Genomic DNA, 112,763 nt, shown 5'->3' on the forward strand with positions numbered 1-112,763 from the left:
GGGCCACCCGGACCATGGCGATCAGGTCGTACGTGCCCGTCACCGAGAAGACCTCGCTGACGCAGTCGAGGGCGGCGATCGACTCGGCGATCTCCGGGATCCGGTCGACGCTGGTCTTGATGAGCACGATCGCGGTGATCACGGCTGGCTGTCTCCCTCGGTGGCCGGTCCTGAGGCTTTCACTCTAGTCCCCCGCCGACAGCACACCCAGGCGTAGACAAACCCGAGCGAAAAGCCCACGAGGTGCGCCAGATACGCCACCCCGGGCCCCTGCCGCTGCTGCCCCGCCGCCACCCACTGCAGCGCCACCCAGAACGGCAGCACCACCCAGGCCGGGAACCGCAGCGGAAGGAAGAACAGGAACGGGAAGAGGCTGGTGACCCGCGCCTTCGGGAAGAGATGGAGAAAGGCGCCGAGCACGGCGGAGATCGCCCCGGACGCACCGACGAGGGTCTGCCCGGACCCCGCGTGCGCGACGGCGTAGCCGAACAGGGCGAGACAGCCACAGCACACGGCGAAGAGCGCGTACTGGAGGTGGCCCATGCGTTCCTCGACCATCACGCCGAACACGTACAAGAACAGCATGTTGCCCAGGAGGTGCAGCCAGCTGCCGTGCACGAAGAGGGCCGTCAGGGGGGTGAGAGCGGCACGGGGCTTGCCGCTGAGGAGTTCGACGGGTACCACCCCCCAGCGTTCGAAGTAGGCCTGCTGGGCGGCGATGAGCCGGTCGCCCGTGCCGTACGAGGGGTTGAGTCCGGACAGCGGGGACAGGACGAAGACGACGCAGCAGACGGCGATCAGCGCGCACGTCACCGGGGCGGTCGGGCGCTTGAGCGCGCGGACCGCCGCCACGCCCCACGTGTTGATCATGCACAGAGCATGGCGTAAGCGAGCCAAACGGTACAGACCGCCGCACCCGGGTGGTTGCGGGTACGGGACGGGCAGCCTCCGCAGGTGCGCGCGGTGGTCCTTACGCAGGCCTTAGGGTTACGGGAAATACGCATCACGGCCTCCCGAAGGAAAGCGAACGTCACGATGACGGTTCCCCTGCCGACCGACACCACCCGATGGCGCTGCACGCTCTGCGGCAACCTCACGCGGTTCGACGTGACCCGCTCCTCGAAGGTCGTCGAATATGTGCACCTCGACCTGGCCGGAGCGCCGAACGTCGAGGAACGCGAGGTGGTCAGTGAGACCATCGAGTCGGTCCGCTGCCGCTGGTGCAACGCGGTGGACCAGGTGGAACTCGTGGACAGGCCCGGGGCCGGCTCCTGAGGGGAGCGGGCCCCGCACAGCTAGTGGGGTGACCGATGGTGGAGAGCGCGGGCGGAACGCCGGAGGACGGCGCCGCCGAGGTGCTCGACCGTCCGCTGCCCGACGGCGTGCGGCGGGCGGTCGTACAGATCGTGTCGGACGGCTTCGGCGGCCTCACGGTGGCAGAACTGCCGCCGCAGCTGCGGCAGTACGCGCGCTTCACGCCCACCCGGCGCGTGAAGTTCGCGGGCAACGCCATGGCCGCGGCCCTGGAGGGCGACCCGGTGTTCCGCCAGCGCATCGGCGAACGCCTGCGCGAGGCCCAGCCCGAGCTGACCGCGGCCCTGGACGCGGGCACGCCGCCGCCCGCCGCCGACCCGCTGGACGTGGCGGCCGCCGCCTATGTGCTGCGCCCCACCGGCTGGGTCAAGCTCGTCACGGCCGCGGGCGAGGAGGCCCAGCGGGCGGACGCCGAGCGCGCCGACGAGGAGACCCGGGCCGAGCTGGAGCGGCTGCGCGCGGAACTCGCCGCCGCCCGCGCCCACACCAAGGTCGAGACCGACCGGCTGCGCGCGGAGCTTGACGCGGCGAAGAAGGAAGCCGAATCGATGCACCGCAAGCTGCGCGGGGCACTCAGCGACGTCAAGCGCGGCGAGGCGGCCCTGCGCAAGGCCACCGCCGACGCCGAGGCCGCGCGCGCCGAGGGGCAGGCGCAGCTTTCGGCCACCGACAGCGAGACCCGGCGCCTGAAGGCCCGCCTCAGCGAGGCGGAGGCGGCCCTGGAGGCCACCCGCAGGGCCGCGCGCGAGGGCCGCAGCGTCGAGGACATGCGGGTGCGCCTGCTGCTCGACACCGTGCTCGACGCGGCCCAGGGGCTGCGCCGCGAACTGGCGCTGCCGCCGGTGTCGGTGCGTCCCGCCGAGACCGTGGATGCCGTCGAGCCCGGCCGGATGACGCCCAAGGACATCGCGGCCCGCGCCCTGTCCGAGAACGACCCGGCGATCCTGGACCAGTTGCTCGCGCTGCCCCAGGCGCATCTGGTCGTCGACGGCTACAACGTCACCAAGACCGGCTATCCCACGATGCCCCTGGAGAAGCAGCGGCTGCGCCTGCTCGGCTCGCTCTCGCAGCTCGCGTTGCAGACCGGGGCCGAGGTCACCTGCGTCTTCGACGGCGCCGAGCTGGCCGCGCCGGTGTTGCTCGCGCCGCCGCGCGGGGTACGGGTGCTCTTCTCGAAGCCGGGCGTCACGGCGGACGAGCTGATCCGTCAGCTCGTGCGCGCCGAGCCGCCGGGGCGGCCGGTGATCGTCGCCTCGACCGACCGCGAGGTGGCCGACGGCATCGCCAAGGCCGGGGCGCGGCCGGTGGCGTCCGCGGTGCTCCTGAAGCGGCTTACGCGCGGCTAGCCGGGATCCGTAACTCGCGTTCCCTATGCCTGAATTGGACCGCTCTCGCATGCGACGGAGTGTCAACTGACCACTACGGTCCGTCGATCAACTGTAAAGAAAACGCTCGTTGACCGAATTTTTCGCGGTCAGGATTTGATCTGATCACAACGGGGTCACTAGGGTCGCGGCCAGACCTCCGCTCTGTTGATCACTCATCGAAGGAGCCGCCTTCGTGGCTTCCCACCGTCGTCTCAAGCAGCCGGGCCGCGCCCGCGTGACCGTGCTCACCGCGACCGCCGCGGCGGCCGTGGCGCTCACCTCGCAGGCGGCCAACGCCGCGCCGAGCGAGAAGCCGAGCAAGGACGAGGTGAAGTCCAAGGTCGACAAGCTCTACGAAGAGGCGGAGAAGGCGACCGAGAAGTTCAACGGCGCCAAGGAGAAGCAGCAGAAGCTGGAGAAGCAGGTCGACCGCCTCCAGGACAAGGTCGCCCGCGGCCAGGACGACCTCAACGACCTGCGCGGCGGCCTCGGTTCGCTCGCCAGCGCGCAGTACCGCTCCGGCGGCATCGACCCCTCCTTGCAGCTGTTCCTCTCCGCCGACCCGGACAGCTACCTGGACAAGGCCTCCGCGCTCGACCAGCTGAGCACCAAGCAGGCCGAGGCGCTCAAGAAGATCCAGGCGAAGCAGCGCACCCTCGCGCAGCAGCGCAAGGAGGCCTCCGACAAGCTCGCCGACCTCGCCACCACGCGCGAGGAGCTCGGCAAGAAGAAGCGCGAGGTCCAGGGCAAGCTCGGCGAGGCGCAGCGCCTGCTCAACACGCTGTCCGCCAAGGAGCGCGCCGCCCTCAAGGCCAAGGAGGACCGCGCCAGCCGCGCCGCCGAGCGCAAGGCCTCGGACGCGGCCGACGCCCCCAAGACCAAGGCGCCCCAGGGCGGCGTCAAGGGCTCCAGCCGCACCATGGCCGCGTACGCCGCCGCGCAGAGCAAGATCGGCTCGCCGTACGTCTACGGCGCCAGCGGCCCCAGCTCCTTCGACTGCTCGGGCCTCACCTCCTGGGCCTACGCCCAGGCCGACGTCTCCATACCCCGCACCTCGCAGGCCCAGGCCAACGCCGGTACGCGCATCGCGTCGCAGAGCGACCTCAAGGTCGGCGACCTGGTCATCTTCTACGGCGACCTGCACCACGTCGGCTTCTACGCGGGCAACGGCCAGGTGCTGCACGCCCCGCGCACCGGCGCCGTGGTGCGCTACGAGTCGATCAACAACATGCCCTTCCAGTTCGGCGTCCGCATCTGACCCCGACGGCCGTAGCGGAGCCGCCCAATCGGGCGAATTCCGCCACCTTCCAGTGACCGCGCGCCCCGCCGATGACCTGCGTCAGAGGCGGGGCGTCACTGTGCGTAGGCACCGAAGGTCGTTGGTCGCGCCCTGATCACGCCGCTACTGTCGCGCCGGTCCCCGACAACCGGGGTACGGCTCCCGCGTCCGCGGGGGTCCCTCCAGCGGAAGGGAGAGCGGCTACCCGTGGGGTCCCATCGCCGTCCCGCAGTCACCGGCCTCGACCGGAGCGCACGCGCCGCCACCGTCACCGTGCTGTCCGCCGCCACCGCGGCCGCGGCCCTCGCGGTGCCCGCCAGCGCCGCCCCCGCCGACCCGCCGGCCGCGACCAAGGCCAAGGTCGACCGGCTCTACGAGCAGGCCGAGCAGGCGACGGAGGCGTACAACAAGGCGGACGAGCGCACGGACACGCTGCGCCGCCAGGTCGAGCGGTCCAAGGACAAGGTCGCCCGCGGCCAGGAGCGCATCAACGAGATGCGCGGCGCGATCGGCACGCTCGCCGAGGCCCAGTACCGCTCGGGCGGCATCGACCCCTCGCTCGCCCTCATGCTGTCCTCCGACCCGGACGCCTATCTGGACAAGGCCTCGGCCCTCGACCGCATCAGCGCCCGGCACACCGGCCACCTCACCAAGCTCCAGCGGGCCCAGCGCGCCCTCGCCCAGGAGCGCACCGAGGCGGGGCGCAAACTGGCCGAACTGGAGCGGAGCCGCAAGGCCGTGGCCCGCCACAAGCGCTCCGTCGAGGACAAGCTGGCCAAGGCGCGGCGGCTGCTCAACTCCCTCTCGGCGGCGCAGCGCGAGGAGTACGACAGGTCCTCGCGCTCGGCGGACGGCGGCTCGTCCCGGCCCGACCTCGCGAGCGCCGGGGCCCCGGCGTCCTCGCGCGCGGCCGCCGCCATCGCCGCGGCCCGCTCGGCGGTCGGCAAGCCCTATGTGTGGGGCGCCAACGGCCCCTCCGGCTTCGACTGTTCGGGCCTCACCCAGTGGTCGTACGCGCAGGCGGGCGTCGGTCTGCCGCGCACCTCACAGGCGCAGCGCTACGCCGGGCGGCAGGTGCCGCTCGCCCAGGCGCAGCCCGGTGACCTCGTCACCTACCGCGACGACGCCAGCCACGTCGGGATGTACGTGGGCAACGGCCAGGTCGTGCACGCGCCCTACCCGGGCGCCGCGGTGCGCTACGACCCGGTGGGGATGATGCCGGTGTCGTCCGTGACCCGGGTCTGAGTGACGCGATTGCGCGGGTGACCCGCCGTCGGCCGGAGGCGGCGCGCCCCGCCCCCGTACGATCGACAACGTGGCTGGTCGACGGCGTGGACGTGGAGTGCGGGCGGCGGGCATCGGTCTCGCGGTGCTCGCCCCCCTCGCGTTCGCGGGCTGCGGCGGCCCCGAGCCCGCGGACGCCGTGCCCGACGGGGTGCAAGAGCTCCTGGAGCGGCGCGCGGCGGCGGTGCTCGACCGCGACGAGCGGGCCTACCGGGCCACGGGCGGCCCGGTCACCGCGTACGACAACGTCCGTGAGCTGCCGCTGAGGTCGTGGTCGTACCGCCTCAAGGACGTCGACCGCGACGGGGCGCGCGCCACCGTCACCGCCGAGCTGCGCTACCGCGTGGCGGGCTACGACCGGGCGCCGCTCGGCGTCGACCGCACGCTGGTCCTGCGCGAGCGGGAGGGCCGCTGGTACGTCAGCTCCGAGCGGCCCGCGCGCAAGGCCGCCGAGCAGCTCTGGGACCAGGGCCGCGTCGAGTCCGTGCGCGGCACCCACAGCCTGGTCCTCGGCGTCGGCAGGGAGCGCGCGGACCTCAGGCGGTACGCGCGGCTCGCCGACGACGCGGTGCCCGACGTGAGCGCCGCCTGGCCGCGCCCGTGGGCGGGCCGGGTCGTGGTGCTCGTCCCCAGGTCCCTGGACGGCATGGCCGATCTCCTTGGCGCGCCCGCCTCCGGCTACCAGGGCATCGCCGCGGTGACCACCGGCGAGGCGGGCGGCTCGGGCACGGCGCCCGCCGACCGGATCATCATCAACCCCGACGCGTACGGGGTCCTCGGCGACCTCGGCAAGCAGGTCGTCCTCACGCACGAGGCCACGCACGTCGCCACCCGCGCCGACACCTCACGGGCCACCCCGCTGTGGCTCTCCGAGGGCTTCGCGGACTGGGTCGGCTACCGGGGGACGGGCCGCGCGCCCGAGCAGGCCGCCCCCGAGCTGCGCCGCGCGGTCGTGGACGGCTCGCTGCCCGCGGCCCTGCCCGAGGACGCCGACTTCGGCTTCAGCGGCGACGCGAACCGCCTCTCCCGGGCGTACGAGGGGTCCTGGCTGGCCTGCCGGATGATCGTCGAGAAGTGGGGCGAGCAAAAGCTCGTGGAGTTCTACGCGGCCGTCGGCGCCCACGACGAGCGCGCGGGCGCGGTGGAGAAGGAGCTGCGGGACGTCCTGGGCGTCAGCCCCGAGGACTTCACCGCGCGCTGGCGGGACTACCTGCGGCGGGAGCTGGGCTGAGCGCCGGGGCGGCCCCGACGGCCGTCTGCCGCCACAGCGTCCGGCAGGCGAGGAACGCCGCCGCCACGAGCAGGCCGTTGCGGACGACGAGCAGCGTCACGCCGAGCGCGTCGCTCGCCACCACGTGCGCGAACCACACCGGGAACTCCAGGAACGTCACGAGCGCGGCGACGAGCACGAGCCGGGCGGGCACGGCCATGCGGCTCTCCCGGTACGCCAGGCACACCGCCGCGAGGCCCACCAGCCACACCAGGTACTGCGGGCTGATCACCCGGCTCGTCGCGGTGAAGAGCAGCACCGCCGCGAAGGCCGCGTCCGCCGGGGTGGTCACCGACCAGGCGCGGGCCCGCGCCCGCCACAGCAGCAGCCAGCCGAGGGCCGCCACCGACAGGACCTGCGCGCCCGTGCTCACCACGGGCACATAGGGGCCGAGGAACTCCACCGAGCCGTAGTTGAGCTGCACGGTGCCCTGCCAGCCCAGGTGGCGCGCGAGGTGGAAGACGAGGGAGCCCAGCGACTCCACCTCCGTGCCCCGGTCGCGCTGGAAGGCCAGGAACGCGAAGGCGCCCGGCATCGCCACCACGGACACCACCGCGACCGTGGCCGCCGCGGCCGCCGCCGCGCCCCAGGAGCGCCGCGTCGAGGCTCCGCGCGGGGCGCCCACGAGCAGCAGCACCGGCCACACCTTCACCAGCGCGCCGAGCCCGGCGAGGGCGCCCGCCGCGCGGGCCCGGCGCGCGCCCGCGAGCAGGGCGGCGACCGCGAGCGCCGTCACCATCAGGTCGTACCGGGCGTAGGCGGTCGGGCCGAGCAGCGCCACGCCCGCCGTCCACACCCACACCCCGCGCAGCGTGCGGCCCGGCCGTCCGCCCGCGTAGGCCAGCAGGCCCGTCACCACCGCGTCCGCCGCGAACGACAGGAGGAAGAACGCGGCGGGATAGCTGAGGAACGGCAGCAGCCCGGGGCCGAGCACCGCGAGCGCCGCGGCGGGCGGGTACTGCCAGGTGACGTCGTCGAGCGGGAACGTGCCGGTGCGCAGGACGTCGTACCACCCCTGGTAGATGAACGTGACGTCGCTGGTGACGTCGGGTCCCGGCGTCACGATCACACGGAAGACGCACAGCAGGAGCAGGGCCCTGGTCAGGGTCCAGACGGCCAGGAGACCCAGCTCGTGGGCACCGGTCCGCGGTGCCGGTGCCGGGCCCGCGGCCGTGCTCGCATCCGTACCCGTACGCGTAGCCGTGTCCGTCCCCGCGGCCGTGCTCGTGCCCGTCATGCACACCTCGCCCGTTTTCCAGTACTTCATTCCTATTCGTCGGTCATGATGCCCGGACCGGGGACGGGGCCGTGTGAGGCGGGGCCGTGCGACGCGCGGGGGCGCCCGGCCGGTACTGTCAGCCGCGATGCACAAGACCCTGATCGTCACGAACGACTTCCCGCCCAGGCCCGGTGGCATCCAGGCGTTCCTGCACAACATGGCGCTGCGGCTCGACCCGGCCGAGCTCGTCGTCTACGCCTCCACCTGGAAGCGCGGCCGCGAGGGCGCCGAGGCCACCGCCGCCTTCGACGCCGAGCAGCCCTTCACGGTCGTCCGCGACCGGACGACGATGCTGCTGCCCACACCCCGGGTGACGCACCGCGCCGTCTCCCTCCTGCGCGAACACGGCTGTACGTCGGTGTGGTTCGGCGCGGCGGCACCGCTCGGCCTGATGGCGCCCGCCCTGCGCAAGGCGGGGGCGCGGCGCCTGGTGGCGACCACGCACGGGCACGAGGCGGGCTGGGCCCAGCTGCCCGCGTCCCGTCAGCTCCTGCGCCGCATCGGCGAGTCCACCGACACCATCACCTACCTGGGCGAGTACACGCGCTCGCGCATCGCCGCCGCGCTGACGCCCGCCGCGGCCGCGCGCATGGTCCAACTGCCGCCCGGCGTCGACGAGAAGACCTTCCACCCCGGCTCGGGCGGCGCCGCGGTGCGGGCGGGCCTCGGCCTCACCGACCGCCCCGTCGTGGTCTGCGTGTCCCGGCTCGTCCCCCGCAAGGGGCAGGACACCCTGATCCTCGCCATGCCCCGGATCCTCGCCGCCGAGCCCGACGCGGTGCTCCTGATCGTGGGCGGCGGGCCGTACGAGAAGGAGCTGCGCAAGCTCGCCGCCGAGACGCGGGTCGCGGACTCCGTGGTGTTCACCGGGGCCGTGCCGTGGGCCGAGCTGCCCGCGCACTACGGCGCCGGGGACGTCTTCGCCATGCCCTGCCGGACCCGCCGCGGCGGGCTCGACGTCGAGGGCCTCGGCATCGTCTATCTGGAGGCCTCCGCCACGGGCCTGCCCGTCGTCGCCGGGGACTCCGGCGGGGCGCCGGACGCCGTCCTCGACGGGGAGACCGGCTGGGTCGTCAGGGGCGGGTCCCCCGAGGCCGCGGCCGAGCGGATCCTGCCCCTGCTCGGCGACGCGGAGCTGCGCCGACGCATGGGGGAGCGGGGCCGCGCCTGGGTCGAGTCCCGCTGGCGCTGGGACCTCCTGGCGGAGCGGCTCCGGGACCTGCTGTAGCCCTGGCTTCGCCTTGATCGGCCTGCGGCCTCGTCCTCAAACGCCGGACGGGCTGGATGGTCACGGCCCGAGCCGGAGACGTTCAGCCCGTCCGGCGCTTGAGGACGAGGCGCGAAGCGCCGATGACCTGCGCGGGCTACCCCCGGTACAGCGCCTCGATCTCGTCGGCGTAGTCCTTCGCCACGACGTTGCGCTTCAGCTTCAGGGACGGCGTCAGATGCCCGGAGTCCTCCGTGAACTGCGCGGACAGGACCCGGAACTTGCGCACCGACTCCGCCTTGGAGACCGCCGCGTTACCGTCGTCCACGGCCCGCTGCACCGCGGCGAGCAGCTCGGGATCCTCCCGCAGCGAGGCCGCCGTGGCCTCGGCGGGCTTCCCGTTCTCCTGGGCCCACCGGCCGAGGAACTCCTCGTCGAGCGTGACGAGCGCGGCCACGAAAGGACGGCCGTCCCCGACGACCATGCACTCGGCGACGAGCGCGTGCGCGCGGATGCGGTCCTCGATGACGGCGGGCGCGACGTTCTTGCCGCCCGCCGTCACGATGATCTCCTTCTTGCGGCCGGTGATCCGCAGATACCCGTCCTCGTCGAGCGTGCCGATGTCCCCGGTGTGGAACCACCCGTCCGCGAGGGCCTCCTCGGTGGCGCCCTCGTTGTTCCAGTACTCCTTGAACAGGTGCTCGCCGTGCAGCAGCACCTCGCCGTCGTCGGCGATGCGGACCACCGAGCCGGGCAGCGGCTGCCCGACCGTGCCGATCTTCTGCCGGTCCCAGGGGTTGAAGGCGGTGGCCGCGCAGGACTCGGTGAGGCCGTAGCCCTCCAGGACGGTGAAGCCGATGCCGCGGAAGAAGTGGCCGAGGCGCTCGCCGAGCGGGGCGCCGCCGGAGATGGCGTACTCGCCGCGCCCGCCGAGGACGGCCCGCAGCTTGCTGAAGACGAGCTTGTCGAAGAGCCTGTGCTTCAGGCGCAGGCCGAGGGAGGGGCCGCCCGGGGCGTCGAGCGCGCGGCTGTAGGCGATCGCCGTGTCCGCGGCCTTGTCGAAGATCTTGAGCTTGCCGTCGGCCTGGGCCTTGGCGCGCGCCCCGTTGTAGACCTTCTCGAAGACGCGCGGCACCCCGAGGATCAACGTCGGCCGGAACGCGGCCAGTTCGTCCGTGAGGTGCTTGATGTCGGGGGCGTGGCCCAGCTTGATGGGGGCCATCAGCGCGGCCACCTCCACCAGGCGGCCGAAGACGTGCGCGACGGGCAGGAAGAGGAGCACCGAGCACTCGCCCGTGCGGAACAGCGGGTTGAGCCGCTCCACCACGTTGCCGCACTCCGCGAAGAAGCTGCGGTGGGTGAGGACGCAGCCCTTGGGGCGGCCCGTGGTGCCGGAGGTGTAGACGATGGTGGCCGGGTCGTCGGCGCCCGCGACCGCGCTGCGCTCGTCCACGGTCGCGTCGGACACCTCCGCGCCCGTCCGGTTCAGCTCCGCCACGGCGTCCTGGTCGATCTGCCACACGTGCGCCAGGGCCGGGAGCCGGTCGCGCACGGACTCCACGGCCGCCGCGTGCGCGTCCGACTCGACGACGCAGGCCACGGCGCCGGAGTCGCCGAGGATCCACTGGATCTGCTCGGCCGAGCTGGTCTCGTACACCGGCACGGTGACCGCGCCCGCGCTCCAGATCGCGAAGTCGAACAGCGTCCACTCGTAGCGCGTACGGGACATCAGACCCACCCGGTCACCCGGCCCGACGCCCGCGGCGATCAGCCCCTTGGCGGCGGCCCGCACCTCGGCGAGGAAGGCCGTCGCCGAGACGTCCTCCCAACGTCCGTTCGCCTTGCGGCCGATGACGGCGACATCCGGATGCTGCGCGGCGTTGCGGCGGACGATGTCGGTCAGATTGCCGTCCGCGGGGACCTCGTACAGGGCCGGAAGGCTGAACTCGCGCAAGACTGCTGCTCCTACATAGGGCGCCGACGCCACGACGTTGTGCGATGCGACGGTGCGGTCCAAGGTCGGGCAGGCGCTCAGCCGAAGGGGGCTTACGGGGGGTTCGTCGAGGTGCCGAGCGCTACTGGACTGCCCGGACGTTACCCACCGGTATGGCTGGTTCGGTAGGGGGGCCGGGCCAGATGTTCCGTGCGTCACACGACGTTGTGGTCTGAACCGCACAGTACGCCACGCACTTCCCGACTCGGAAGTAACCGCAGGTCCCCCGCCGCGCCCGGCCCCCTCACCCCGCCCTGTCCCGCCCCGCACCGGGCGGCTTAGGGTGACCGGCATGCCAGGTTTCCGGGTCCATGTGGTCAGTGACGTGCACGGCAACGCCAAGGATCTGGCCCGCGCGGGCGACGGCGCCGACGCCGTGGTCTGCCTGGGCGATCTCGTGCTCTTCCTCGACTACGCGGATCACGCGCGCGGCATCTTCCCCGACCTGTTCGGCAAGGAGAACGCCACCCGCCTGGTCGAGCTGCGCACCGCGCGCCGCTTCGAGGAGGCCCGCGTGTTCGGCGCCTCCCTGTGGGCGGGCATCGACCGGGGCCCCGCCGTGGAGAGCGCCGTCCGCAAGCAGTACGCGGAACTCTTCGCCGCCTTTCCCGCCCCGACGTACGCCACGTACGGCAATGTCGACATCCCGCGTCTCTGGCCGGAATACGCCGGTCCCGGCACCACCGTCCTCGACGGCGAGCGGGTGGAGATCGGCGGCCGCGTCTTCGGCTTCGTCGGCGGCGGCCTGCGCACCCCCATGCGTACGCCGTACGAGATCAGCGACGAGGAGTACGCCGCCAAGATCGAGGCCGTCGGCGAGGTGGACGTGCTCTGCACGCACATCCCGCCGGAGGTCCCCGAGCTCGTCTACGACACCGTGGCCCGCCGCTTCGAGCGCGGCAGCCGCGCCCTGCTCGCCGCCATCCGCAGGACCCGGCCGCGGTACTCCCTCTTCGGCCACGTCCACCAGCCGCTCGTCCGGAGGATGCGGATCGGCTCGACGGAGTGCGTGAACGTCGGGCACTTCGCGAGCGCCGGACGGCCCTGGGCCCTGGAGTGGTGACCAGCGCGCGCGGCGCCCGGGGTAGCCTTCACGCGGCAGACACACCACCCCGTACCGGACCGCATCTGGAGGAGCCACGGCGATGGCGGAACACACCAGCTCGAGCATCACGATCGAGGCGGCACCGGCCGACGTCATGGGCGTGATCGCCGACTTCGCCCGCTATCCGGAATGGACCGGAGAGGTCAAGCAGGCCGAGGTCCTGGCGACGGACGGCGCGGGCCGCGCCGAGCAGGTCCGCCTCGTCATGGACGCGGGCGCGATCAAGGACGACCAGACCCTCGCCTACACCTGGACCGGCGCGCACGAGGTCTCCTGGACCCTCGTCAAGTCCCAGATGCTGCGCTCCCTGGAGGGCTCCTACCTCCTCAAGCCCGTGGGCACCGGCACGGAGGTGACCTACCGGCTCACCGTCGACGTCAAGATCCCCATGCTCGGAATGATCAAGCGCAAGGCGGAAAAGGTCATCATCGACCGCGCCCTGGCGGGCCTGAAGCAACGGGTGGAGACGAAGTAGTCCAGCACTTCCGGCTGGGGCCGCCGGGGCCGCCCCCTTAGGGGCGCGGGGCTGTGCCGATATGCGGCTCCGCCGCGCGGGCGCGACCAGCCACGACGAGGCAGCAGACGCCCGACGTCACCGCGTGGCACATCCAGCGGCGCTCAGGTGCCGGGCAGCCGGCGACCAGGGCCCAGGACAGGAACGTACGGACGGCATGCGCACCCTCCTCATCACCGGCCCCGGCGGCGCCGGACGAACCACCCTGGCGGCAGCCACCGCCCTCGCCGCCGCCCGCGCGGGCCACCGCGCCCTCGTGCTCTCCGCCGACCCCCACGACACCCTCGGCACGGCCCTCGGCACCCCCACGGGCCCCCGCCCCCGGCCCGTCACCGACGGCCTGACGGCGCTGCGGCCCGCCCCGGACGACTCCTTCCGCGACGACCTGCTCGCCCTCCAGGACCACGCGGGCGCCGCCCTCGACCTGCTCGGCGCCGACCGCCTCGACGCCGAGGAGCTGACCCCGCTGCCGGGGGCCGAGGAGCTGGCCCTGCTGCGCGCCCTGCGCGACGCCGCCCAGGGGGCGCACGGCCCGTACGACACCCTCGTCGTCGACCTGCCCGCCGCGCCCCGCGCCCTCGCGCTGCTCGCCCTGCCCGAGCAGCTGCGCCGCTATCTGCGCCGCCTGCTGCCCCCGGAGCGGCAGGCGGCCCGCGCGCTGCGCCCCGTCCTCGGCCGCCTCGCGGGCGTCCCCGTGCCCGCGGCCTCCCTGTACGAGAACGCGGCCCGCTGGGACGCCCGGCTCGCCGCCGCGCGGAACCTGCTGGACGCCCAGGGCACCAGCGTGCGCCTGGTCGTCGAACCGGGCCCCGCCGCCGTCGACGCCGTGGCCCGCACCGCGCTCGGCCTCGCCCTGCACGGCCTCAGCCTGGACGGCCTCGTCGCCAACCGCGTGCTGCCCGACGGCGGCGACACCCCCTGGCTGGCCGCGCTCCGCGCCCAGCAGCACAAGGCCCTGGCGGAGTGGGACGCCGCCCACCCCACGCACCGCGTCCCGCACCTCGGCCAGGACCCGCGCGGCCTCGACGACCTCGCCGCGCTGAGCCCGGCGGCCCCGGGCCCCGCGCCCGCGCCCCTGAACTGGCCCGTCACCGACGCGCTCGCCGAGGAGTCCCTGCTGATCTGGACCGTCCCGCTGCCCGGCGCCGTCCGCGACGACCTCGACCTGGTGCGGCGCGGCGACGAACTGGTGCTGACCGCGGGACCGTTCCGCCGGATCGTTTCGCTGCCCTCCGCGCTGCGCCGCTGCACCGTCAGCGGAGCGGGCCTGCGCGACGGCTGCCTGCGCATCCGCTTCACCCCCGACCCGGACCTGTGGCCGCGGACCCGGTGAACGCCGTACCGCCGTTCGGGTAACGTCGAGAGTACGAAATCGTCGGCCCTGCGCAGGAGTCAGCCCGCCATGAGCGATGCCACTGAGCGTGACGCGTACGACGCGTCCGAGCCGGAGCGCCCGCGGGCCGCCGCCGGGGCCCCCGAAGCCCGCGAGGACGCCGCCGCGGCCCCGGACGACGACGCCTGGGCGACCGCGTGCGCCGAGGACCTCGCGGCGGAGAAGGCCCGCCGCCGCGCGCGGTACGGCCCGCCGCCCGGCTCCGCGGCCGAGGAGCTGCGCAAGCTCGTCGACGCCGTCTCGGAGAAGCTCTCCGGCCTCCAGGCACCGCTGCTCGGCGCGGTCGCCCAGGGTGCCGTGCAGGAGACGGTGCAGCAGGTCGTCCGCCAGGCCAAGGCCGCCGTCGAGCCCGTCATCGAGCGCAACCCCGACGTCTTCGACCACCTCGCCGCCGCGGGCTCCGAGCTGCTCGCCGCCTACCGCAGCGCGGTCACGGCCCAGGAGGGCCGCTGGACCCGCGCCGAGACGGGCCGCCCGGCCGCCCCGGACGGACCCGGGCGTCCCGAAGACGGCACCGGACCCGGCGAACACATCGATCTGGACTGACCCCCCTCCGGTACGGTGGGCCGTAGCGGGGCTCGATCGAACTGAGGGATACATGGGACTCACCATCGGCGTCGACATCGGCGGCACGAAGATCGCGGCCGGAGTGGTCGACGAGGACGGTCACATCCTGTCGACGTTCAAGGTGCCCACGCCGGGCACCCCCGAGGCCATCGTCGACGCGATCGCCTCCGCCGTGGAGGGCGCGCGCGCCGGGCACGAGATCGTCGGCGTGGGCATCGGCGCCGCCGGATACGTCAACCGCCAGCGGTCCACGGTCTACTTCGCGCCGAACATCGACTGGCGCCAGGAACCGCTCAAGGACAAGGTCGAAGAGCGCGTGGGCCTGCCGGTGGTGGTCGAGAACGACGCCAACGCGGCCGCCTGGGGCGAGTACAGGTTCGGCGGCGGCAAGGGCCACCGCAACGCCATCTGCATCACGCTCGGCACCGGCCTCGGCGGCGGCATCATCATCGGCAACAAGCTGCGCCGCGGCCACTTCGGCGTCGCCGCCGAGTTCGGCCACATCCGCATGGTGCCGGACGGCCTGCTGTGCGGCTGCGGCAGCCAGGGCTGCTGGGAGCAGTACGCCTCCGGCCGCGCCCTCGTGCGGTACGCGAAGCAGCGCGCCAACGCCGCCCCGGAGAACGCCGAGTACCTCCTCTCGCTCGGCGACGGCACCCCCGACGGCATCGAGGGCAAGCACATCTCCATGGCCGCCCGCCAGGGCGACCTGGTCGCCGTGGACTCCTACCGCGAGCTGGCCCGCTGGGTCGGCGCGGGCCTGGCCGACCTGGCCTCCCTCTTCGACCCGTCGGCCTTCATCATCGGCGGCGGCCTCTCGGACGAGGGCGAGCTGGTGCTCGAACCGATCCGCAAGTCCTTCAAGCGCTGGCTCGTCGGCGCCCAGTGGCGCCCCGAGGCCCAGGTCATCGCCGCCCAGCTCGGCAACAAGGCGGGCCTGGTCGGCGCCGCTGACCTCGCCAGGGAGCCCGACCCGGTGATGTGAACGGGGTGCGGCCGGGCGCGCCGCACACCCGTCGGCGAACGCCGGGTGAGCCGGTACCGTCCGGCCCGCCCGGCGTTTCCCGTATCTTGATCGCCATGCCCACGAGCCCGACGCGTACGCTGCCCAACTCCCGCACCGAGCCGGACGGTTCGGCCGTCATCCGGGTGCTCAGCTACAACATCCGTTCGATGCGCGACGACACCGACGCGCTCGCCCGCGTCATCTCCGCGTGCGAGCCCGACCTGGTCCTCGTGCAGGAGGCGCCCCGGTTCTTCCGCTGGCGCAAGAAGCTCGCGCGGCTCGCCCACGCCTGCGACCTGGTGACGCTCTCCGGCGGCGGCACCGCGGCGGGACCCGCGCTGCTCTGCTCGCTGCGAGCCACCGTCGAGCGGACCGAGGACGTCCTGCTCCCACTGACGCCGGGCCAGCACCGGCGCGGCTTCGCGACGGCCGTCGTCCGCTTCGGCGGCGCCCGGCTCTCCGTCCTGAGCTGCCATCTGAGCCTGCGGGACGAGGAGCGGTACGCGCAGGGCGGCATGCTCCTCGACCGGATCGCCGGGATGGGCGCCCCGCACGCGGTGGCGGGCGGCGACCTCAACGACCGCCCCGACGGCCGTACGTTCCGCAGGCTCGCCGACGGTCTCCAGGACTGCTGGGCCACCGCCCCCTGGGGCGGCGAACAGACCTCGACCCCGGCCGACCCGCACCAGCGCATCGACGCGGTCTTCGCCACGCCAGGTGTCCAAGTCCTCGGCTGCGGCGTGCCGTTGGGCCACCCCGGCGTACGCGACGCGGACCTCAGGGCGGCCACGGACCACCTGCCGGTCCTGGCGGCGCTCAGGGTGCCCGCACAGCCGCAGGGCTAGACCACGGCCCCGCGCCCGGGGTCGTCGTCCTCCTCCTCGTCACCGCTCTTCATGCGGGCCACCAGCGTCGCGAAGCCGCCGAGGAAGCCGCCGATGCCGAGCGTCGTGAGCCACCACGTCATCTCCCAGCCGAGCAGCACGGCGAGCAGGAGCAGCAGCGGCCCGCCGAGCACCGCGAGCCAGGCGAACTTGGCGGTGACGTCGGCGTCCGGCAGCGGCGGCGGCTCGGGCGGCACGAAGTGGCCCTCGTCGCTCTCGTCGAAGTCGTCGTCCGAGGCCTCGGCCGGGGCGTAGTCGCGCGGGCCGCCCCCGGCGACGCCGGGGGCGAAGGAGACGGAGCTGCCGAGCGGGCGCGCCGCGTCGCCCGCGCCGGACTTGTCGCCGGTGTCCTTGGACAGGTCGGGGCGCGGCTCGTCGTCCGCCGTGCCGTTGGGCTCCGGCTCAAGGAGCGCCAGGTCCTCCACGGACTTGAACGGCTTCGCGCCGGGCGGGTCCGCGGGCTCCTCGCCGTACCCCGCGACGATGGCCCGCCACGCGGCGTCCTCGTCCAGGGGCACCGCGCGCTCCTCGCCGGGGGGCGCGGTCTGCTCCTCGGGCTCGCGGCTCTCGTCGCGGTCCTGCTGCTCAGCCACCGGTGGCCGTCCCTTCCTTGCCTGCGCTGGGGGCGAGCCGGCCGATGAATCCGTAGCTCTCCTCGAAGATCCGGTCCGCATCGTGGTCCAACGTCGCGACGTGGTAGCTCTGTTCCAGCAGGATCTCGGTGACGTCCGTGGACGAGACGCGGCTGAGGATGCGGGCGGAGTCGGCGGCGGGCACCACGTGGTCGTTCGGGCTGTGCAGGAGCAGCAGCGGCTGGGTGACCTGGGGCAGCTCGCCGTCGACGAGGCGGAAGAACCGCCGCATCGAGTGCGCGGCGTGCAGCGGCACCCGGTCGTACCCGATCTCGGCCGAGCCGTCCTTGGCGATGTCGCTGGCGATGCCCTTGGTGGTGGGCAGCAGGAAGCGGGCGACGGGCAGGGCGTGGGCGGCCAGGCCGTGCACCTTGTTCGCCGGGTTGACGAGGACCAGGCCGCGCACCGCGTCGCCGTGCTTGGCGGCGAGCCGCAGCGCCAGGGCGCCGCCCATGGAGAGCCCGAAGACGAACACCTCCGCGCACCGCTCCAGGAGCAGCCGCAGCTCGCGGTCCACCTCCGCGTACCAGTCCTGCCAGCCGGTGACCTGCATGTCCTGCCAGCGTGTGCCGTGCCCTGGCAGCAGCGGCAGGGAGACGGTCAGGCCGCGCTCCGCCAGGTACTCGGCCCAGGGGCGCAGCGACTGGGGGGATCCGGTGAAGCCGTGACACAGCAGGACGCCGACCTCGCCGCCCTCGTGGCGGTACGGCTCGGCTCCGGGGAGGACCGGCACCTTCGGTCTCCTTCGTGAGGTGGGATGCGTGGAGTGGGTGGAACGGGGTGACGTGACGGACAGAGGCGTGCGAGGGGCAGAGGGGGCGTGCGACGAGGCTCCGGGGTGGGGCACGTCGTGTTCGGGGAGTACCTCACCGTACGCGACCGGACTGACACCGACCAGGTCCTTCGGGCCCCGCCGCGGGCGGCGGACCGGGCGGCGGACCGGGCCCGTCGGCCCCGCTCCGCAGGGAGCGGGAGCCCTGCTCGGGTTATGGTCTGATCCACAGACACAGGAGGCACTCGGTTTGATCTACGGCGCAATGAAGTTTTCCATCGGAGGGCCCCTGAAGCTCGCCTTCAGGCCCTGGGTGGAAGGCCTCGAGAACATTCCCGCCGAGGGCCCCGCCATCCTGGCCAGCAACCACCTGTCGTTCTCGGACTCCTTCTTCCTGCCCGCGGTCCTGGACCGCAAGGTCACCTTCATCGCGAAGGCCGAGTACTTCACCACCCCCGGCATCAAGGGCCGCATGACGGCCGCCTTCTTCAAGGGCGTCGGCCAGCTCCCGGTGGACCGCTCCGGCGCGCGCGGCGCGGGCGAGGCCGCGATCAAGAGCGGCATCGAGGTCCTGGAGCGCGGCGAGCTGTTCGGCATCTACCCGGAGGGCACCCGCTCGCCCGACGGCCGCCTCTACCGCGGCAAGCCCGGCGGCCTCGCGCGCGTGGCCCTCGCCACCGGGGCGCCCGTCATCCCCGTGGCGATGATCGACACGGAGAAGATCCAGCCGCCCGGCAAGGTCGTGCCCAAGCTGATGCGCCCGGGCATCCGCATCGGCCAGCCGCTGGACTTCAGCCGCTACCAGGGCATGGAGGGCGACCGCTTCGTCCTGCGCGCGGTCACCGACGAGGTCATGTACGAGATCATGAAGCTCTCCGGCCAGGAGTACGTGGACGTGTACGCGACCGCCGCGAAGCGTCAGATCCAGGAGGCGGCCAAGGCGGAGAAGGAAGCCGCCAAGGAGCTCGCGCGCGCCCAGAAGGCCGAGGCGCAGAAGGCGGAGGCCGAGAAGGCGGAGGCCGAGAAGGCGGAGGCCGAGAGGCTCGCCGCCGAGCAGGCACGGAAGGCCGACGCCGAGTAGGCGAGTAGGTCGGAAGGACACTGCGGGAACGGTCCGGCTCCCGGTGGCGTCGGTGCAAGAGGGGCGCGCCGGGCGTCCCGTGGGGTGGGGGGCATGGCCAAGCGCGAGAGAGTCATGAGGATGTCGGTCGAGCAGCCGCTGTGGCGCGCGCTGACCGGGTACCGCGTCCTGACGATGCTGTACGCCATCGGCCTGTTCGTCGCCGCGCACGACGACTTCGCCCGGCCCTGGGTCGCCGTCGCCTACTTCTCGGTGCTCGCCGTCTGGACGCTCGCCACGCTGCCGAAGGTCTCGGGCGCCGCGAACTGCACCAAGCGCTTCCTCGCCGCCGACCTCACGATCGCCCTGACCGGCATCCTGCTGACCCGGGCGGCCGACGCCGCCGAGCGGATCAGCGACGGCGGCCCGACCCTGCCCTCCATATGGACCGCGGGCGCCGTCCTCGCCTTCGCGATCAAGGGCGGCTGGCGCTGGGCCGCCGTCGCCTCGCTGCTCGTCGGCGTCGCGAACGTCGTCCAGCGCGGCGCCTTCAGCCGCGACACCGTCCACAACGTGCTGCTCGTCTGCATCGCCTCCATCGCCATCGGCTACGTCGTGGAGGTGGCACGCGCCTCCGAGCGCACCCTCGCCCGGGCCCTGGAGATCGAGGCCGCCACCCGTGAGCGCGAGCGCCTCGCCCGCGACATCCACGACAGCGTCCTCCAGGTCCTCGCCATGGTGCAGCGCCGGGGCACCGCCATCGGCGGCGAGGCGGCCGAGCTCGGCCGCCTCGCGGGCGAACAGGAGGTCGCCCTGCGCTCGCTGGTCGCCGGGGGCCTGGTACCGGCCTCACGCGTCTGTGAGGACGCCGCACAGGGCGCCCTCGTCCGCGTCGTCGACGAGCCGGACGACACCGCGGCCGCCACCGAGCCGCGCGACCTGTGCACGCTCCTCATGCCGTACGCCGGGTCGCTGGTGACCCTGTCCGAGCCCGGCGCCCCGGTGCCGCTCGCCGGGCACGCGGCCCGGGAACTCGCGGCGGCCGTCGGCGCCGCCCTGGACAATGTGCGCAGACACGCGGGAACCGACGCCCGCGCCTGGATCCTGGTCGAGGACGAGCCGGACGCCGTCATCGTCACCGTGCGGGACGACGGACCCGGCATCCCGGAGGGGCGCCTCGCCCAGGCCGAGGGGGAGGGGCGGCTCGGCGTCGCCCAGTCGATCCGCGGCCGACTGCGGGACATCGGCGGCACGGCCGAGCTGATCTCGGTGCCGGGCCAGGGAACGGAAGTGGAACTACGCGTCCCCAAGGGCGCGCGGGGGAAGGCGGAGACGCGGACATGAGCGAACAGCACAAGGAACCGACGGGGCGGGACGCCGCGGACCCGGTCAAGGTCATGGTCGTCGACGACCACCCGATGTGGCGCGACGCCGTCGCCCGCGACCTCGGCGAGTCCGGCTTCGACGTGGTGGCCACCGCGGGCGACGGCGAGCAGGCGGTGCGCCGCGCCCGGGCCGCCGCGCCCGACGTCCTCGTCCTCGATCTGAACCTGCCGCTGAAGCCCGGCGTCCAGGTGTGCAAGGAACTCGTCGGCGCCAACCCGGCCCTGCGCGTCCTCGTCCTGTCCGCGAGCGGCGAGCACGCCGACGTCCTGGAGGCGGTCAAGTCCGGCGCCACCGGCTATCTGCTGAAGTCCGCGTCCACCGACGAGCTGATCGACGCGGTGCGCCGCACGGCCGTCGGCGACGCCGTCTTCACCCCCGGCCTCGCGGGCCTGGTCCTCGGCGAGTACCGCCGCCTCGCCTCCGAGCCCGCGACCGCGACCCCCGACGAGCCGGGCGCCCCGCGGCTGACCGACCGCGAGACGGAGGTCCTGCGCCTGGTCGCCAAGGGCCTGAGCTACAAGCAGATCGCCGAGCGGCTCGTCATCTCCCACCGCACGGTCCAGAACCACGTCCAGAACACCCTCGGCAAGCTCCAGCTGCACAACCGGGTGGAGCTCGTGCGGTACGCGATCGAACGTGGTCTCGACACGGACGACGCGGACGGCACCTGACCCCCAGGGGTCACAGAAGTGACGCCCCGGCATGCCCCCTTCGGGTGAACCGGGTCGCCCTCCTGTCGGGCAACTCCCTTGGCGCGCCCGGGATTTCACCGTTCACCCCATCCCGGAGTGACGCGGATCACCATTAGCGTGGCTTGCGTCAGCGCAACCGCGGCGAAGGGACATTTCCATGCGGGTCGGAGTTCTGACCGGAGGCGGCGACTGCCCCGGGCTCAATGCCGTCATCCGGGGCGTCGTCCGCAAGGGCGTACAGGAGTACGGCTACGACTTCGTCGGCTTCCGCGACGGCTGGCGCGGACCGCTCGAGGGCGACACCGTCCAGCTCGACATCCCGGCCGTCCGCGGCATCCTGCCCCGCGGCGGCACCATCCTCGGCTCCTCGCGCACCAACCCCCTCAAGGCCGAGAACGGCATCCGCCGCATCAAGGAGAACCTCGCCAAGCTGGAGGTCGACGCGCTCATCGCCATCGGCGGCGAGGACACCCTCGGCGTCGCCGCGCGCCTCACCGACGAGTACGGCGTGCCCGTCGTCGGCGTACCGAAGACCATCGACAACGACCTGTCCGCCACCGACTACACCTTCGGCTTCAACACGGCCGTCGGCATCGCGACGGAGGCCATCGACCGGCTGCACACCACCGCCGAGTCGCACATGCGCGTCCTGGTCGTCGAGGTGATGGGCCGCCACGCGGGCTGGATCGCGCTGCACTCCGGGCTCGCGGGCGGCGCCAACGTCATCCTCATCCCCGAGCGGCGCTTCGACGTCGACCAGGTCTGCGCGTGGGTGACCTCCCGGTTCAAGGCCTCGTACGCGCCGATCGTGGTCGTCGCGGAGGGCGCCATGCCCAAGGACGGCGACGTGGTCCTCAAGGACGAGTCCCTCGACTCCTTCGGGCACGTGCGCCTGTCCGGCGTGGGGGAGTGGCTGGCCAAGGAGATCGAGAAGCGCACCGGCAAGGAGGCCCGGACGACGGTCCTCGGCCACGTGCAGCGCGGCGGCACGCCCAGCGCCTTCGACCGGTGGCTCGCCACGCGCTTCGGGCTGCACGCGATCGACGCCGTCCGCGACGGCGACTTCGGCAAGATGGTCGCCCTCCAGGGCACGGACATCGTCCGCGTCCCCATCGCCGAGGCCACGGCCCACCTCAAGACGGTGAACCCCGCCCTCTACAAGGAAGTGGAAGTCTTCTTCGGCTGAGCCCGCCCCCTACCCGCTGTGGGCAGCTGGTCCGCCAGGGGCGGAACGGGTGGGCACAGCCCCCACTGCCCCGCACCGTCAACCAGGCTAAAACGTATATTCACCCCGTACAGGACCTGCACCCCTGAACGGGAGTGAAACCGTGGAGATTCTCGCCTTCGGCGTCCAGGCCGACGAGCGCCCCCTCATCGAGAAGGCCTTCGCCCCGCACCACGACATCCGCTGCCTGGACGTCTTCCTCACCGAGGACACCGCCCCCATCGCCGCCGGCTACGAGGTCATCTCCACCAGCGTCAACGCGATCCTCGACAACCGCGTGCTCCAGACCCTCGCCGCCGGCGGCACCCAGATGGTCGCCCAGCGCTCGACCGGCTTCAACAACATCGACCTCCAGGTCGCCGAGCGCCTGGGCCTCACCGTCGCCCGCGTCTCCTCCTACTCCCCGTACTCCGTGGCGGAGTTCGCCTGGACCCTGGCGATGGCCGTGAACCGCCGCATCGTCCGCGCCAGCAACCGCACCCGCGACTTCGACTTCCGGCTCGACGGCCTGATGGGCCGGGACCTGCGCGGCCGCACCGCGGGCGTCCTCGGCACCGGCAAGATCGGCGAGGCCTTCACCCGGATCGCGCACGGCTTCGGCATGAACCTGCTCGGCTGGGACGTCGCCGAGAACCCCGCCTGCGTCGGACTCGGCATGAAGTACGTCGAGAAGGACCAGCTCCTCGCCGAGTCCGACCTCATCAGCCTGCACGTACCGCTGCTGCCCGCGACCCGGCACCTCATCGGCGCCGCGGCCCTGCGCGCCATGAAGGACGACGCGATCCTGGTGAACTCCAGCCGCGGCGGCCTCATCGACACCGACGCCCTCGTCACCGAACTGCGCGCGGGCCGCTTCACCGGCGTCGGCCTCGACGTGTACGAGGCCGAGGCCGGGCTCTTCTTCCTCGACAAGTCCCTGGAGGTGGTCGAGGACGACACCCTGGCCCGCCTCGTCACCTTCCCGAACGTGGTGGTCACCTCGCACCAGGCGTACTACACCGAGGACGCCGTCGGGCAGATCATCGAGGCCACGGTCACCAACGTCCTGGACTACCTGGCGGGCCGCCGCTCCGAGAACGTGCTGGTGCCCGCGCTCCCGGCCAGCTGACCGAGCAGTTCGCGCACCACCGCGGCCCCCCGCAGGGACAGCACCGACTCCGGGTGGAACTGCAGCGAGGCGAAGCCGGGGCCGCGGAGCGCGTGCACCTCGCCCGTCGCCGGGTCCCGGCTCACGGCGATGCCGTGCGCGGCCAGCTCCCGCTCGGCCTCGTCGTCGCAGCGCGCCGCGAAGCTGTTGTAGAAGCCCACGGTCTCCGGCCGCCCGAACAGGTCGATCGTCGTCTGCGCGCCCTGGTACGGGACGTCCTTGCGGACGATGTCCAGGCCCAGCTCCGCCGCGATCAGCTCATGGCCCAGGCACACGCCCAGCACCGGGCCGCGCCGCTCCCGGATCAGCTCGGCCGTGAGCCCGCGCAGCAGCCGCATCTTCGGGTCGGCGGTGTCGGACGGGTCGCCGGGTCCCGGCCCGAGGACCACGGGACCGCCGTGGCCGAGCACCGCGGCGCGCAGCCCCGCCTCGTCGTACCGCCGCACGCTCACGCCGAGGCCCGCCGAGCGCAGGACGTGCGCGAGCATCGCCGTGAACGTGTCCTCGCCGTCCACCACCAGGGCGTGCCCCGAGAGCTCGCGCGCTGCCTCCTGCATCCGCAGCCAGAACGGCGCGAGCCCGGCCCGCCGCGCGTCAAGGGCCGCCCGCACCCGGGGGTCGTCGGCGAGCGCGGGCCGCGCGCCCTCCGCCCCCGGCCGCCCGGGGCGCACCCCGAGCGCCGCGAGGACCCCCGCCGCCTTCGCATGGGTCTCGGCCACCTCACCGGCCGGGTCCGAGCCGCGCACCAGGGTCGCGCCGACCGGCACCCGGAGGCGCCCGGCCGCGTCGATGTCGGCGGTGCGGATCAGGATCGGCGAGTCCAGCGTCTGGGCGCCGCCCGCGTCCCGCCCGACGAGCGCGAGGGCCCCGGCGTAGTAGCCGCGCCCGCCGGTCTCGTGGCGCTGGATCACCCGGCAGGCGTTCTGCACCGGCGAGCCGGTCACCGTGGCGGCGAACATCGTCTCGCGCAGCACATCGCGCACGTCGAGCGACGAGCGGCCGCGCAGCTCGTACTCCGTGTGCGCCAGATGCGCCATCTCCTTGAGCCGCGGCCCCACCACCACGCCGCCCATGTCGCCGACCGTGCACATCATCTTGAGCTCCTCGTCGACGACCATCGAGAGTTCCTCGGTCTCCTTGGCGTCGTCGAGGAAGCGCAGCAGCCCGTCGACCGAAGGGCCCTCGGCGGGATAGCGGTAGGTCCCGCTGATCGGGTTCATCACGACCGTCCCGCCGGACATCCGCACGTGCACCTCGGGGCTCGCCCCGACCAGCGTGCGCCCACCCGTCTCCCGCCCCCGCCCTTCCGAGGAAGGCCCTTCGGGCCCCTTCTGATCTCCGGTGTGCACGACGAACGTCCAGTACGCGCCCCGCTCGCCCTCCAGGAGCCTGCGGAACAGCGCGAGGGCGTCCGCACGGCCGAAGCCGGGGATCTCTCCCTCGTACGTACGCCGGATCACGAAGTTGGCGCCCTCGCCGCGCCCGATCTCCTCGCGCAGGACCCGGCCGACGATCTCCGCGTACGCGTCGTCGCTCACGTCGAAGCCGTGGCCCGTGACCTGGACGTCGTGCCCGGGCAGCTGGGACAGGGCCTGCTCCAGCGGGAGCTCGTGGGTCTCGTCGGGGGTGAGCACGGCGAGCGGGGTGCCGTCGTCCGTGACGTCGAAGCCGCGCTCCCTGATCTGCCGGAACGGCACGAGCGCGAGCCCCTGAGGGATGTCGGCGAGCCGCTCGTACGTGGTCACGGGGCCGCGCAGGACCTCCACCACGGTGTGGTCACGGCCCGGGGTGCGGCGCCGCAGCAGGGCGAAGGGGCGGTCGTCGGTCAGGAGGTCGGAGAGGTGCATGGGCGGTTCCTTCGCTGGGAGGGAGAGGAACGGCCGGTCCCGGACACCGTCCGGGAAGCACGGAAGGCCGCCCCTCGGGCGGCCTTCGCGATGTCTGCTGGGTACGCGCAGTCAGTGGGCCGCCGGATGAGCGGGCCACCACCAGGAGCGGGTCGACTGCGTGAACATGCCCGCACCCTAGCGCATGATCAGCACGGGCCCTCGTCTCATCTGACGGGCGCGGGCAAAATCACCGGGCACGACCCCGTAAGGTTTACGGGGTGACCGTGAACGCTGATTCCCAAGCCGTCGCCGCCAAGGCGACCTGGCTAGACCTGCCCGCGGCGCAGCAGCCTGAGTACCCCGATGCCGAGGCCCTGCGCGACGTCATCGACGAGCTCAGCTCCTATCCGCCGCTCGTCTTCGCGGGTGAGTGCGACCAGCTGCGCGCCCGCATGGGAGCGGTGGCCAGGGGCGAGGCGTTCCTCCTCCAGGGCGGCGATTGCGCCGAGTCGTTCGACGCGGTGAGCGCCGAGCACATCCGGGCCAAGCTGAAGACCCTGCTCCAGATGGGCGCCGTGCTCACGTACGCCGCCTCCGTGCCCGTCGTGAAGGTGGGCCGCATCGCGGGGCAGTACTCCAAGCCGCGCTCCAAGCCCACCGAGACCCGCGACGGCGTGACGCTGCCGACCTACCGCGGCGACTCGGTGAACGGCTTCGCCTTCACGGAGGAGGCCCGCGTCCCGGACCCCGAGCGCCTGAAGCGGATGTACAACGCCTCCGCGTCGACGCTCAACCTGGTGCGCGCCTTCACCACCGGCGGCTACGCCGACCTGCGCCAGGTGCACGCCTGGAACCAGGACTTCGTGAAGTCCTCCCCCTCCGGCCAGCGCTACGAACAGCTCGCCCGCGAGATCGACAACGCGCTGAACTTCATGCGGGCCTGCGGCACCGACCCGGAGGAGTTCAAGACGGTCGAGTTCTTCGCCTCCCACGAGGCGCTGCTGCTCGACTACGAGTCGGCGCTGACCCGCGTCGACTCCCGCACCGGCGATCTGTACGACGTCTCGGGCCACATGGTGTGGATCGGTGAGCGCACCCGCCAGCTGGACGGGGCGCACATCGAGTTCGCCTCCAAGATCCGCAACCCGATCGGGATCAAGCTCGGCCCGACGACGACGGCCGAGGAGGCGCTCCAGTACATCGAGCGCCTCGACCCCGAGCGCGAGCCCGGGCGCCTGACCTTCATCGCCCGCATGGGCGCGGACAAGGTCCGCGACAAGCTCCCCGAGCTGGTCGAGAAGGTCACCGCGTCCGGCGCGACCGTCGCCTGGATCACCGACCCGATGCACGGCAACACCTACGAGGCGGCCTCCGGCCACAAGACCCGCCGCTTCGACGACGTCCTGGACGAGGTCAAGGGCTTCTTCGAGGTCCACAAGGCGCTCGGCACCCACCCCGGCGGCATCCACGTGGAGCTGACCGGCGACGACGTCACGGAGTGCGTGGGCGGCGGTGACGAGATCTTCGTCGACGACCTGCACCAGCGCTACGAGACGGCCTGCGACCCGCGGCTGAACCGCAGCCAGTCCCTCGACCTGGCGTTCCTGGTCGCGGAGATGTACCGGGACCAGTAGCTCCCGCCCGTACGCACGCGTGGGGCGCGGATCCGTGTGATCCGCGCCCCACCGGCGTATCCGGGGCTTTTGCGTGCCCGATGTCGCGGGTAAGGTTAGGTTAGCCTCACCGATCAATCGGGACGGCGTTACCGATGAGTCCTGTCCGGGAGGTGAACCGCGTGTACGTCTGCAACTGCTTCGGGATCACCGAGGCGCAGGTGAAGAAGCACGCGGAGGGCGGCGCCTGCACCCCCCGGCAGATAGCGTCGGCCTGCAAGGCGGGCACGGACTGTGGTTCGTGCGTACGGCGCATCCAGGCGCTGCTCGGCCGGGGCGCGTGCCCGCGCCGTGAGCTCGTGGACCAGGGAGAGCCGGTCCTCTCCGACCTGGACGAGGCGGCCTAGCTCTCCGGCTGCTCGATGAGCTGGGCGATGTACAGCGGCTCACCGAGCTTCTCGACCAGTTCGAGCTGGGTGTCGAGATAGTCGATGTGGTGCTCCTCGTCCTCGAGGATCGACTCGAAGATGTTCGCGGACGTGACGTCGCCCTTGGCGCGCATCACCTCGATGCCGCGCTTGAGGCGGTCGATCGCCTCCGCCTCGATCTGGCGGTCCGCCTGGAACATCTCGGTGACGGACTGGCCGATGCGTACGTGGAACAGCCGCTGGTAGTTGGGCAGGCCGTCGAGGAACAGGATCCGGTCGGTGAGCACCTCGGCGTGCTTCATCTCGTCGATCGACTCGGACCGGGTGAACTTGGCGAGCTTCGTCCAGCCGTTGTTCTCCTGCATCTTCGCGTGCAGGAAGTACTGGTTGATCGCCGTGAGCTCGGCGGTCAGCTGCTCGTTGAGGAATTCGATGACCTCGGGGTCGCCCTGCATCGCAGAGGCTCCTTCCAAGCGGGGGGACTGGCAGGTAGCGCGCATCCTTGCACCGGCGTCCGAGGGGCGTCCAGTAAGTGCACGCTTAGTAGGAGTTGCCCGAATCCGCGTATGCCTGGTCACGTCCACTGCTTCCGGTCTGTCAGGATGGAGGCATGGGTCAGCCGGTGGGTCGTACATCTCGAGACGTAGTGGAGCCGGACCTTCCGCCGGGGCAGCGACTGCAGCGCGGCTGGCCGGTCACGCACTACGGCCCGGTCCCCAAGTTCCGCCCGGAGCGCTGGGACTTCAGGGTGTTCGGCGCCACCGCCGACGGGGAGAAGCACTCCTGGACGCACGAGGAGTTCTCGGCCCTGCCGTACGCGACGGTGGTCGCCGATCTGCACTGCGTCACGAAGTTCAGCATGCTCGGCGCCGAATGGGGCGGTGTGCTCGCCCGTGACCTGGCCGAACTCGCGCCGCCCGCGCCGAACGCCACCCACGTGATGGTCTGGGCCGAGTACGGCTTCAGCTCGAACCTGCGCCTCGCGGACTTCCTCAGCGACCGCACGATTTTCGCCACCCACAAGGGCGGTGAGCTGCTCACCGCCGAGCACGGTTTCCCGCTGCGGCTCGTGGTGCCCCATCTGTACGCCTGGAAGGGCCCCAAGTGGGTCCGCGGCATCGAGTACATGACCGCCGACCGCCGCGGCTTCTGGGAGGAGCGCGGCTACCACAACATCGGCGACCCCTGGCGCGAGCAGCGCTACTCCTACCAGGAAGAGCCCGGGGACGGCCCCGAGCTCTGACTCCTGGCGGCGCTGTCCGCGCCGGTCAGTGGTGGTACTGGTGGACCACCGCGTGGCCCTTGCCGCGGCCGATCATCCACTTGTTGACCGGTGTCGTGATCACGAAGGCGGCGGCGAGCGCGATCGCGAGCAGGTACCAGAACATCGCGTCCGACAGATGGGCGTCCATGCCGCCGGGCCACAGCGCGATCACGCCGTTGTCGATGAGTTCCATGACGGCGATGGACAGCGTGTCGGCGGCGAAGGCGACCCGCAGGGCTGTCTTGAAGTCGACGCCCGCCTTGAGGATGCCGCGCAGCGTCAGCGAGTAGCCGAAGAGGAACGCGAGGATGATCGCGAGGGTCATCGTCGGCACGTTGCCCCAGCCGAGCGCGGTGCCGATGATCATGCCGAGCACTTCGCCGATGGCGCACCCGGTGAGGCAGTGCAGCGTCGCCTGCGCGGCCATGGACCAGCTGACCTTGCCGCCGCCTCCGTGATGGGCGTGCGCGCCGTGGGCCGCGTGGCCGTGGTGCTCGTGCTCCGTGTGGTGCCCGTGCTCTGTGTGGTGCCCATGTCCCGCGTGGTGCCCGTGCCCCGCATGCGTGTCGTGTTCCATGACAAATCCCCCGACGTCAGATAACGGTTCCTGCCTCTGAGCAAGAACCGTATACCCCCTCAGGGTATTCCTCAAGATCTTTGGGAGCTGCTTCCCGGGGGCCGGGCCCCTGCGCTATCCCCTGAGCTCCTTGAGCCGTGCCACGTCGGCGGCGTGCCCTTCCTTCCCGCCGGGCGTCTCGATGATCAGCGGTACGCCGTCCGTGGCCGGGTGGGCAAGGAGCTCGCGGAAGGCCTCGGCGCCGATGTGGCCGGTGCCGATGTTCTCGTGGCGGTCCTTGTGCGCGCCGACGACGTCCTTGGAGTCGTTGGCGTGGACCAGCTTCAGGCGGCCCTCGCCCACGGTGTCCACGAGCAGGTCGAGCGTCTGCTTCACGCCGCCGGGACCGGCCAGGTCGTGCCCGGCCGCGAAGACGTGGCAGGTGTCCAGGCAGACCCCGAGCTTCGGATGGGCGTCCAGGGCCTCGAAGTACGGGCCGAAGTCCCAGGTGCGGGAGCACAGCGACGAGCCCTGGCCCGCGGTCGACTCCAGGAGCAGGAACGGGTCGTCGTCGTGCGTCAGCTCGTCGAGCAGCGGCAGCATGTGCTCGCGCACCTGGCGCAGCGCCACGTCGCGGCCCCGGCCGCCGGTGGCCGAGCCGGTGTGCACGACCACGCCGAGCGCGCCGATCTCCCGCCCGCGGCGCAGCGAGTGCCGCAGCGACTCCACGGACTTCTCCACGGTGGCCTCGGTGTGCGAGCCGAAGTTGATGAGGTACGGGGCGTGGACGTACGCCGGGATCCCCTCGGCGGCGCAGGCCGCGCGGAAGGCCTCGTCCTGCTCGGGGTTGCCCGGGGGCGTCGCCCAGCCGCGCGGGTTGGCGACGAAGACCTGGACGGTTTCCGCGGCGAGGTCTCGGGCGTAGGCGAGACCGACGCGGGCGAGGCCGCCGGCGACGGGGACGTGGCTGCCGATGGGGGACTTCTTGCTGCTCATTCGAACCAGGGTGTCACGCCGTGGGGCTCCCCAATCCCGCCCCTTCCCGAAACTGGGGGCTCCGTCCCCAGACCCCCGCTCCTCAAACGCCGGAGAGGCTGAAAGATCTGCCGCAACCGGCGGCATTTCCAGCCCGTCCGGCGTTTGAGGACGAGGCGCGGAGCGCCGAAAAGGCGGGGGCACGGGGGCGGCAGCCCTCGGATCGGGAAGGGGCGGGTCTGGGGCGCCCCGCGAGGGACAGCGGTCAGCGGATCGTGATGGTGATGGCCGACCCCTTGGGGGCCTCGTCGCCCGGGTCCACCGACTGGTCCTTCACCGTGTCGCCGAAGATCCCGAGCAGCCCCCGGTCCTCATCGACCTCGAACCCCGCGGCCTTCAACTTGTCCGTGGCCTCGCCGACCTTCATGCCCTCCACGTCGGGCACCTCCAGCATCTGGGGCCCCTTGGACAGCGTCAGCGTCACCGTGTCGCCCCCGGCGAGCCGCTCCTCCGCCTCGGGGGACTGCTTGGCCACGGCCCCCTTGTCCTCGTCGGAGAAGACCCGCGTCGGCGCGATCTTCACCTTGAGGCCCGCCTCTTCGAGCTCCTCGCGCGCGTCGCTCTCGGAGTCGCCGGTGACGTCGGGCACGTCGATGGGGCTGCCCTTGCTCACGAGGAGGGCGACGGCGGTGCCCGCCCTGCGGACCGTGCCGGGCTTGGGGTCGGTGCTGATCACGGAGCCCCTGGCCACGTCCTCGCTGAAGGTCTTCGTGACCATCCCGGCGCCGAGCCCGGCGTCGTCGAGCTTGTCCTTCGCCTCGGCGAGCGGCGTGCCCTCCAGGTCGGGGACCTTCACGGTCTGCGGGCCGAGCGAGACGGTCAGCGTGACCTTGCCGTTCTGCCGGATGCGGTCGCCGACGCCGGGGTCGGTGGCGATGACCGTGCCGCGCTTGTCGGTGTCGCTGTACGCGCCCTTGACCTTGCGCACGTCGAGCCCGACGTCGTCGAGCCGCGAGCGGGCTTCCTTCTCGGTCTTGGCGAGCACCGCGGGGACCGTCGTGAACTGGCCGGAGTTGATGTACCAGACGCCCGCGCCGACGCCCAGGACGAGCAGCACGGCCGCTATCGCCACCGTTATCCCGCGCCGGGCGAGCAGCCGCTGCCGGACGCGCTCCTTGACGGAGGCGGGGCGGGCGGGCGGTGCCCCGGCGGGGCGCGGCGGGGTGCGCAGCACGCTGGTGCGGTTGAGCCCGTCCTGCCCGTCCTGCCCCGCGCGGCCGACGTCCCGGGTGGCGGGCAGCGGCAGCTGCACCGCCCGGTCCGCTCGCGGGATGACGCTCGTACGGTCCTCGGAGGTGTCGTGGCCGGTGTGCTCCGTGGCGCGGGCCAGCGGCGGCACCGTGTCCAGCTGCGCGTCGGTGAGCGCGAGGCGCGCCTCACGGAGCAGCGCGAGCAGCGCCACCGCGTCGTACGGGCGCAGGTCGGCGTTGCGGGCGGTGGCCGTGGCGACCAGCTCGTCGAGTTCGTAGGCGAGGCCCGGCACGGCCGCGGACGGGGGCGGCACGTCCTCGTTCAGATGCTGGAACAGGACCTGGGCGGGGGAGTCGCCGGAGTGCGGCTTGGCGCCGGTCAGCATCTCGTACAGGACGACCCCGGACGCGTACACGTCCACGCGGGTGTCGGCCGTGCCGTGCTCGATCTGCTCGGGGGCCAGGTACGACACCGTGCCGAGGACGGTGCCCGTGGTGTTCGTCACCGAGTCCACCGCGCGGACGAGGCCGAAGTCGGCGACCTTGACGCGGCCGTCGTCTCCTATGAGGACGTTCTCGGGCTTCATGTCGCGGTGCACGAACCCGGCGCGGTGCGCGGCGCCGAGGGCGGCGAGGACCGGCTCCAGGATGTCGAGGGCGGCGCGCGGGCGCAGCGCGCCGCGCTCGCGGAGCACGTCGCGCAGGGTGCAGCCCGCGATGTACTCCATCGCCAGGTACACGTACGGGCCGTCGGTGCCCTGGTCGAAGACCCCGACCACGTTCGGATGCGCGAGGCGGGCGACCGACTTGGCCTCCCGGATGAAGCGCTCGACGAACGAGGCGTCGGCGGCGAGCGTCGGGTGCATCACCTTGAGCGCGAGCACGCGGTCGAGGCGGGTGTCCACGGCCCGGTAGACCGTGGCCATCCCGCCGACCGCGATCCGCCCGTCCACGCGATACCGCCCGTCGAGCACCTGCCCGACGAGGGGGTCCTTAAGGGTCGTGTCCACGCTGGGAGTCTACGAGCCGCCACCGACACCGGAGCCGCCCCGGGCCCCGCCCGGGGCAGACTGCAGCGGAGCTGTGACCGAGCCCGCGGCTCAGAAGGCGGGCCGCTCCGGATCCAGGGCGGCCAGGCCCGCCGCGGGGGACGACGCCTCGGCGAAGTGCCGCCGGGGGATGCGCCCGGCCCGCAGGGCGAGGCGCCCGGCGACGACCGCGTGGCTCATGGCCTCCGCCATGAGGACCGGCTCCCGCGCCCGCGTCACCGCGGAGGCGAGCATCACCCCGGCACACCCCAGCTCCATCGCGAGCGCCACGTCGGACGCCGTCCCCGCCCCCGCGTCCAGGATCACCGGCACGCGCGCGTGCTCCACGATGAGCTGGAAGTTGTGCGGGTTGCGGATGCCGAGCCCGGAGCCGATGGGGGAGCCGAGCGGCATGACGGCCGCGCAGCCGACGTCCTCCAGCTTCCGGGCGAGCACGGGGTCGTCGTTCGTGTACGGAAGGACGGTGAAGCCGTCGTCGACGAGCGTCTCCGCGGCGTCGAGCAGCTCCACGGGGTCGGGCAGGAGGGTGCGCTCGTCGGCGATCACCTCCAGCTTCACCAGGTCCGTGCCGAGCGCCTCGCGCGCCAGGCGCGCGGTGAGCACGGCCTCGCCCGCGGTGAAGCAGCCCGCCGTGTTGGGCAGCACGCGGATGCCCAGGCGCTCCAGGACGGACAGGACGGAGCCGTGCGTACCCGGGTCGACGCGGCGCATCGCGACGGTGGTCAGCTCCGTCCCCGAGGCCACCAGGGAGCGCTCCAGGACGTCGAGGCTCGGCGCTCCGCCCGTGCCCATGATCAGCCGGGACGACAGCGTGAGGCCGCCGATGACGAGGGGGTCGTCCGCCATGTCGTCAGCCTCCTTGGACGGCGGTGAGGACTTCGACGCGGTCGCCGTCCCGGAGCACGGTGGTGGCCCACCGGGCGCGCGGGACGACGGTTTCGTTGAGGGCCGCGGCCACGCCGGACGGCGCGGTGGTCAGCTCGGCGACGAGGGCGTCGAGCGTGGTGCCCGCGGCGACGTCGCGTGCCTCGCCGTTGACCGACAGGGCGAAGGCGGCGGAGGGCGTGGTCATACGGGCAGCTCCGAAAGGTCCTTGGGCGGGGCGGGGGCGGCCGCGGCGAAGCGCAGCGGCGTGAACGGCCGGGCCTCGTCGGGCAGTTCGCCGGTGGTCAGGAGGTGTGCCATGACGTCGCCGGTGACCGGGGTCAGGAGCACGCCGTTGCGGTAGTGGCCGGTGGCCAGGTGCAGGCCGGGCAGGGCGGTGGGCCCGAGCAGCGGAGCGTTGTCGGGCGAGCCAGGCCGCAGCCCGGCCCGGGTCTCGGTGAGCGGCAGCTCGGTGATGCCGGGGACCAGCTCGTGGGCGTCGCGCAGGAGCTCGTAGACGCCGCCCGCGGTGACCGTGGTGTCCCAGCCGAGCTCCTCGCTGGTCGCGCCCACGACGAGCTCGCCGCTGAGCCGCGGCACCAGATAGACGTGGCTGCCGCGGACGACGGCGCGCACGGTGCGGCTCAGGAACGGCGCGTACCGCTCGGGCACGGTGAGCCGCAGGACCTGTCCCTTCACGGGCCGCACCGGCGGCAGGACGTGATCCGGGACGCCGGCGAGACGGCCGCTGAGGCTGCCCGCCGCGAGGACGGTCTGCCCGGCGCCGAGCGTGCTGCCGTCGGCGAGGACGACGCCGGTGGCGCGGTCCCGGGCGACGACGAGCCGCTCCGCCCACGCGCGCGTGAAGGCCACCCCGGCCCGCTCGCACGCCACCAGGAGGGCGGCGGTGAGCCGGCGCGGGTCGACCTGGTGGTCGCCGTCGACGCGGAGGCCGCCGCGCACTCCGGGGGCGAGCATCGGTTCGAGGCGGCGGCACTCGCGGCCGCTGAGCCACTCCGAGCGCAGGCCCGACTGCTGCTGGAGGAGGTGCAGTTCGCGCAGGTGGGCGCGGTCGTCGGCGTCGAGCGCGACGGCCAGCGTGCCGCACGCGCGGTAGCCGATGTCCGCGCCGGACGCCTCCGTCAGCTCGGCGGCGAAGTCCGGATAGCGCCGGGCGGAGGCCAGGTTCAGGCCGAGCAGCGTCTGCTCGCCGTGGTGCAGTTCGGTGACGGCGGCCAGCATGCCCGCCGCGACCTGAGCGGCGCCGCCGCCGGGCTCGGGGTCGACGACCGTGACGGACAGGCCGCGCCGCGCGGCCCGCCAGGCCGTGACCAGGCCGATGACGCCACCGCCGACGACCAGGACGTCCGTCGGCCCGGCGGACGGTGGTGACGTACGAGTAGGTGACGTACGGGAAACGGACGCGTTCGGTGGTTTCGTACGGGAACGCATGGGCGTCCAGCCCCTCCCTTCGCCGGCATGACCCGGATCAGGTTCGTACGGTCGGAGGCCGTTTCAGCCTCCCTCTCAGCCCGGTCGTCCGGGCTCCCGCGAGTGCTCTGCACCGGCCACCCTAGCCCGTCGCCCGCCGGGCCGGTAAGCCCGTCGTGTGCGGGCGCCGGGGGCCGTCCTACAGTTGATCGGGTGAGCGAAGAGCGGAAGCGGGCGGGACAGCGGGTCGTCATCGTGGGCGCGGGCATGGCCGGGGTGCAGACGGCCGTGGCCCTGCGCGAACGGGGGTTCACCGGCCCGGTCACCCTGATCGGCGCGGAGCCGCACCAGCCGTACGACAGGCCGCCGTTGTCCAAGGCGGTGCTCCTCGGCAAGGCCGAGGGCTCGGCCTTCGACATCGACTTCGAGGGCCTCGGCATCGAGCTGCGGCTCGGCGTCGAGGTCACCGGCGTCCGTCCCGCGGACCACGAGCTGGACACGGCGGCGGGCCCGGTCGGGTACGAGAGCCTGGTCCTCGCCACCGGTGCCGAACCGATCCGCCTGCCCGGCTCGGACGGCGTGCCCGGGGTCCATCTGCTGCGCACGCTCGACGACGCGGAGCGGCTGCGGCCGGTGCTCGCCGAGCAGCACGACGTCGTGGTCGTCGGCGCGGGCTGGATCGGCGCGGAGTTCGCCACGGCCGCGCGCGACGCGGGCTGTGCCGTGACGGTCGTGGAGGCTTCCGGGCGGCCGCTCGCGGGCGCGCTGCCCGCCGAGGTCGCGGCCCCGATGGCCGACTGGTACGCCGAGGCGGGCGCGGCCCTGCGCACCCACGCGCGCGTGGCGCGCGTCGAGCCGGGCGCGGTCCTCCTCGACGACGGCAGCAGGCTGCCCGCGGGCGCCGTCGTCGTCGGCATCGGGGCTCGGCCCGCGACGGCCTGGCTCGCCGGTTCCGGCATCGAGCTCGGCGTCCACCACGAGGTCGTGGCCGACGACCGGCTCCGCACCTCCGCGCCCGACGTGTACGCGGTCGGCGACTGCGCGTCCTTCCCCTCGGGCCGCTACGGCGAGCGGCTCCTCGTCCACCACTGGGACAACGCCGTGCAGGGGCCGCGCACGGTGGCCGCCGACATCGTCGGCGGGGCCCCGGAGGCGTACGACCCGGTGCCGTACTTCTGGTCCGAGCAGTTCGGCCGCTTCGTCCAGTACGCGGGCCATCACGCGGCCGCCGACGAGCTGATCTGGCGCGGCGACCCCGCGACCCCGTCCTGGACGGTCTGCTGGCTCCGCGACGGCGCCCTGGTGGCCGTCCTCGCGGTGGGCCGCCCCCGGGACCTCGCCCAGGCGAGGAAGCTGATCGACGCGGCCACCCCGATGGACGCGACGTTGGTCACGGACCCGGCGGTCCCGCTGAAGAAGGCGATCCGCTCCTGAGGCCCCCGCGCGCGGCGCGGCCGCGCACGCCCGGGCGCCCCAGCACACGGGCCCGAGCGGCGAAGCCCCGGCCCCCCGCTACCGGCCCCCGGCCGGAGGTGGCACGCTTGATCTGTGACCGAGATTGACGCAAAGACCGATGCTCTCGTCCCCGCCTGGCTCCACCTCCCCGACATCGCGGAGATGCTCGACATCGAGGTGACGCGCGTGCGGCAGCTGGTCAAGGAGGGCCAGCTGATCGCCGTGCGCCGCGGTGAGAACAGGACGCTTCAGGTTCCGGCGGCCTTCATCGACGGCGACAAAGTCGTCAAGGGCCTGTCCGGAACGCTGACGCTCCTGCGGGACGACGGTTTCTCCGACGAAGAGGCCCTGGAGTGGCTCTTCACCCCCGACCCGACCCTGCCCGGCACCCCCGCGCAGGCACTGAGCGAGAATCGCGGCACGGAGGTGAAGCGCCGCGCGCAGGCGCTCGCCGTCTGACCTGACAACCATCTGGCGTACGGGCCCGGGCAGCCACCTGGCCCGTACGCCACCGACATCGGGGGGAACGCTCCATGGCCACCGACACGGCGGGCGGCTCCGCACGCGCCCGGCTCGCGGACGCGCGGCTCTATCTGTGCGTGGACGCGCGCGAGCGCCAGGGGGACCTCCCGCAGTTCCTGGACGCCGTCCTGGCGGGCGGCGTGGACATCGTGCAGCTGCGCGACAAGGGCATGGAGGCCGCACAGGAGCTGGAGCACCTCCGGGTCTTCGCCGACGCCTGCCGCCGCCACGGCAAGCTCCTCGCGGTCAACGACCGCGCGGACGTCGCGCACGCCATCGGCTCCGACGTGCTGCACCTGGGCCAGGGCGACCTGCCCGTGCCCGCGGCCCGCGCGATCCTCGGCGCGGACGTCGTCGTCGGCCGCTCCACGCACGCCGAGGAGGAGGCCGCCGCGGCCGCCGCCCAGGAGGGCGTGGACTACTTCTGCACAGGACCGTGCTGGCCGACGCCCACGAAGCCGGGCCGCCACGCCCCGGGCCTGGACCTCGTGCGCTACACGGCCGGGCTCGGCACGGACCGCCCCTGGTTCGCGATCGGCGGCATCGACGCGACAAATCTGGACGAAGTGCTCGAAGCGGGCGCCCGCCGAGTGGTCGTCGTGCGCGCGATCACGGAGGCGGACGACCCCGGCGCCGCCGCGGCGGACCTCGCGAAGCGGCTGCGTACCGTCTGACGGGACGGCGGCGCCCACGGCCGTGGCGTACGCGGGACGGCGGCGCCCCCGTGGCCGTGGCATACGACGGGGGCATGAGGACCGAGGGGTACCCCGGTCGCATCAATATGTACGTACACCCGTCTGATCAATAGCTTGTGGGTGTCCGAGGAGCGGACAACAAGCTGACCAAATGGACATATCACCCGCCTTTGGTTGGGCGACCGGCGTGGCCTGGCTAACCTGCCGGTATGGCCCTAGGCACTGCTTCCACCAGGACGGACCGCGCACGCACCGTGCGCGACATGCTCGCGACCGGCAAGACCACGTACTCCTTCGAGTTCTCTGCGCCGAAGACCCCCAAGGGCGAGCGGAACCTGTGGAACTCGCTGCGCAGGGTCGAGGCGGTCGCGCCGAGCTTCGTGTCCGTGACGTACGGAGCCGGCGGCTCCACGCGCGCGGGCACGGTCAAGGAGACCCAGCAGATCGTCGCCGACTCGACGCTCACCCCGGTCGCCCACCTCACCGCCGTCGACCACTCGGTCGCCGAGCTGCGCAACATCATCGGGCAGTACGCGGACGCCGGGATCCGCAACATGCTCGCGCTGCGCGGGGACCCGCCCGGCGACCCGATGGGCGAATGGGGCAAACACCCCGAAGGGCTTACCTACGCCGCCGAACTGGTCCGGCTCATCAAGGAGTCCGGCGACTTCTGCGTCGGCGTCGCGGCCTTCCCTGCGATGCACCCGCGCTCGACCGACTGGGACTCCGACGTCCGGCACTTCGTCGACAAGTGCCGCGCGGGCGCGGACTACGCGATCACGCAGATGTTCTTCCACCCCGAGGAATACCTGCGGCTGCGCGACCGCGTCGCCGCGGCGGGCTGCGAGACGCCGATCATCCCCGAGATCATGCCGGTCACGAACGTGCGCCAGCTGGAGCGGTTGCCGCAGCTCAGCAACGCGGACTTCCCGCCCGCCCTCAAAGAGCGGATCCTCTCGGCGCAGGACGATCCCGCCGCTGTACGCTCCATTGGTATCGAGTTCGCGACGGAGTTCTGCGCGCGGCTCCTCGCCGAGGGCGTCCCGGGGCTGCACTTCATCACGCTGAACAACTCCACGGCGACGCTGGAGATCTACGAGAACCTGGGCCTGCACCACCAGCAGGCCTGACCGGTCGTACCCGCGCGGCGACCGCAGGGGAGAGGGGCGTACATGGGCTTGACGGTCCTCTACTGCGCGTTCGGCGCGGTCGCGCTGTGGCTGCTCGGCGAGGTGCTGTTGCAGTACAAGGCGCGGCTGCGCTGGCGGCTCCTCGCGTTCGTCGGCTTCCTCGGCGTGGTCGCCGGGGTGCTGCTTTCGTCGGTGCTCGTGATCGCCGCGGGCGCCGTCGCCTTCGCCGTCGGGCAGACCTATGTGACGCTGTCGTTCCGCCGCGGCTTCGCGAGCGGCTGGGCGGTCGGTGGCAGGCCCGGTGCGAGCAAGCGCCGCAGGGCGGGCTCCGGCGCCGCCGCGGCCCAGCCGACGCTCCAGGTCTCCGAGCTGGAGTACGACGCGGACGCCGCGGGCCCTCAGGCCCCCGCCGAGCCGGACGCGCTGGAGTCGACGGCCATGATGGAGGTGCAGACGGCGGGCCCCGGCGTGTACGCACCCGAGCCGATGCCCGACGACACCGGCCAGTACGGCGTCTACGACGAGGGCCCGCAGCCCCCGCCCGCCACCGGTGACGACTACGCCTTCGACACCTACGCCCCGTACGACCAGCAGGGCGCACCGGCCCCGCAGGACCCCCTGCACTTCGCCTACGGAGACACGGGGGAGCAGCGCTACGCCGCCTACTCCGACCCGTACATCGGCCCGCAGACCTACGGCGCCCAGCCGAGCTACGACGCCTACGCCGACAAGGCCGCCTACGCGCCCTACGGCGGGGACGCGTACGGCACGGGCTACCAGGACACCCCGCCCGGCGGCGTGTGGGTGCCGCACCAGCGCACCGGCGACGCCGCGCCCTACGGCGCCGAACCGCCGCTCGAACAGCCTCCGTACCCGCCGTTCGACCCCGCCGACGGCGAGCCGGACCAGCGGAACGTCTTCGGCCACGAGCCGGGGTACAACGGCGAGCAGCAGTACCGGTACTGAAGCGGCCGGGCCCTCGGGCCCGGCCCGCCCGGCTCACTGGGAGCCGCGGAACTCCGGCCCCTCCACGATCAGCCCGGCGACCAGCGTGCCGGACATGCCCGCGTGCGGCAGGCCGCCGCCGGGGTGCGCCCAGCCCCCGGCCGCGAACAGGCCTGCCACGGCCGTGCTGTTGGCGGGGTGCAGCAGGTGTCCGCCCGCCGCCGCGAGAGCGGGCGGCGGGACCGCGCCGCCCTCGGCGCCGGTGGCCGCCTCGACGTCGGCCGGGGTGCGGACCTCGTGCCACAGGAGGCGGTCGCGCAGGCCGGGGACGGCGATCTCGGCGCGCTCGACGAGGGCCTTCACGTCGGCGTCCGTGACGGTGGCGCCCGCCGGGACCGTGGCGGTCAGGGTGACGGCCTCGTGGTCCGCGTCCGGTCTGCCCGTCTCGTCGTCCGGGCGCAGGACGGCGAGGGTCGGGGCGGCGGGGAGCCCAGGGCGCGGCCCGAAGACCCGGTCGAGCTCGTCCGCGCGGTCCGGGGTGTGCAGCACCGTGCGGTGCGGGGTGCCCGCGGGGCGGGCCCCACGCAGGGCCAGCAGGACCGTGAGACGGCTGGGGAGGCCCGTCCGCGCCGGGACGTCGCCGGGAGCGCGCACCGGTGTCTCCGTGCCCGGACCGGCCGCGTCGGACAGCAGGGCCTCAAGCGCGCGCGGCGGGACGCCCGCCACCACGAAGTCCGCGTCCACCAGGGTGCCGTCCGCGAGGCCGACGCCCGCCGCGCGGCCGTCCTTCACCACGATCCGCGCCACCGCCGAGCCGAAGACGAACTCGACCCTGCGGGCCAGGCACCGCTCGTACACCGCACGGGCGAGCGCGCGCAGGCCGCCGCGCACCGACCAGGCACCGAAGGTCTGCTCCAGATAGGGCAGGACGGCCGCGCTCGCGGGTGCCGTGCGCGGATCGAGGCCGTGGGCCAGGGCGAAGTGCTCGAGCAGGGCGCACAGCCGGGGCTCGCCGCCCAGCTCGAAGGCGCCGATCTCGGCGAGCGTGGCCGCGCGCAGCTCCTTGCGCAGCAGGCGGCGCCGGGGGACCGAGGGGTAGGGCTCGCGCTCGGCGAGCACCTGCCAGTTCGGCCACAGGGGCTCTTCCAGGAGGGGGCGGCGGGTGCGGTCCCAGGCCTCCCGCGCGCGGTTCATGAACGCCGACCACTGGGCGCCCGCGCCGGAGCCGAGAGCCGTGTCCAGGGCCTCGCTGACGCCCGCCCGCGAGGCGTTCGGCAGGTCTGTCGTGGTGCCGTCGGCGAAGACGTGCCGGACCGCGGGTTCGACCTGCGACAGCTCGACGCAGTCCTCCAGGGGCTGCTTGCCCGTCTTCACGAACAGGTCGCGGTAGACCGCGGGCAGGTGCAGCAGGGCCGGGCCCGTGTCGAAGCCGAAGCCGTCGCGCTCCACGCGGCCGACCGCGCCGCCGTACGTCTCCGCGCGCTCGTGCACCACCACCCGGTGGCCCGCGACGGCCAGCCGGGCGGCGGCCGTCATGGCGCCCATCCCGGCGCCGATCACCACAATCCGTGCCATGCCAGGGACTTTATCCGCCGCCACTGACAACGCCGTCGGCCGCCCGCCCCTACGGCCTCCCGCCCTGCCGGGGGCGCGGCCCGGGAGGCGGCCGCACCGGTGGCCGTCCCGCCGCGGCGGCCAGGCGGCGCTCCTCGCGGCGCTGCGCCCTGCGCCGCAGGAACCGGCGGATGCGCGAGGCGAGGAAGGCGAGCAGCACCAGTCCGATGAGCAGCAGCACGCCCGCGATGACCGCCGCGGCCTCGGGGTGGAACATCGCGAAGCTGACCACCCCGCCGACGCCGAGGTCCTCCGCGGTGCTCACGATGGCGTTGCTGAACGGCTCCGGCGAGGTGTTGACCGCCATCCGCGTCCCGGCCTTGACGGCGTGGCTCGCCAGGGCCGTGGAGCCGCCGATGGCGCCCGCCGCCACGTCCGGGAGCGAGCCGCTCTGCCCGGCGAGCAGCGCGCCCACCCAGGCGCCGGACAGCGGCCGGACGACCGTGTGCACGGCGTCCCATACCGAGTCCACGTACGGGATCTTGTCGGCGACGGCCTCGCAGGCGAAGAGCACGCCCGCGGCGATCAGGACCCCCGGGCTCTGCAGGGCCTCGGGCACGTCGTCGGAGACCCCCGTGGCACCGAAGACGCCGAGCAGCAGGACCACCGCGTAGGCGTTGATCCCGCTGGCCCAGCCGCTGGTGAACACCAGGGGGAGGACACTCACAAGGTCACCGGCCCGCGGGAACGCGCGGCAGGCGGGCGAGGGATTCAGCACGGTTCAGCACCACCCCAGGATCATGCAGCGGCACGCGGTACGCCATCGAGAACCGGCGCGCGGCGTCCGGCGCCGCGGGCGACACGCACGGGGACCGCGGCAATGCGCGGAGCGCCGCGGGGCGAGGACTACGGTGCGGGCGTGTTCGGTCTTGTGGTCATGCTCGTGCGGCTCGGGAGCGCGCTGCGTACGGCTTGGGGAAGGCCCGCGTTCCGGGGAACGGCCTGGACGCTCGCGTTGCTGTGGACCTCGGCCACCTTCTTCTACGCGCACCAGGAGGGGTGGGGCGTGCTGGACTCCTATTACTTCGCGGTGTGCACCGGGTTGACGATCGGGTACGGGGACCTGGCTCCCGCCACCGCCCTTGGAAGGGTCTTCACGATCCCGTACGGGCTCCTCGCGGTGGGTGTGTTCGCCGCCCTGGCCACTCAGCTCGCCCAGGCCTTCACCACGAATCACGCCGACCGAGCGGCCCGGATCAAGGCCCGGAAGGGGACGGCGAGGCACGGACACGGACGTGATCGCAAGTAGCAAGCGACGTTCCGGCCTGCGCGTGAGCACCCGGGCCTGAGTATCCGTACCTAGAGGTGGAGATGAGTACGCGCGCGGATGGGGTCCGACGTGCGCGGACGGGAGAGTGATGACACGGAGAAGGGCGCGGCACCGGCACCGCCGACACGGGGCGGCGGAACGGGGCGGCGCCCTTGGCCGCTCCTCCTGCCCCTACGGGGCGGGAGCGAGGTCACGGGGGCGACCGGGGGAACGACCACGGGGGTCGCACGGGGGGCCGAGAAAGCGCCGGTCCGGTGTGCCTGTGCCAGGCCGCACCGGACCGGCGCCACGTGCCGGGGGATGCGTACGAACGGGTGAACCGGAGCCCGCCCGGGGTCAGCGGCTGCCGCTCACCCGCCCCTGGAGCAGCCGGGACAGCGCCGCGTGCACGTCGTCGAGCGAGCGCTCCGGCTGGAACGACTGCCAGTCGAGCGCGGCCACCAGGACCATGCCCACGAGGGCCGCCGCCGTCAGGGGGATGTCGATCTCCTCGCTGAGCTCGCCGTTCGCCACGCCCGCGCGCAGGACGTCCTCGACCACGGCGACGGCCTGCTGGCGGACGACCATGAGGGTGGACTGCCAGGCCCGGTTCGTGCGCCACAGCTCGGCGACGTACAGCTGGGTGAAGGCCGGGTAGCGGTCGATGAAGAGGAGACCCGCGCGGATCATCGCGTCCAGGGCGTCGACCTTGCTGCCGCCCTCCAGGACGGTCCGCTCCGCGGCGTCCTTCAGGGAGGCGGTGAGCAGGCCCACGCCGTGCCGCAGCAGCTCTTCGAAGAGGACGGACTTGCTGGCGAAGTTGTAGTAGACCGTGCCTTTCGCGACGCCCGCCCGTTCGGCGATCTCGTCAACTGTCGTGGCGGAGAACCCCTGTTCCGCGATGAGGGTGACGGCGGCCTCGTACAACTTCTGCCGGGTGGCCTCACGCCGCGTGCTGCTCGCGCTGCTTTCCATGCGCCTGATTTTCACAGGTTCCGTCCCGTTCACAGGCTCAGCTCCGGGTGCAGCCGGTCGAGTGTCCACACCTGCTTGCGGCGCGCGGTGACGGCGGTGAGCGCGAGGGCGCCCGCGGTGAAGGCCGCCAGGACCGCGCACGCCTGCCAGACCGGGCCCAGGCCGCCGCCCGTGATGAGCCTCCTGAGGGCGTCGACGACGTAACTCATCGGCAAGTAGGGGTGGATCGCGCCGAAGAAGCCGGGGCTCGTCTGCACGGGGTACGTGCCGCCCGCCGACGTCAGCTGGAGCATCAGGAGCGCGAGGACGAGGATCCGCCCGGCCGCTCCGAAGCGCGCGTTCAGCCACTGCACGATGGCCGCGAAGCAGGCCGTCACCAGGGTCAGGAAGCCGATGGTTCCGGCGGCCCGCGTCATCTGGAGCCCGAGGCCCCAGTGGAGTACGGACATCAGGGCGGCCACTTGCAGCACTCCCAGGGCCGCGACCGGCAGCCAGCCCGCGAGCGCGACGCGCCACGCGGCGGCGCCCGCGGCGAGCGCGCGCCGGTTGAGCGGCTGGATCAGCATGTACGCCACCATCGCGCCGACCCACAGGGACAGCGGGATGAAGTACGGGGCGAAGCCGGTGCCGTAGTTGGGCGCCTTGTGCAGGGACTGGGAGGCGAGCTGCACGGGGTCGGCCATGACGTCGGTGCGCTGGTCGCGGTCCTTCTTGTCGTAGTCGGGGATCTTCTTGACGCCGTCGTGCAGGCCGCCCGCCAGCTTCTGGGAGCCGTCGGCCAGTGTGAACAGGCCGCCGTTGAGGTCGCTCGCGCCCGTCTTCAGCTTGCCGACGCCCGCGTCCAGGTCCGTGGCACCGGTCTTGGCGGTGCCGAGACCCGTGTGCAGCTTCTTGGCGCCCTTGGCGACGTCCTCGGCGCCCTTGTTGAGCGTGTTGACGTCCCGGACGGTCTTCTCCAGCTGCTCGTCCAGGTGCGGGGCGCGGTCGGCGAGGCCCTGGGCCTTCTTCTGCAGCGTGGCGAGGCTCGTGTCGAGCCGCTTCAGGTCGCCGTTCTGGTCCTTGACCAGCGTGTCCACGTCCCCGGCGATGGTCGAGACGTCGGCCGCGACCTCCTTGGCCTTCTTCAGCTTCGGGCACCAGGAAGGGGCCTCGGGGGCCTGCCGACACTGCTCTTCGTAGAGGCCGTCCAGGGCGGCCGAGGCCTCCTTGGCGTCGGTGGCCGCCTTGGGGGCCCGCTCTACCAGGGTGCTCAGGTTGTGGCGGACCGCCTTGGAGGAGTCGGCGACGAGCTGCGCGCTGTCACCGAGGGTCTTGCCGTTGTCCTTCAGGTACGGCCGCACCTTGGCCGCCTCGCCGTTGACGCGGTCGGCCAGCTTCCGCGTGCCGTCCGCGACGCGGCGCGAGCCGTCCTCCAGGTCGCCCGCGCCGGTGTGCAGCTTCCTGACGCCCGAGGCGAGGTTCCCGCTGCCGTCCTTGGCGCTCTTCAGGCCGTCGACGAGGTCCTTGGAGCCCTTCTTCGCCTTTCCGATGCCGCCTTCGAGCTTGTCGGCGCCCTTGGCCGCCTTCGCCGTCGCCCCGTGGATGTCGGAGAACGAGATGAAGATCTTGTCGAGGAAGCCGCGCGAGGCCTTCGTGGAGGCCGCCCTGCGCACCTCCGAGAACACCGTGCGGGAGATCTGCCCGACGATGTAGTTGTTCGCGTCGTTCGTGCGGACCTGGAGGGCCCCCGTCTCCGGGGAGGCGCCCGAGCTCGACGCGACGCGCTTGCTGAAGTCGGACGGCATGGTCAGCGAGAGGTAGTACGTGCCGTCCTCGACGCCCTCGCGGGCCTCGGCGGCGCTCACCTCGCGCCAGTCGAAGGTCTCGCTGTCCCGCAGCTTCTTGACGATGCTGTCGCCCGCCGCGAGCTTGTCGCCGTCGACCTTGGTCCCCTTGTCGTCGTTCACGAGCGCTACGGGGATCCGGTCGAGGCGGCCGTACGGATCCCAGAACGAGCACAGGTACAGGGCGCCGTACAGCAGGGGAAGCAGCAGGAGCGCGACGAGTGCCGCGCGCGGGAGCCTGCCCCTGCCGAAGCGCTTGAGCTCAAGCGCGGCGAGCTTCGGGGAGCGCATCCGCCGTCTCCTTGTCGTCGTCGGTGGAGTCAGTGGGACCGGTAGGGCCAGTGGGGCCGGTCGCGTCGGGGCGTTCGGCGGCGGGCGCGGTCGAGACCACGACCGCGTCCTCGGGGGCCTCGCTGCACACGGCCACCACCGTCGTCCCGCGCGCGGCGACGGAGCGCAGCAGCTCCCAGGCGTCGTCCCGCTCGGCGTCCGACAGCTTGAGGTCGGTGTCGTCGACGCCGAGCAGCCGGGGGCGCCCGACGAGCGCGAGCGCCACCGAGAGCCGCAGCGCGTCGAGGCGCTCCAGGTCCCGCACCGACGTCCGCGAGCCCTTGGGGAGCGCGTCGACGTCAAGACCGGCGGCCCCGAGCGCGGTGTCGATCCGCAGCCGGGACGCGGTCGCCCGCTCCGCGCGCGGGCGCAGCAGGCCGCGCAGCGAGCCCTCGTACCGCCGCTCCAGGAGCGCGCGCTCCCGCAGGTGCTCGGCGACGGTCAGCGCGGGGTCGAGGTCGTTGACGCCCGGCACCGGGCCGAGCGCGCTGATCCGGCGGACCGCGGCGAGCTGCCCGGGCAGCCGGGCGCGGCCCACGGACGCCGTGCCCTCGGTGGCCCGCATGCGCCCCGTGAGTGCGAGCAGCAGACAGGTGCGGCCGGACCCGGAGGGGCCCTCGACGGCGACGAGCGCGCCCGGCTGGGCCGCGAAGCCGATGCCGCGGAAGGCCCAGCCGCGTGGCCCCTGGAGTCCGAAGTCCGCCGCGCTGACGGCGGCGCCGTGCGAACCGTTCACGGTCTTCCTCGCCTTTCACGTCGTCCGAAGCGTGCGGGCCGACCGGCCGACCAGCAGGGGCCGGTGTGAGCCCGAGCCGCCCGGCCGGGGCCGTCGTGCGGGGCCGTCGTGCAGGGCCGCCGTGCGGGGCCGTCGTGCAGGGCCGCCGCGCGGGGCCGTCGTGCAGGGCCGCCGCGCGGGGTCGCCGGGCGAAGTTTTTGTACTGACTGGTCAGTTCAAAAGGTAGCCCGAACCCACGAACGAGGCAAAGGCCCAGGTCAGCGCCGATTGTCAGTGGCGTACCCCACGATGGGCACATACGGCCACTGCGCCGTCACACAGACGACAGGAGGTTCGTCATGGCCCGTTCGCACGCAGCGGCCGCCGCACCCCGGCGCCGCGCCGCAGGCCCTGCCCCCTCACTGACCGGCCCGGCGAGCGACGTGCACCCCGTCCTGCGCCGCGCCACCGCCCCGCCCGCCGCCCTCGAACTGCTCGCCCAGGCCCGCGCCGGACTCGACGAGGCCGCCCGCCTGGACCCTCCGAACGAGCGCTATGCCACGGCCCATCTGGCCGCCCTGCGCACCGCCGCCGCCGTCCTCGCCGCCCGCGGCAGGCCCGAGCTCAACCCCCGGCGCAGGCAGCGCATCCGCAGCGCCTGGGACGTGCTGCCCGAGATAGCCCCCGAGCTGACCGAGTGGAGCGCCCTGTTCGCCTCCGGGGCCGCCCGCAGGGCCCGCGCCGAAGCGGGCATCCAGGGCGCGGCCAGCGTCCGCGACGCCGACGACCTGCTGCGCGACGCGGCGATGTTCCTGCGCCTCGTCGAGCGGATGCTGGTCCTCCAGCCCGTGCTGCCCCAGGCCCGTCAGGAGTCACCGGATGCGGGCTGACCTGGGCGTGCGCCACGAGGCCCGGGCTGGCCCCGCAGCGCACGCCCGGCCCGGGGGCGGCCGGGGTGCCGCCGTGAGCGGGGCCCGCGCCGCCCGCCCCCCGGTGATGCCGGGGCACGGCTCCAAAGGCAATAGGGTGGGAGCGCCCGTACCCGAACAGCCCGCCGACGCACAGGCGGAGCCGCGCCGAGGAGTCAACTGCCGTGTCGGACCCGATGCGCCCGCCCGCCTCCCCCCGCCCGCCGCAAGCGGCGTCGCTGCGCTCCGACCCCCCTCGCCCCCGCGCTTCCCTCCGTACGGCCGTGGTCTGGGAGGTCCTGAAGGACGCCCTCGACCGCCGGGTCAAGGCCACCGCGGGCGACGGCCCCGGCGGCCTGGAGGTCCTGGACACCGGCGGCGGCAGTGGCAACTTCGCGGTACCCGTGGCCCGCCTCGGCCACCGCGTCACGGTCGTCGACCCCAGCCCCAACGCGCTGTTCGCGCTGGAGCGCCGCGCCGCGGAGGCCGGTGTCGCCGACCGCGTGCGCGGCGTCCAGGGCGATGTGCACGGCCTCTTCGACGTCGTCGAGCGCGGCGGCTACGACGCGGTGCTCTGCCACGGCGTCCTGGAGTACGTGGACGACCCCGCCGAAGGCGTGCGCAACGCGGTCGGAGCGCTGCGCCCCGACGGCGTCCTGAGCCTGCTCGCCGCGGGCCTCGGCGGCGCCGTCATCGCCCGGGCCCTGGCCGGACACTTCACCGAGGCCCACCGCGCGCTCCAGGACCCGGCCGGGCGCTGGGGCGACGGGGACCCGGTGCCGCGCCGCTTCACCGCCGACCAGCTCACCGAGCTGGTCGAGGGCGCGGGCCTGCGCGTGGCCGGGGTGCACGGCGTGCGGGTCTTCGCCGACCTCGTGCCCGGCGTGCTCGTCGACACCGAGCCCGGCGCCCTGGAGGCCCTCCTGAAGCTGGAGGCGGCGGCCGCCGAGCTGTCCGCGTTCCACTCCGTGGCCACCCAGCTGCATGTGCTCGGCGAGACCCCCGAGGCGAGCGGGGCCTGAGCGCCGACGGGCCGCTGGGGCCCCTGTGACGCCTGGGGCAACCTCGCTGATCAGGGGCGCAGCAGCACATGGAGTACGCCACAGGCCCCCCGAACGGGCTATGGGCGCCGTATGATCGAGGGACACCGTCCGGCATGACAGACCGGCCGCTGGGGAATGCAGGCTTCAGCGAGCCGGAGCGACCTGACGGTCCGGTTTGGCGAAGTTGGCGCAGAGGGGCGGGTTTCACGGGGGCGATTCCCTGCCTATCCTGAAGGGGACCCCCCGGTCGCCCCGGCGACTGCACGATGAGGAGGACTCCGTGCCGCTCTCGGAGCACGAGCAGCGCATGCTCGAGCAAATGGAGCGAGCGCTGTACGCCGAAGATCCCAAGTTCGCGACAGCGCTTGAGGGAAGCGGGCTGCGTACGTACACCCGGAAGCGGGTCTACCAAGCGGTCGCGGGCTTCCTGGTGGGCATCGCCCTTCTCATGGCCGGAATGGTCGCCCAGCTGATCTGGGTGAGCGTGGTGGGATTCCTCGTCATGCTGGGCTGCGCGGTGCTCGCCGTCACTGGTTGGCGCAAGGCGCCCAAGCCGGGCGAGCAGGCCCCCGGCACCCCGAGTGGAGCCGCCGCCCCGCACGGGCGGCGGCAGCATCATCCCAGGCAGCGGCGGTCCATGATGGACCGCATCGAGCAGCGCTGGCAGCGCCGCAGGGACGAGCAGCAAGGGGGGCAGTAGCCCTTCCAGAAGACTTTCCCCGCCGCGCCTGACTTCCCTGCTCCGCCCAAGGCCCGTCGCGCACCCCGCGCGCCGGGCCTTGTCGCTGTCCGGGCCCGGCCGCCCGCGCCGCTGTCGGTACCCGGTGATCCGGAGGGGCGCTCGCCCTGAGATCAGGCCCCGTGAAGCAGTCGGCTCCGGCGTTTGCTCGCGCATGTGCACTCGCACACGAAGTAGAGGCGATGAGGCCGCGCACGACTGTGGGGTGACCACCGGCAGGTGGTCACCCCACAGTCGTTTCGGGCCAGGCCAGGGCGGCCGGACCCGGGGCCTCAGCTCCCCTCGCGCGCCGCGGGCCGGGCGGGCCACCGCTTGGCCAGACGCCGCTGCCACCGGGCACGCAGCCCGGTCCAGCGCTCCGAGAGCGCCCACATCACCCGCGCGGCCGAACGCGGCGCGAGCGCCGCCCGCAGCCGGGCCGAACGGCTCGCGGAGGCGCGCAGCCCCGCCCGCAGCCGCCGCACGTCGTCCGGCAGCCCCGTCGCGTGCCGCGGCTGCGGCGCGTAGAGGACCTGCTCCACCGCTGCGGCCACCCGGTGCACGGACTCCGCGGCGCCCGCCTCCAGCTTGCCGAGGTGGACGATCCGGGCCGCCGCCTTGCGCGGTGTCCGGGACCCGTCCGGCGGGATGCCGTGGTCCCACGCGGTGTCCGTGACCTCCAGCCAGGCCGCGAGGGTCCGCGCCGTGGCGTCCGCCCCGGTGCGGCCGCCGACGCCGAGGCGCACCGCGCGCACCCGGGTCCGCCACAGCAGCGGCAACAGGGGCACCGCGAGCACGGCGAGTCCCGCCAACGAGCCGCCCACGATCATCGCGACCGGCGGCCCGTCGTCGTCGGAGCCGGACGCGAGCTGCGGCATCGCGCTGCCACAGCCGCCCGCCTGCCGCTGGTCGCGCGGGCAGTCCGAGGACTGCGAGGGCCCCGGGGACTTCTCCGCCGACGTGGACGGCGTGGGCGCCGCCGGGTCGCTGGAGTCGTCCGACGGGGACTGGTCACGGGTGTACTCCGGCGCGGTGCCCCGGGTCGGCGTCGGCTCGAAGCGGGTCCAGCCCACGCCCTCGAAGTACAGCTCGGGCCAGGCGTGCGCGTCCCGAAGACCCACCGACATGGTGCCGTCCGCCTGCGCGGAGCCCGGTGTGAAGCCCACCGCCACGCGCGCCGGAATGTCGAGCGTGCGCGCCATCGACGCCATGGCGAAGGAGAAGTGGACGCAGAAGCCCTCCTTCTGGTCCAGGAAGCGCGCGATCGCCGAGGGGCCGCTGCCCGCGCGGACCTGCGTGTTGTACGTGAAGCCGCCGTCGGAGGCGAACCACTCCTGGAGCTTCACCGCCCGCTCGTAGTCGTTCGCGGCGCCGCGGGTGATCCTGCGGGCCGTCTCCTCCACCACCGAGGGCAGCGAGTCCGGCACCTTGGTGAACTCCCGCGCCACGGCCGCGGGCGGCGGGGGAGCGGCCGCGAGCTGCTCGGCCGTGGGCTCCACGACCAGGCTGTTGACGGAGTACTGCACGCCCCGCGTGGTCTGCCCGCGGTCGCCGACCACGGCGCGGCCCACGGGCTCGTACCGCCAGCGCCCGTCGATGCGCACCTGGCTCGCCGGATACGGCATGGGCAGCCAGTTCTGCGCGTAGCCGTCCGCCGCCGAGAGGTTCGTCTGGATCTCGGTCCTGCGGACGGTGGGGGACAAACCCTGCGGGTCCGGCAGGCGCGAGGGGATGTCCTCGATGTCCCGGACGGTGGTCTTCCACGTCGTGCCGTCGAACTGGTCGAGCGACACGATCCGCAGATACATCTCCTGGGAGTTCTTCGCGTTCGTACGGTACGAGATGACCTCGCGGTCCTCCGGCTGGTTCAGGCTGTCCTGGAGCGCGACCAGCGGGTTCACCGCGGAGATGGTGCCGCCTCCGCCGCGGCCGCCGCCCCCCGGCCCGTTCGAGTCGTCCAGGAGGCCACCGTCGAGGGCGGGCAGCGCGAGCGGCACCACCAGGGCGACGCCCAGGGCGACGGCGCCGATGCGGCGGCCCGTGCGCACCGGGGCGAGCGCGCCGCCGTCGCCGTCCAGGCCCGCCGAGACCCGGCCGGGCGGCCGGGCGGGCCCGCCGAAGACCCGCCCCCACTGCGAGAGCCGGTCGCGGCCCTCCGCGAGGAGCAGCAGCAGATATCCGGCGGCCGCGAGCAGGAACCACAGCCACCCGGCGCCGTCCTCGGCCAGGCCCGCCGCGATCGAGTACAGGGCGAGCAGCGGAAGGCCCGCCGGCGCGGCCGTGCGGAACGTCACCGCGAGCGCGTCCACCATGAGCCCGACCACCAGGACCCCGCCGACCAGCATCAGCCGGATGCCGTCGGTGAGCGGCGCCGGGATCGCGTACCGCCCGACGTCGTCGCCGCCCGCCTCCAGGAGCAGCCCGAAGTGCCGGAACACCTCGGGGGTGGGGACCACCCCGGCGAGCGCCTGCTCCCGGCCGAAGACCAGCGTCAGGAGCAGCAGCGTGACCAGGGCCTGCACGGCCACCGTCAGCGGCCGGGCGAGCGGCACCCGCCGCGCCAGGCCGCCCACGCCGCTCTGCAGCGCGAGCAGGATCGCCGCCTGCACCAGCCAGCCCGACTCGTCGACGAGGGGCAGCATCGCGCCCGACGCCAGCAGCGTCGCGGCGGCGGCGCACAGCGCCAGTCGCGTCCGCCCACTCATGCCCATCCCCCTGTCCCGCCCGCCATCGGGCCCGTGCTCGCCGCGGGCGCCGCCACCGTGCCGGTGCGCAGGTGGTCCGCCTGGCGCCACAGGTCGACCAGCGGCACCCCGGGCGGCACGGCGACCGCCGTCCAGCCCGCCTCGCGCAGCAGCCGCAGCCCGTTCGCGGCCGCCGGGGACGGCGGGGCGCCCGCGCCCCGCAGCCAGGCATGGCTGTCCGTGAGGAAGGCGACCGCGGCACCGCCGCGCTGGCGCATCTTGGCGACCACCGTGGCCTGCTCCTCGTCGAGGTCGCCGAGGAAGGCCACGAGGAGGCCTTCGTTGCCGCCGCGGAGCACGTCGTACGCGCGCGAGAGGCCCGCGCCGTCCGAGTGGTCGATCACGGCGAGCGTGTCCATCATCAGCCCGGCCGCGTCCGCCGACTCCTGGCTGGCGCCCGCGAAGCCGTCGGCGCCCTCGCCGGGCAGCGAGTTGCCGGTGTCGGTCAACAGGCGTACGGAGAAGCCCCGTTCGAGCATGTGCACCAGGGTGGAGGCCGTGCCCGAGACCGCCCACTCGAAGGCCGAGTCCGGGCCCGCGCCCTGGTAGGCCACCGCGCGGGTGTCCAGGAGGACCGTGCAGCGGGCGCGCTGCGGCTGCTCCTCGCGGCGCACCATCAGCTCGCCGTAGCGCGCGGTGGAGCGCCAGTGGACGCGGCGCAGGTCGTCGCCGTAGCGGTAGCCGCGCGGGATGACGTCGTCCTCGCCCGCGAGGGCGAGCGAGCGGTGCCGTCCCTCGCCGTACCCCTTGGCCTCGCCGGTCAGGCGCACCGCCGGGAGCGCCTCCACGCGCGGGACCACCGTCAGCGTGTCGTACGTGGAGAAGGACCTGGTCAGCTCGCACATCCCGAAGGGGTCGGTGAGGCGCAGCTGGAGCGGGCCCAGTGGATAGCGGCCGCGCAGGTCCGAGCGGACGCGGTAGGACACCTCGCGGCGCCCGCCCGCCTCCACGCGGTCGAGCACGAACCGCGGCCGCGGCCCGAGCACGTACGGAACGCGGTCCTGGAGCATCAGCAGGCCCGTGGGCAGCCGTGAGACGTTCTCCATGCGCAGGTGCACGCGCGCCTCCGAACCGGCGGGCACGCGCGCGGGGGTCAGTCGGCGGCTGCCCGCGACGCGGTAGCGCGTGCGGTAGAGCACGCCGGAGCACACCAGCGGCAGGACCGCGAGCAGCAGCCCGACCCGCAGCAGGTCGCCCTGGCCGAGCACGTAGGCGCAGACGGCGGCGGCGATGCCCGCGGCGAAGAAGGAGCGGCCGCGGGTGGTGAGCCCGGCGAGCGCCGTGCGCAGTCCGCCCCGCTCCCCCCTGTCCCCGTTCTCCTCGTGGTGCCCAGTGCCGCCGATGCCGCCGGTACCGTCGGGTCGCTCCGACGGCATCCCCCCGGCCGTCATCACAGCCTCCGGGCGCCGGGCGGCTGCTGGCCGAAGAATCCCTGGCCGGGCTGGGGCGCCGCCGGGACCGGGGTGCGCTGCAGGATCTCCAGGACGACCGATTCGGCCGTGCGGCGGTTCAGCTGCGCCTGGGCCGTGGGCAGCAGCCGGTGCGCGAGGACGGCGACGGCCAGCGCCTGCACGTCGTCCGGCAGGGCGAAGTCGCGGCCGCTGAGCGCCGCGGACGCCTTGGCGGCCCGCAGCAGGTGCAGGGTCGCGCGCGGCGACGCGCCGAGTCTCAGGTCGGGGTGGTTGCGGGTGGCGCCGACCAGGTCGACCGCGTACCGCCGCACGGCCTCGGCGACGTGGACCGTGCGGACCGCGTCGATGAGCTTCACGATGTCGTGCGCGTGCGCCACCGGCTGGAGGTCGTCCAGCGGGGACACCCCGCCGTGCACGTCCAGCATCTGGAGCTCGGCCTCGGGGCCCGGATAGCCGATCGAGACGCGCGCCATGAAGCGGTCGCGCTGCGCCTCGGGCAGCGGATAGGTGCCCTCCATCTCCACCGGGTTCTGCGTGGCCACCACCATGAAGGGGCTGGGCAGCTCGTACGTCTGCCCGTCGATGGTGACCTGGCGCTCCTCCATGGACTCCAGGAGCGCGGACTGTGTCTTCGGGGACGCGCGGTTGATCTCGTCGCCGATCACGATCTGCGCGAAGATCGCCCCCGGTTTGAACTCGAAGTCACGGCGCTGCTGGTCCCAGATGGACACACCCGTGATGTCCGACGGCAGCAGGTCCGGCGTGAACTGGATGCGCCGCACCGAGCAGTCGATGGACCGCGCGAGCGCCTTGGCGAGCATGGTCTTGCCCACGCCCGGAACATCCTCGATGAGCAGGTGCCCCTCGGCGAGGAGCACCGTCAGCGATAGCCGTACGACCTCCGGCTTGCCCTCGATCACACCCTCGACCGACCCGCGGACACGCTCCGCCGTGGCGGTCAGATCTGTGAGGCTCGCTCGATCGTCATAGGTCGTCACCCGGCCCTCCTCGGCCCTTCCCCACGCTCGGCAAGGAGCAAGGGACACCTCTTTTCATGGTTCCCCGGGCCGACACTCACGTGCGGACCGGCCCACCCCGAAACACGGACACCACGCGTGAATGGTTCAGCACGGCGCCACACAGGCATTCTTGTTGGGCATACCGGTTCGTGTCACTTGCCTGTGGATAACTGGCGCCGTTATGTCGGATCTTGCGGCGTTTCGGGTGCCGGAAATTGTCCGGTACCCGGTACCCCAGCGTCACACACTGTCGATTCGGTCACGCGGGCCCACCGTGGTCGCGCGCGAGCGGGGCGCCGCCGCGCCCGGCGCCGCCCCGCTCGCACCGGCTCAGGCGGGGTCGATCTCGCGCAGCAGGCCCGTGTGCACGTCGAAGACGAAGCCGCGCACGTCGTCGGTGTGCAGCAGGAACGGCGAGGTGCGCACGCGCTGCATCGACTGCCGCACGTCCTGGTCGACGTCGCGGAAGGACTCCACGGCCCACGCGGGCCGCTGCCCGACCTCCATCTCCAGGTCGTGCCGGAACTCCTCGGTGAGGGACTCCAGGCCGCAGCCGGTGTGGTGGATGAGGGCCACGCTGCGGGTACCGAGCGCGCGCTGGCTGATGGTCAGCGAGCGGATGACGTCGTCGGTGACGACGCCACCGGCGTTGCGGATGGTGTGGCAGTCACCGAGCTCCAGCCCGAGTGCGGCGTGCAGGTCGAGACGGGCGTCCATGCAGGCCACGACCGCGACCCGGAGGACGGGCCGGGCGTCCATGCCGGGGTCGGTGAAGCCCGCCGCGTAGCGCGTGTTCGCCTCGACCAGGCGGTCGGTGACGGTGCCGTCCTCGCGCGCACCGGTGGGTATGGCGCCTTCGGGCTCAGTGGGGAGGGATGCGGAAGTCGTCATGACTATGACGTTAGTGGTCACGGCGGGTGAGGGCCTGCCGTGAGAGGGGACAAAGAACGCCGTCGAACGTTGTTGTGAGGTAACCCACAGGGATGCGCGCGGGCCCGCCGAACGGGTGAAGTCGCGCTGATCACGGACGTGATCCCGGCCGGGCCGCGCCGCGCAGGCCGGTTGATTGACCGCGAGACAGGGTGGACTAAAGTGACGCGAAGCGGGAGCGGAGACCTGCTCCCCGCTGGTACATCCGGAGATTCGCAGAATTCCCCACGTGCGTGGCGCGTACGTACGGCTCGGCCTCCTCCCGCTCCAGGTCGGCTGACGCCGCCTCCCCGGCGCCGGCATCCGGCTCCCCTTCACCGAGCGGGCGGGGACCCGGCGGTGCGGGCGGCGCCCCGCCGGACCTGAGAGGGCCCCAAAGTGACAGGGCGCGAAGCGCTTCCAAATAAGGGTGGTGGTGGGCGCCGGGAGGGCCGACACGTCCCGGTGATGCTCCAGCGGTGCCTGGACCTGCTGGCCCCGGCGCTCACCCGGCCGGGAGCCGTCGTCGTCGACTGCACTCTCGGCCTCGGCGGCCACAGCGAGGCCCTCCTCACCGCCTTCCCCGAGGCCCGCCTCATCGCCCTGGACCGGGACAAGGAGGCGCTGCGCCTGTCCGGCGAGCGGCTCGCGCCCTACGGCGAGCGCGCGACCCTCGTCCACGCGGTCTACGACGAGCTGCCCGAGGTGCTCGACCGGCTCGGCGTCCCGCGCGTCCAGGGCGTCCTGTTCGACCTCGGCGTCTCCTCCATGCAGCTCGACGAGGCGGACCGCGGCTTCGCCTACGCCCAGGACGCGCCCCTCGACATGCGCATGGACCAGACGACCGGCATGAGCGCCGCCGAGGTCCTCAACACCTACCCCGCGGGCGAGCTGGTGCGGATCCTGCGCCAGTACGGCGAGGAGAAGCAGGCCAAGCGGATCGTGTCCGCCGTCGTGCGCGAGCGCGACAAGGAGCCCTTCAGCAACAGCGCCCGGCTCGTCGAGCTGATCAGGGACGCGCTCCCGCAGGCCGCCAAGCGCACCGGCGGCAACCCCGCCAAGCGCACCTTCCAGGCCCTGCGCATCGAGGTCAACGGCGAGCTGAGCGTCCTGGAGCGGGCCATTCCGGCGGCCGTCAAGGCGCTCGCCGTGGACGGCCGCATCGCCGTCCTGTCGTACCACTCCCTTGAGGACCGCCTGGTCAAGCAGGTCTTCGCGGCCGGGGCGGCGAACACCGCGCCGCCCGGCCTGCCGATCGTGCCCGAGGAGTACCAGCCGCGGCTCAAGCTCCTGACGCGCGGTGCCGAACTGCCCACCGAGGAGGAGATCGCGGAGAACCGCAGGGCCGCGCCCGCGCGGCTGCGCGGAGCCCAGCGCATCCGCGAGGACGTCACTCAGTGAGAGGCGTCCGCGAGGTGCCCGCGTGAGCGGGACGGCTCGCGGGAGCGAGGGGAGCGAGGGGTCCGCATGACCGAGGTGGCTTCGTGGAGGAGGTGGCTTTCGTGAGCAAGAGACCGCAGCTTCGGGGGCGGGCCGCGCGGCTCGCGCGACTGCTGCCCGGGGGCCCGAGCCAGGCCGCCCGCACCCCCTTCATGCTCCTGGTCGTGCTGCTGCTCGGCGGCGGCCTGATCACGCTCCTGCTGCTCAACTCCTCGCTCAACGAAGGGTCCTTCCAGCTCAGCAAGGTGAAGCGGGAGACCCAGGAGCTCACCGACGAGGAGCAGCAGCTCCAGCGGGAGGTCGACGAGTACGCCGCCCCGGACGCGCTCCAGCGGCGCGCCCGCGAGCTCGGCATGGTCCCCGGCGGCGACCCGGCCTTCCTGAACCCCGACGGCACCGTCCGCGGGGTTCCCGGCAGCGCGCCGGGCCCCTCCGCCCTGCGCGAGTCCGCGGCCCGCCCGCCCGCGCCGCTGCCCCCGGCGCCCCGGGCCCCTGAGGCGCTGCCCACGCCCGGGGCCGTGCCGTCCCCGGCGCCCTCCCCGGCGCCGAGCCCGGCCTCCGCGCCCCCTTCCGCGAAGCCCGCCCCCACGACCTCCGGCAGGTGACGTAAGTGACGGATCGTCAGCCGCCGCCCCGGCGCCGCGTCCCCGGACCGGCCCGCCCCGTCCGGCCCGCGCGCGAGGGCGGGCCGCGCCGCCCCCAGCAGGGCCGACGGCCCGCCCGCCGCCCGGTCGCGGCCAAGCCGCTGCGCCTGGGCAGCCCCCGGCCCCGGCTGCGCCTGGTCAGCCTCGCCCTGACGCTGGTGATGCTGGCGTTCGTGGTGCGACTCCTCCAGGTGCAGGCCGTCGACGCCGACGCGTACGCCGCCAAGGCGGAGAAGAACCGGTACTCCAGCCACAAGATCGCTGCCGAGCGCGGGGCCATCACCGACCGCCGCGGCGTCGAGCTGGCCACCAGCGTGGACGCGTACGACATCACGGCCGACCCCACGCTGTTCACGGCCGGGGAGACGAAGATCAAGGACGCGCCCGAGCAGGCCGCGGCCCTGCTCGCGCCGATCCTCGACGAGGACGCCGACGTCGTGGCCAAGAAGCTCAGGACGCCCAAGACCCGCTTCACGCTGCTCGCCCGGCGCGAGACCCCGCAGGTGTGGAAGCAGATCAAGGACCTGCGGGCCACGCTCGCCGACAAGGCGAGCGCCGACGCCACGGCGGTCAACGTCCTCGCCGGTGTCTTCGCCGTGCCCACCAGCAAGCGCGTGTACCCGAACGACGACCTGGCCGCCGGGATACTGGGCTGGGTCAACGCCGACGGCAAGGGCGGCGGCGGCATCGAGCAGCAGCTCGACAAGGGCCTCGCGGGCAAGCCCGGCGAGATCCGCTACGCCCAGTCCGGCGGCCGCCAGGTGCCGACCGCGGGCACCAACGAGAAGCCCGCCGTGCCCGGCTCGGACGTCGAGCTGACCATCGACCGCGACATCCAGTGGGCCGCGCAGGACGCCATCACCGAGCAGGTCAGGAAGTCCCGGGCGGACCGCGGCTACGTGGTCGTGCAGGACACCCGCACCGGCGAGGTCCTCGCCATGGCCAACGCGCCCGGCTTCGACCCCAACGACCTGTCCCGGGCCGCGAGCGGCAGCCTCGGCAACGCGGCGGTGCAGGACGCCTACGAACCGGGCTCCACCGCCAAGGTCATGTCGATGGCCGCCGTCCTGGAGGAGAACGCGGCGACGCCCCACACCCGGGTGACCGTGCCCAACCGGCTGCACCGCGGCGACCGGCTCTTCCAGGACGACATCGACCACCCGACCTGGTACCTCACGCTGAATGGCGTGCTCGCCAAGTCCAGCAACATCGGCACGATCCTGGCCACCGGCGAGCTGGGCGACACCCAGCGGCAGGTGAACCGCACCCTCTACTCGTACCTGCGCAAGTTCGGCATCGGCAAGCCCACCGGACTCGGGTTCCCGGGCGAGACCAAGGGCATCCTCGCGCCGCCCGAGAAGTGGTCGACCTCGCAGCAGTTCACCATTCCGTTCGGCCAGGGCGTCTCCATCAACGCCATGCAGGCGGCCTCCGTGTACTCGACCCTCGCCAACGACGGCGTACGCATCGAGCCCACGCTCGTGCGCGGCACCAAGGGGCCCGACGGCCGCTTCACGCCCGCGCCCGCGCCCGAGAAGAGCCGCGTCGTCAGCAAGAAGACCGCGAACACGGTCGCGCGGATGCTGGAGTCCGTCGTCGACGACGAGGAGGGCACCGGCACGAAGGCGCGCATCCCCGGCTACCGCGTCGCGGGCAAGACCGGCACCGCCAACCGCGTCGACCCGCAGACCGGCCGCTACCGCGGCTACACCTCGTCCTTCGCCGGGTTCGCGCCCGCCGACAAGCCGCGCGTCACCGTCTACTGCGTCATCCAGAACGCCAAGAAGGGCAGCTACTTCGGCGGCCAGATCTGCGGGCCCATCTACAAGAAGGTCATGCAGTTCTCCCTGAAGACCCTCCAGGTGCCGCCCACCGGCCACACCCCCGCCCGCCTCCCGGTCACCTTCACCCCGGGCAAACCGGAGACGCCCGGCCGCCCTCCGGTCGCCGACAAGCCGGGCCGCTGAGCGGGATCCGCCGTGACGACGATCACCCCGGATCCGGGGAACCGCACACCAGGGCCCCTCCCTTTTGGCCCCAGCGGGGGTACGCCCGGTACGCTCACCGCCGTGCCACACGCTGATCAGTCCCAAACCACCCAGAAGGACGCTCCCGTGACCTATCCGGGACCGCCCAGGCCGGCCCAGGTCTCCGCCACCCCCCTCGCGGAGCTCGCCGATCAGCTGGGGGCCGCGGCCCCGGGCACCGCGCCGGGAGCCACCGGCGTCACCGGCATCACCCACGACTCGCGCGCCGTGCGCCCCGGCGACCTGTACGTCGCGCTGCCCGGCGCCCGCATGCACGGCGCCGACTTCGTCGCCCAGGCCGCCGACCACGGCGCCGCCGCCATCCTCACCGACCCGACGGGCGCCGAGCGCGCCGCGGGCACGGGCCTGCCGGTCCTCGTCGTCGAGGACCCGCGCGGCCGCATGGGCGAGCTGGCCGCCTCGGTGTACGGCCACCCCGGCCGCGACCTGCTCCAGATCGGCATCACCGGTACGTCGGGCAAGACCACCACCGCGTACCTCATGGAGGGCGGTCTGCGGCAGGTCCGCAGCACCGGCCTCATCGGCACCGTGGAGATGCGCATCGGCGACGAGCGCATCAAGTCCGAGCGCACCACGCCCGAAGCCACCGATCTGCAGGCGCTGTTCGCGGTGATGCGCGAGCGCGGCGTCCAGGCGGTCGCGATGGAGGTCTCCAGCCACGCCCTGGTGCTCGGGCGCGTGGACGGCTGCGTGTTCGACGTGGCCGTGTTCAACAACCTGAGCCCGGAGCACATGGAGTTCCACTCCGACATGGAGGACTACTTCCGGGCCAAGGCGCAGCTGTTCACGCGGCGGCGCGCCCGGCTCGGCGTCGTCAACTACGACGACGAGTACGGCCGCAGGCTCCTGACCGAGTCCGAGGTGCCGGTCACCACCTTCTCCGCCGAGGGCCACCCGGACGCCGACTGGCGCGCCGAGGACGTCCACGTGGGCCCGCTGGACTCCACGTTCACCGCCGTCGGCCCCAAGGGCGAGCGGATCGCCGCGAAGTCGCCGCTGGCGGGCCCGTTCAACGTGGCCAACACGCTCGCCGCGATCGTCGCGCTCGCCGTCGCCGGGATCGACCCGCAGACCGCGGCCGACGGCGTGGCCGCGGTGCCCGGCGTCCCGGGCCGCCTGGAGCGCGTCGACGCGGGCCAGGGCTACCTCGCGGTCGTCGACTACGCCCACAAGACGGACGCCGTCGAATCGGTCCTGCGCGCGCTGCGCAAGGTCACCGAGGGCAAGCTGCACATCGTGCTCGGCTGCGGCGGCGACCGCGACCAGACCAAGCGGAGGCCGATGGGCGCCGCCGCGGCCCGGCTCGCCGACACCGCCGTACTGACCTCCGACAACCCCCGTGGCGAGGACCCCCTCGCGATCCTCGCCACCATGCTCGCGGGCGCCGCGGAGGTGCCCGCCCACGAGCGCGCCGAGGTCGCCGTCTTCGAGGACCGGGCCGCCGCGATCGCCGCGGCCGTCGCCCGTGCCGAGCCCGGCGACACCGTCCTCGTCGCGGGCAAGGGACACGAGCAGGGCCAGGACATCGCCGGGGTGGTCCGTCCCTTCGACGACCGCCAGGTGCTTCGCGAAGCTATCCAGCAAACCCAGGGATGAAGTTGTGATCGCCCTCTCCCTCGCCGAGATCGCCACCGTCGTCGGCGGGCAGACGTACGACATACCGGATCCGTCGGTCCGGGTCACCGCGCCGGTCGTCCGGGACTCCCGTGAGGTGGAGCCCGGTGGCCTGTTCGTCGCGTTCGCCGGCGAGCGCGTCGACGGCCACGACTACGCCGCGCAGGTCGTCGCGGCGGGCGCCGTGGCCGTCCTCGCGCAGCGCCCCGTCGGCGTGCCCGCCGTCGTCGTCGACGACGTACAGGCGGCGCTCGGCTCGCTCGCGCGGCACGTCGTCGCCCGGCTCGGCGCCACCCTCGTGGCCCTCACCGGCTCGGCGGGCAAGACCAGCACCAAGGACCTGATCGCGCAGGTGCTCCAGCGCGCGGCGCCGACGGTGTGGACGCCCGGCTCGTTCAACAACGAGATCGGCCTTCCGCTGACTGCCCTGTCCGCCACCGAGGAGACCAGGTTCCTGGTCCTGGAGATGGGCGCGCGCGGCAAGGGCCACATCCGGTACCTGACCGAGCTCACCCCGCCGCGGATCGGCCTCGTCCTGAACGTCGGCACCGCCCACATCGGCGAGTTCGGCGGCCGCGAGCAGATCGCGGAAGCAAAGGGTGAGCTGGTCGAGAGCCTCCCGGCGGACGGCACCGCGATCCTCAACGCCGACGACCCGCTGGTGCGCGCGATGGCCTCGCGCACGCAGGCGCGCGTGCTGCTCTTCGGCGAGTCCGAGGACGCCGACGTACGCGCCGAGAATGTCCGGCTCACGGAGAACGGACAGCCGGCCTTCACGCTGCACACACCCTCCGGGTGCAGCGACGTGCGACTGCGCCTGTACGGTGAGCACCACGTGTCGAACGCGCTCGCCGCGGCCGCCGTCGCCCATGACCTTGGCATGTCCGTGGAGGAGATCGCCCTCGCGCTCTCCGAGGCGGGCACGCTGTCCCGCTGGCGTATGGAGGTCACCGAGCGCCCGGACGGCGTGACGGTCGTCAACGACGCCTACAACGCGAACCCCGAGTCCATGCGCGCCGCCTTGCGTGCGCTGGTCGCCATGGGCAAGGCCGCACAGGCCAAGGGCGGTCGCACGTGGGCGGTGCTCGGCCCGATGGCCGAGCTCGGGGACGAGGGGCTCGCCGAGCACGACGCGGTCGGACGCCTTGCCGTCCGGCTGAACGTGAACAAGCTCGTGGCAGTCGGGGGCAGGGAAGCGTCCTGGCTCCAACTGGGCGCATACAACGAGGGTTCGTGGGGTGAGGAGTCGGTGCACGTGTCCGACGCACAGGCGGCGATCGACCTGCTGCGCAGCGAGCTGCGCCCAGGAGACGTCGTGCTGGTGAAGGCGTCCAGATCGGTGGGCCTCGAGAGCGTCGCGCAGACGCTCGTGGCGGACACCGCCGCCGGCACCGCGACGGTCGGAGTTGACGCCCGATGATGAAGCAAGTTCTCTTCGCGGGTGTGATCGGGCTGTTCCTGACCCTGGTCGGGACGCCCCTGCTGATCAAGCTCCTGGCACGCAAGGGCTATGGCCAGTACATCCGCGACGACGGCCCGCGCGAGCACCACAGCAAGCGCGGTACGCCGACCATGGGTGGCATCGCCTTCATCCTGGCGACCCTCATCGCGTACTTCCTGAGCAAGATCATCACGGGTGCCGAGCCGACCATCTCGGGTCTGCTCGTGCTCGGCCTGATGGCGGGCATGGGCCTGGTCGGCTTCCTCGACGACTACATCAAGATCGTCAAGCGGCGCTCGCTCGGTCTGCGCGCCAAGGCGAAGATGGCCGGACAACTCATCGTCGGCATCGCCTTCGCCGTGATCTCGATGCAGTTCGCCGACGGCCGGGGCCAGACCCCGGCGTCCACGAAGCTGTCCTTCGTGGAGGACTTCGGCTGGTCGATCGGCCCGGTCCTGTTCGTCGTCTGGGCGCTGTTCATGATCCTGGCGATGTCGAACGGCGTGAACCTCACCGACGGCCTCGACGGCCTCGCCACCGGCGCCTCCGTGATGGTCTTCGGCGCGTACACGTTCATCGGCGTGTGGCAGTTCCAGGAGTCCTGCGCCAACGCCCAGGACCTCACCAACCCGGCCGCCTGTTTCGAGGTCAGAGACCCGCTGGACCTGGCCGTCGTGGCCTCCGCGCTGATGGGTGCCTGCTTCGGCTTCCTGTGGTGGAACACCTCGCCCGCCAAGATCTTCATGGGCGACACCGGCTCCCTCGCGCTCGGCGGCGCCCTCGCGGGCCTCGCCATCTGCTCGCGCACGGAGATGCTGCTCGCGCTCCTCGGCGGCCTCTTCGTCCTCATCACCATGTCGGTGGTCATCCAGGTCGGCTCCTTCCGACTGACCGGTAAGCGGGTCTTCCGGATGGCGCCACTGCAACACCACTTCGAACTCAAGGGCTGGTCCGAGGTCCTGGTCGTGGTCCGCTTCTGGATCATCCAGGGCATGTGCGTCATCGTCGGACTCGGCCTCTTCTACGCCGGATGGGCAGCCAAGAAGTGAGCGCCTCGCAGGACTCCTGGAAGGGGCTGCGCGTCACCGTCGCCGGGCTCGGCGTCAGCGGCGTCAGCGTCGCGCGCGCCCTCGCGGGCCTAGGCGCCGCGGTGACCGTCGTGGACGGCGGCTCGGGCCCGGCGCTCCAGGCGCGGGCCGCGGAGCTCGCCGAGGCGGGCGTCGCCGTGCGCCTCGGGGACGCGGAGACGCTGCCCGAGGGCACCGGCCTCGTCGTCACCTCGCCGGGCTGGAAGCCGGACAGCCCGCTGTTCGCGGCCGCCGCCGCGGCGGGCGTCGACGTCATCGGCGACGTGGAGGTCGCCTGGCGCCTGCGCGGCCCCGGCGCCGCCCCCTGGCTGGCCGTCACCGGCACCAACGGCAAGACCACGACCACGCAGATGCTGGCGTCGATCCTGCGCGCCGACGGCCTGCGCACGGCGGCCGTCGGCAACATCGGTACGCCGATCGTCGACGTCGTCCTGGAGGACAGGGCGGCGCGCGCAGCCCGTGCGGCCGAGGCCGGTGATGAGCGACGCGAGGACGACAACGCCTACGACGTCCTGGCCGTCGAGCTGTCCAGCTATCAGCTGCACTGGGCGCCCTCCCTGCGCGCGCACTCCGCCGCCGTGCTGAACCTCGCGCCGGACCACCTCGACTGGCACGGCTCCATGGAGGCGTACGCCGCCGACAAGGGCCGGATCTACGAAGGCAACCAGGTCGCGTGCGTCTACAACGCCGACGCCACCGCCAAGCCGTCCACCGAGGACCTGGTCCGCGAGGCCGACGTCGAGGAGGGCTGCCGCGCCATCGGCTTCACGCTGGCCGCGCCCGCCCCCTCGCAACTCGGCGTCGTGGAGGGCATCCTGGTCGACCGTGCCTTCGTACCGGACCGCCAGAAGCAGGCCCAGGAGCTCGCCGAGGTCTCCGACGTCCGGCCTCCGGCCCCGCACAACATCGCCAACGCCCTCGCGGCGGCCGCGCTCGCGCGCGCCTTCGGCGTGGCCCCGCAGGCGGTCCGTGACGGCCTGCGGGCCTTCAGCCCGGACGCCCACCGCATCGAGCACGTCGCCGACGTGGCCGGGGTCGCCTACGTCGACGACTCCAAGGCCACCAACACCCACGCGGCCCAGGCCTCGTTGGCGGCGTACGAGTCGATCGTGTGGATCGCGGGCGGCCTCGCCAAGGGCGCGACCTTCGACGAGCTGGTCGCCGCCTCGGCCAAGCGGCTGCGCGGGGCCGTCCTGATCGGCGCCGACCGCGCCCTGATCAGGGAAGCCCTCGCGCGACACGCGCCACAGGTGCCGGTCGTCGACCTCGACCGGACCGACACTGGGGCGATGGCCGAGGCGGTACGCCAGGCGGCACGGCTCGCAGCGCCGGGGGACACCGTCCTGATGGCCCCGGCCTGTGCGTCGATGGACATGTTCACCAACTACAACAAGCGTGGTGACGCGTTCGCGGAAGCGGTTCGCGAACTCGGCGCGAGCGCCTGACACGGACCCGGGACGGGTGCCGTCGTCAGGCACCCGGCACCGTGAGGAGGGCACGTGAAAGCGTCGGCGTTGTGGGTGTGGGGGCGTTCTCGGGTACGGCCGCGCGCCGGTCGGGGGAGGCGCTGATGGCCGGGCGCGCCCCGGTCCGCACGCCCCGGGCCCCGCGGACGCCGAAGCGGCCGGCCCGCCCGCGCAGCACCCCGGTGCCGCGCGAGAGCCCCGTGCGACGGCTCTACGTCCGGGCCCGGCGGGCCTGGGACCGGCCGCTGACCGCGTACTACCTGATCCTCGGCGCGGCCCTGCTGATCACCGCCCTCGGCCTGGTGATGGTCTACTCGGCGTCGATGATCCAGGCGCTGCAGCTGAACCTGCCCGCCTCCTACTTCTTCCGCAAGCAGTTCGTCGCCGCGGTGCTCGGCAGCGTGCTGCTGCTCGTCGCCATGCGGATGCCGCTCAAGCTGCACCGGGCGCTGTCCTACCCGATCCTCGCAGGGTCCGTCTTCCTGATGGTCCTCGTCCAGATCCCCGGGATAGGGCGCAGCGTCAACGGCAACCAGAACTGGATCTATTTGGGCGGTCCGTTCCAGCTCCAGCCCAGTGAGTTCGGCAAGCTCGCCCTGGTCCTGTGGGGCGCCGACCTGCTGGCGCGCAAACAGGACAAGCGGCTGCTCACGCAGTGGAAGCACATGCTGGTGCCGCTCGTGCCCGTCACCTTCATGCTGCTCGGCCTGATCATGCTGGGCGGCGACATGGGCACGGCGATCATCCTCACCGCGATCCTCTTCGGCCTGCTCTGGCTGGCCGGGGCGCCCACGCGGCTCTTCGCGGGCGTGCTGAGCATCGCGGCCGTCCTCGGTGTGATCCTCATCAAGACGAGCCCCAACCGCATGGCGCGCCTGCAGTGCATCGGCGCGACCGAGCCGGGCCCCGGCGACTCCTGCTGGCAGGCCGTGCACGGCATCTACGCCCTCGCCTCGGGCGGATTCTTCGGTTCCGGACTGGGCGCGAGTGTGGAAAAATGGGGTCAACTACCCGAACCGCACACCGACTTCATCTTCGCCATCACCGGCGAGGAACTGGGTCTCGCGGGGACACTGTCGGTGCTCGCCCTGTTCGCGGCTCTAGGCTATGCGGGTATCCGCGTGGCCGGACGCACGGAGGACCCCTTCGTGAGGTACGCCGCGGGAGGTGTGACCACCTGGATCACGGCCCAGGCCGTGGTCAACATCGGTGCGGTGCTCGGCCTGCTGCCGATCGCCGGTGTCCCGCTCCCGCTGTTCTCCTACGGAGGCTCAGCCCTGCTGCCGACCATGTTCGCCGTCGGACTCCTCATCGCCTTCGCGCGACAGGACCCCGCGGCGAAGGCGGCCCTGGCCATGCGGCAACCTCGGGTGAGATGGAACACGATGCGACGGCGCGTCAAGGCGCGTTCGTCCGGAGAGCGGTGAATTTCGGTGCATGTCGTACTCGCCGGCGGGGGGACCGCCGGCCACATCGAGCCCGCGCTTGCCCTCGCAGACGCCCTGCGCAGGCAGGACCCGACCGTGGGCATCACGGCCCTCGGCACGGAGCGCGGCCTCGAGACCCGACTCGTACCCGATCGCGGTTACGAACTCGCCCTGATCCCCGCCGTCCCCCTGCCGCGCAAGCCCACACCTGAGCTGATCACGGTGCCCGGGCGGCTGCGCGGCACCATCAAGGCGGCCGAGCAGATCCTGGAGCGCACCAAGGCGGACTGCGTCGTCGGCTTCGGCGGCTACGTGGCGCTGCCCGGCTACCTCGCGGCCAAGCGCCGCGGCGTGCCGATCGTGGTGCACGAGGCCAACGCGCGCCCCGGCCTCGCCAACAAGATCGGCTCCCGGTACGCGGCGGCCGTCGCGGTCTCCACGCCCGACAGCAAGCTGCGCGGCTCGCGCTACATCGGCATCCCGCTGCGCCGCGCCATCGCCATGCTGGACCGTGCGAAGGTGCGCCCGGAGGCCCGTGACGCCTTCGGCCTGGACCCGAACCTGCCCACCCTGCTCGTCTCCGGCGGCTCCCAGGGCGCCCGCAGGCTGAACGAGGTCATCCAGCAGGTCGCCCCGGTCCTGCAGCGCGCGGGCATCCAGATCCTGCACGCCGTCGGCCCGAAGAACGAATTGCCGTACGTCGAGAACATGCCCGGAATGCCGCCCTACATCCCGGTACCGTACGTGGACCGGATGGACCTCGCGTACGCGGCGGCGGACATGATGCTCTGCCGCGCGGGCGCGATGACCGTCGCCGAACTCTCCGCCGTCGGGCTCCCGGCCGCCTACGTCCCGCTGCCCATCGGCAACGGCGAACAGCGGCTCAACGCCCAGCCGGTAGTCAAGGCGGGCGGCGGACTGCTGGTCGACGACGCGGAACTGACGCCCGAATGGGTCCAGTCCCAGGTGCTCCCCGTGCTCGCCGACCCGCACCGCCTGTACGAGATGTCCCGTGCCGCCTCGGAGTTCGGCCGCAGGGACGCCGACGACCTCCTCGTCGGCATGGTGTACGAGGCGATTGCGTCACGCCGCAGCGCGTGAGAAGGCAGGGGAGAGTGGCCGGACAGAAGACCGCCGAACGGCAGGGGCCCAAGTCCGGCCCGCCCCGCCCCCGCTCGCGTCGCCTGCGGCTGCCGAGGTCGCGCACCCTGATCCTGCTCGCGGCCCTGCTGTGCGTTCTCGGCGGGGCCGCGGTCTGGGTGCTCTACGCCTCGCCCTGGCTGCGCGTGGAGCGGGTCACGGCGACCGGGACGGTGGTCCTGCGGCCGGACCAGGTGCGCGAGGTGGCCGGGATCGGCACCGGCGGACCGCTGATTTCGGTCGACTCCGACGCCGTCGAGGAGCGGCTGCGCAGAGAATTGCCCCGGATTGCCTCGGTTGACGTCATCCGCTCCTGGCCCCACGGAATCACCCTGAAGGTGACCGAGCGCACCGCCGCCCTGCTCATCGAAAAGGGCGGAAAGTTCGTCGAAGTGGACGCCAAGGGTGTGCGCTTCGCCACGGTCGACAAGGCCCCGAAGAACACCCCCCGGCTGGCCCTGACACCGCATCAGTCCGGCGACGCGGCGGCCAGCCTGCGCCGCTTCGGCCCCGACCGGCTGCGCCGGGAGGCGGCCCGGGTGGTCACGGACCTGCCCGGCGCCGTGGCCGGGGAGACCACCGCCGTCAAGGTCCGGTCGTACGACTCCATCTCGCTGGAGTTGGCGGACGGGCGCACCGTCGCCTGGGGGAGCAGCGAGAACGGGCGTATGAAGGCCGAGGCCCTGAGCGCCCTGATGAAAGCCGTCCCCAAGGCACGGCACTTCGACGTGACGGTCCCCACCGCCCCCGCGTCATCGGCGAGTTGACGTACATCAGCGCAGGCCAGCACCCTGGATGGGCATTGCTACGCCTGATCACATAGGGTGAAAAGAAAAACGGGAGGTTCGGCGTGTTCGTTGAACGCGCGCCACTTGTCGACTTAGTGTCCTGTTCGGAAGAGTCCAGGGAACAGACACACTGGTAACCCTAAACTTCAGCGTTAGGGTTCGGGTCGGCGATTCGGACCGTCCCATTCGGCATCAGTCGACGTATCGCGGCAGTGCGGTACGACGACACGTAACTCGAGGCGAGAGGCCTTCGACGTGGCAGCACCGCAGAACTACCTCGCAGTCATCAAAGTCATCGGTGTCGGCGGCGGTGGTGTCAATGCCATCAACCGGATGATCGAGGTCGGTCTCAAGGGCGTCGAGTTCATCGCCATCAACACCGACGCGCAAGCCCTGTTGATGAGCGACGCCGACGTCAAGCTTGACGTCGGCCGTGAACTCACCCGCGGACTCGGCGCCGGCGCCAACCCGGCCGTCGGCCGCAAGGCCGCCGAGGACCACCGCGAGGAGATCGAGGAGGTCCTCAAGGGGGCCGACATGGTCTTCGTCACGGCCGGTGAGGGCGGCGGCACCGGCACGGGCGGCGCGCCCGTGGTCGCCAACATCGCGCGCTCACTCGGCGCCCTGACGATCGGTGTGGTCACCCGGCCGTTCACCTTCGAGGGCCGCCGTCGCGCCAACCAGGCGGAGGACGGCATCGCCGAGCTCCGCGAAGAGGTCGACACCCTCATCGTCATCCCGAACGACCGGCTGCTCTCCATCTCGGACCGCCAGGTCAGCGTGCTCGACGCCTTCAAGTCGGCCGACCAGGTCCTGCTCTCCGGCGTTCAGGGCATCACCGACCTCATCACCACCCCCGGCCTGATCAACCTCGACTTCGCCGACGTCAAGTCGGTCATGTCCGAGGCCGGTTCGGCGCTCATGGGCATCGGCTCGGCCCGCGGCGACGACCGCGCGGTGGCCGCCGCCGAGATGGCGATCTCCTCGCCGCTCCTGGAAGCCTCCATCGACGGCGCCCGCGGGGTGCTGCTCTCCATCTCCGGCGGCTCCGACCTCGGCCTGTTCGAGATCAACGAGGCGGCCCAGCTGGTCAGCGAGGCCGCCCACCCGGAGGCCAACATCATCTTCGGCGCGGTCATCGACGACGCGCTCGGCGACGAGGTCCGGGTCACCGTCATCGCCGCCGGGTTCGACGGCGGACAGCCGCCGGCCAAGCGGGACAACGTCCTGGGATCGGCCTCCAGCAAGCGCGAGGAGCCCGCTCCCGCCAGCCGCCCCGCCGAATCCTCCCGTCCGGGACCGGCCTTCGGCGGCCTCGGCAGCGTCACGCCGCGCGAGGAGCCCCCGGCCCCGGAGCCCGTCGAACCGGCTCCGGTGAACGAGGCGCCCGCGACGCCGGTGACGCCCCCGCAGGTCCCGCCGACCCGTCTGCACCAGGACAGCCAGGCCGAAGAGCTGGACGTGCCGGACTTCCTGAAGTGATAGGCAAGCGCTCCGGAACGAGCACTGTGAGCGGCGCGCACTTCGCCTTCACCGACCGGTGGGGCGGAGTGAGCGCCGTTCCGTACGCGGAGCTCAACCTCGGCGGAGCGGTCGGCGACGACCCCGACGCCGTCCTGCACAACCGCGAACTGGCCGCCAAGTCCCTGGGCATCGACCAGGGACGGGTGGTCTGGATGAACCAGGTGCACGGCCGGGACGTCGCCGTGGTCGACGGGCCCTGGCCCGCGGACCAGGAGATTCCGGCGGTCGACGCCGTCGTCACCGCCGAGCGGGGCCTCGCCCTCGCCGTGCTGACCGCCGACTGCACGCCCGTACTCCTCGCCGACCCGGTGGCGGGCGTCGCCGCCGCGGCGCACGCGGGCCGTCCCGGCATGATCGCCGGGGTGGTGCCCGCGGCCGTCGAGGCCATGGTGGCCCTCGGCGCGGAGCCCGGCCGGATCGTGGCCCGCACCGGGCCCGCGGTCTGCGGCCGCTGCTACGAAGTGCCCGCGGACATGCGCGCCGACGTCGCCGCCGTGGAACCCGCGGCGTACGCCGTCACGAGCTGGGGCACCCCCGCGGTCGACGTGACCGCCGGAGTGCACGCCCAGCTCGAGCGGCTCGGGGTGCGCGACCGGGAGCAGTCGCCGGTGTGCACGCTGGAGTCGGGAGACCACTTCTCGTACCGCCGCGACCGCGTCACCGGTCGGCTCGCGGGCTATGTCTGGCTGGACTGATGGGGCATGACGGACCGTAAGTCGGAAATCGCCACGAATCTGGCGCAGGTGGAAGAGCGCATCGAGGCGGCCTGCGCGGCCGCCGGGCGCAAGCGTGAAGAGGTGACCCTCATCGTGGTCACCAAGACCTACCCCGCGAGCGACGTACGCGCGCTCGCGGAGCTCGGCGTCCGGCACGTCGCCGAGAACCGCGACCAGGACGCGGCGCCCAAGGCCGCCGCCTGCGCGGACCTGCCGCTGGACTGGCACTTCGTCGGCCAGCTGCAGACCAACAAGGTGCGTTCCGTGGTCGGTTACGCGGACGTGGTGCAGTCGGTGGACCGGCCGAAGCTCGTCACCGCGCTCTCGGCCGCGGCCGTGCGCGCCGGGCGGGAGGTGGGCTGCCTGCTCCAGGTCGCCCTCGACGCCGGGGAGAGCGGCCGCGGGGAGCGGGGTGGCGTCGGCCCCGGCGGAATCGAAGAGTTGGCCGGTCTCGTGGCCGACGCCCCCGGGCTCCGGCTCGACGGTCTGATGACGGTCGCGCCGCTCACCGGGGAGTACGCGGGACGGCAACAGGCGGCGTTCGAGCGGCTGATGGTTTTGTCGACTGCCCTGCGCGTGGCCCATCCGGCTGCGAACATGGTGTCGGCAGGTATGAGTGCGGACCTCGAACAGGCCGTTGCGGCCGGTGCGACACATGTGCGCGTCGGGACAGCGGTACTCGGAGTCCGACGCGGGCTCGGGTAACGTCGCCAGGAAGTCGGACCACAGCAGAAAATATGGTCATTCCCACCCCTGAGCGGGGATGACTCGTGGATCGCGGGCAGTTGGTGACGACCCTCTCGATCCACCACAGAGCGGAGGACTCAGAGCATGGCCGGCGCGATGCGCAAGATGGCGGTCTACCTCGGCCTCGTGGAGGACGACGGTTACGACGGCCGGGGCTTCGACCCCGATGACGATTTCGAGCCCGAGCCGGAGCCCGAGCGCGACCGCCGGCGGCACGAACCACCGCACCAGTCGCACCAGTCCCACCTCGCGGACCGGGACTTGGAACGGGACGAATCGGTACGAGTGGTGCAGCCACCGGCACAGCGCGAACCGGCGCCGCGACCCGCTTCGCTTGCCGCCGAATCGGGACGACCGGCGCGAATCGCCCCCGTGGCATCTATCACACCTGAACGTCAGAGCCTGGAGAAGAACGCACCGGTGATCATGCCCAAGGTCGTGTCCGAGCGGGAGCCCTACCGCATCACCACGCTTCACCCCCGGACCTACAACGAAGCCCGTACCATCGGGGAACACTTCCGCGAAGGCACCCCGGTGATCATGAACTTGACGGAGATGGACGACACCGACGCGAAGCGACTTGTCGACTTTGCGGCCGGTCTGGTCTTCGGTCTGCATGGCAGTATCGAGCGAGTGACGCAGAAGGTGTTCCTGTTGTCGCCTGCTAACGTCGATGTCACGGCGGAGGACAAGGCCCGTATCGCAGAGGGCGGGTTCTTCAACCAGAGCTGAGACGCAGTGCAGTAGCCAGCAGCAGTACCGGACCGATTCAGCGCGGATGCGACCAGAAGCAGGGGAGAGGGAAACGCGGACATGGGCGTGGTCTTGCAAGTGATCTACATCGCGCTGATGTGTTTCCTCATCGTGCTGATCTTCCGGCTGGTCATGGACTACGTCTTCCAGTTCGCCCGCTCATGGCAACCCGGCAAGGCGATGGTGGTCGTTCTGGAGGCCACCTACACTGTCACCGATCCACCGCTCAAGCTTCTGCGGCGGTTCATTCCGCCGCTACGTCTCGGCGGCGTGGCGCTCGACCTGTCCTTCTTCGTACTGATGATCATCGTCTACATCCTGATCACCGTCGTGAGCCAGCTGTGAACGATACGGTCTTGCCGAATGCCGACGACTACGTTGAGGTGAAGAGATGCCGTTGACCCCCGAGGACGTGCGGAACAAGCAGTTCACGACCGTCCGCCTCCGAGAAGGCTATGACGAGGACGAGGTCGATGCCTTCCTCGACGAGGTCGAAGCCGAACTGACGCGCCTGCTCCGCGAGAACGAGGACCTGCGCGCCAAGCTGGCCGCAGCCACGCGCGCGGCCGCGCAGAACCAGCAGCAGGGCAACATGCGCAAGGGCCCCGAGGGCGGCCCCCAGGACCAGCGAGGTCCCGGCGCGCCCGTGCCCGCCGCAATATCTGGTCCGCAGCCGGTTCCGCCGCAGCAGCAGATGGGCGGCCCGATGGGCGGCCCGCCGCAGCTGCCCGGCGGTGCGCCGCAGCTGCCCGCAGGCCCCAGTGGGCACGGCCCGCAGGGTGGTCCGCAGGGTCCCGGCCCGATGGGTCAGGGTCCGATGGGCGGCCCGATGGGTGGTCCCATGGGCGGCCACGGCCCGCAGATGCCGCAGCCCGGCCAGGGCCCCGGCGGCGACAGCGCCGCCCGTGTGCTCTCGCTCGCGCAGCAGACCGCCGACCAGGCGATCGCCGAGGCCCGTTCCGAGGCCAACAAGATCGTGGGCGAGGCCCGTTCGCGCGCCGAGGGCCTGGAGCGGGACGCCCGTGCCAAGGCCGACGCCCTGGAGCGGGACGCGCAGGAGAAGCACCGGGTCGCGATGGGCTCCCTGGAGTCCGCCCGCGCCACCCTGGAGCGCAAGGTCGAGGACCTGCGCGGCTTCGAGCGCGAGTACCGCACGCGGCTGAAGTCCTACCTGGAGTCGCAGCTGCGTCAGCTGGAGACCCAGGCCGACGACTCGCTCGCCCCGCCGCGCACTCCGGCGACCGCCTCGCTGCCGCCGTCCCCGGCGCCTTCGATGGCCCCGGCCGGCGCGGGTGCCCCGTCCTACGGCGGCAACCAGTCGATGGGCGGCAACCAGCCCGCGGGCGGTCCGTCGTACGGCGGCCAGCAGCAGATGTCGCCCGCGATGACGCAGCCGATGGCGCCGGTGCGGCCGCAGGGCCAGCCGCCGATGCAGCAGGCTCCGTCCCCGATGCGCGGCTTCCTCATCGACGAGGACGACAACTGACGGGCGACACCACGCCATAGGCGTCGGCAGCGTTCAGGGCGGAGCCCCCGGATTCCCCGGGGGCTCCGCCCTTTTGCGCGTGCTGCCGTGGGCGTGCTGCCGGGTGCGCTGTCGCGCGTGTGCTGCCCGGTTCCCGCCGTGCCCACGGCGGCGCGTACGACATGACGAAGGCCCGGTCCCGCCAAGCTGCTTGGCGGGACAGGGCCTTCGGTCGTGGGGGTTACGCCTTGCGGAGGCGGAACGTCAGGTTCAGGGAGTCGTCCTTGAACGGCTCGCCGTAGCTGTCGTCCGCGTCGCCGGAGGCGAAGTCCGTGGCGAGGACCTCGTCCGCGATGAGCGCGGCGTGCTCGGTCAGGGCCGTGGTGACGGCCTCGTCCGCGGACGCCCAGCGCAGCGCGATGCGGTCCGCGACGTCCAGGCCGCTGTTCTTGCGGGCCTCCTGGATCAGCCGGATCGCGTCACGCGCGAGGCCCGCCCGGCGCAGCTCGTCCGTGAGCTCCAGGTCGAGGGCGACCGTGGCACCGGAGTCGGACGCCACCGACCAGCCCTCGCGCGGGGTTTCGGTGATGATGACCTCGTCCGGGGCGAGCGTCACGGTCTCGCCGTCGACCTCGACGGACGCGGTGCCCTCGCGCAGGGCGAGGGACAGCGCGGCCGCGTCGGCCTCGGCGACGGCCTTGGCCACCGCCTGGACGCCCTTGCCGAACCGCTTGCCGAGGGCGCGGAAGTTGGCCTTCGCGGTGGTGTCGACCAGGGAGCCGCCGACTTCGGAGAGGGAGGCCAGGGAGGACACGTTCAGCTCTTCGGTGATCTGGGCGCGCAGCTCCTCGCCCAGCGTCTCGAAGCCGGAGGCGGCGACCAGGGCGCGGGACAGCGGCTGGCGGGTCTTGACGCCCGACTCCGCGCGCGAGGCGCGGCCGAGCTCCACCAGGCGCCGGACCAGGACCATCTGCCGCGAGAGCTCCGGGTCGACGGCCGACAGGTCGGCCTCCGGCCAGGTGGACAGGTGCACCGACTCCGGGGCGTCCGGGGTGACGGGCACGATCAGGTCCTGCCAGACGCGCTCGGTGATGAACGGCGTCAGCGGGGCCAGCAGGCGCGTGACCGTCTCGACGACCTCGTGCAGGGTGCGAAGCGCCGCCTTGTCGCCCTGCCAGAAGCGGCGGCGCGAGCGGCGCACGTACCAGTTGGAGAGGTTGTCGACGAAGGCCGACAGGAGTTTGCCCGCGCGCTGGGTGTCGTAGCCCTCCAGGGCCTGCGTCACCTGGTCGGTGAGCGCGTGGAGCTCGCTGAGCAGCCAGCGGTCCAGGAGCGGGCGGTCGGCGGGCGCCGGGTCGGCGTCCGAGGGGGCCCACTTCGACGTACGGGCGTACAGCGCCTGGAAGGCGACCGTGTTCCAGTACGTCAGGAGGGTCTTGCGGACGACCTCCTGGATCGTGCCGTGGCCCACGCGGCGGGCCGCCCAGGGGGAGCCGCCCGCGGCCATGAACCAGCGGACCGCGTCGGCGCCGTGCTGGTCCATCAGCGGGATCGGCTGGAGGATGTTGCCGAGGTGCTTGGACATCTTGCGGCCGTCCTCGGCGAGGATGTGGCCGAGGCAGACGACGTTCTCGTAGCTCGACTTGTCGAAGACGAGCGTGCCGACCGCCATCAGCGTGTAGAACCAGCCGCGGGTCTGGTCGATGGCCTCGCTGATGAACTGCGCTGGGTAGCGGGACTCGAACAGTTCCTTGTTCTTGTACGGGTAGCCCCACTGGGCGAAGGGCATCGAGCCCGAGTCGTACCAGGCGTCGATGACCTCCGGCACGCGCACCGCTTCGAGGGAGCAGCCCTCGTGGGTGCAGGTGAAGGTGATGTCGTCGATGAACGGGCGGTGCGGGTCCAGGTCCGTCTGGTCGGTGCCGGTCAGCTCGGTGAGCTCCGCGCGCGAGCCGACGCAGGTGAGGTGGTTCTCCTCGCAGCGCCAGATGGGCAGCGGGGTGCCCCAGTAGCGGTTGCGGGACAGGGCCCAGTCGACGTTGTTGGTCAGCCAGTCGCCGAAGCGGCCGTGCTTGACCGACTCGGGGAACCAGTTGGTCTTCTCGTTCTCCTGGAGGAGGCGGTCCTTGACGCTGGTGGTGCGGATGTACCAGGACGGCTGCGCGTAGTACAGGAGCGCGGTGTGGCAGCGCCAGCAGTGGGGGTAGCTGTGCTCGTACGCGATGTGCTTGAAGAGCAGGCCGCGGTCGTCCAGGTCCTGGGTGAGCGTTTCGTCGGCCTTCTTGAAGAAGACGCCGCCGACCAGCGGGACGCCCTCCTCGAAGGTGCCGTCCGGGCGGACGGGGTTCACGACGGGCAGGCCGTACGACCGGCAGACCTTGAGGTCGTCCTCACCGAAGGCGGGGGACTGGTGGACGAGACCGGTGCCGTCCTCCGTGGTCACGTAGTCGGCGTTGACGACGAAGTGGGCCTCGGCCGGGCTGTGCTCATTGCTTCCCTCGCTGGCGCTCGGAAAGTCCACGAGCTCGAAGGGGCGCTGGTACGTCCAGCGCTCCATCTCGGCACCGGTGAACTTCTGGCCCGTGGTCTCCCAGCCCTCGCCGAGGGCCTTCTCCACCAGGGGCTCGGCGACGACGAGCTTCTCCGTGCCGTCGGTGGCGACGACGTAGGTGACCTCCGGGTGGGCGGCCACCGCGGTGTTCGACACCAGCGTCCAGGGGGTCGTCGTCCACACCAGGAGGGCGGCCTCGCCCGCGAGGGGGCCGCCGGTGAGCGGGAAGCGGACGTAGACGGACGGGTCGACGACCGTCTCGTAGCCCTGCGCCAGCTCGTGGTCGGACAGGCCGGTGCCGCAGCGGGGGCACCAGGGGGCGACGCGGTGGTCCTGGACGAGGAGGTCCTTCTTGAAGATCTCCTTCAGGGACCACCAGACGGAGTCCACGTACTCCGGGTTCATCGTGCGGTACGCGTCGTCCAGGTCGACCCAGTAGCCCATGCGGGTCGTGAGCTCGGCGAAGGCGTCGGTGTGGCGGGTCACGGACTCGCGGCACTTGGCGTTGAACTCGGCGATGCCGTACGCCTCGATGTCCTTCTTGCCGTTGAAGCCGAGCTCCTTCTCGACCGCCAGCTCGACGGGCAGGCCGTGGCAGTCCCACCCGGCCTTGCGGGCCACGTGGTAGCCGCGCATGGTGCGGAAGCGCGGGAAGACGTCCTTGAAGACGCGGGCCTCGATGTGGTGGGCGCCCGGCATGCCGTTGGCGGTGGGCGGGCCCTCGTAGAACACCCACTCGGGGCGGCCCTCGGACTGCTCCAGGCTCTTGGCGAAGATCTTCTGCTCGCGCCAGAAGTCGAGCACGGCGTGCTCGAGGGCGGGCAGGTCGACCTGGGCGGGTACCTGGCGGTACTGCGGCGGCGTCATATCGCGCTTCCTCCGGCGGACGTGCGTTCCGTTCCGTCGGAGGGACGAGAGCCTTGTCTGCGCTCCCGCGGTACCACCCTCCTTGGCCGTCGTGGCGCCGGTGGCGCTCTTGACGACCCCCTCATTGGGGTCGCGATGCCGGTTCTACTCGCTTGTGCCCCGCCTCTGCGGCGGTGGGCTGCGGCTTTCCTCCGGCGGCTCCGGGGTGATCTTCACGTCGCGCTCGCCCCCGGGCTCGCACCGTCCCCGGGTCGCTCATGGCTGCGTACGTCGCTACTCGTCCCCATCCAAGCTTTTCGCTCCGGCCAGTGTACGGCGCCCGGGGAGGGGCGGCCCACCGGATTTCGACGGGCCCCGGGCGGTAGGGGGCGCGAGGGGCGTACTGACCCGAATGGCGAGACGCGCGCCAACGTGTCCCGGTGCGCCCCGGCCGGCGGATTACGGGGCGGGGAGCTGGGCACAACGCATGAAGGCTCGCCGCGCGGCGCCCGTGGGGCGGGCGAATCGGGCGGCGTGCCCCGTTGCCGCGGGCCTGGAGTCGATTTATCGTCCCAGCACGATTCGCGTGCAAGATCACAATATGTGAAGGGGCCGCGGCCATGGTGGCGAAGAAGACCGCCGTACAGCAGTCGGCGTCCAGCAGATCCACCGCCGCGGGGGCCGGCGGGGCGGCCGGAGAAGGGGGCGGTAAGGCGTCCCGCGCCGTGAAGACCGTGCGGGCGGGTGCCGCGGGTGCCGCGGGTGCCGCGGGCACCGCCGGGGTGGGGCCGAAGAAGACGGCCACGAGGGCCGCCGCCTCCGGGGCTCCGGCCGGGAAGGCCCCCGCCAAGAAGGCCGCCGCTTCGAAGACGGCCTCGGCCGTGACCACGAGGGCGACGGCGGAGAAGGCGACAGCCAAGAAGACCGCGACCAAGAAGGTCGCGACCAAGAAGACCGCGACCAAGAAGGCCGCGACCAAGGAGACGGCGACCAAGAAGGTCGCGGGCAAGAAGGCGGCCGCGAAGGCCCCGCCTGAGGAGACGGGCGCCGAGCAGGCACCACCGGCGAAGAAGACCGCGACGAAGAAGAACGTGGCCAAGGGGGCCGTGGCCAAGGAGGCCGGGGCCAAGAAGACCTCGGCCAAGAAGGCGGCGACCAAGAAGGCTGCTGTCAAGGAGTCGGTCGCCGAGAAGGCGGTCGCCAAGGAGGCCCCAGCCAAGGAGGCCGCGACGAAGAAGTCCGTGGCCAAGGAGGCCTCGGCCAAGAAGGCGGCGACCAAGAAGGCTGCTGTCAAGGAGTCGGTCGCCGAGGAGGCGGTCGCCGAGGAGGCCCCGGACAAGAAGGCCGCTCCCAAGAAGGCCGCTCCCAAGAAGGCTGCGGCCAAGAAGGCCGCTCCTAAGAAGGAGGCGTCGGCCAAAGCGGCGGCGCGGCCGCAGGCGGCGGGCACGGCCGGGGGCCGGAGCGCGGCAGGAGGTGCCGCCCCCGGCAGGGAGGTGAGCGGGGGTCGTGGTGCGTCCAAGAAGGGGACGGGGGCCACGGCGAGGAACCGAGGGACCAGCACACGTTCGGCCAAGAAGACGGCCGCGCCCGCGGCCGAGGATGCGGCTCAGGCCGCGGAGACGACGGGAGCCACGACAGTGGTTGCGAAGAAGACTCCGGGCACGGCGACGGCGACGCAGCAGGCGGCAGCCGCGACGAAGACGGGAACGGGAACGGTACCGAAGGCGCGGGCCGCGACCGTGCCCGGCGAGCTCGCGGTGCGGCCCGGCGAGGACCCGTGGACCCCGGCCGAGGTCGCCGAGGCGCGGACCGAGCTGATGGCGGAGACGATGCGGCTGCGCACCGAGATCGAGGCGTCCGAGGCGTCCCTGGCGGGGCTGATGCGGGACTCCGGGGACGGCGCGGGCGACGACCAGGCGGACACCGGCACCAAGAACATCACGCGCGAGCACGAGATGGCCCTGGCGGCGAACGCCCGGGAGATGCTGGAGCAGACCGAGCGCGCCCTGGAACGCCTCGACGCGGGCACGTACGGGCTCTGCGAGAACTGCGGCAACCCGATCGGGAAGGCCCGCATGCAGGCCTTCCCGCGCGCGACCCTGTGCGTCGAGTGCAAGCAGAAGCAGGAGCGGCGCTCCTGAGCGCGGCCTGGAAACCGGCTGCCTTATGCATGTGTCGTACCCTCGTCCCAGTCAGGTACCTAGGTTGAGGGATTCACGTGGCAGAGGCGGAGCGCATCATCGGTACGCCGGACATCCCTGAGGCAGAGCACGGCGCCGACGGCGGCCAGGACGCCGAGGGCGGCCAGGACACCGAGGGCGCACAGAAGCCCACGGGCAAGCGCAAGATCGCCGTGCTCTTCGGTGTGGCCCTGGTCGCGTACGCCCTGGACCTCGTCAGCAAGATGGTCGTGGTCGCCAAGCTGGAGCACCACGAGCCGATCGACGTGGTCGGTGACCTGCTGCGCTTCAACGCCATCCGCAACGCGGGCGCCGCCTTCGGCATGGGCGAGGCGTACACCATCATCTTCACGGTGATCGCAGCGGGCGTGATCGTGGTGATCGCCCGGCTCGCGCGCAAGCTCTACAGCCTGCCCTGGGCGATCGCGCTCGGCCTGCTGCTCGGCGGCGCGCTCGGCAACCTGACCGACCGGATCTTCCGCTCGCCCGGCGTCTTCAAGGGCGCGGTCGTCGACTTCATCGCCCCCAAGGGCTTCGCGGTGTTCAACCTCGCGGACTCGGCGATCGTCTGCGGCGGCATCCTGATCGTGCTGCTCTCCTTCCGCGGGCTCGACCCGGACGGGACCGTGCACAAGGACTGACCCGTACCGAAGGCCCCGCGCGCGGGGCCTTCGGTACGGGAGTGTCCGCCCCCTCCTGCATACTCGTGGGGTGAGCACGATTCCCGAGATCCGTACCCTGCCCGTGCCCGACGGCCTGGAGGGCGAGCGCGTCGACGCCGCCATCTCGCGCATGTTCGGGTTCTCCCGCACGAAGGCCGCCGAGCTGGCGGCCGCCGGAAAGGTGCTGGTCGACGGGTCGGTGGCGGGCAAGTCCGAGCGCGTGCACGGCGGCGCCTGGCTGGAGGTGGAGATGCCGCAGGCGCCCGCCCCGGTGCAGATCGTCGCCGAGCCCGTCGAGGGCATGGAGATCGTGCACGACGACGAGGACATCGTCGTGATCGTCAAGCCCATCGGCGTCGCCGCGCACCCGAGCCCCGGCTGGACCGGCACCACCGTGATCGGCGGCCTCGCGGCGGCGGGGTACCGCATCTCGACGTCCGGCGCCGCCGAGCGCCAGGGCATCGTGCACCGCCTGGACGTGGGCACCTCCGGCCTGATGGTGGTCGCCAAGTCCGAGCGGGCGTACACGTCGCTGAAGCGCCAGTTCAAAGAGCGCACGGTCGACAAGCGGTACAACGCGCTGGTGCAGGGCCACCCCGACCCCATGAGCGGCACCATCGACGCCCCCATCGGCCGCCACCCGAACCACGACTACAAGTGGGCGGTCACCGCCGAGGGCAAGCCCTCGGTCACGCACTACGACCTGATGGAGGCCTTCCGCTCCGCCTCGCTGCTCGACATCAAGCTGGAGACGGGCCGCACCCACCAGATCCGCGTCCACATGGCCGCCCACCGCCACCCGTGCGTGGGCGACCTGACGTACGGCGCGGACCCGACGATCGCCAAGCGCCTGGGCCTGACCCGGCAGTGGCTGCACGCGGTGCGGCTCGGCTTCGAGCACCCCGGGGACGGCCAGTGGGTCGAGTACGCGAGCGGCTACCCCGACGACCTCCAGCAGGCCCTCGACCGGGTGCGGGCGGAGAGCCAGTGAGCACCCCGGTGAGCACCCAGGTGAGCTGCCGGGACGCGGTCGGCCAGGAGGACCTGGACGCCTGTTTCGCCATCCGCAAGGAGGTCTTCGTCGCCGAGCAGGGCGTGCCCGAGGACCTGGAGTACGACGCGTACGACACGGGCGCCCTGCACGTGCTCGCGGTGCGCCGCGAGGACGGGGCGCCGCTCGGCACCGGCCGGCTCCTCACGGGCGAGGCCGCGGCCGCCAAGAACGGCGGGGACGCCACCGTGGGGTCCCTGGGCAGGCTGGCCGTGCTGCGCACCGCGCGCGGGCTCGGGATCGGGACCGCGCTGGTGGGGGCCATCGAGAACGCCGCCCGCGAGCGCGGGCTCGGCGCCGTCGACCTGCACGCGCAGACGTGCGCCCTGGGGTTCTACGAACGGCTGGGGTACGAGGTGTACGGCCCGGAGTTCCCCGACGCGGGGATCCCGCACCGCGCCATGCGCAAGGCGCTGCGCTAGGGCTTGTCCGGCGGGCGGGTGATTCGCCCTGTTTGCCCCCTTCCGTGGCAAGGTTGAGGTCCTGATCGTGCAGGACTCGGCTCCCGGAGGGCACCCGTGGATCAACTGGCGCTGCTGCTCGTCCTGTTGCTGGGGGCCGTGGTGACCGTGCCGCTGGGGGACCGGCTCGGCCTTCCCGCGCCCGTCCTGATGACGCTCGGGGGCATCGTCCTCGCGTATCTGCCCTTCGTGCCGAACGTGGACGTGCCGCCGGACTTCATCCTGCCGCTGGTGCTTCCGCCGCTGCTCTACGCCGCCGTGCAGCGCACGTCCTGGCGGCAGTTCGCAGCCAACATCCGCCCCATCCTGCTGCTCGCCGTCGCCCTCGTCTTCGTGACGACGGCGGCCGTCGCGGCCGTCGCGCACGCGATCGTGCCGGGCCTGCCGCTGGCCGCCGCGCTCGCCCTCGGCGCGCTCGTCGCCCCGCCCGACCCGGTCGCGGCGACCGCCGTGGCCGGGTCGCTCGGCCTGCCGCGGCGCCTGGTGTCGATCCTGGAGGGCGAGGGCCTGTTCAACGACGTCACGGCGATCGTGCTCTACCACGTGGCGATCGCCGCCGCCGTCAGCGGCACCTTCTCCTGGCCGTCGGCGGCCGGTCAGCTGGTGCTCTCCGCGGTCGTCGCCGTGGCCGTGGGGCTCGCGCTCGGCTGGCTGAGCAACCAGCTGATGGGCCGGCTCGCCGACGCGACGCTCCAGACGGGCCTGACCCTGCTCGTGCCGTTCGTCGCGTACGTCCTCGCCGAGGAGCTGCACGGCTCCGGCGTCCTCGCCGTCCTGACCACCGCGCTGTATCTCGCCGAGCACGCCGTCGACGCCGACGACGTGCTCGGCCGGATCACCGGCCAGTCCTTCTGGCAGATCGTCGACACACTGGTCACCGGCGTCGCCTTCGGGCTCATCGGGCTCGAACTGCACAACGTCTTCGGCACGTCCGAGGGACGCGAGTGGCAGATGCTCGGCTGGGGCGCCGTCGTCGTGGCCGTCGTCGTCGGCGTACGGCTGCTGTGGCTGCTGCCCGCGACGTGGCTCGCCAAGCGGCTGCACCAGCGGCGCGACTACGACGAGGAGATCCCCATGTCGTGGCGCGAGACCGTCGTCATGTGGTGGTCGGGGATGCGCGGCGTCGCCTCGGTCGCGCTCGCCCTCGCCATCCCGCTCAAGACGGACGACGGGGTCCCGTTCCCGGGCCGCGACGAGGTCGTCTTCATCGCCTTCTGCGTCATCATGGCCACGCTCGTCGCCCAGGGCCTGACCCTGCCCTGGCTGGTGAAGAAGCTCGGCGTGCGCGCGGACACCGACGCCGAGCGGGCCCTGGAGCGCGACCTCGCGCTGCGCGCCGCGAAGGCCGCCAAGGCCCGGCTGCGGGAGATCGAGGAGGTCGAGGAGCTGCCGGAGGAGCTGTCCGAGCGGCTCCTGCGCGGCGCCTTCGACATCGGCGCCAGGATCAGCCCGGACATCGTCGACGACGAGCGGCGCGAGCGGTACGCCAAGCGCGCCGACCGCTTCAAGGCCGTCCAGCGCATCCAGCGCGAGATGATGTCGGCCGCCCGGCACGCGGTCCTCTCCGCGCGCAGCGAACCCGGCTCCGACCCGGAGATCGTGGACCGGGTCCTGCGCCAGCTCGACGTCCGCAGCCTGCGCTGACGGGCGCCAGGGTCAGCCCCGGCCCGTGCGCGGCGTGTGCGGTGGCGTCGGCCGCGGCCGGGCGTCGTCGGGCGGCAGCTCCGCCCAGGCGGTGTTGACCCGCGGCAGCGCGTACGGATGGTGCTCGGCCAGCCAGGTGACGAGCTGCTCGCGGACCGTGACCCGTACGGTCCAGATGTCGTCGGCGTCCTTGGCGGTGGCGAGCGCGCGCACCTGGATCGTGCTGACCGTGGTGTCGGTGACCGCAAGGCCCCAGTCCCGGCCGTCCCAGGCGGCGCAGTCGCGCAGCACGTCGTGCAGCTTCTCGCGCATGGCCGCGACGGGGGCGCTGTGGTCGAGCTGGAAGAAGACCGTGCCGGTCATCTGGGAGCCACCGCGCGACCAGTTCTCGAACGGCTTCGACGTGAAGTACGAGACGGGCATCGTGATCCGCCGCTCGTCCCAGGTGCGCACGGCCAGGAACGTCAGCGTGATCTCCTCCACGGTGCCCCACTCGCCGTCCACGACGACCGTGTCGCCGATCCGCACCATGTCGCCGAACGCGATCTGGAGTCCGGCGAAGAGGTTCCCGAGCGTGGACTGCGCGGCGACGCCCGCCACGATGCCCAGGATGCCCGCGGACGCCAGGAGCGAGGCCCCGGCCGCCTGCATCGCGGGGAACGTGAGCAGCATCGCGGCCACCGCCACCACGCCGATCAGGGCCGCGACGACGCGCTGGATCAGCGTCACCTGCGTACGGACGCGGCGCACCCGGGCGGGGTCGCGGTGGGCGGCGGCGTAGCGCGCGTACGACGCCTCCACTATCGCCGTGGAGATCCGCACCGCGAGCCACGCCACCGAGCCGATCAGGACCAGGGTGAGCGCTCTGCCGATGCCCGCCGAGTGGTCCTCGGCGATCTTCGCGTGCGCGTACGAGCCGCGCAGCAGGGCGGCGCACAGGACGACTTGCAGGGGCAGGCGGCAGCGGCGGAGCAGTCCCCACAATGGACGCTGCGGCTGCAGGGCGTCGGCACGGCGCAGCGCCGTGTCCACCAGCCAGCCGACGGCCAGGGTGAGCACGAGCACGGCGCCGACCACGATCAACGGTCGCAGGACGTTCTCCATGTCTCCGAGGGTAGGTGGAGCGGGTGGGCCGTTCGAGGGTAGGTGGGGCGGGTGGGGACGGATGGCACGATGGATCCATGAACATCGTGCTTTTCCATTCGACGTACGGGCTGCGGCCCGCGGTGCGCGCGGCGGCCGACCGGCTGCGCGCGGCGGGCCACCAGGTGTGGACCCCCGACCTCTTCGAGGGGCGCGTCTTCGACACCGTCGAGGAGGGCATGGCCCACCAGGAAGAAGTGGGCAGGGACGAGCTCCTCAAACGTGCGGTTCTGGCCGCGGCGCCGTACTCGGACCGCGGCCTGGTCTACGCGGGCTTCTCGTTCGGCGCCTCGGTCGCGCAGACGCTCGCGCTCGGCGACGACAAGGCGCGTGGCCTGCTGCTCCTGCACGGCACGAGCGACATCGCCGAGAACGCGTCGGTGGACGGCCTGCCCGTGCAGCTGCACGTCGCCGAGCCCGACCCGTTCGAGACGGACGACTGGCTGAGCGCCTGGTACCTGCGGATGGGCCGGGTCGGCGCCGACGTGGAGGTCTACCGCTATGCCGGTGCGGGCCACCTGTTCACCGACCCGGACCTCGACGACTACGACGCCGACGCGGCCGAGACCACCTGGCGCACGGCCCTCGGCTTCCTGGAAACCCTCTAGGGGGCGCCAGCCGGGGCACGGTGTCGCGCGTGCGCCACACCGTGCCCCGACGAGCGGTCAGCGCACCGGCTCGCGCACCCGCTCCACCTTCTGCGTCCCGCTGAGCGTGCGGTACGAGCGGGCCCAGGACGACGTGGCCTTGGGGTCCTTGCGGTCGGAGACCACGTAGTAGTCCATCTGCGAGCGCTCGGCGGTCACGTCGAGGACGCCGTAGCCGTGCGAGTCCATGTCCAGCCACTTCACATGGCGGTTGGCGGCCTTGACGGCGGCGACGCCGACGAGCGACAGCGTGTGCGGCGCCACCTTCAGATAGTCGTCGACGTTGTCGGAGGTCACGGACGTGACGACGAACTCCGTGGCGGCCGACGGCGACGACGGGTACGTGGCGGCCGTGACGGGCACGTCGTTCGCCCAGGCCATGTGGATGTCGCCGGTCAGGAACACCGTGTTCTTGACGCCCTTGTCCCGCAGGTGGCCGATCAGCTCCTTGCGGTCGTGCGTGTAGCCGTCCCACTGGTCGGTGTTGACGGCCAGGCCCTCCTTGGGCAGGCCGAGCAGCTTGGCCAGCGGCGCGAGCAGATGCGCCGGGAGGGAGCCGAAGGCCACCGGCGAGATCATCACCGAGGTGCCGACGAGCTTCCACGCGGCGTCGGAGGAGGCCAGGCCCGCCTTCAGCCAGTCGAGCTGGGCGCGCCCCGCGATCGTGCGCTCCGGCGAGTCCACGGCGCCGCTGCCGGGCTTGGCCTGCTGGGAGCGGAACGAGCGCAGGTCGAGCAGGTGCAGATCGGCCAGCTTGCCGAAGCGCAGGCGGCGGTAGACGGTGCCTTCGGTGGAGGGGCGGACCGGCATCCACTCGAAGTACGCCTGCTTGGCGGCGGCCACGCGCGCGGCCCAGGGGCCCTCGGTCTCGGGCTGGTGGTTCTCCGCGCCGCCGGACCAGGTGTCGTTGGCGAACTCGTGGTCGTCCCAGATCGCGATGACCGGGTGCGTGGCGTGCATCGCCAGGGCGTCCGGGTCGGTCTTGTGGACGCCGTGGCGCTCGCGGTAGTCGGCGAGCGTGACGATCTCGTGCCGGGGGCGGTGCTCGCGCACCAGGCCGCGGGTGGAGGCGTAGCCGCCGGACGCGTACTCGTACAGGTAGTCGCCGAGGTGCAGGACCGCGTCGAGCTCGGTGCGGGCCGCGAGGTGGCGGTACGACGAGAAGTACCCCGCCTCCCAGTTGGCGCAGGAGACCACGCCGAAGCGGACGCCGGGCGCGGCCGCGTCGTGCGCGGGCGCGGTGCGGGTCCGGCCGACGGGGGAGCGCACCGTGGAACCGCCCTCTACGGAGAAGCGGTAGTAATAGGTGGTCGCCTGGCGCAAGCCCCTTACATCCGCCTTGACGGTGTGGTCGCTCGCCGCGGTCGCGGTGGTGGTTCCCCGGCTGACGACCCGGGTGAAGCCCTTGTCCTCGGCCACCTCCCAACCCACCCGCACGTCGGGGCCCTTGCCGGAGCCGGGCACCGCGTCCGGGGTCGGTGTGACGCGCGTCCAGAGCAGGACGCCGTCGGGCAGCGGGTCGCCGGAGGCGACACCGTGCGCGAAGGCCGGGCCGTCGGTGGCGCGGGCGGTCCCGGCGGCCGCGAGCGGCGCGGCGAGGGCGGCGGTGGCGGCCGCGGCCTTGACGACGGTCCGGCGGCGCGGCGTGAGCGCGGCGGCCCGAGGTCTGCCGGAGTCCTCGGCGTCCGCGGGGGAGTTGTTGTCTATTCGACTGGTCATGAGGAGGAACCCTACGGACCAGTAACGCGGAAAGAGCGGGCGCCCTCGAAAAGTTCGCCCGCTCTTCCCCAAGCCGTCTACCGCGCTTGCGTGATGACTTCCGGTCAGGCCTTCAGGGCCTTGTCCACGGCCTTGGTGAAGTCCTCGGGCGTCATCGGGGCGTTGCGGCCGTCGGGGCCCTTGAGCTGCTTGCCGTTCATGACGAAGGCCGGGGTGCCCTCGACGCCGTCCTTGTTGTCGCTGAAGGCGTCCGACACGGCCAGGGCCCAGCGGTCGTACGTGCCGTCCTTGACGTCCTTCTTGAAGGCCGCGCTCTTCTTGAGCTCGGGCACCTCGTTGGCGATCTTCAGCAGGTACGCGTCGTCCTTGAACTTGTCCTGGTCCTCCGCGGGGTGGTTGTCGGCGGAGTACAGGGCCTTCTTGTAGGCGAGGAAGGCGTCCGGGGAGACGTTCAGGGCGGCGCCCAGCGCGCTCATCGCGTTGCGCGAGCCCTCGCCGGGGAAGTTGCGGTCGAGGAAGGTCGCGCCGACGAACTGGACCTTGTACTTGCCGTCCTTGAGGTCCTTCTCGACGGTCGGGCCGACGGCCTGCTCGAAGCTGGCGCAGATCGGGCAGCGCGGGTCCTCGTAGACCTTGAGGGTCTTCTTGGCGCTGGCCTTGCCGACGACGATCGTCGTGCCGTCCTTGCCCGAGGTGTTGGCGGGCTTGACCAGCTTCTGGTCCTTGGCCTCTTCCCAGTAACCGGGCTTGTTGTTCTGGACGACGGCGTAGCCGATGCCGCCGGCGATGGCGATGACGCCGACGACGGACGCGCCGACGATGATCGACCGCTTGCGCTTCTCGCGCTGGCGCTCGGCTTCCTGCTGGGCGCGGATCCGCTCGCGGGCGGCCTGCTTGGCGGCCTGGCTGTTGCGCTTGCTCATGGTGGTACTCCGTGATGGTGGGAGGGGGACGTGCGTACTCAGGCGACAGCGGCCGAGTACGGCGGTCCACGCCGTCCCACGCAGTGCACGAAGAGCCGGGTGCGCGCCGCCCGCGCCCGGAGCACGGGCCGCGGCGCGCGCTGCCCCGGGGCGACCCGGGCGGTCACCACGGCCAGGGCGATCAGGAGCGGCCGGAAGGTGGCGGCGGCCACCGCGCGCAGCAGCTGGGCGAGGGCGCGCTCGCCCCGGTGCAGCCACGCGGCGGCGGCGAGTCCGACGCCGACGTGCGTGGCGAGCAGCAGCCAGGCCGCGCCCGGGTCGGCGTCCGCGAGCAGGGCGGCGGCGCCGTGCAGCCGCTCGCCGCCCGCCATCCGGGCCAGGGGGGTGCCGACGTCGGCGCCGCCGCACAGCACGTCGACGCCGAAGGAGCGCAGCGGGCCCGCGACCGGGCCGCCTGCCTGGCCGTAGCAGACGTGCTGGCCGGTGGTGAAGACCGTGTCGGCGGCGAGCTCCAGCGGGACGAGCAGCGCGGCGATCTTGCCGAAGCCGCGCTCGCGCCCGGCCAGGGCGTACGCGATGACGTAGACGACGGCCGTGATCCCCAGGCAGGTGGTCAGCGGCAGCGGGGCCCGGGACAGCAGGATGTGCGACGCGGCGGACAGCAGCACGACGACCGTCGTGAACAGCGCCGCGCGCACGACTCTCAGCTGGGTCCCGAATATGTCCATCGCGGAAGTGAGTGTCCCACGGGCCGTCGTAAGGGACCCCTAAAGGGTCCCTGTGAATCGGACGCCGCGGCCCCTTGCGGCAGCGGTCCCCTAGAGGCCCGGTATCCGGCCGTTGCGGAAGAGGTCGACGAAGACCTGGTGGTCGGCGCGCGCCCGGGCGCCGTAGCCGTGGGCGAAGTCCACGAGGAGGTCCGCGAAGCCCTCCTCGTCGGCCGCGATGGCGGCGTCGATCGCCCGCTCCGTGGAGAAGGGCACCAGGTCCGAGTGGCCGCTCTCGTCGTCCGCCGCGGCGTGCATCGCGGCGGTGGCCCGGCCCAGGTCGGCGACCACCGCGGCGATCTCCTCCGGGTCGTCGATGTCCGCCCAGTCCAGGTCGACCGCGTACGGCGACACCTCGGCGACGAGCTGGCCCGCGCCGTCCAGCTCGGTCCAGCCGAGCCAGGGGTCGGCGTGCGCCTGCAGGGCGCGCTGCGAGATGACCGTGCGGTGGCCCTCGTGCTGGAAGTACGCGCGGATCGAGGCGTCCGTCACATGGCGCGAGACGGCGGGGGTCTGGGCCTGCTTGAGGTAGATCACGACGTCGTTCTCCAACGCGTCGCTGTTGCCCTCCAGGAGGATGTTGTACGAGGGCAGCCCGGCCGAGCCGATGCCGATGCCGCGGCGGCCCACGACGTCCTTCACGCGGTAGGAGTCCGGGCGGGTCAGGGAGGACTCCGGGAGCGTCTCCAGATAGCCGTCGAAGGCCGCGAGGACCTTGTAGCGCGTGGCGGCGTCCAGCTCGATGGAGCCGCCGCCGGGCGCGAAGCGGCGCTCGAAGTCGCGGATCTCCGTCATCGAGTCCAAGAGCTCGAAGCGGGTCAGGGAGCGGGCGGCGCGCAGCGCGCCGAGCAGCGGGCCCTCGGCGGTGTCGAGCGTGAAGGGGGGCACTTCCTCGCTCTTGGCGCCCGTCGCCAGGTCGTGGATCCGCGCGCGGTACGCCGCCGCGTAGGTCCGCACCAGGCCGGTGATCTGCTCGTCGCTGAGCGCCTTCGTGTAGCCGATCAGGGCGAGCGAGGCGGCGAAGCGCTTCAGGTCCCAGGTGAAGGGGCCGACGTACGCCTCGTCGAAGTCGTTCACGTTGAAGATCAGGCGGCCCTGGGCGTCCATGTACGTGCCGAAGTTCTCCGCGTGCAGGTCGCCGTGGATCCACACCCGGCCCGTGCGGTCGTCCAGGTACGGACCGGTGTGTATCTCCCCGCCGTCGCGCCCGGCGTGCTCGCGCTCCAGGTCGTGGTAGAAGAGGCAGGCCGTGCCCCGGTAGAACGCGAAGGCGGAGGCCGCCATCTTCCGGAACTTCACCCGGAACGCCGCGGGGTCGGCGGCGAGCAGCTCGCCGAAAGCGGTGCCAAAGACGGCGAGGATCTCCTCGCCGCGCTGCTCGGCGGTGGGCTGCGGGACCGACATCGCGGGGTGCCTCCTGGTGTGACATTCGGGACAGGCGTTCCATGTCCCCTGCCCTCTTCCAACGCCCGACCGTACTCCTCAGTGCCGCTCGGCTGTCAGTGACCCGGACTAGACTTCCCCGCTGTCCCCCCAGACTGTCCGCAGCCTGTCGCCGAGCGCTCTCCCGTCACCCGACCACCGCCCCTCACCGAGGCGCTTCGCGCCGCAGCATTTTCCTTGGAGGCCAAAGCCGTGTCGAAGCCGCCCTTCACGCACCTGCACGTGCACACCCAGTACTCGCTCCTGGACGGCGCGGCGCGGCTGAAGGACATGTTCAAGGCGTGCAACGACATGGGCATGACCCACATCGCCATGTCGGACCACGGCAACCTCCACGGGGCGTACGACTTCTTCCACAGCGCCCAGAAGGCCGGGGTCACCCCGATCATCGGCATCGAGGCGTACGTGGCGCCGGAGTCGCGGCGCAACAAGCGCAAGATCCAGTGGGGCCAGCCGCACCAGAAGCGGGACGACGTCTCCGGTTCGGGTGGTTACACGCACAAAACGATCTGGGCGGCGAACAAGACGGGCCTGCACAACCTCTTCAAGCTGTCCTCGGACGCGTACGCCGAGGGCTGGCTGCAGAAGTGGCCCCGCATGGACAAGGAGACGATCTCCCAGTGGTCGGAGGGGCTCATCGCCTCCACCGGCTGCCCGTCCGGCGAGCTCCAGACCCGCCTGCGCCTCGGCCAGTTCGACGAGGCCCTGAAGGCCGCGTCGGAGTACCAGGACATCTTCGGCAAGGACCGGTACTTCCTGGAGCTGATGGACCACGGCATCGAGATCGAGCGCCGGGTCCGCGACGGCCTCCTGGAGATCGGCAAGAAGCTCGGCATCCCCCCGCTGGTCACCAACGACTCGCACTACACGTACGCGCACGAGGCGACCGCCCACGACGCCCTGCTCTGCATCCAGACCGGCAAGAACCTCTCGGACCCCGACCGCTTCCGGTTCGACGGCACCGGCTACTACCTGAAGTCCACGGACGAGATGTACGCCGTCGACTCCTCGGACGCCTGGCAGGAGGGCTGCCGCAACACCCTCCTGGTGGCCGAGCAGATCGACACCACCGGCATGTTCGAGAAGCGCGACCTCATGCCGAAGTTCGACATCCCCGAGGGCTTCACCGAGGTCACCTGGTTCCAGGAGGAGGTCCGCCGCGGCATGGAGCGCCGCTACCCGGGCGGCGTCCCCGAGGACCGCCAGAAGCAGGCCGAGTACGAGATGGACACGATCATCTCGATGGGCTTCCCGGGATACTTCCTTGTCGTCGCCGACTTCATCATGTGGGCCAAGAAGCAGGGCATCGCGGTGGGCCCCGGCCGAGGCTCCGCGGCCGGCTCGATCGTCGCGTACGCCATGGGCATCACCGACCTCGACCCGATCACGCACGGCCTGATCTTCGAGCGGTTCCTGAACCCCGAGCGCATCTCCATGCCCGACGTCGACATCGACTTCGACGAGCGCAGGCGCGTCGAGGTGATCCGGTACGTGACGGAGAAGTACGGCTCCGACAAGGTCGCCATGATCGGCACCTACGGCAAGATCAAGGCGAAGAACGCCATCAAGGACTCCGCCCGCGTCCTCGGCTATCCGTACGCGATGGGCGACCGCCTCACCAAGGCCATGCCCGCCGACGTCCTCGGCAAGGGCATCGACCTCGACGGCATCACCAACCCCTCCCACCCGCGCTACAGCGAGGCGGGCGAGATCCGGGCGATGTACGAGAACGAGCCGGACGTGAAGAAGGTCATCGACACCGCCAAGGGCGTCGAGGGCCTGGTCCGGCAGATGGGCGTGCACGCCGCGGGCGTCATCATGTCCAGCGAGCCGATCGTCGACCACGCCCCGATCTGGGTGCGGCACACCGACGGCGTCACCATCACGCAGTGGGACTACCCGCAGTGCGAGTCGCTCGGCCTGCTGAAGATGGACTTCCTCGGCCTGCGCAACCTCACGATCATGGACGACGCCGTCAAGATGGTGAAGGCCAACAAGGGCATCGACCTGGAGATGCTCGACCTCCCGCTCGACGACCCCAAGACCTTCGAACTGCTCTGCCGCGGTGACACGCTCGGCGTGTTCCAGTTCGACGGCGGCCCGATGCGCTCGCTGCTCCGCCAGATGCAGCCCGACAACTTCGAGGACATTTCCGCCGTCTCGGCCCTGTACCGGCCGGGCCCCATGGGAATGAACTCGCACACGAACTACGCGGAGCGCAAGAACGGCCGCCAGGAGATCACCCCGATCCACCCGGAGCTGGAAGAGCCGCTCAAGGAGACCCTGGGCCTCACCTACGGCCTGATCGTGTACCAGGAGCAGGTGCAGAAGGCCGCCCAGATCATCGCCGGGTACTCCCTCGGCGAGGCCGACATCCTCCGCCGCGTGATGGGCAAGAAGAAGCCGGAGGAGCTGGAGAAGAACTTCGGCATCTTCCAGGCGGGCGCCCGCAAGAACGGCTACTCCGACGAGGCGATCCAGGCCCTGTGGGACGTCCTGGTCCCGTTCGCCGGATACGCGTTCAACAAGGCGCACTCCTCCGCGTACGGCCTGGTCACGTACTGGACCGCGTATCTGAAGGCGAACTACCCGGCCGAGTACATGGCGGCGCTGCTCACCTCGGTGAAGGACGACAAGGACAAGTCGGCCGTCTATCTGAACGAGTGCCGCCGCATGAAGATCAAGGTCCTCCCGCCGAACGTCAACGAGTCGGTGCACAACTTCGCCGCCCAGGGCGACGACGTGATCCTCTTCGGCCTCGAAGCCGTCCGGAACGTGGGCACCAACGTGGTGGACGCGATCATCCGCTCCCGCAAGGCCAAGGGGAAGTACGCCTCCTTCCCCGACTACCTGGACAAGGTCGAGGCCGCCGCCTGCAACAAGCGCACCACGGAGTCGCTGATCAAGGCCGGTGCCTTCGACACCATGGGGCACACCCGCAAGGGCCTGACCGCGCAGTACGAACCGATGATCGACAACGTGGTCGCGGTCAAGCGCAAGGAGGCCGAGGGCCAGTTCGACCTCTTCGGCGGCATGGGCGAGGACGACTCAAGCGAGCCCGGCTTCGGCCTGGACGTGGAGTTCTCCGAGGACGAGTGGGACAAGACCTATCTGCTCGCCCAGGAGCGCGAGATGCTCGGTCTGTACGTGTCCGACCACCCCCTCTTCGGCCTGGAGAACGTGCTCTCGGACAAGGCCGACGCGGGCATCGGACAGCTCACCGGCGGGGACTTCTCCGACGGCGCCGTCGTCACCATCGGCGGCATCATCTCCGGCCTCCAGCGCAAGATGACCAAGCAGGGCAACGCCTGGGCCATCGCCACCGTCGAGGACCTCGCGGGCTCCATCGAGTGCATGTTCTTCCCGGCGACCTACCAGCTGGTGTCGACCCAGCTCGTCGAGGACGCCGTGGTCTTCGTCAAGGGCCGCCTGGACAAGCGCGAGGACGTGCCCCGGCTCGTCGCGATGGAGCTCCAGGTCCCCGACCTGTCGAACGCGGGCACCAACGCCCCGGTCCTCATCACCATCCCCACGGTGAAGGTGAGCCCGCCGATGGTCACCCGGCTCGGCGAGATCCTCAGCCACCACAAGGGCAACAGCGAGGTGCGGATCAAGCTCCAGGGGGCGCAGAAGACCACGGTGCTGCGGCTCGACCGGCACCGCGTGAAGCCGGACCCGGCCCTCTTCGGCGACCTGAAGGTGCTGCTCGGCCCGTCCTGCCTGACGGGCTGAGGCGCGGCGGGCCGAGACGGGCCGAAGCACGGCAGACTGAGGGGCGCACCCCGCCGGGGTGCGCCCCTCATGTGTGCCTGTGCGGAAATCAGTTGTGGCCGAAACGGCGCTGGTGCTTGCGGGCGACGTCCGCCGGGCTGCCCTGGGCCTGTGCCTGGGGCTGGGCCTGTGCCTCCATGGCCGACTTCTGGGCCTCCTCGCGGCCGCGCTCGGCGGCCTGGGAGCCCTTCTGCTGCTGGTTGCGGTCGCGGTTCTTGTTCTTGGCCATGGTGATCTTCCTCCTGCGAAGGAATCGGGGGGCCAGGACCCGACAAGGCTCACATGAAATGAAGAAAGCCGCATGTCGGGCAATCACCGTGCGTAATAGGGGCCGCCGGAGGGTACGGAGCCGGTACGCCACGCCGAAGATCGAGTTCCGGCCGTTAACCTCCGCGAGGTCGGGCAGACTCGAAGCAAACCCGAAGTGACCCCTGTGGGGACCGTTCGGAGTACCCGCAGGGAGCTGTCGGGCAACGCCAGCCAGACCAGGGAAAGAGGGTGGATCGCGTGGACCGCTGCGTCGTCCTGGTGGACGCCGGGTATCTGCTGGGAGCCGCCGCGAGCCTCCTCGCGGGAGAGCCGTCCCGGTCCAGGATCACCGTCGATCACGCCGCGCTCATCCAGGGCCTGCGCGAGCGCGCCGAGTCCGACACCGAGCGGCCGCTCCTTCGCATCTACTGGTTCGACGGCGCGCCCGACCGCGTGCCGCAGCCGGAGCACCGCAGGCTGCGCGTCATGCCGCGCGTGACCGTCCGGCTGGGCGCCCTGACCCGCAGCGACGGGCGGTGGGCGCAGAAGGGCGTGGACGCCGCCATGCACGCCGAGCTGACGGAGCTGGCCCGCAACCGCGCCTGCTCCGACGTCGTGCTCGTCACCGGAGACGGCGATCTGCTGCCCGGCATGATGGCCGCCAAGGAGCACGGCGTCGCCGTCCACCTGTGGGCCGTCCAGGCCGCCGACGGCGACTACAACCAGTCCGAGGACCTCGTCGCCGAGGCCGACGAGCGACGCGTCCTCGACCGTGCCTGGATCACCAAGGCCGTCCGCGCCAAGGAACTCGGCGGCGTCTGCGCGCCACCGCCCGCGCCCCGGCCCGAGATCGCCGCGATCCTCTCCGCGCCGCTGCCCGAGTCCGCCCTGACCGCCGCCGCGGAGTCCGCCGAGCAGCCCGCGGCCCAGCACGTGACCGCCTCCCCGCGCGCCCAGGAGAACGGCGACCGGGCCGCCAAGGGCGTCCCCACCCCCAAGGACCTCGCCGCCCTGCGCGGCCCCGGGCCGGTCACGACGGGCAAGGAGCACACGAGCGCGACCCTGCGCTGGTCGTCGGACAGGGGCTGGGTCGACCGCCCCGGCGCCCCCTCCGAGTCCGCCGAGGCCGCCGCGCTGCCCACGCTCGCCCAGCTCACCACGGCCGAGCAGCGCTGGGCCGACCGCGAGGAGGACATCACCACCGTCGGCGGGGATCCGTACGAGGTGGGGCAGGTCTTCGCGCGCCGCTGGATGGCGCGCCTGCCCGAGCAGCACAACCTGCAGAAGCTGTCCGCGATGTACCCGCGCATCCCGCACCGCGTCGACGGCGAGCTGCTGCGCTACGCCGCCCGCTTCGGGCTGCTCGCCCACAAGGACGACCAGATCGACGAGCACGACCGCTATGCGATCCGTGCCGGATTCTGGCGGGAAATCGACGTTCGTACCGCCGCCGAGCACGCGCCTGCCGGGGAGTGAGGGGCTTCGCGGGGCCCGCGGCGAGGGCCGGATAAGAACCCTCCAGGGGTTCGCGGCGCGCCCGGACGGACGCGTGAGGCCCGCCCCGCGCGCCCCGCCGCGCGGCCGACCCCGTACCCTCGTCCTTCGTGAGTACGCGCGCGGCACAGGCAGTCCGAGGGGGGCTCCGGCAGGGGCACGGCAGCGATGCCGTCTGCGTGGTGCGCGATCTGGTCAAGGTCTACCCGGCCGCCCGGGCCAGACGCGGCAGGCCCGCGACGCCCGAGGTGCGCGCCAGCGACGGCGTCGGCATCCGGGTGGGCCGCGGCGAGATCTTCGGCCTCCTCGGGCCCAACGGCGCCGGGAAGTCCACCCTCGTACGCCAGCTGACCGGCCTCATGCGCCCCGACAGCGGCAGCGTCGAGGTCCTCGGCCACGACATCGTGCGCCACCCGGAGCGGGCCGCCCGGCTGCTCGCCTACCTCGGCCAGGAGTCGACCGCCCTCGACGAGCTGACCGTCTCCCTCGCCGTCGAGACGACCGCGCGCCTGCGCGGCCTCGACGCGGCCCGCGCCCGGGCCCAGCGCGACGACGTCCTCGACGAGCTCGGGCTCACCCCGCTCGCCTCCCGGCCCCTGAAGAAGCTCTCCGGCGGCCAGCGCAGGCTCGCCTGCTTCGCCACCGCCCTCGTCGGGGAGCGGCGGCTGCTCGTGCTCGACGAGCCGACGACCGGCATGGACCCGGTCGCGCGGCGCGCGGTGTGGGGCGCGGTCGACCGGCGGCGCGCCGAGCGCGGCACGACCGTCCTGCTCGTCACGCACAACGTCATCGAGGCCGAGACCGTGCTCGACCGCGTCGCCGTGCTCGACCACGGCAAGGTCATCGCCTGCGACACGCCCACCGGCCTGAAGGAGAAGGTCGCGGGCGAGGTGCGGGTGGAGCTCGTGTGGCGGGAGCGGGCGCCCGTCGACGTCCCGGAGGTCGCCGCGCTGCGGTCGTCCGCCGTGGAGTCCGGGCGCCGCTGGACGCTGCGGCTCGCGCCGGAGGAGGCCAGGGCGGCCGTCGCCGCGGTCACGGGCGGCGGCGCCTTCGCCGCGCTCGACGACTTCACGCTGGCCACGCCCAGCCTGGAGGACGTGTATCTGGCCCTCGGCGGGCGCGGCGGGGACGGACTGGTGAAGTCGTGAGGGACCGAGCCGTGAAGCGTTGGGACGTCTGCAGGAAGGTTGTCCGTTGAGTGCCGTTCCCCTGGAGGCCGTGGTCCGGGCCGAGGACGACCGCGCGGCGGCGGTGGACGTGGCGGCGCCGCTGGGGCCGCGGGCCCGGATGCTTCCCGCCCTGGCCGCGGTCTACCGCGCCCAGCTGTCGCGGGCCCGGGTCGCGCGCATCCCGCTGCTCTTCGTCGCCACCTTCCAGTCGGTCGGCATCATGATCCTCATGCGCGGGGTCGTGGACGGCGGCAGCGAGGCCCGCGCGGTCGTGGCCGGTTCGTCCGTCCTCGTCGTGGCCTTCGTCGCGCTGAACCTGCTCGCCCAGTACTTCGGCCAGCTGCGCGGCGACGGTGGGCTCGACCACTACGCCACGCTGCCCGTGCCGCCCGCCGCCGTCGTGCTCGGCGCGGCGGCCGCGTACGCCTCCTTCACCGTGCCCGGCACCATCGTCACGGCGGTCGTCGGCTGCGGGCTCTTCGGCCTGCCCCTGACGCACCTGTGGGTGCTCGCCGCGGTGATCCCGCTCGCCGGTGCCGCGCTCGCCGGGCTCGGCGCCGCCCTCGGGCTGCTCGCGCCCCGGCCGGAACTGGCCACCTTGCTCGGCCAGATGGGCATGTCGGCGGCGCTCCTGCTCGGCGTCCTGCCCGCCGAGCGGATGCCGGGCCTCCTCCAGTACGCGCGCGACCTGCTGCCCTCCACGTACGGCGTCGAGGCGCTCGCCCGCACCTTCAGCGGCGACCCCGACTGGGGCGTCGTGCTGCTCGACCTCGGGGTGTGCGCGGCCGTCGGTGTGGTCTCGCTGACCGTCGCCACCTGGGCCTACCGGCGCGCGGCCGTGCGCTGACCGGGGCCGCGTCCGTCCGGTGGCGCGGTTCTCAGGGAGAGCTGGCACCATGTGTGCGTGACCGCACCGCTGACGCCCTCCCAACCGCCGCAGCCCGAGCCCGAACACGATCCCTGGCAGGCGCCGCAGGCCTCCGCGCACGCGCCGGGGCCCGGGGCCGACACCTGGCACGAGGAGGGCGAGCCCGGCATGAAGCGCGAAATCGGGCAGGCCGCGGTGATCGCGGCCGCGGTGGCGGTCAGCGGCGTGCTGCTCGGCCTGCTGTGGCTGTGGCTGGCGCCCCGGGTGCCGCTGATCGCGGACAAGCAGGCGGTCTACCTCAAGGACACCGAGGGCGAGCAGGCCATCGGGGTCGACGGAACGTTCACCCTGCTGGGGCTCGCGTTCGGCTTCGTCAGCGCGCTCGTCGTCTTCCTCGTACGGCGGCGGGGCGGCATTCCGCTGGTCGTCGGGCTCGCCGCGGGGGCGCTGCTCGGGGCGGTGCTCGCGTGGAAGGTGGGCGTGTGGTTCGGGCCCGACACGGATGTGGTGGCGCACGCGCGGTCCGTGGGGCGGGGGGTCGTGTTCGACGCGCCGATGGAGCTGAACGCGAAGGGGGTGCTGCTTGCGTGGCCCGTCGCCGCGATGGTCGTGCACCTCGTGCTCACGGCGCTCTTCGGGCCCCGGGATCCGGAGCCGTTCTCTTCCTACGGGGCCCGGCAGGAGCAGGCCTGACCCTGCCGGGGGCTCCCCGCTGTACCCATTAGCGCGCTCCGCGCGCGGGCGCCCCTTCCCGATTCCTGGGGGCTCCGCCCCCAGACCCCCGCTCCTCAAACGCCGGAGGGGCTGATTCTTAACCCTGGCCCGAGCCGGAGATCTTTCAGCCCGTCCGGCGTTTGAGGACGAGGCGCGGAGCGCCGAAAAGCGGGAGGTCCAAGGGGGCGGAGCCCCCAGGGGGAGGGCTCAGGCCGGGCGGCGGCCGTGGTTTGGCTTGGATTTGCGCACCCGCCACTTCCGCTTTCTCGTTTTCTTCGACATGGGTGTCGTCCTAGTCGAGGAACACGAAGGCGTCGAGGGCCTATTCACGCCCGATCGGAGCCAGCACGGCCGAGGTGAGGGTGGCCAGGTCGGCGGGGGAGAGCTCCACCTCCAGGCCCCGGCGGCCCGCCGAGACGCAGATCGTGGCGTGGGCCGAGGCCGAGTCGTCCAGGACCGTGCGGAGCCTCTTGCGCTGGCCCAGGGGGGAGATGCCGCCGCGCACATAGCCCGTGGTGCGCTCCGCCGCGGCCGGGTCCGCCATGACCGCGCGCTTGCCGGAGACCGCCGCCGCCAGGGCCTTGAGGTCGAGCGAGCCCGCGACCGGCACGACGGCCACGGTCAGCTCGCCGTCGACCTCGGCGACCAGGGTCTTGAAGACGCGGTCGGGGGACACGCCCATCGCCTCGGCGGCCTCGTCGCCGTACGAGGGGTGGGACGGGTCGTGGTCGTACGCGTGGAGGGTGAAGGCGACGCCCGCACCCGTGAGGGCGACCGTCGCCGGAGTGCCGCCCGCCTGGGACTTCTTCTGCTTCTTCGCCACTTCGCCTGCCCGTGGGGATGTGTCGGGATACGTCCGGGGTACGTCAGTTGAGGCTCGTCGCGCCGCGCGTCAGCTCCGTCGCGGGCAGCGACGGCAGATTGCGGATGATCGCGGTCTCGCTGCGCAGCAGCGTCAGCTCGTCGCGCAGCCTGGAGGCCGTGTCGGCGGCCTCCAGGAGGCGCTGCTTGGTGGGGGTGTCCAGGACCGCGGCCGCCGCGACCAGGTACGACACCACCGACGGGTCGTCCGGCAGTTCCGTGCCCGTCGACAGGGACCGCTCCCGCGCGCCCGCGAGGCGCTTCTGGTAGGAGCGGAAGGCCCGCAGGACGCCCTCGGCCAGGGCTCCCGCCTCGTCGCCGGGCTCCTCCGGCAGCGGTTCGAGCTCCGCCGTGAGGTACGCGCCGGAGGCGTCGACCGAGCGCAGCCGCATCCGGGTGGTGCCGGTGGCGAGCACCTCGAAGCCGCCGTCCTCGCGCTCGCGGATGGTCGCCGCGTCCGCGACGCAGCCCACCGCGTGGAAGGCCCGCAGCGGGTCGTCGCCGAAGCCCGCGGCGGGGCCCTGCTCGGGCCGGGCCGTCTGGTCGGGGAGGCCGGGCGCGCTCGGGGCGACCTCGCTGCCGTCGCGGATCGCCACGACGGCGAACTGCCGCTGGTCCTCGTCGGGAGACTTGAGCAGGTCGCGCATCATGGCGCGATAGCGCTCCTCGAAGACGTTCAGGGGCAGTACGAGCCCCGGGAACAGCACCGAGTTGAGTGGGAACAGGGGGAGCCGGACGGTCGTCACGAGCCGAAAGCCTAACGGCCGCCGGTGACCCCGCCGTCCGCGCGGCCGCGTCCGGACCGCAGCGGGGTGCGCGCGGCCACCTCGATGCGGACGCCGTCGCGCAGCTCCAGGAACTGTCCGAGCGGGTCGTCGGCGATCCGGTCCCAGGGGAACGAGGTCGCGTACGGGCCGATCAAGCGGAACTGGTCGAGCGCTTCCTGCCAGCGCTCCAGGCGGATGAGGACGTACGCCAGGAGGTTGCGCACCTCGGCGGGCCACGGGTCGGCGGGCGCGTAGGAGGCCGAGAGCGCGATGGCCAGGTCGGCGGCCCCGTCCAGGCGCTCGCGCGGCAGTCGGCCGCCGCCGCCCGCGAGGTACGCGAACGCGGCCCGCACCGGGAGCGCCTGTATCAGCGACCCGGGCAGCGCGTCCGCGGCGGCGCGCTCCGCGAAGTCGAAGCACTCGGTGTGCGAGCCGTACCAGGCCGCGGAGAGGTACATCAGCGCCGAGGCGTGACAGCCGTAGTGGTACGAGGAGCGGCGCACCGCCTGGCCCCACAGCTCCTCGAAGTCGGAGTGCGAGGCGTGGGTGCCACGGGCGTGGTCCAGGGCCACGCGCCAGGGCACGGGGTCGCGCGGGTCGGCCGCGGCCGCCGCCGTGATCAGCGGGCTCACCTCGCGCAGGAGCTCGGCGCGCGCGGGCGACTCCCAGCCGCGCACCACCGCGAGCTCGGCCTTGAGCAGCAGGGCGTCCGGGTCGTGCGGGGCGACGGTCAGCCAGTCGTCGAACCACTCGGGCCGGGAGCGGGCGAAGGCGGCGAGGCGGGTGGCGTACCGGTCGCGGTTCTCCCACTCGGCGGCCTCGCGGGTGGTGGCGAGCAGCTTGGCGGCCGGGCCGTGGTCGCCGCGGCCCGCCGCCACGAGGGCCGGGCCGAGGCGGTCGTCCGGCACGTCGAGCAGCACCTCGTCGGCGGCGGGGAGGCCGTCGGCCAGCTGGGGGGTGTGCCGGACCATGCGGGCGGTGCGGATGAGGGCGCGCAGCAGTGGCATGTGCGGTCCCCCTCGTGCGCCTGGACGTTCTGGTGCGGTCGTTGCTGTTGACGGGTGGGGTGGAGGGTTGGTTGTGCGGGGCCGTGTAACGGTTCGGCCGCGAATCGGGGCCCTCGCGGGTGCGCCCCAGGCCCGCCCCTTCCCGAACCGGGGGCTGCCGCCTCCGTGCCCCCCGCCCTTTTCGGCGCTCCGCGCCTCGTCCTCAAACGCCGGACGGGCTGAAACTGTCGCCGGTTGCGGCAGTGTTTTAGCCTCTCCGACGTTTGCGGTCAGTTCCTGCGGAGGAGGCGGGTCGCGCCCGCGGCCACCGTCGTGGCCAGGATCCAGCCCGTGAGGATCAGGGCCGCCGCGAACCACTGCCAGCCGCCGCGCAGCTGCCAGTAGGTGTCCTGGCCCAGGTCGATGACGGGCAGGAGCAGGTCGAGGGCGAACAGGGCCGGGTTCCAGTCGGGGTGCTCGCCCTCCTTGAGGGGCGGGTGGTCGGCGCGGGAGAAGGCGATCGCGCTCGCCGCCCACAGGACCGCCATCCACAGCGCGGCCCGCCCCGGCCGGTAGCCGTAGGCCACCGTCCAGTCCTGCGCGTACCCCCAGAGCTTGGCCGCCAGCGGCAGCGTCTCGCGGCGGCGGCGCTGCTTGGCGAGCAGCACCTCGCGGGCGTCGGCGTCCTCGCCGCCGTTGCGCAGGACGGCGGCGAGCTTCTCGTACGGCTCGGGGTTGTACTCGGCGGTGGCCGCGGCCACCCACTCCAGGCGCCGCGACAGCGGGAAGCCGCTCTGCGGGATGAGGTTCTCGTACGTGAAGCCGCCCATCTGGAGGGCGCCGGGGCCCGGCCAGCTCGTCGCCCGGTCCATCAGGTTGACGACGCGGGCGCCGGACAGGACGACCTTGCCGCGCTGCGGGGCCTCGCCGAGGAAGCGCAGCTCGGGCGTCTGCACCCGGCGGAGCGACACCTCCTGGTCGTCCTTGAGCGTGAAGCGGGCCTGGCCGAAGTCCACCGCGTCGCCGAAGCGCCCGTCGTCGAGGCGGATGCCGCCCTCGCAGCTGAAGCGCTGGACGCGGGTCCCGCGCGCGGGTGTCGTACCGCTGGTCTGCGGTGGATTGCCGACCCCCGCGGGCGTCAGATACAGGGTGCGCTCGACGGTGAGCTGCGGGGCGTTCAGGGCGTAGCGGCCGTACGGGTTGGACAGCAGGCTGCCGCGCAGGCTCAGGCTGACGCCGACCTTCGCGCCGCGCAGGCGCAGCTCGCCGTGCGACTCCAGCATCTCGGCCTGGAGGTCCTGCCCGACGGTCATGCCGTCGGCCATCAGCGAGCGGGCGCGCCGGTCGCGGTAGACGACGGCCTGGTTGAGCAGCAGGTCCGTGCCGATGTGGGCGTCGGTCAGGCGCATGCCGTTGTGGACGCGGCAGCGCGGCAGGTGCAGATCGCCCTCGGTGTGCAGCCGGGCGGCCTCCAGGCGGGGGATGGAGCAGTCGACCATGCGCAGCGTGGTGAAGCGGGCCTCCGGCAGGAGGACCTCCTTCTCGAAGCGGCAGCCCTTCAGCTCCGTGTACGGCACCACCGTGCCGCCCGCGAGGTCCAGGACGTCCGTGATCTGTACGCCCGTGAGCTTCAGGGACGACACCCGGCCCGCGAGCGCGGGCGGCCCGTCGAGCAGCAGCCAGGCAAGGATGCGGGCCCGCACGCTGCGCTCGGGGCCCCAGGGATGGGCGCCGTGCGGATCGTCGACCGTGGCGTTGCCCGACCGCAGGTCGTACACCGTGCCGTTGCGGAACGCCTGCCACATCCCGATCTCCGCGGCGGTCAGCCCGTCCGGCGGGTCGCCGGTGCCGGTGTCGTCGACCACTGGTGTCGTCCTCCCGTGGATGCTCTGGGGCGTCCGTGTCTCGTACAAACGTTCATGCCCGCTCCGCGACGGCCTGAACGCTAGCGGTTCGCGGGCGTCCGCGGGCTGTTTGTGGCTGGTCGCGCCCGCGCGGCGGAGCCGCACATCGATGCGGCCCGCGCCCCTTCGGGGCGCTCCCGCCGGACGGCGCCGGATATGCGGAACGCGAGGCTCCGGCGTGGGGCGCCCAGTCGCCCGGTGGCGGACCGTCTCGTATCACTCACTGATACGGCCGACCGGCCGCCCACGGCCGTCTGCGAGAATTGGCCATGTGATCTCTCGAATCGATCTGCGCGGCGAGGCCCTCCCCGAGGGTCCCGCACTGCGCGCCCTGCTGCCCCGTGCCGACTTCGACGTCGCGGCCGCCCTGGAGAAGGTGCGGCCCATCTGCGAAGACGTGCATCATCGCGGCGACGCGGCGCTGATCGAGTACGCGGAGAAGTTCGACGGCGTGCGCCTGGAGCGGGTCCGGGTGCCCGCGGCCGCGCTCGCCGAGGCCCTCGCGGGCCTCGACCCGGACGTGCGCGCCGCCCTGGAGGAGTCCATCCGCCGGGCCCGCACCGTCCACCGCGCCCAGCGCCGCGCCCCGCACACCACCCAGGTCGTGCCCGGCGGCTCGGTCACCGAGAAGTGGGTGCCGGTCGAGCGCGTGGGCCTCTACGCCCCGGGCGGCCGGTCCGTCTACCCCTCCTCCGTGATCATGAACGCGGTGCCCGCGCAGGAGGCGGGCGTCGCCTCCATGGCCCTCGCCTCGCCCCCGCAGGCCGACTGCGGTGCCTTCAGCGGAATGCCGCACCCGACGATCCTCGCGGCCTGCGCGCTCCTCGGCATCGACGAGGTGTACGCGGTCGGCGGTGCCCAGGCCGTGGCGATGTTCGCGTACGGCACCGAGGAGTGCGCCCCGGCCAACATGGTCACCGGGCCCGGCAACATCTGGGTCGCCGCCGCCAAGCGGTACTTCACCGGCCGCATCGGCATCGACACCGAGGCGGGCCCCACAGAGATCGCGGTCCTCGCCGACGACACCGCGGACCCGGCGCACATCGCGTCCGACCTGATCAGCCAGGCCGAGCACGACCCGCTCGCGGCCGCCGTGCTGGTCACGGACTCCGTGGCCCTTGCGGACGCGGTGGCCAAGGAGCTGGAGCCGCAGGTCGCCGCCACCAAGCACGTCGAGGACCGGATCGTGCCCGCCCTGAGCGGCCGCCAGTCCGCGATCGTGCTCGTGGACGGCCTGGAGGAGGGCCTGCGCGTCGTCGACGCGTACGGCGCCGAGCACCTGGAGATCCAGACCGCCGACGCCCCCGCCGTCGCGGACCGGGTGAAGAACGCGGGCGCGATCTTCGTCGGCCCGTGGGCGCCGGTCTCGCTCGGCGACTACTGCGCGGGCTCCAACCACGTGCTGCCCACCGGCGGCTGCGCCTGCCACTCCTCGGGCCTGTCCGTCCAGTCCTTCCTGCGCGGCATCCACATCGTGGACTACACCCGCGACGCCCTCGCCGAGGTCGCCCACCACGTGGTGACGCTCGCCGAGGCCGAGGACCTGCCCGCGCACGGGGCCGCCATCAAGGCGAGGTTCGGCTGGAAGGTGCCGGGCCAGTGACGCGGATCGACGACCTCCCCGTACGGGACGAGCTGCGCGGCAAGTCCCCGTACGGCGCCCCCCAGCTCGACGTCCCCGTCCGGCTGAACACCAACGAGAACCCGTACCCGCTGCCCGAGCCCCTCGTCGAGCGCATCGCCGAGCGCGTCCGCGAGGCCGCGCGCGGTCTGAACCGCTACCCCGACCGGGACGCCGTCGAGCTGCGCACGGAGCTGGCGAAGTACCTCACCCGCACCGGCGGCCACGAGGTCACCCGCGCCCACGTCTGGGCGGCGAACGGCTCGAACGAAATCATCCAGCAGCTCCTGCAGACCTTCGGCGGCCCCGGCCGCACCGCCATCGGCTTCGAGCCCTCGTACTCGATGCACGCCCTGATCGCGCGCGGCACCGGCACCGGCTGGATCTCCGGACCGCGACGCGACGACTACACGATCGACGTCGAGGCCGCCACCACGGCCATCGCCGAGAACGCGCCGGACGTCGTCTTCATCACCACCCCCAACAACCCCACGGGCAACGCCGTGCCCCGCGAGGCCGTCATCGCCCTGTACGACGCCGCCCAGGCCGCCAAGCCGTCCATGGTCGTGGTCGATGAGGCGTACGTGGAGTTCAGCCACGGCGCGTCGCTGCTCCCGCTGCTCGAAGGGCGGCCGCACCTGGTGGTCTCGCGCACCATGTCCAAGGCGTTCGGCGCCGCGGGCCTGCGCCTCGGCTATCTGGCCGCCGACCCGGCGGTCGTGGACGCCGTCCAGCTGGTGCGCCTGCCGTACCACCTGTCGGCCGTCACCCAGGCCACCGCGCTCGCCGCCCTGGAGCACACGGACACGCTCCTCGGGTACGTCGAGCAGCTCAAGGCCGAGCGCGACCGCCTCGTCACCGCGCTGCGGGACCTCGGCTTCGACGTGACGGAGTCGGACGCCAACTTCGTCCAGTTCGGGCGGTTCGCCGACGCCCACCACGCCTGGCGGCGGATCCTCGACCACGGGGTCCTCGTCCGCGACAACGGCGTGCCCGGCATGCTGCGGGTGACCGCGGGAACCCCCGCCGAAAACGACGCGTTCCTCGATGCGGTACGCGCACTGAAGAAGGAGCAGGGAGCATGAGCCGCCTAGGCCGTGTCGAACGGACCACCAAGGAGACCTCGGTCGTCGTCGAGATCGACCTCGACGGCACCGGCAAGGTCGACGTGTCGACCGGGGTCGGCTTCTACGACCACATGCTCGACCAGCTCGGCCGCCACGGCCTGTTCGACCTCACGGTCAAGACCGAGGGCGACCTGCACATCGACACCCACCACACCATCGAGGACACCGCCCTCGCGCTCGGCGCCGCCTTCAAGCAGGCGCTCGGCGACAAGGTGGGCATCTACCGCTTCGGCAACTGCACGGTGCCGCTCGACGAGTCCCTCGCCCAGGTCACCGTCGACCTCAGCGGCCGCCCGTACCTGGTGCACACGGAGCCCGAGAACCTGGCCCCGATGATCGGCGCGTACGACACGACGATGACCCGGCACATCTTCGAGTCCTTCGTCGCCCAGGCGCAGATCGCCCTGCACATCCACGTGCCGTACGGGCGCAACGCCCACCACGTCGTCGAGTGCCAGTTCAAGGCCCTCGCGCGAGCGCTGCGGTACGCCAGCGAGCGCGACCCGCGCGCCGCGGGGATCCTCCCCTCCACCAAGGGAGCGCTGTAAACCGCATGAACGGCATCTCCACCATGCTGATCTTCGTCGGGCTCTTCCTGCTCGGCGGCGTCTACTCCTTCGCCAAGCAGAAGCAGTCCAAGAGCCTGATCACACTGCTCTCCATCGGCGCGGGAATGTGCCTGCTCGCGGGCATCGTCCGCCTGGAGGTGTGGAATTGACCTCCGCCGGATCCGCCAAGAAGGTCGTCGTCCTCGACTACGGCTTCGGGAACGTACGGTCCGCCGAGCGCGCCCTCGCCCGCGTGGGCGCCGACGTCGAGATCACCCGTGACTACGACACGGCCATGAACGCCGACGGGCTCCTGGTGCCCGGCGTGGGCGCCTTCGCCGCCTGCATGCGGGGCCTGAAGTCCGTGCGCGGCGACTGGCTCGTCGGCCGCCGCCTGTCCGGCGGCCGCCCCGTCATGGGCATCTGCGTCGGCATGCAGATCCTCTTCGCGCAGGGCATCGAGCACGGCGTCGAGACCGAGGGCCTGGACGAGTGGCCCGGCACCGTCGAGCCCCTGAAGGCCGACGTCGTGCCCCACATGGGCTGGAACACGGTCGAGGCCCCCGAGGGCTCCGAGCTGTTCCGCGGCCTGGACGCGGACGAGCGCTACTACTTCGTGCACTCCTACGCTGTCCAGGACTGGTCCCTGGAGACCGCGAACCCGGCCATGCGCGCCCCTAAGGTCACCTGGGCCACGCACGGCTCGCCCTTCGTGGCGGCCGTCGAGAACGGCGCCCTGTGGGCCACGCAGTTCCACCCCGAGAAGTCCGGCGACGCCGGAGCGCAGCTGCTGAAGAACTGGATCGGAACCCTCTGATGGCCCCTGACACGGCCCCGAAGCTCGAACTCCTCCCGGCCGTCGACGTCCGCGACGGACAGGCCGTGCGCCTCGTGCACGGCGAGTCCGGCACGGAGACCTCGTACGGCTCCCCCCTCGAGGCCGCCCTCGCCTGGCAGCGCGCGGGCGCCGAGTGGCTGCACCTGGTCGACCTCGACGCCGCCTTCGGCACCGGCGACAACCGCGACCTGATCGCCGAGGTCACCGGGGCCATGGACATCAAGGTCGAGCTCTCCGGCGGCATCCGCGACGACGCCTCGCTGGCCGCCGCGCTCGCCACCGGCTGCACCCGCGTGAACCTCGGCACGGCCGCCCTGGAGACCCCCGAGTGGGTCGCCAAGGTCATCGCCGAGCACGGCGACAAGATCGCCGTCGGCCTCGACGTGCGCGGCACCACGCTGCGCGGCCGCGGCTGGACCCGCGACGGCGGCGACCTGTACGAGACCCTGGAGCGCCTCAACGCCGAGGGCTGCGCCCGCTACGTGGTCACCGACATCGCCAAGGACGGCACGCTCCAGGGCCCGAACCTGGAACTCCTGAAGAACGTCTGCGCCGCCACCGACCGCCCGGTCGTCGCCTCCGGCGGCGTCTCGTCCCTGGACGACCTGCGCGCGATCGCCTCGCTGGTCCCGCTGGGCGTCGAGGGGTCGATCGTCGGCAAGGCGCTGTACGCCAAGCAGTTCACCCTGGAAGAGGCCCTGGAGGCCGTGTCCCGATGACTGGTGTACGGCGCGTGCAGAGCGGCAGCCCCTGGGAAGAGGCCTTCGGTTTCGCGCGCGCCGTCGCCGCGGGCGACCGGGTGGTGGTCGGCGGCACGACGGCCTTCCGGGGCGACGTCCTGCACGGCGAGGGCGACCCCCACGAGCAGGCGCGGGTCGCCTTCGCCAACGCCCTTGAGGCGCTGGGGGAGTTCGGCCTCGGCGCCGACTCCGTGATCCGCACCCGGATGTATCTGACCCATGCGCGGGACGTCGACGAGGTGGGCCGGGCGCACCAGGAGTTCTTCGGCTCCGTACGCCCGGTGACGACCATGGTGGTCGTGTCCGGCTTCGTCGACCCGCGCATCATGGTCGAAGTAGAACTAGAGGCGTACCGAGAGGCTTCATCCGCATGACCCTGGCCGTACGAGTGATCCCCTGCCTCGACGTGGACAACGGCCGCGTCGTCAAGGGCGTCAACTTCCAGAACCTGCGCGACGCGGGCGACCCCGTCGAGATGGCGAAGGTCTACGACGCCGAGGGCGCCGACGAGCTGACCTTCCTGGACATCACCGCCTCGTCCGGCAACCGCGAGACCACCTACGACGTGGTCCGCCGCACCGCCGAGCAGGTCTTCATCCCGCTCACCGTCGGCGGCGGCGTGCGCACCGCCGAGGACGTCGACAAGCTGCTGCGCGCGGGCGCCGACAAGGTCGGTGTGAACACCGCCGCCATCGCCCGCCCCGACCTGATCCGCGAGATCGCCGAGCGCTTCGGCCGCCAGGTCCTCGTCCTGTCGGTGGACGCCCGCCGCACGGAGTCGGGCGCCTTCGAGGTCACCACGCACGGCGGCCGGAAGTCCGCCGGGATCGACGCCGTCGAGTGGGCCCATCGGGCCGCCGAGCTCGGCGCGGGCGAGATCCTGCTCAACTCGATGGACGCCGACGGCACGAAGGACGGCTACGACCTCGACATGATCGAGGCCGTCCGCAAGCACGTCACCGTCCCCGTCATCGCCTCCGGCGGCGCGGGCCGCCTCGACCACTTCCCGCCCGCCGTGGCCGCGGGCGCCGACGCGGTCCTCGCCGCGTCCGTCTTCCACTTCGGCGACCTGCGGATCGGCGAGGTGAAGGAGACCCTGCGGACGGCGGGGCACCCGGTGCGCTGACCCGCCCGGCGGCGCTAGAGCCCCAGCTGCTTGGTCTCGTGGAGCTTGGCCACGGCCTCCTTGTCGCCCTCCAGCTCCACGTCCGCCACCTCCTGGCGGCCGAAGACGAACATCAGGAGCTCGGCGGGCTCCCCGGTGGCCGTGACCACCGGAGTGCCGCGGTGGGCCACCGCCGTCTGCCCGTCGGGGCGGCGCAGGACCAGGCCCACGGGCGCCTTGCGGCCCATGACGCGGGCCGTGCGCTCCAGGCGCGCCCACAGGGCGTCGGAGAAGACGGGGTCGAGCTCGCGTGGGGTCCAGCCGGGCTCGGCACGGCGCACGTCCTCGGTGTGGACGTAGAACTCGACGGCGTTCGCCGCCTCGTCGACCTGCTTCAGATTGAAGGGCGAGAACCGCGGCGGACCCGTGCGGATCAGCTGGATCAGCTCCTCGTACGGCTTCGCGGCGAACTCGGCCTGCACCCGCTGCAGACGGGACGCGAGCTGCTTGATCACGATTCCGCCCGCGGCGTCCGCGCGCCGCTCGCGCACCACCACGTGCGCGGCGAGATCACGGGTGCTCCAGCCCTCGCACAGGGTCGGTGCGTCCGGTCCCGCCGCCTCCAGGAGGTCGGCGAGGAGGAGTCGTTCACGCTTGGCATGGGTCGACATGGGAGCCAGCGTACGACCGCGCGCGCGGTCCGCACAGTGGACCTCCGCGGGGCGCGCCGCCCGGGCGCGGCACAATGGCCGACATGAGCAGCACGCCCGCACCCAGCAGCCTCGACCCCGAGATCGCCGCCCGCCTCAAGCGCGGCGCCGACGGTCTCTTCCCCGCCGTCGCCCAGCAGTACGACACCGGTGAGGTGCTGATGCTCGGCTGGATGGACGACGAGGCGCTGCACCGCACCCTGACCACGGGCCGCTGCACCTACTGGTCGCGCAGCCGCCAGGAGTACTGGGTCAAGGGGGACACCTCCGGGCACGTCCAGCACGTGAAGTCCGTCGCCCTCGACTGCGACGCCGACACCGTCCTCGTCAAGGTCGACCAGGTCGGCGCCGCCTGCCACACGGGCACGCGCACCTGCTTCGACTCCGACGTGCTCCCGCTCGGCCAGTAGGGTCGCCCCCATGGATCTTGAGACCTTCCGCAAGCTCGCGGCCGACCGCCGAGTGATCCCCGTCAGCCGCCGGCTCCTCGCCGACGGCGACACCCCGGTCGGGCTCTACCGCAAGCTCGCCGCCGAGCGGCCCGGCACCTTCCTCCTGGAGTCCGCGGAGAACGGCCGCGCCGACTTCCTCTGGTCTCGCTACTCCTTCGTCGGCGTGCGCAGCTCCGCCGCCCTGACCGTGCGCGACGGCGAGGCCCACTGGCTGGGCACCCCGCCGGTCGGCGTGCCGACCTCCGGCGACCCGCTCGCCGCGCTGCGCGCCACCGTCGCCGCCCTGCACACCCCGCGCGACCTCACCGGGGCCGAGGGCCTGCCGCCCTTCACCGGCGGCATGGTCGGCTACCTCGGCTACGACATCGTGCGCCGCCTGGAGAAGATCGGCCCCGGCGAGGTCGACGACCTCGGCCTGCCCGAGCTCACCATGCTGCTGACCAGCGACCTCGCCGTACTCGACCACTGGGACGGCTCGGTCCTGCTCATCGCCAACGCGATCAACCACAACGACCTCGACACCGGCGTCGACGAGGCCCACGCCGATGCCGTGGCCCGGCTCGACGCCATGGAGGCCGACCTGTCGCGGCCGGTCGCGCAGCCCCCGGCCGCCCTGCCGCCGTCCGCGCTGCCGGAGTTCACCGCCCGCTGGGGCGGCCGCGACTACCAGGTGGCCGTCGAGGACATCAAGGAGCGCATCCGCGCGGGCGAGGCCTTCCAGGTCGTGCCCTCACAGCGGTTCGAGACGCCCTGCGCGGCCAGCGCCCTGGACGTCTACCGGGTGCTGCGGGCCACCAACCCCTCCCCGTACATGTACCTGTTCCGCTTCGAGGGGTTCGACGTCGTCGGATCGAGCCCCGAGGCCCTGGTCAAGGTCGAGGACGGGCGCGCCATGGTGCACCCCATCGCCGGGACCCGCCCGCGCGGCGCCACGCCCAAGGAGGACCAGGAGCTCGCCGACGAGCTCCTCGCCGACCCCAAGGAGCGCGCCGAGCACCTGATGCTCGTCGACCTCGGCCGCAACGACCTCGGGCGCGTCTGCGAGCCGGGCTCCGTCGAGGTCGTGGACTTCATGTCCATCGAGAAGTACTCGCACGTCATGCACATCGTGTCGACGGTCACCGGCCGCGTCGCCGCCGGCCGCTCCGCCTTCGACGTGCTCACCGCCTGCTTCCCCGCGGGCACCCTCTCCGGCGCCCCCAAGCCCCGCGCGATGCAGATCATCGACGAGCTCGAACCCGCCCGGCGCGGCCTGTACGGCGGCTGCGTCGGCTATCTCGACTTCGCGGGCGACTCCGACACCGCCATCGCCATCCGCACCGCGCTCCTTCGCGACGGCACCGCCTACGTCCAGGCCGGGGCGGGCGTCGTCGCCGACTCCGACCCCGTCGCCGAGGACACCGAGTGCCGCAACAAGGCCGCCGCCGTGCTCCGCGCCATCCATACCGCCAACCGCCTGCACACCGCCGCGGGCCGTGAGGGATAGTGGACGGGTGACTTCTGCCCTGCCGACGCCCCGTACCGAGGACGCACCCCAGGCCGCCGCGGGCCGTACCGCGCGCGGCGGCGGCCGCCGCAGCCTCGCCGCCGCCCTGCTGCTCGGCGCCGCGGGCGCGGCCCTGGCGCTGCTCGCCTCCCGGCAGTCCTGGGCGCACGGCTCCACGGCCGTCGCGGGCGGTGACTTCCCGCTGACCGCCAAGGGCAGCGACGTCACGGGCGTGCCCGCCGCGCTCGCGATAGTCGGCCTGGCCGCGCTCGTCGCGGTCTTCGCCGTCCGCCGCGCCGGGCGCGTGCTCGTGTCGGCGCTGCTCGCCCTCAGCGGCGTCGGCATCGCCGTCGCGGCGCTGCTCGGCGCGAGCGACCGCGCGGCCCTCGACGAGAAGGCCGCGACCGCCTCCGGCGACGCCGCGGCCGAGGTCGCCGGGCTCAGCCACACCGGCTGGCCGTACGCGGCCGTGGCCGCCGGCGTGCTCATCCTGGCCGCGGGGCTGCTCGCCCTGACCCGCGGCCGCGCCTGGCCCGCCATGTCCGGCCGCTACGAGCGCGACGGCGCCCCGCGCCCGCGGGCCCGCCGCGCCCCGGACCCCGACCGCCCCGAGGACCTGTGGAAGGCCATCGACCGGGGCGAGGACCCGACACAGGCCGGCTAGCGGCCGTGCCGACCTGCCGGGACACCCCGGCACAGGGCATGATCCCGCGTACGGGACAATGGACCCAGCGTTCAACACACGCACAGCCACAGCTAACGAGGAGCAAGTCATGGCGGGACATGGCCACGGACACACCCCGGCCGCCTGGACCGGTGTCATCATCGCCTTCATCGGTTTCTGCGTCGCGGGTGCCTTCATGGTGATGGCGAAGCCCGTCGGCTTCTGGGCCGGTATGGCGATCATCCTCGTCGGCGGCATCGTCGGCGGCGCGATGCGCCTCGCGGGCTTCGGCCAGAAGCCGCACCAGCACCAGGTGGCCGGCTCCGAGAGCTGACCGCGCGCGTACGCCGACGGGGCGGCCGGGACACACGTCCGGCCGCCCCGTCGGCGTACCACCCGGGTGCCCGGACGGCGCCCGGCCGACGCGCGGGGGACAATGCCCCGGTGACCGCCGAACAGGAGACCGCCGCGCCCACGGGCGCGGGCCCCGCGCTGCGCCGCCTCGCCGTGCCGCTCGGCGTGCTCGGCTCCGTCGCCGCCGCCTTCGCGTACGTCGCCACCGTCGACCCGAACGAGCCCGGCCACTACCCGACCTGCCCGCTGCTGTACTTCACGGGCGTGTACTGCCCCGGCTGCGGCGGTCTGCGCAGCGCGTACGCCTTCGCCCACGGCGACCTCACCACGGCCCTCGGCGCCAACGCCGTCGCCGTCGTCGGCTACGGCCTCTTCGCCGTCCTGTGGGTGCTGTGGGCCGTCCGGGCGGTGCGCGGCAGACCCGCGCGGATCGACCTCGGCCGGGCCCAGCTGTGGGCCGTCGGGACCGTCCTCGCGCTCTTCACCCTCGTACGCAATCTGCCGTTCGGGTCCTGGCTGCACCCCTAGCGGCCTCCGGGAGGCCGCCGCGGAACCGGCGTAGAGTCCAGGTAGTGAGAGCCTCGTCAACCGGATGCGAGTACTACGCCGTGCTGCGGATACCATCGCAGTGACCATCGGAAAGCAGGGAAGGGGGCCGCTCGCGTGAGTGTGCTCGACGAGATCATCGACGGAGTCCGTGCCGACCTCGCACAGCGGCAGGCGCGCGTCAGCCTCGACGAGCTCAAGGAGCGCGCGGCGAAGGCCCCGGCGGCCAAGGACGGCGCGGCCGCGCTGCGCGGTGAGGGCGTCAAGGTCATCTGCGAGGTCAAGCGCTCCAGCCCGTCCAAGGGCGCGCTCGCCGCGATCGCCGACCCGGCGGCCCTCGCCGCCGACTACGAGGCGGGCGGCGCCGCCGTCATCTCCGTGCTCACCGAGGAGCGCCGCTTCGGCGGCTCGCTCGCCGACCTGGAGGCCGTGCGCGCCAAGGTCGACATCCCGGTGCTCCGCAAGGACTTCATCGTCACCTCGTACCAGCTGTGGGAGGCCCGCGCGTACGGCGCCGACCTCGCCCTGCTGATCGTCGCGGCCCTCGACCAGCCCGCCCTGGAGTCGCTGATCGAGCGCGCCGAGTCCATCGGCCTCACCCCGATCGTGG

At 72.7% G+C, this 112,763-nt stretch carries 106 protein-coding genes and 1 riboswitch (2 of these 107 cut by a window edge); of the genes, 70 read left to right on the forward strand and 36 right to left on the reverse strand.

Features of this window, described 5'->3' with window-relative positions; all coding sequences use genetic code 11:
- Window positions 1-142, reverse strand: partial view of an Lrp/AsnC family transcriptional regulator gene (locus tag ACIG3E_RS11690; RefSeq protein ID WP_055550052.1) — the 5' portion only. 140 nt of this gene lie to the left of the window's left edge; only the first 142 of its 282 coding nucleotides appear in the window; its start codon is at window positions 140-142; its stop codon lies beyond the left edge, outside the window.
- Window positions 139-870, reverse strand: a complete 732-nt coding sequence (locus ACIG3E_RS11695; RefSeq protein ID WP_399614310.1) for a rhomboid family intramembrane serine protease — start codon at window positions 868-870, stop codon at window positions 139-141. Before ACIG3E_RS11695 ends, ACIG3E_RS11690 begins: the two co-directional genes overlap by 4 nt.
- 165 nt (window positions 871-1,035) lie before the next feature.
- On the opposite strand from ACIG3E_RS11695, the gene ACIG3E_RS11700 reads away from it, so the two are divergent.
- The 5 genes from ACIG3E_RS11700 to ACIG3E_RS11720 all read left to right on the forward strand — a co-directional run bounded on the left by ACIG3E_RS11700 (window position 1,036) and on the right by ACIG3E_RS11720 (window position 6,475).
- Window positions 1,036-1,275 (forward strand): hypothetical protein, encoded by a 240-nt coding sequence (locus ACIG3E_RS11700; RefSeq protein WP_399614313.1) that lies wholly within the window; start codon window positions 1,036-1,038, stop codon window positions 1,273-1,275.
- Between the two features lie 35 nt (window positions 1,276-1,310).
- A complete protein-coding gene (locus tag ACIG3E_RS11705) occupies window positions 1,311-2,660 on the forward strand; it encodes an NYN domain-containing protein (protein ID WP_399614316.1) in 1,350 nt (449 codons plus the stop codon).
- Between the two features lie 214 nt (window positions 2,661-2,874).
- Window positions 2,875-3,939, forward strand: coding sequence for an NlpC/P60 family protein (locus ACIG3E_RS11710; RefSeq protein WP_399614318.1), 1,065 nt, complete (start codon window positions 2,875-2,877; stop codon window positions 3,937-3,939).
- A 228-nt stretch (window positions 3,940-4,167) separates the two neighbouring features.
- A complete protein-coding gene (locus ACIG3E_RS11715; protein WP_399614321.1) occupies window positions 4,168-5,205 on the forward strand; it encodes an NlpC/P60 family protein in 1,038 nt (345 codons plus the stop codon).
- Window positions 5,206-5,275: 70 nt separating this feature from the next.
- Window positions 5,276-6,475, forward strand: coding sequence for a hypothetical protein (locus ACIG3E_RS11720; protein WP_399614324.1), 1,200 nt, complete (start codon window positions 5,276-5,278; stop codon window positions 6,473-6,475).
- Here ACIG3E_RS11720 and ACIG3E_RS11725 read toward each other — a convergent pair.
- On the reverse strand, window positions 6,432-7,751 hold the full coding sequence (locus tag ACIG3E_RS11725; RefSeq protein WP_399614327.1) for a glycosyltransferase 87 family protein: 1,320 nt from the start codon (window positions 7,749-7,751) through the stop codon (window positions 6,432-6,434). The two genes, ACIG3E_RS11720 and ACIG3E_RS11725, sit on opposite strands and share 44 nt — an antisense overlap.
- A 127-nt stretch (window positions 7,752-7,878) precedes the next feature.
- Here ACIG3E_RS11725 and ACIG3E_RS11730 point away from each other — a divergent pair, with 127 nt between their 5' ends.
- A complete protein-coding gene (locus ACIG3E_RS11730) occupies window positions 7,879-9,021 on the forward strand; it encodes a glycosyltransferase family 4 protein (RefSeq protein ID WP_399614330.1) in 1,143 nt (380 codons plus the stop codon).
- Between the two features lie 136 nt (window positions 9,022-9,157).
- Here the strand turns inward: ACIG3E_RS11730 and ACIG3E_RS11735 are convergent, their stop codons facing one another.
- Window positions 9,158-10,954: an AMP-dependent synthetase/ligase gene (locus ACIG3E_RS11735; RefSeq protein WP_399614332.1), complete on the reverse strand. Its 1,797-nt coding sequence runs from the start codon at window positions 10,952-10,954 to the stop codon at window positions 9,158-9,160.
- Between the two features lie 331 nt (window positions 10,955-11,285).
- Between ACIG3E_RS11735 and ACIG3E_RS11740 the strand changes: the two genes are divergently transcribed.
- The 6 genes from ACIG3E_RS11740 to ACIG3E_RS11765 all read left to right on the forward strand — a co-directional run bounded on the left by ACIG3E_RS11740 (window position 11,286) and on the right by ACIG3E_RS11765 (window position 16,423).
- On the forward strand, window positions 11,286-12,056 hold the full coding sequence (locus ACIG3E_RS11740; RefSeq protein ID WP_138959277.1) for a metallophosphoesterase: 771 nt from the start codon (window positions 11,286-11,288) through the stop codon (window positions 12,054-12,056).
- 82 nt (window positions 12,057-12,138) lie between these two features.
- Complete coding sequence (locus tag ACIG3E_RS11745; RefSeq protein ID WP_399614335.1) at window positions 12,139-12,573, forward strand: SRPBCC family protein; 435 nt, start codon at window positions 12,139-12,141, stop codon at window positions 12,571-12,573.
- Between the two features lie 196 nt (window positions 12,574-12,769).
- On the forward strand, window positions 12,770-13,945 hold the full coding sequence (locus tag ACIG3E_RS11750; RefSeq protein WP_399614338.1) for an ArsA family ATPase: 1,176 nt from the start codon (window positions 12,770-12,772) through the stop codon (window positions 13,943-13,945).
- Between the two features lie 69 nt (window positions 13,946-14,014).
- Window positions 14,015-14,551, forward strand: coding sequence for a DUF5304 domain-containing protein (locus tag ACIG3E_RS11755; RefSeq protein ID WP_399614340.1), 537 nt, complete (start codon window positions 14,015-14,017; stop codon window positions 14,549-14,551).
- 52 nt (window positions 14,552-14,603) lie between these two features.
- The gene (locus ACIG3E_RS11760; RefSeq protein WP_399614342.1) at window positions 14,604-15,557 is read left to right on the forward strand and encodes an ROK family glucokinase; all 954 of its coding nucleotides are present in this window, start codon (window positions 14,604-14,606) and stop codon (window positions 15,555-15,557) included.
- A 95-nt stretch (window positions 15,558-15,652) separates the two neighbouring features.
- Entirely contained in the window at window positions 15,653-16,423 is a 771-nt protein-coding gene (locus tag ACIG3E_RS11765; protein ID WP_399614344.1) for an endonuclease/exonuclease/phosphatase family protein, read from the forward strand.
- On the opposite strand, the gene ACIG3E_RS11770 is transcribed toward ACIG3E_RS11765, so the two are convergent.
- Window positions 16,420-17,055 (reverse strand): hypothetical protein, encoded by a 636-nt coding sequence (locus ACIG3E_RS11770; protein WP_399614346.1) that lies wholly within the window; start codon window positions 17,053-17,055, stop codon window positions 16,420-16,422. The two genes, ACIG3E_RS11765 and ACIG3E_RS11770, sit on opposite strands and share 4 nt — an antisense overlap.
- Entirely contained in the window at window positions 17,048-17,827 is a 780-nt protein-coding gene (locus ACIG3E_RS11775; RefSeq protein ID WP_399614347.1) for an alpha/beta hydrolase, read from the reverse strand. Before ACIG3E_RS11775 ends, ACIG3E_RS11770 begins: the two co-directional genes overlap by 8 nt.
- A 304-nt stretch (window positions 17,828-18,131) precedes the next feature.
- On the opposite strand from ACIG3E_RS11775, the gene ACIG3E_RS11780 reads away from it, so the two are divergent.
- From ACIG3E_RS11780 to ACIG3E_RS11800, 5 genes are all read left to right on the forward strand, one after another.
- Window positions 18,132-18,947 carry a lysophospholipid acyltransferase family protein gene (locus ACIG3E_RS11780; RefSeq protein WP_399614349.1) on the forward strand — a complete coding sequence of 272 codons (816 nt, stop codon included), beginning with the start codon at window positions 18,132-18,134 and terminating at the stop codon, window positions 18,945-18,947.
- A 93-nt stretch (window positions 18,948-19,040) separates the two neighbouring features.
- Window positions 19,041-20,270: a MacS family sensor histidine kinase gene (macS, locus tag ACIG3E_RS11785; protein ID WP_399614351.1), complete on the forward strand. Its 1,230-nt coding sequence runs from the start codon at window positions 19,041-19,043 to the stop codon at window positions 20,268-20,270.
- Complete coding sequence (locus tag ACIG3E_RS11790) at window positions 20,267-20,983, forward strand: response regulator (protein WP_399614352.1); 717 nt, start codon at window positions 20,267-20,269, stop codon at window positions 20,981-20,983. Before macS ends, ACIG3E_RS11790 begins: the two co-directional genes overlap by 4 nt.
- Before the next feature lie 178 nt (window positions 20,984-21,161).
- Entirely contained in the window at window positions 21,162-22,190 is a 1,029-nt protein-coding gene (locus ACIG3E_RS11795; RefSeq protein ID WP_399614353.1) for a 6-phosphofructokinase, read from the forward strand.
- A gap of 142 nt (window positions 22,191-22,332) precedes the next feature.
- Window positions 22,333-23,337, forward strand: a complete 1,005-nt coding sequence (locus ACIG3E_RS11800; protein ID WP_399614355.1) for a 2-hydroxyacid dehydrogenase — start codon at window positions 22,333-22,335, stop codon at window positions 23,335-23,337.
- On the opposite strand, the gene ACIG3E_RS11805 is transcribed toward ACIG3E_RS11800, so the two are convergent.
- Together ACIG3E_RS11805 and ACIG3E_RS11810 are read right to left on the reverse strand one after the other, a co-directional pair.
- Window positions 23,280-25,223 carry an anthranilate synthase family protein gene (locus tag ACIG3E_RS11805; RefSeq protein ID WP_399614357.1) on the reverse strand — a complete coding sequence of 648 codons (1,944 nt, stop codon included), beginning with the start codon at window positions 25,221-25,223 and terminating at the stop codon, window positions 23,280-23,282. The genes ACIG3E_RS11800 and ACIG3E_RS11805 overlap by 58 nt on opposite strands.
- A gap of 111 nt (window positions 25,224-25,334) precedes the next feature.
- Window positions 25,335-25,391, reverse strand: a complete 57-nt coding sequence (locus ACIG3E_RS11810) for a trp operon leader peptide (RefSeq protein WP_138966368.1) — start codon at window positions 25,389-25,391, stop codon at window positions 25,335-25,337.
- 92 nt (window positions 25,392-25,483) lie between these two features.
- On the opposite strand from ACIG3E_RS11810, the gene ACIG3E_RS11815 reads away from it, so the two are divergent.
- Together ACIG3E_RS11815 and ACIG3E_RS11820 are read left to right on the forward strand one after the other, a co-directional pair.
- Entirely contained in the window at window positions 25,484-26,839 is a 1,356-nt protein-coding gene (locus tag ACIG3E_RS11815) for a class II 3-deoxy-7-phosphoheptulonate synthase (RefSeq protein ID WP_399614360.1), read from the forward strand.
- Window positions 26,840-26,973: 134 nt separating this feature from the next.
- A complete protein-coding gene (locus tag ACIG3E_RS11820; protein WP_399614362.1) occupies window positions 26,974-27,225 on the forward strand; it encodes a bacterioferritin-associated ferredoxin in 252 nt (83 codons plus the stop codon).
- On the opposite strand, the gene bfr is transcribed toward ACIG3E_RS11820, so the two are convergent.
- Window positions 27,222-27,701 (reverse strand): bacterioferritin, encoded by a 480-nt coding sequence (gene bfr, locus ACIG3E_RS11825; protein WP_399614363.1) that lies wholly within the window; start codon window positions 27,699-27,701, stop codon window positions 27,222-27,224. The genes ACIG3E_RS11820 and bfr overlap by 4 nt on opposite strands.
- Before the next feature lie 155 nt (window positions 27,702-27,856).
- Here bfr and ACIG3E_RS11830 point away from each other — a divergent pair, with 155 nt between their 5' ends.
- Window positions 27,857-28,489, forward strand: coding sequence for a sulfite oxidase-like oxidoreductase (locus tag ACIG3E_RS11830; protein WP_399614366.1), 633 nt, complete (start codon window positions 27,857-27,859; stop codon window positions 28,487-28,489).
- Between the two features lie 25 nt (window positions 28,490-28,514).
- On the opposite strand, the gene ACIG3E_RS11835 is transcribed toward ACIG3E_RS11830, so the two are convergent.
- From ACIG3E_RS11835 to thiO, 6 genes are all read right to left on the reverse strand, one after another.
- The gene (locus tag ACIG3E_RS11835) at window positions 28,515-29,087 is read right to left on the reverse strand and encodes a DUF4396 domain-containing protein (protein ID WP_399614368.1); all 573 of its coding nucleotides are present in this window, start codon (window positions 29,085-29,087) and stop codon (window positions 28,515-28,517) included.
- Between the two features lie 114 nt (window positions 29,088-29,201).
- The gene (locus tag ACIG3E_RS11840; protein ID WP_138959257.1) at window positions 29,202-30,062 is read right to left on the reverse strand and encodes a deoxyribonuclease IV; all 861 of its coding nucleotides are present in this window, start codon (window positions 30,060-30,062) and stop codon (window positions 29,202-29,204) included.
- 244 nt (window positions 30,063-30,306) lie between these two features.
- Window positions 30,307-32,301 (reverse strand): Stk1 family PASTA domain-containing Ser/Thr kinase, encoded by a 1,995-nt coding sequence (gene pknB / locus ACIG3E_RS11845; protein ID WP_399614371.1) that lies wholly within the window; start codon window positions 32,299-32,301, stop codon window positions 30,307-30,309.
- Between the two features lie 90 nt (window positions 32,302-32,391).
- Window positions 32,392-33,186, reverse strand: coding sequence for a thiazole synthase (locus ACIG3E_RS11850; protein ID WP_399614373.1), 795 nt, complete (start codon window positions 33,184-33,186; stop codon window positions 32,392-32,394).
- A gap of 4 nt (window positions 33,187-33,190) precedes the next feature.
- Complete coding sequence (thiS, locus tag ACIG3E_RS11855; protein WP_366790792.1) at window positions 33,191-33,412, reverse strand: sulfur carrier protein ThiS; 222 nt, start codon at window positions 33,410-33,412, stop codon at window positions 33,191-33,193.
- Window positions 33,409-34,656 carry a glycine oxidase ThiO gene (gene thiO, locus ACIG3E_RS11860; RefSeq protein WP_399614376.1) on the reverse strand — a complete coding sequence of 416 codons (1,248 nt, stop codon included), beginning with the start codon at window positions 34,654-34,656 and terminating at the stop codon, window positions 33,409-33,411. Before thiO ends, thiS begins: the two co-directional genes overlap by 4 nt.
- Window positions 34,654-34,766: riboswitch (TPP riboswitch) on the reverse strand. (Overlaps the previous gene by 3 nt.)
- A 136-nt stretch (window positions 34,767-34,902) precedes the next feature.
- On the opposite strand from thiO, the gene ACIG3E_RS11865 reads away from it, so the two are divergent.
- The 5 genes from ACIG3E_RS11865 (at window position 34,903) to ACIG3E_RS11885 (ending at window position 39,403) form a co-directional block, all read left to right on the forward strand.
- The gene (locus ACIG3E_RS11865) at window positions 34,903-36,069 is read left to right on the forward strand and encodes an NAD(P)/FAD-dependent oxidoreductase (RefSeq protein ID WP_399614837.1); all 1,167 of its coding nucleotides are present in this window, start codon (window positions 34,903-34,905) and stop codon (window positions 36,067-36,069) included.
- Window positions 36,070-36,183: 114 nt separating this feature from the next.
- On the forward strand, window positions 36,184-36,549 hold the full coding sequence (locus ACIG3E_RS11870; RefSeq protein WP_030679421.1) for an Rv2175c family DNA-binding protein: 366 nt from the start codon (window positions 36,184-36,186) through the stop codon (window positions 36,547-36,549).
- 74 nt (window positions 36,550-36,623) lie between these two features.
- Window positions 36,624-37,286: a thiamine phosphate synthase gene (gene thiE / locus ACIG3E_RS11875; protein ID WP_399614379.1), complete on the forward strand. Its 663-nt coding sequence runs from the start codon at window positions 36,624-36,626 to the stop codon at window positions 37,284-37,286.
- 230 nt (window positions 37,287-37,516) lie between these two features.
- The gene (gene metF, locus ACIG3E_RS11880; RefSeq protein WP_399614381.1) at window positions 37,517-38,437 is read left to right on the forward strand and encodes a methylenetetrahydrofolate reductase [NAD(P)H]; all 921 of its coding nucleotides are present in this window, start codon (window positions 37,517-37,519) and stop codon (window positions 38,435-38,437) included.
- 42 nt (window positions 38,438-38,479) lie between these two features.
- Entirely contained in the window at window positions 38,480-39,403 is a 924-nt protein-coding gene (locus ACIG3E_RS11885; RefSeq protein ID WP_399614384.1) for a hypothetical protein, read from the forward strand.
- 33 nt (window positions 39,404-39,436) lie between these two features.
- On the opposite strand, the gene ACIG3E_RS11890 is transcribed toward ACIG3E_RS11885, so the two are convergent.
- Window positions 39,437-40,957, reverse strand: coding sequence for a phytoene desaturase family protein (locus ACIG3E_RS11890; protein ID WP_399614387.1), 1,521 nt, complete (start codon window positions 40,955-40,957; stop codon window positions 39,437-39,439).
- 49 nt (window positions 40,958-41,006) lie between these two features.
- A complete protein-coding gene (locus ACIG3E_RS11895) occupies window positions 41,007-41,663 on the reverse strand; it encodes a DUF4126 domain-containing protein (protein ID WP_399614390.1) in 657 nt (218 codons plus the stop codon).
- A 192-nt stretch (window positions 41,664-41,855) separates the two neighbouring features.
- Here ACIG3E_RS11895 and ACIG3E_RS11900 point away from each other — a divergent pair, with 192 nt between their 5' ends.
- On the forward strand, window positions 41,856-42,245 hold the full coding sequence (locus ACIG3E_RS11900) for a potassium channel family protein (protein ID WP_399614392.1): 390 nt from the start codon (window positions 41,856-41,858) through the stop codon (window positions 42,243-42,245).
- 357 nt (window positions 42,246-42,602) lie between these two features.
- On the opposite strand, the gene ACIG3E_RS11905 is transcribed toward ACIG3E_RS11900, so the two are convergent.
- The 3 genes from ACIG3E_RS11905 to ACIG3E_RS11915 are packed head-to-tail and all read right to left on the reverse strand — an operon-like array spanning window position 42,603 to window position 46,109.
- The gene (locus ACIG3E_RS11905) at window positions 42,603-43,220 is read right to left on the reverse strand and encodes a TetR/AcrR family transcriptional regulator (protein WP_030679400.1); all 618 of its coding nucleotides are present in this window, start codon (window positions 43,218-43,220) and stop codon (window positions 42,603-42,605) included.
- A gap of 29 nt (window positions 43,221-43,249) precedes the next feature.
- Window positions 43,250-45,334 (reverse strand): YhgE/Pip family protein, encoded by a 2,085-nt coding sequence (locus tag ACIG3E_RS11910; RefSeq protein WP_399614395.1) that lies wholly within the window; start codon window positions 45,332-45,334, stop codon window positions 43,250-43,252.
- On the reverse strand, window positions 45,306-46,109 hold the full coding sequence (locus ACIG3E_RS11915; protein WP_399614398.1) for an ATP-binding cassette domain-containing protein: 804 nt from the start codon (window positions 46,107-46,109) through the stop codon (window positions 45,306-45,308). Before ACIG3E_RS11915 ends, ACIG3E_RS11910 begins: the two co-directional genes overlap by 29 nt.
- 338 nt (window positions 46,110-46,447) lie before the next feature.
- On the opposite strand from ACIG3E_RS11915, the gene ACIG3E_RS11920 reads away from it, so the two are divergent.
- The 3 genes from ACIG3E_RS11920 (at window position 46,448) to ACIG3E_RS11930 (ending at window position 48,739) form a co-directional block, all read left to right on the forward strand.
- Window positions 46,448-46,978: an SAV_6107 family HEPN domain-containing protein gene (locus ACIG3E_RS11920; protein WP_399614400.1), complete on the forward strand. Its 531-nt coding sequence runs from the start codon at window positions 46,448-46,450 to the stop codon at window positions 46,976-46,978.
- A 203-nt stretch (window positions 46,979-47,181) separates the two neighbouring features.
- The gene (locus ACIG3E_RS11925) at window positions 47,182-48,018 is read left to right on the forward strand and encodes a methyltransferase (RefSeq protein WP_399614402.1); all 837 of its coding nucleotides are present in this window, start codon (window positions 47,182-47,184) and stop codon (window positions 48,016-48,018) included.
- A 301-nt stretch (window positions 48,019-48,319) separates the two neighbouring features.
- Window positions 48,320-48,739, forward strand: coding sequence for a DUF3040 domain-containing protein (locus tag ACIG3E_RS11930; RefSeq protein ID WP_399614404.1), 420 nt, complete (start codon window positions 48,320-48,322; stop codon window positions 48,737-48,739).
- A gap of 311 nt (window positions 48,740-49,050) precedes the next feature.
- On the opposite strand, the gene ACIG3E_RS11935 is transcribed toward ACIG3E_RS11930, so the two are convergent.
- The 4 genes from ACIG3E_RS11935 to ACIG3E_RS11950 form a co-directional block, all read right to left on the reverse strand.
- Entirely contained in the window at window positions 49,051-51,462 is a 2,412-nt protein-coding gene (locus ACIG3E_RS11935) for a DUF3488 and DUF4129 domain-containing transglutaminase family protein (protein WP_399614407.1), read from the reverse strand.
- Complete coding sequence (locus ACIG3E_RS11940) at window positions 51,459-52,892, reverse strand: DUF58 domain-containing protein (protein WP_399614408.1); 1,434 nt, start codon at window positions 52,890-52,892, stop codon at window positions 51,459-51,461. Before ACIG3E_RS11940 ends, ACIG3E_RS11935 begins: the two co-directional genes overlap by 4 nt.
- Window positions 52,892-53,911, reverse strand: coding sequence for an AAA family ATPase (locus ACIG3E_RS11945; protein ID WP_399614411.1), 1,020 nt, complete (start codon window positions 53,909-53,911; stop codon window positions 52,892-52,894). The genes ACIG3E_RS11940 and ACIG3E_RS11945 overlap by 1 nt, the downstream gene beginning before the upstream one ends.
- 351 nt (window positions 53,912-54,262) lie before the next feature.
- Window positions 54,263-54,823, reverse strand: a complete 561-nt coding sequence (locus ACIG3E_RS11950) for a beta-class carbonic anhydrase (protein ID WP_399614413.1) — start codon at window positions 54,821-54,823, stop codon at window positions 54,263-54,265.
- A gap of 417 nt (window positions 54,824-55,240) precedes the next feature.
- On the opposite strand from ACIG3E_RS11950, the gene rsmH reads away from it, so the two are divergent.
- The 16 genes from rsmH to ACIG3E_RS12030 all read left to right on the forward strand — a co-directional run bounded on the left by rsmH (window position 55,241) and on the right by ACIG3E_RS12030 (window position 73,163).
- Entirely contained in the window at window positions 55,241-56,242 is a 1,002-nt protein-coding gene (rsmH, locus tag ACIG3E_RS11955) for a 16S rRNA (cytosine(1402)-N(4))-methyltransferase RsmH (RefSeq protein WP_399614415.1), read from the forward strand.
- Between the two features lie 101 nt (window positions 56,243-56,343).
- On the forward strand, window positions 56,344-56,886 hold the full coding sequence (locus ACIG3E_RS11960) for a septum formation initiator family protein (protein ID WP_399614418.1): 543 nt from the start codon (window positions 56,344-56,346) through the stop codon (window positions 56,884-56,886).
- A gap of 5 nt (window positions 56,887-56,891) precedes the next feature.
- A complete protein-coding gene (locus tag ACIG3E_RS11965) occupies window positions 56,892-58,892 on the forward strand; it encodes a peptidoglycan D,D-transpeptidase FtsI family protein (protein ID WP_399614421.1) in 2,001 nt (666 codons plus the stop codon).
- A gap of 12 nt (window positions 58,893-58,904) precedes the next feature.
- Entirely contained in the window at window positions 58,905-60,569 is a 1,665-nt protein-coding gene (locus tag ACIG3E_RS11970; protein WP_399614424.1) for a UDP-N-acetylmuramoyl-L-alanyl-D-glutamate--2,6-diaminopimelate ligase, read from the forward strand.
- A 4-nt stretch (window positions 60,570-60,573) separates the two neighbouring features.
- The gene (murF, locus tag ACIG3E_RS11975) at window positions 60,574-62,007 is read left to right on the forward strand and encodes a UDP-N-acetylmuramoyl-tripeptide--D-alanyl-D-alanine ligase (RefSeq protein WP_399614428.1); all 1,434 of its coding nucleotides are present in this window, start codon (window positions 60,574-60,576) and stop codon (window positions 62,005-62,007) included.
- A complete protein-coding gene (mraY, locus tag ACIG3E_RS11980) occupies window positions 62,004-63,077 on the forward strand; it encodes a phospho-N-acetylmuramoyl-pentapeptide-transferase (protein WP_399614431.1) in 1,074 nt (357 codons plus the stop codon). The genes murF and mraY overlap by 4 nt, the downstream gene beginning before the upstream one ends.
- Window positions 63,059-64,561, forward strand: a complete 1,503-nt coding sequence (murD, locus tag ACIG3E_RS11985) for a UDP-N-acetylmuramoyl-L-alanine--D-glutamate ligase (protein ID WP_399614434.1) — start codon at window positions 63,059-63,061, stop codon at window positions 64,559-64,561. Before mraY ends, murD begins: the two co-directional genes overlap by 19 nt.
- A 125-nt stretch (window positions 64,562-64,686) precedes the next feature.
- On the forward strand, window positions 64,687-66,009 hold the full coding sequence (gene ftsW / locus ACIG3E_RS11990; RefSeq protein ID WP_399614436.1) for a putative lipid II flippase FtsW: 1,323 nt from the start codon (window positions 64,687-64,689) through the stop codon (window positions 66,007-66,009).
- A 6-nt stretch (window positions 66,010-66,015) separates the two neighbouring features.
- Window positions 66,016-67,110: an undecaprenyldiphospho-muramoylpentapeptide beta-N-acetylglucosaminyltransferase gene (gene murG / locus ACIG3E_RS11995; protein ID WP_399614438.1), complete on the forward strand. Its 1,095-nt coding sequence runs from the start codon at window positions 66,016-66,018 to the stop codon at window positions 67,108-67,110.
- 14 nt (window positions 67,111-67,124) lie between these two features.
- Window positions 67,125-67,916, forward strand: coding sequence for a cell division protein FtsQ/DivIB (locus ACIG3E_RS12000; protein ID WP_399614441.1), 792 nt, complete (start codon window positions 67,125-67,127; stop codon window positions 67,914-67,916).
- A 276-nt stretch (window positions 67,917-68,192) separates the two neighbouring features.
- Window positions 68,193-69,419: a cell division protein FtsZ gene (gene ftsZ, locus ACIG3E_RS12005; RefSeq protein WP_172384043.1), complete on the forward strand. Its 1,227-nt coding sequence runs from the start codon at window positions 68,193-68,195 to the stop codon at window positions 69,417-69,419.
- A gap of 26 nt (window positions 69,420-69,445) precedes the next feature.
- Window positions 69,446-70,156: a peptidoglycan editing factor PgeF gene (pgeF, locus tag ACIG3E_RS12010; protein ID WP_375256691.1), complete on the forward strand. Its 711-nt coding sequence runs from the start codon at window positions 69,446-69,448 to the stop codon at window positions 70,154-70,156.
- A gap of 6 nt (window positions 70,157-70,162) precedes the next feature.
- A complete protein-coding gene (locus tag ACIG3E_RS12015) occupies window positions 70,163-70,882 on the forward strand; it encodes a YggS family pyridoxal phosphate-dependent enzyme (RefSeq protein WP_399614445.1) in 720 nt (239 codons plus the stop codon).
- Window positions 70,883-71,008: 126 nt separating this feature from the next.
- Window positions 71,009-71,656, forward strand: coding sequence for a cell division protein SepF (locus ACIG3E_RS12020; RefSeq protein WP_399614448.1), 648 nt, complete (start codon window positions 71,009-71,011; stop codon window positions 71,654-71,656).
- Between the two features lie 81 nt (window positions 71,657-71,737).
- Window positions 71,738-72,022 (forward strand): YggT family protein, encoded by a 285-nt coding sequence (locus ACIG3E_RS12025; protein WP_030679335.1) that lies wholly within the window; start codon window positions 71,738-71,740, stop codon window positions 72,020-72,022.
- Window positions 72,023-72,068: 46 nt separating this feature from the next.
- On the forward strand, window positions 72,069-73,163 hold the full coding sequence (locus tag ACIG3E_RS12030) for a DivIVA domain-containing protein (RefSeq protein WP_399614451.1): 1,095 nt from the start codon (window positions 72,069-72,071) through the stop codon (window positions 73,161-73,163).
- Window positions 73,164-73,383: 220 nt separating this feature from the next.
- On the opposite strand, the gene ileS is transcribed toward ACIG3E_RS12030, so the two are convergent.
- Complete coding sequence (gene ileS, locus ACIG3E_RS12035; protein WP_399614454.1) at window positions 73,384-76,560, reverse strand: isoleucine--tRNA ligase; 3,177 nt, start codon at window positions 76,558-76,560, stop codon at window positions 73,384-73,386.
- Window positions 76,561-77,159: 599 nt separating this feature from the next.
- Here ileS and ACIG3E_RS12040 point away from each other — a divergent pair.
- The 5 genes from ACIG3E_RS12040 to ACIG3E_RS12060 all read left to right on the forward strand — a co-directional run bounded on the left by ACIG3E_RS12040 (window position 77,160) and on the right by ACIG3E_RS12060 (window position 82,537).
- Complete coding sequence (locus tag ACIG3E_RS12040; protein WP_399614456.1) at window positions 77,160-78,680, forward strand: TraR/DksA family transcriptional regulator; 1,521 nt, start codon at window positions 77,160-77,162, stop codon at window positions 78,678-78,680.
- 77 nt (window positions 78,681-78,757) lie between these two features.
- Window positions 78,758-79,360 (forward strand): signal peptidase II, encoded by a 603-nt coding sequence (gene lspA, locus ACIG3E_RS12045; protein WP_399614458.1) that lies wholly within the window; start codon window positions 78,758-78,760, stop codon window positions 79,358-79,360.
- A 70-nt stretch (window positions 79,361-79,430) separates the two neighbouring features.
- Window positions 79,431-80,372: an RluA family pseudouridine synthase gene (locus ACIG3E_RS12050; protein WP_399614460.1), complete on the forward strand. Its 942-nt coding sequence runs from the start codon at window positions 79,431-79,433 to the stop codon at window positions 80,370-80,372.
- Window positions 80,369-80,854 (forward strand): GNAT family N-acetyltransferase, encoded by a 486-nt coding sequence (locus ACIG3E_RS12055; RefSeq protein ID WP_399614462.1) that lies wholly within the window; start codon window positions 80,369-80,371, stop codon window positions 80,852-80,854. Before ACIG3E_RS12050 ends, ACIG3E_RS12055 begins: the two co-directional genes overlap by 4 nt.
- A gap of 96 nt (window positions 80,855-80,950) precedes the next feature.
- Window positions 80,951-82,537: a Na+/H+ antiporter gene (locus ACIG3E_RS12060; RefSeq protein ID WP_399614464.1), complete on the forward strand. Its 1,587-nt coding sequence runs from the start codon at window positions 80,951-80,953 to the stop codon at window positions 82,535-82,537.
- A 12-nt stretch (window positions 82,538-82,549) separates the two neighbouring features.
- On the opposite strand, the gene ACIG3E_RS12065 is transcribed toward ACIG3E_RS12060, so the two are convergent.
- On the reverse strand, window positions 82,550-83,641 hold the full coding sequence (locus ACIG3E_RS12065; protein WP_399614467.1) for a mechanosensitive ion channel family protein: 1,092 nt from the start codon (window positions 83,639-83,641) through the stop codon (window positions 82,550-82,552).
- Window positions 83,642-83,718: 77 nt separating this feature from the next.
- On the opposite strand from ACIG3E_RS12065, the gene ACIG3E_RS12070 reads away from it, so the two are divergent.
- The gene (locus tag ACIG3E_RS12070; RefSeq protein WP_399614470.1) at window positions 83,719-84,288 is read left to right on the forward strand and encodes a dienelactone hydrolase family protein; all 570 of its coding nucleotides are present in this window, start codon (window positions 83,719-83,721) and stop codon (window positions 84,286-84,288) included.
- 57 nt (window positions 84,289-84,345) lie between these two features.
- Here ACIG3E_RS12070 and ACIG3E_RS12075 read toward each other — a convergent pair whose 3' ends face one another.
- From ACIG3E_RS12075 to ACIG3E_RS12090, 4 genes are all read right to left on the reverse strand, one after another.
- On the reverse strand, window positions 84,346-86,046 hold the full coding sequence (locus ACIG3E_RS12075; protein WP_399614473.1) for an alkaline phosphatase D family protein: 1,701 nt from the start codon (window positions 86,044-86,046) through the stop codon (window positions 84,346-84,348).
- 104 nt (window positions 86,047-86,150) lie between these two features.
- Complete coding sequence (locus ACIG3E_RS12080) at window positions 86,151-86,969, reverse strand: thioredoxin domain-containing protein (protein ID WP_399614475.1); 819 nt, start codon at window positions 86,967-86,969, stop codon at window positions 86,151-86,153.
- Between the two features lie 38 nt (window positions 86,970-87,007).
- A complete protein-coding gene (locus ACIG3E_RS12085) occupies window positions 87,008-87,697 on the reverse strand; it encodes a hypothetical protein (RefSeq protein WP_399614477.1) in 690 nt (229 codons plus the stop codon).
- Window positions 87,698-87,787: 90 nt separating this feature from the next.
- Complete coding sequence (locus ACIG3E_RS12090) at window positions 87,788-89,140, reverse strand: DUF2252 domain-containing protein (protein WP_399614479.1); 1,353 nt, start codon at window positions 89,138-89,140, stop codon at window positions 87,788-87,790.
- Window positions 89,141-89,371: 231 nt separating this feature from the next.
- Between ACIG3E_RS12090 and dnaE the strand changes: the two genes are divergently transcribed.
- Window positions 89,372-92,911 carry a DNA polymerase III subunit alpha gene (dnaE, locus tag ACIG3E_RS12095; protein ID WP_399614482.1) on the forward strand — a complete coding sequence of 1,180 codons (3,540 nt, stop codon included), beginning with the start codon at window positions 89,372-89,374 and terminating at the stop codon, window positions 92,909-92,911.
- A gap of 88 nt (window positions 92,912-92,999) precedes the next feature.
- Here dnaE and ACIG3E_RS12100 read toward each other — a convergent pair whose 3' ends face one another.
- On the reverse strand, window positions 93,000-93,179 hold the full coding sequence (locus ACIG3E_RS12100; protein ID WP_399614485.1) for a hypothetical protein: 180 nt from the start codon (window positions 93,177-93,179) through the stop codon (window positions 93,000-93,002).
- 278 nt (window positions 93,180-93,457) lie between these two features.
- On the opposite strand from ACIG3E_RS12100, the gene ACIG3E_RS12105 reads away from it, so the two are divergent.
- The 4 genes from ACIG3E_RS12105 (at window position 93,458) to ACIG3E_RS12120 (ending at window position 97,423) form a co-directional block, all read left to right on the forward strand.
- Entirely contained in the window at window positions 93,458-94,675 is a 1,218-nt protein-coding gene (locus ACIG3E_RS12105; RefSeq protein ID WP_399614839.1) for an NYN domain-containing protein, read from the forward strand.
- Window positions 94,676-94,803: 128 nt separating this feature from the next.
- Window positions 94,804-95,841 carry an ABC transporter ATP-binding protein gene (locus ACIG3E_RS12110; RefSeq protein WP_399614488.1) on the forward strand — a complete coding sequence of 346 codons (1,038 nt, stop codon included), beginning with the start codon at window positions 94,804-94,806 and terminating at the stop codon, window positions 95,839-95,841.
- A 46-nt stretch (window positions 95,842-95,887) separates the two neighbouring features.
- The gene (locus ACIG3E_RS12115; protein ID WP_399614490.1) at window positions 95,888-96,709 is read left to right on the forward strand and encodes an ABC transporter permease; all 822 of its coding nucleotides are present in this window, start codon (window positions 95,888-95,890) and stop codon (window positions 96,707-96,709) included.
- Window positions 96,710-96,766: 57 nt separating this feature from the next.
- Window positions 96,767-97,423, forward strand: a complete 657-nt coding sequence (locus ACIG3E_RS12120) for a DUF2567 domain-containing protein (protein WP_399614492.1) — start codon at window positions 96,767-96,769, stop codon at window positions 97,421-97,423.
- A gap of 343 nt (window positions 97,424-97,766) precedes the next feature.
- Here the strand turns inward: ACIG3E_RS12120 and ybaK are convergent, their stop codons facing one another.
- The 4 genes from ybaK to ACIG3E_RS12140 all read right to left on the reverse strand — a co-directional run bounded on the left by ybaK (window position 97,767) and on the right by ACIG3E_RS12140 (window position 101,863).
- Window positions 97,767-98,267, reverse strand: coding sequence for a Cys-tRNA(Pro) deacylase (ybaK, locus tag ACIG3E_RS12125; protein ID WP_399614494.1), 501 nt, complete (start codon window positions 98,265-98,267; stop codon window positions 97,767-97,769).
- Between the two features lie 43 nt (window positions 98,268-98,310).
- On the reverse strand, window positions 98,311-99,051 hold the full coding sequence (locus tag ACIG3E_RS12130) for an LON peptidase substrate-binding domain-containing protein (protein ID WP_399614497.1): 741 nt from the start codon (window positions 99,049-99,051) through the stop codon (window positions 98,311-98,313).
- A gap of 11 nt (window positions 99,052-99,062) precedes the next feature.
- A complete protein-coding gene (locus ACIG3E_RS12135) occupies window positions 99,063-100,079 on the reverse strand; it encodes a hypothetical protein (RefSeq protein ID WP_242716830.1) in 1,017 nt (338 codons plus the stop codon).
- A gap of 269 nt (window positions 100,080-100,348) precedes the next feature.
- A complete protein-coding gene (locus ACIG3E_RS12140) occupies window positions 100,349-101,863 on the reverse strand; it encodes an oxidoreductase (RefSeq protein ID WP_399614840.1) in 1,515 nt (504 codons plus the stop codon).
- 370 nt (window positions 101,864-102,233) lie between these two features.
- Between ACIG3E_RS12140 and hisD the strand changes: the two genes are divergently transcribed.
- Genes hisD through hisF form a run of 8 tightly spaced genes read left to right on the forward strand, consistent with a single transcriptional unit; the run spans window position 102,234 to window position 107,962 of the window.
- On the forward strand, window positions 102,234-103,565 hold the full coding sequence (gene hisD / locus ACIG3E_RS12145) for a histidinol dehydrogenase (RefSeq protein ID WP_399614499.1): 1,332 nt from the start codon (window positions 102,234-102,236) through the stop codon (window positions 103,563-103,565).
- Window positions 103,562-104,668, forward strand: a complete 1,107-nt coding sequence (locus ACIG3E_RS12150; protein WP_399614502.1) for a histidinol-phosphate transaminase — start codon at window positions 103,562-103,564, stop codon at window positions 104,666-104,668. The genes hisD and ACIG3E_RS12150 overlap by 4 nt, the downstream gene beginning before the upstream one ends.
- The gene (gene hisB, locus ACIG3E_RS12155) at window positions 104,665-105,258 is read left to right on the forward strand and encodes an imidazoleglycerol-phosphate dehydratase HisB (RefSeq protein ID WP_242716818.1); all 594 of its coding nucleotides are present in this window, start codon (window positions 104,665-104,667) and stop codon (window positions 105,256-105,258) included. Before ACIG3E_RS12150 ends, hisB begins: the two co-directional genes overlap by 4 nt.
- A 5-nt stretch (window positions 105,259-105,263) precedes the next feature.
- Window positions 105,264-105,428 carry a hypothetical protein gene (locus tag ACIG3E_RS12160; protein ID WP_171075704.1) on the forward strand — a complete coding sequence of 55 codons (165 nt, stop codon included), beginning with the start codon at window positions 105,264-105,266 and terminating at the stop codon, window positions 105,426-105,428.
- Window positions 105,425-106,075: an imidazole glycerol phosphate synthase subunit HisH gene (gene hisH / locus ACIG3E_RS12165; RefSeq protein ID WP_399614843.1), complete on the forward strand. Its 651-nt coding sequence runs from the start codon at window positions 105,425-105,427 to the stop codon at window positions 106,073-106,075. Before ACIG3E_RS12160 ends, hisH begins: the two co-directional genes overlap by 4 nt.
- The gene (gene priA / locus ACIG3E_RS12170; RefSeq protein WP_399614507.1) at window positions 106,075-106,815 is read left to right on the forward strand and encodes a bifunctional 1-(5-phosphoribosyl)-5-((5-phosphoribosylamino)methylideneamino)imidazole-4-carboxamide isomerase/phosphoribosylanthranilate isomerase PriA; all 741 of its coding nucleotides are present in this window, start codon (window positions 106,075-106,077) and stop codon (window positions 106,813-106,815) included. Before hisH ends, priA begins: the two co-directional genes overlap by 1 nt.
- Window positions 106,812-107,210 (forward strand): RidA family protein, encoded by a 399-nt coding sequence (locus ACIG3E_RS12175; protein ID WP_399614510.1) that lies wholly within the window; start codon window positions 106,812-106,814, stop codon window positions 107,208-107,210. The genes priA and ACIG3E_RS12175 overlap by 4 nt, the downstream gene beginning before the upstream one ends.
- Window positions 107,207-107,962, forward strand: coding sequence for an imidazole glycerol phosphate synthase subunit HisF (gene hisF, locus ACIG3E_RS12180; RefSeq protein WP_399614513.1), 756 nt, complete (start codon window positions 107,207-107,209; stop codon window positions 107,960-107,962). Before ACIG3E_RS12175 ends, hisF begins: the two co-directional genes overlap by 4 nt.
- A 14-nt stretch (window positions 107,963-107,976) precedes the next feature.
- Here hisF and ACIG3E_RS12185 read toward each other — a convergent pair whose 3' ends face one another.
- Window positions 107,977-108,612 carry a TIGR03085 family metal-binding protein gene (locus tag ACIG3E_RS12185; protein ID WP_399614515.1) on the reverse strand — a complete coding sequence of 212 codons (636 nt, stop codon included), beginning with the start codon at window positions 108,610-108,612 and terminating at the stop codon, window positions 107,977-107,979.
- 83 nt (window positions 108,613-108,695) lie between these two features.
- Between ACIG3E_RS12185 and hisI the strand changes: the two genes are divergently transcribed.
- The 6 genes from hisI to trpC all read left to right on the forward strand — a co-directional run.
- A complete protein-coding gene (hisI, locus tag ACIG3E_RS12190) occupies window positions 108,696-109,061 on the forward strand; it encodes a phosphoribosyl-AMP cyclohydrolase (RefSeq protein ID WP_399614517.1) in 366 nt (121 codons plus the stop codon).
- Window positions 109,062-109,071: 10 nt separating this feature from the next.
- Complete coding sequence (locus ACIG3E_RS12195; protein ID WP_399614519.1) at window positions 109,072-110,589, forward strand: anthranilate synthase component I; 1,518 nt, start codon at window positions 109,072-109,074, stop codon at window positions 110,587-110,589.
- A gap of 7 nt (window positions 110,590-110,596) precedes the next feature.
- Window positions 110,597-111,253: a TIGR02234 family membrane protein gene (locus tag ACIG3E_RS12200; RefSeq protein WP_399614522.1), complete on the forward strand. Its 657-nt coding sequence runs from the start codon at window positions 110,597-110,599 to the stop codon at window positions 111,251-111,253.
- Window positions 111,254-111,362: 109 nt separating this feature from the next.
- Entirely contained in the window at window positions 111,363-111,587 is a 225-nt protein-coding gene (locus tag ACIG3E_RS12205) for an HGxxPAAW family protein (protein ID WP_366790737.1), read from the forward strand.
- Window positions 111,588-111,697: 110 nt separating this feature from the next.
- Window positions 111,698-112,135 (forward strand): DUF2752 domain-containing protein, encoded by a 438-nt coding sequence (locus tag ACIG3E_RS12210; RefSeq protein WP_399614525.1) that lies wholly within the window; start codon window positions 111,698-111,700, stop codon window positions 112,133-112,135.
- 135 nt (window positions 112,136-112,270) lie between these two features.
- On the forward strand, window positions 112,271-112,763 hold the 5' portion of the coding sequence (gene trpC, locus ACIG3E_RS12215; protein WP_399614527.1) for an indole-3-glycerol phosphate synthase TrpC. Its footprint extends 317 nt past the window's final position; the window shows 493 of its 810 coding nt (coding positions 1-493); its start codon is at window positions 112,271-112,273; its stop codon lies off the right edge, out of view.

The sequence above is a fragment of the Streptomyces sp. NPDC053474 genome (genome assembly GCF_044544845.1).
GTDB lineage: Bacteria > Actinomycetota > Actinomycetes > Streptomycetales > Streptomycetaceae > Streptomyces.

What these genes read in the sequence shown, in the direction of transcription:
- ACIG3E_RS11935 (WP_399614407.1), bottom strand. Translation starts at nt 51,462, where the DNA reads ATGAGTGGGCGGACGCGACTGGCGCTGTGCGCCGCCGCCGCGACGCTG.
- ACIG3E_RS11725 (WP_399614327.1), bottom strand. Translation starts at nt 7,751, where the DNA reads ATGACGGGCACGAGCACGGCCGCGGGGACGGACACGGCTACGCGTACG.
- ACIG3E_RS11745 (WP_399614335.1), top strand. Translation starts at nt 12,139, where the DNA reads ATGGCGGAACACACCAGCTCGAGCATCACGATCGAGGCGGCACCGGCC.
- ACIG3E_RS11890 (WP_399614387.1), bottom strand. Translation starts at nt 40,957, where the DNA reads ATGGCACGGATTGTGGTGATCGGCGCCGGGATGGGCGCCATGACGGCC.
- ACIG3E_RS11700 (WP_399614313.1), top strand. Translation starts at nt 1,036, where the DNA reads ATGACGGTTCCCCTGCCGACCGACACCACCCGATGGCGCTGCACGCTC.
- ACIG3E_RS12040 (WP_399614456.1), top strand. Translation starts at nt 77,160, where the DNA reads ATGGTGGCGAAGAAGACCGCCGTACAGCAGTCGGCGTCCAGCAGATCC.
- ACIG3E_RS11885 (WP_399614384.1), top strand. Translation starts at nt 38,480, where the DNA reads ATGGGCTTGACGGTCCTCTACTGCGCGTTCGGCGCGGTCGCGCTGTGG.
- murD (WP_399614434.1), top strand. Translation starts at nt 63,059, where the DNA reads ATGGGCAGCCAAGAAGTGAGCGCCTCGCAGGACTCCTGGAAGGGGCTG.
- ACIG3E_RS12030 (WP_399614451.1), top strand. Translation starts at nt 72,069, where the DNA reads ATGCCGTTGACCCCCGAGGACGTGCGGAACAAGCAGTTCACGACCGTC.
- thiE (WP_399614379.1), top strand. Translation starts at nt 36,624, where the DNA reads ATGGCCACCGACACGGCGGGCGGCTCCGCACGCGCCCGGCTCGCGGAC.
- ACIG3E_RS11910 (WP_399614395.1), bottom strand. Translation starts at nt 45,334, where the DNA reads ATGCGCTCCCCGAAGCTCGCCGCGCTTGAGCTCAAGCGCTTCGGCAGG.
- ACIG3E_RS12135 (WP_242716830.1), bottom strand. Translation starts at nt 100,079, where the DNA reads ATGCCACTGCTGCGCGCCCTCATCCGCACCGCCCGCATGGTCCGGCAC.
- ileS (WP_399614454.1), bottom strand. Translation starts at nt 76,560, where the DNA reads ATGACGCCGCCGCAGTACCGCCAGGTACCCGCCCAGGTCGACCTGCCC.
- ACIG3E_RS12025 (WP_030679335.1), top strand. Translation starts at nt 71,738, where the DNA reads ATGGGCGTGGTCTTGCAAGTGATCTACATCGCGCTGATGTGTTTCCTC.
- ACIG3E_RS12090 (WP_399614479.1), bottom strand. Translation starts at nt 89,140, where the DNA reads ATGTCGGTCCCGCAGCCCACCGCCGAGCAGCGCGGCGAGGAGATCCTC.
- ACIG3E_RS12075 (WP_399614473.1), bottom strand. Translation starts at nt 86,046, where the DNA reads ATGACCAGTCGAATAGACAACAACTCCCCCGCGGACGCCGAGGACTCC.
- ACIG3E_RS11840 (WP_138959257.1), bottom strand. Translation starts at nt 30,062, where the DNA reads ATGAGCAGCAAGAAGTCCCCCATCGGCAGCCACGTCCCCGTCGCCGGC.
- ACIG3E_RS11695 (WP_399614310.1), bottom strand. Translation starts at nt 870, where the DNA reads ATGATCAACACGTGGGGCGTGGCGGCGGTCCGCGCGCTCAAGCGCCCG.
- ACIG3E_RS12160 (WP_171075704.1), top strand. Translation starts at nt 105,264, where the DNA reads ATGAACGGCATCTCCACCATGCTGATCTTCGTCGGGCTCTTCCTGCTC.
- ACIG3E_RS12140 (WP_399614840.1), bottom strand. Translation starts at nt 101,863, where the DNA reads ATGTGGCAGGCGTTCCGCAACGGCACGGTGTACGACCTGCGGTCGGGC.
- ACIG3E_RS11755 (WP_399614340.1), top strand. Translation starts at nt 14,015, where the DNA reads ATGAGCGATGCCACTGAGCGTGACGCGTACGACGCGTCCGAGCCGGAG.
- macS (WP_399614351.1), top strand. Translation starts at nt 19,041, where the DNA reads ATGGCCAAGCGCGAGAGAGTCATGAGGATGTCGGTCGAGCAGCCGCTG.
- ACIG3E_RS12085 (WP_399614477.1), bottom strand. Translation starts at nt 87,697, where the DNA reads ATGGACATATTCGGGACCCAGCTGAGAGTCGTGCGCGCGGCGCTGTTC.
- ACIG3E_RS11835 (WP_399614368.1), bottom strand. Translation starts at nt 29,087, where the DNA reads ATGGAACACGACACGCATGCGGGGCACGGGCACCACGCGGGACATGGG.
- mraY (WP_399614431.1), top strand. Translation starts at nt 62,004, where the DNA reads ATGATGAAGCAAGTTCTCTTCGCGGGTGTGATCGGGCTGTTCCTGACC.
- ftsW (WP_399614436.1), top strand. Translation starts at nt 64,687, where the DNA reads ATGGCCGGGCGCGCCCCGGTCCGCACGCCCCGGGCCCCGCGGACGCCG.
- ACIG3E_RS11750 (WP_399614338.1), top strand. Translation starts at nt 12,770, where the DNA reads ATGCGCACCCTCCTCATCACCGGCCCCGGCGGCGCCGGACGAACCACC.
- ACIG3E_RS11940 (WP_399614408.1), bottom strand. Translation starts at nt 52,892, where the DNA reads ATGACGGCCGGGGGGATGCCGTCGGAGCGACCCGACGGTACCGGCGGC.
- ACIG3E_RS12195 (WP_399614519.1), top strand. Translation starts at nt 109,072, where the DNA reads ATGGATCTTGAGACCTTCCGCAAGCTCGCGGCCGACCGCCGAGTGATC.
- ACIG3E_RS12020 (WP_399614448.1), top strand. Translation starts at nt 71,009, where the DNA reads ATGGCCGGCGCGATGCGCAAGATGGCGGTCTACCTCGGCCTCGTGGAG.
- bfr (WP_399614363.1), bottom strand. Translation starts at nt 27,701, where the DNA reads ATGCAGGGCGACCCCGAGGTCATCGAATTCCTCAACGAGCAGCTGACC.
- ACIG3E_RS11950 (WP_399614413.1), bottom strand. Translation starts at nt 54,823, where the DNA reads ATGACGACTTCCGCATCCCTCCCCACTGAGCCCGAAGGCGCCATACCC.
- thiS (WP_366790792.1), bottom strand. Translation starts at nt 33,412, where the DNA reads ATGACCACGCCCTCCGCCGCCTTCGCCCTGTCGGTCAACGGCGAGGCA.
- ACIG3E_RS12205 (WP_366790737.1), top strand. Translation starts at nt 111,363, where the DNA reads ATGGCGGGACATGGCCACGGACACACCCCGGCCGCCTGGACCGGTGTC.
- ACIG3E_RS11740 (WP_138959277.1), top strand. Translation starts at nt 11,286, where the DNA reads ATGCCAGGTTTCCGGGTCCATGTGGTCAGTGACGTGCACGGCAACGCC.
- metF (WP_399614381.1), top strand. Translation starts at nt 37,517, where the DNA reads ATGGCCCTAGGCACTGCTTCCACCAGGACGGACCGCGCACGCACCGTG.
- ACIG3E_RS11865 (WP_399614837.1), top strand. Translation starts at nt 34,903, where the DNA reads ATGGCCGGGGTGCAGACGGCCGTGGCCCTGCGCGAACGGGGGTTCACC.
- ACIG3E_RS11905 (WP_030679400.1), bottom strand. Translation starts at nt 43,220, where the DNA reads ATGGAAAGCAGCGCGAGCAGCACGCGGCGTGAGGCCACCCGGCAGAAG.
- ACIG3E_RS11730 (WP_399614330.1), top strand. Translation starts at nt 7,879, where the DNA reads ATGCACAAGACCCTGATCGTCACGAACGACTTCCCGCCCAGGCCCGGT.
- thiO (WP_399614376.1), bottom strand. Translation starts at nt 34,656, where the DNA reads ATGCGTTCCCGTACGAAACCACCGAACGCGTCCGTTTCCCGTACGTCA.
- ACIG3E_RS12015 (WP_399614445.1), top strand. Translation starts at nt 70,163, where the DNA reads ATGACGGACCGTAAGTCGGAAATCGCCACGAATCTGGCGCAGGTGGAA.
- ACIG3E_RS11780 (WP_399614349.1), top strand. Translation starts at nt 18,132, where the DNA reads ATGAAGTTTTCCATCGGAGGGCCCCTGAAGCTCGCCTTCAGGCCCTGG.
- hisI (WP_399614517.1), top strand. Translation starts at nt 108,696, where the DNA reads ATGAGCAGCACGCCCGCACCCAGCAGCCTCGACCCCGAGATCGCCGCC.
- ACIG3E_RS11765 (WP_399614344.1), top strand. Translation starts at nt 15,653, where the DNA reads ATGCCCACGAGCCCGACGCGTACGCTGCCCAACTCCCGCACCGAGCCG.
- ACIG3E_RS12185 (WP_399614515.1), bottom strand. Translation starts at nt 108,612, where the DNA reads ATGTCGACCCATGCCAAGCGTGAACGACTCCTCCTCGCCGACCTCCTG.
- ACIG3E_RS12070 (WP_399614470.1), top strand. Translation starts at nt 83,719, where the DNA reads ATGAACATCGTGCTTTTCCATTCGACGTACGGGCTGCGGCCCGCGGTG.
- ACIG3E_RS11790 (WP_399614352.1), top strand. Translation starts at nt 20,267, where the DNA reads ATGAGCGAACAGCACAAGGAACCGACGGGGCGGGACGCCGCGGACCCG.
- ACIG3E_RS12100 (WP_399614485.1), bottom strand. Translation starts at nt 93,179, where the DNA reads ATGGCCAAGAACAAGAACCGCGACCGCAACCAGCAGCAGAAGGGCTCC.
- ACIG3E_RS11820 (WP_399614362.1), top strand. Translation starts at nt 26,974, where the DNA reads ATGAGTCCTGTCCGGGAGGTGAACCGCGTGTACGTCTGCAACTGCTTC.
- hisB (WP_242716818.1), top strand. Translation starts at nt 104,665, where the DNA reads ATGAGCCGCCTAGGCCGTGTCGAACGGACCACCAAGGAGACCTCGGTC.
- ACIG3E_RS11795 (WP_399614353.1), top strand. Translation starts at nt 21,162, where the DNA reads ATGCGGGTCGGAGTTCTGACCGGAGGCGGCGACTGCCCCGGGCTCAAT.
- hisF (WP_399614513.1), top strand. Translation starts at nt 107,207, where the DNA reads ATGACCCTGGCCGTACGAGTGATCCCCTGCCTCGACGTGGACAACGGC.
- ACIG3E_RS11705 (WP_399614316.1), top strand. Translation starts at nt 1,311, where the DNA reads ATGGTGGAGAGCGCGGGCGGAACGCCGGAGGACGGCGCCGCCGAGGTG.
- ACIG3E_RS12065 (WP_399614467.1), bottom strand. Translation starts at nt 83,641, where the DNA reads ATGGAGAACGTCCTGCGACCGTTGATCGTGGTCGGCGCCGTGCTCGTG.
- ACIG3E_RS12080 (WP_399614475.1), bottom strand. Translation starts at nt 86,969, where the DNA reads ATGAGCAAGCGCAACAGCCAGGCCGCCAAGCAGGCCGCCCGCGAGCGG.
- ACIG3E_RS12175 (WP_399614510.1), top strand. Translation starts at nt 106,812, where the DNA reads ATGACTGGTGTACGGCGCGTGCAGAGCGGCAGCCCCTGGGAAGAGGCC.
- priA (WP_399614507.1), top strand. Translation starts at nt 106,075, where the DNA reads ATGGCCCCTGACACGGCCCCGAAGCTCGAACTCCTCCCGGCCGTCGAC.
- ACIG3E_RS11920 (WP_399614400.1), top strand. Translation starts at nt 46,448, where the DNA reads ATGGCCCGTTCGCACGCAGCGGCCGCCGCACCCCGGCGCCGCGCCGCA.
- ACIG3E_RS11830 (WP_399614366.1), top strand. Translation starts at nt 27,857, where the DNA reads ATGGGTCAGCCGGTGGGTCGTACATCTCGAGACGTAGTGGAGCCGGAC.
- ACIG3E_RS11850 (WP_399614373.1), bottom strand. Translation starts at nt 33,186, where the DNA reads ATGGCGGACGACCCCCTCGTCATCGGCGGCCTCACGCTGTCGTCCCGG.
- ACIG3E_RS11760 (WP_399614342.1), top strand. Translation starts at nt 14,604, where the DNA reads ATGGGACTCACCATCGGCGTCGACATCGGCGGCACGAAGATCGCGGCC.
- ACIG3E_RS11805 (WP_399614357.1), bottom strand. Translation starts at nt 25,223, where the DNA reads ATGCACCTCTCCGACCTCCTGACCGACGACCGCCCCTTCGCCCTGCTG.